The 115,343-nt window shown below is 47.0% G+C and carries 115 protein-coding genes and 2 pseudogenes (1 of these 117 running past the window's edge); 68 read left to right on the top strand and 49 right to left on the bottom strand.

The genetic code is table 11. The features are described 5' to 3' along the window. Positions 1–459: 459 nt before the first annotated feature. Together AB447_RS13810 and AB447_RS13815 are read left to right on the top strand one after the other, a co-directional pair. On the top strand, positions 460–1,323 hold the full coding sequence (locus tag AB447_RS13810) for a Cof-type HAD-IIB family hydrolase (RefSeq protein ID WP_048353705.1): 864 nt from the start codon (positions 460–462) through the stop codon (positions 1,321–1,323). Between the two features lie 160 nt (positions 1,324–1,483). Further along, positions 1,484–2,992: a coproporphyrinogen III oxidase gene (locus AB447_RS13815; RefSeq protein ID WP_048353710.1), complete on the top strand. Its 1,509-nt coding sequence runs from the start codon at positions 1,484–1,486 to the stop codon at positions 2,990–2,992. A 34-nt stretch (positions 2,993–3,026) separates the two neighbouring features. On the opposite strand, the gene def is transcribed toward AB447_RS13815, so the two are convergent. From def to AB447_RS13835, 4 genes are all read right to left on the bottom strand, one after another. Beyond that, a complete protein-coding gene (gene def, locus AB447_RS13820) occupies positions 3,027–3,608 on the bottom strand; it encodes a peptide deformylase (RefSeq protein ID WP_048353704.1) in 582 nt (193 codons plus the stop codon). Between the two features lie 151 nt (positions 3,609–3,759). Next, positions 3,760–4,974 carry a cation:proton antiporter gene (locus tag AB447_RS13825; RefSeq protein ID WP_048353703.1) on the bottom strand — a complete coding sequence of 405 codons (1,215 nt, stop codon included), beginning with the start codon at positions 4,972–4,974 and terminating at the stop codon, positions 3,760–3,762. A gap of 6 nt (positions 4,975–4,980) precedes the next feature. After that, positions 4,981–5,478, bottom strand: a complete 498-nt coding sequence (locus tag AB447_RS13830) for a cation:proton antiporter regulatory subunit (protein ID WP_048353702.1) — start codon at positions 5,476–5,478, stop codon at positions 4,981–4,983. Positions 5,479–5,542: 64 nt separating this feature from the next. Further along, positions 5,543–5,869 (bottom strand): hypothetical protein, encoded by a 327-nt coding sequence (locus tag AB447_RS13835; protein ID WP_048405671.1) that lies wholly within the window; start codon positions 5,867–5,869, stop codon positions 5,543–5,545. 205 nt (positions 5,870–6,074) lie between these two features. Between AB447_RS13835 and AB447_RS13840 the strand changes: the two genes are divergently transcribed. From AB447_RS13840 to AB447_RS25855, 3 genes are all read left to right on the top strand, one after another. Beyond that, positions 6,075–6,848, top strand: coding sequence for an enoyl-CoA hydratase (locus tag AB447_RS13840; protein WP_048353701.1), 774 nt, complete (start codon positions 6,075–6,077; stop codon positions 6,846–6,848). Positions 6,849–7,013: 165 nt separating this feature from the next. Beyond that, positions 7,014–8,132 (top strand): Rap family tetratricopeptide repeat protein, encoded by a 1,119-nt coding sequence (locus tag AB447_RS13845; protein ID WP_048353700.1) that lies wholly within the window; start codon positions 7,014–7,016, stop codon positions 8,130–8,132. Then, positions 8,122–8,277, top strand: coding sequence for a hypothetical protein (locus AB447_RS25855; RefSeq protein ID WP_156183555.1), 156 nt, complete (start codon positions 8,122–8,124; stop codon positions 8,275–8,277). Before AB447_RS13845 ends, AB447_RS25855 begins: the two co-directional genes overlap by 11 nt. Before the next feature lie 237 nt (positions 8,278–8,514). Here AB447_RS25855 and AB447_RS13850 read toward each other — a convergent pair whose 3' ends face one another. After that, positions 8,515–8,700, bottom strand: a complete 186-nt coding sequence (locus AB447_RS13850; RefSeq protein ID WP_048353699.1) for a YhzD family protein — start codon at positions 8,698–8,700, stop codon at positions 8,515–8,517. A gap of 119 nt (positions 8,701–8,819) precedes the next feature. Between AB447_RS13850 and AB447_RS13855 the strand changes: the two genes are divergently transcribed. The 6 genes from AB447_RS13855 to AB447_RS13880 all read left to right on the top strand — a co-directional run bounded on the left by AB447_RS13855 (position 8,820) and on the right by AB447_RS13880 (position 16,582). After that, complete coding sequence (locus AB447_RS13855; protein WP_048353698.1) at positions 8,820–9,716, top strand: ABC transporter ATP-binding protein; 897 nt, start codon at positions 8,820–8,822, stop codon at positions 9,714–9,716. After that, positions 9,709–10,977, top strand: coding sequence for an ABC transporter permease (locus AB447_RS13860; RefSeq protein ID WP_048353697.1), 1,269 nt, complete (start codon positions 9,709–9,711; stop codon positions 10,975–10,977). The genes AB447_RS13855 and AB447_RS13860 overlap by 8 nt, the downstream gene beginning before the upstream one ends. Before the next feature lie 122 nt (positions 10,978–11,099). Further along, positions 11,100–12,326, top strand: a complete 1,227-nt coding sequence (locus AB447_RS13865; protein WP_048353696.1) for a metallophosphoesterase family protein — start codon at positions 11,100–11,102, stop codon at positions 12,324–12,326. Positions 12,327–12,339: 13 nt separating this feature from the next. Continuing rightward, positions 12,340–15,291 (top strand): ATP-binding protein, encoded by a 2,952-nt coding sequence (locus tag AB447_RS13870; RefSeq protein WP_048353695.1) that lies wholly within the window; start codon positions 12,340–12,342, stop codon positions 15,289–15,291. 49 nt (positions 15,292–15,340) lie between these two features. After that, the gene (gene yhaM, locus AB447_RS13875) at positions 15,341–16,285 is read left to right on the top strand and encodes a 3'-5' exoribonuclease YhaM (protein ID WP_046129509.1); all 945 of its coding nucleotides are present in this window, start codon (positions 15,341–15,343) and stop codon (positions 16,283–16,285) included. A gap of 69 nt (positions 16,286–16,354) precedes the next feature. Then, on the top strand, positions 16,355–16,582 hold the full coding sequence (locus AB447_RS13880; protein WP_048353694.1) for a sporulation YhaL family protein: 228 nt from the start codon (positions 16,355–16,357) through the stop codon (positions 16,580–16,582). Positions 16,583–16,627: 45 nt separating this feature from the next. Here AB447_RS13880 and AB447_RS13885 read toward each other — a convergent pair whose 3' ends face one another. Then, positions 16,628–17,491, bottom strand: coding sequence for a peptidylprolyl isomerase (locus AB447_RS13885; RefSeq protein ID WP_048353693.1), 864 nt, complete (start codon positions 17,489–17,491; stop codon positions 16,628–16,630). 163 nt (positions 17,492–17,654) lie between these two features. On the opposite strand from AB447_RS13885, the gene AB447_RS25265 reads away from it, so the two are divergent. Next, positions 17,655–17,741: a YjcZ family sporulation protein gene (locus AB447_RS25265; protein ID WP_035427975.1), complete on the top strand. Its 87-nt coding sequence runs from the start codon at positions 17,655–17,657 to the stop codon at positions 17,739–17,741. Positions 17,742–17,868: 127 nt separating this feature from the next. Continuing rightward, the gene (locus tag AB447_RS25270) at positions 17,869–17,967 is read left to right on the top strand and encodes a YjcZ family sporulation protein (protein WP_081605348.1); all 99 of its coding nucleotides are present in this window, start codon (positions 17,869–17,871) and stop codon (positions 17,965–17,967) included. Positions 17,968–18,020: 53 nt separating this feature from the next. Here the strand turns inward: AB447_RS25270 and AB447_RS13890 are convergent, their stop codons facing one another. Together AB447_RS13890 and AB447_RS13895 are read right to left on the bottom strand one after the other, a co-directional pair. After that, complete coding sequence (locus tag AB447_RS13890; RefSeq protein ID WP_048353692.1) at positions 18,021–18,236, bottom strand: hypothetical protein; 216 nt, start codon at positions 18,234–18,236, stop codon at positions 18,021–18,023. Between the two features lie 74 nt (positions 18,237–18,310). Continuing rightward, positions 18,311–18,826 (bottom strand): DUF3267 domain-containing protein, encoded by a 516-nt coding sequence (locus AB447_RS13895; protein ID WP_048353691.1) that lies wholly within the window; start codon positions 18,824–18,826, stop codon positions 18,311–18,313. Between the two features lie 196 nt (positions 18,827–19,022). Between AB447_RS13895 and AB447_RS13900 the strand changes: the two genes are divergently transcribed. Continuing rightward, the gene (locus tag AB447_RS13900; protein WP_048353690.1) at positions 19,023–19,370 is read left to right on the top strand and encodes a DUF1878 family protein; all 348 of its coding nucleotides are present in this window, start codon (positions 19,023–19,025) and stop codon (positions 19,368–19,370) included. On the opposite strand, the gene AB447_RS13905 is transcribed toward AB447_RS13900, so the two are convergent. Next, a complete protein-coding gene (locus AB447_RS13905; RefSeq protein WP_048353689.1) occupies positions 19,367–19,987 on the bottom strand; it encodes an HTH-type transcriptional regulator Hpr in 621 nt (206 codons plus the stop codon). The genes AB447_RS13900 and AB447_RS13905 overlap by 4 nt on opposite strands. 193 nt (positions 19,988–20,180) lie before the next feature. Then, positions 20,181–20,537, bottom strand: a complete 357-nt coding sequence (locus AB447_RS13910; protein ID WP_048353688.1) for a YtxH domain-containing protein — start codon at positions 20,535–20,537, stop codon at positions 20,181–20,183. A 160-nt stretch (positions 20,538–20,697) separates the two neighbouring features. Between AB447_RS13910 and yhzF the strand changes: the two genes are divergently transcribed. Beyond that, positions 20,698–20,889, top strand: coding sequence for a membrane protein YhzF (gene yhzF, locus AB447_RS13915; RefSeq protein ID WP_048353687.1), 192 nt, complete (start codon positions 20,698–20,700; stop codon positions 20,887–20,889). A 91-nt stretch (positions 20,890–20,980) separates the two neighbouring features. Here yhzF and AB447_RS13920 read toward each other — a convergent pair whose 3' ends face one another. From AB447_RS13920 to AB447_RS13930, 3 genes are all read right to left on the bottom strand, one after another. Next, positions 20,981–21,508, bottom strand: a complete 528-nt coding sequence (locus AB447_RS13920; RefSeq protein ID WP_048353686.1) for a tryptophan transporter — start codon at positions 21,506–21,508, stop codon at positions 20,981–20,983. A 146-nt stretch (positions 21,509–21,654) separates the two neighbouring features. Next, the gene (serC, locus tag AB447_RS13925) at positions 21,655–22,728 is read right to left on the bottom strand and encodes a 3-phosphoserine/phosphohydroxythreonine transaminase (RefSeq protein ID WP_048353709.1); all 1,074 of its coding nucleotides are present in this window, start codon (positions 22,726–22,728) and stop codon (positions 21,655–21,657) included. Positions 22,729–22,943: 215 nt separating this feature from the next. Then, a complete protein-coding gene (locus AB447_RS13930) occupies positions 22,944–23,363 on the bottom strand; it encodes an HIT family protein (protein WP_048353685.1) in 420 nt (139 codons plus the stop codon). A 514-nt stretch (positions 23,364–23,877) separates the two neighbouring features. On the opposite strand from AB447_RS13930, the gene AB447_RS13935 reads away from it, so the two are divergent. From AB447_RS13935 to AB447_RS13945, 3 genes are read left to right on the top strand one after another with little or no spacing between them, the layout of a single operon-like run. After that, positions 23,878–24,618 (top strand): ABC transporter ATP-binding protein, encoded by a 741-nt coding sequence (locus tag AB447_RS13935; protein ID WP_046130842.1) that lies wholly within the window; start codon positions 23,878–23,880, stop codon positions 24,616–24,618. Continuing rightward, complete coding sequence (locus tag AB447_RS13940) at positions 24,611–25,834, top strand: ABC transporter permease (protein ID WP_048353684.1); 1,224 nt, start codon at positions 24,611–24,613, stop codon at positions 25,832–25,834. Before AB447_RS13935 ends, AB447_RS13940 begins: the two co-directional genes overlap by 8 nt. Before the next feature lie 46 nt (positions 25,835–25,880). Next, on the top strand, positions 25,881–26,591 hold the full coding sequence (locus tag AB447_RS13945) for an EcsC family protein (protein ID WP_048353683.1): 711 nt from the start codon (positions 25,881–25,883) through the stop codon (positions 26,589–26,591). A 130-nt stretch (positions 26,592–26,721) separates the two neighbouring features. Here the strand turns inward: AB447_RS13945 and AB447_RS13950 are convergent, their stop codons facing one another. After that, on the bottom strand, positions 26,722–27,882 hold the full coding sequence (locus tag AB447_RS13950) for a M20 family metallopeptidase (RefSeq protein ID WP_096892213.1): 1,161 nt from the start codon (positions 27,880–27,882) through the stop codon (positions 26,722–26,724). Between the two features lie 578 nt (positions 27,883–28,460). Between AB447_RS13950 and AB447_RS13955 the strand changes: the two genes are divergently transcribed. After that, positions 28,461–30,458, top strand: a complete 1,998-nt coding sequence (locus AB447_RS13955) for a DUF6270 domain-containing protein (RefSeq protein ID WP_048353682.1) — start codon at positions 28,461–28,463, stop codon at positions 30,456–30,458. Positions 30,459–30,894: 436 nt separating this feature from the next. On the opposite strand, the gene AB447_RS13960 is transcribed toward AB447_RS13955, so the two are convergent. Further along, positions 30,895–31,398 (bottom strand): antibiotic biosynthesis monooxygenase family protein, encoded by a 504-nt coding sequence (locus AB447_RS13960; RefSeq protein ID WP_048353681.1) that lies wholly within the window; start codon positions 31,396–31,398, stop codon positions 30,895–30,897. 133 nt (positions 31,399–31,531) lie between these two features. Between AB447_RS13960 and AB447_RS13965 the strand changes: the two genes are divergently transcribed. The 6 genes from AB447_RS13965 (at position 31,532) to AB447_RS13990 (ending at position 40,288) form a co-directional block, all read left to right on the top strand. Continuing rightward, a complete protein-coding gene (locus AB447_RS13965; protein WP_048353680.1) occupies positions 31,532–33,670 on the top strand; it encodes a transglycosylase domain-containing protein in 2,139 nt (712 codons plus the stop codon). A gap of 125 nt (positions 33,671–33,795) precedes the next feature. Continuing rightward, a complete protein-coding gene (gene hemE, locus AB447_RS13970) occupies positions 33,796–34,857 on the top strand; it encodes a uroporphyrinogen decarboxylase (RefSeq protein ID WP_156183553.1) in 1,062 nt (353 codons plus the stop codon). Between the two features lie 74 nt (positions 34,858–34,931). Further along, positions 34,932–35,867 carry a ferrochelatase gene (gene hemH / locus AB447_RS13975; protein ID WP_048353679.1) on the top strand — a complete coding sequence of 312 codons (936 nt, stop codon included), beginning with the start codon at positions 34,932–34,934 and terminating at the stop codon, positions 35,865–35,867. Positions 35,868–35,882: 15 nt separating this feature from the next. Continuing rightward, positions 35,883–37,292 carry a protoporphyrinogen oxidase gene (gene hemY / locus AB447_RS13980; RefSeq protein WP_048353678.1) on the top strand — a complete coding sequence of 470 codons (1,410 nt, stop codon included), beginning with the start codon at positions 35,883–35,885 and terminating at the stop codon, positions 37,290–37,292. Between the two features lie 193 nt (positions 37,293–37,485). Beyond that, complete coding sequence (locus AB447_RS13985) at positions 37,486–38,058, top strand: TetR/AcrR family transcriptional regulator (protein ID WP_048353677.1); 573 nt, start codon at positions 37,486–37,488, stop codon at positions 38,056–38,058. 70 nt (positions 38,059–38,128) lie between these two features. Continuing rightward, on the top strand, positions 38,129–40,288 hold the full coding sequence (locus AB447_RS13990) for a YhgE/Pip domain-containing protein (protein ID WP_057957611.1): 2,160 nt from the start codon (positions 38,129–38,131) through the stop codon (positions 40,286–40,288). A 53-nt stretch (positions 40,289–40,341) separates the two neighbouring features. Here AB447_RS13990 and AB447_RS13995 read toward each other — a convergent pair whose 3' ends face one another. Then, positions 40,342–41,343, bottom strand: a complete 1,002-nt coding sequence (locus AB447_RS13995) for a ketoacyl-ACP synthase III (protein ID WP_082634655.1) — start codon at positions 41,341–41,343, stop codon at positions 40,342–40,344. Between the two features lie 113 nt (positions 41,344–41,456). On the opposite strand from AB447_RS13995, the gene AB447_RS14000 reads away from it, so the two are divergent. Next, complete coding sequence (locus AB447_RS14000; RefSeq protein ID WP_048353675.1) at positions 41,457–42,497, top strand: M42 family metallopeptidase; 1,041 nt, start codon at positions 41,457–41,459, stop codon at positions 42,495–42,497. Positions 42,498–42,589: 92 nt separating this feature from the next. Here the strand turns inward: AB447_RS14000 and AB447_RS26295 are convergent, their stop codons facing one another. The 3 genes from AB447_RS26295 to yhfH form a co-directional block, all read right to left on the bottom strand. After that, positions 42,590–42,748 (bottom strand): hypothetical protein, encoded by a 159-nt coding sequence (locus tag AB447_RS26295; RefSeq protein WP_172796348.1) that lies wholly within the window; start codon positions 42,746–42,748, stop codon positions 42,590–42,592. 170 nt (positions 42,749–42,918) lie between these two features. Beyond that, a complete protein-coding gene (locus tag AB447_RS14005; RefSeq protein ID WP_048353674.1) occupies positions 42,919–44,208 on the bottom strand; it encodes a cation:dicarboxylate symporter family transporter in 1,290 nt (429 codons plus the stop codon). A 319-nt stretch (positions 44,209–44,527) separates the two neighbouring features. Continuing rightward, a complete protein-coding gene (yhfH, locus tag AB447_RS25280) occupies positions 44,528–44,662 on the bottom strand; it encodes a protein YhfH (RefSeq protein WP_065894221.1) in 135 nt (44 codons plus the stop codon). Positions 44,663–44,819: 157 nt separating this feature from the next. Here yhfH and AB447_RS14010 point away from each other — a divergent pair, with 157 nt between their 5' ends. The 3 genes from AB447_RS14010 (at position 44,820) to AB447_RS14020 (ending at position 48,269) form a co-directional block, all read left to right on the top strand. After that, positions 44,820–45,554: an MBL fold metallo-hydrolase gene (locus AB447_RS14010; RefSeq protein ID WP_048353673.1), complete on the top strand. Its 735-nt coding sequence runs from the start codon at positions 44,820–44,822 to the stop codon at positions 45,552–45,554. A gap of 14 nt (positions 45,555–45,568) precedes the next feature. Beyond that, the gene (lplJ, locus tag AB447_RS14015) at positions 45,569–46,558 is read left to right on the top strand and encodes a lipoate--protein ligase (RefSeq protein ID WP_048353672.1); all 990 of its coding nucleotides are present in this window, start codon (positions 45,569–45,571) and stop codon (positions 46,556–46,558) included. A gap of 169 nt (positions 46,559–46,727) precedes the next feature. Then, on the top strand, positions 46,728–48,269 hold the full coding sequence (locus tag AB447_RS14020; protein ID WP_048353671.1) for a fatty acid--CoA ligase family protein: 1,542 nt from the start codon (positions 46,728–46,730) through the stop codon (positions 48,267–48,269). Positions 48,270–48,351: 82 nt separating this feature from the next. Here AB447_RS14020 and AB447_RS14025 read toward each other — a convergent pair whose 3' ends face one another. Next, the gene (locus AB447_RS14025; protein WP_057957612.1) at positions 48,352–48,579 is read right to left on the bottom strand and encodes a hypothetical protein; all 228 of its coding nucleotides are present in this window, start codon (positions 48,577–48,579) and stop codon (positions 48,352–48,354) included. 167 nt (positions 48,580–48,746) lie between these two features. Here AB447_RS14025 and AB447_RS14030 point away from each other — a divergent pair, with 167 nt between their 5' ends. The 4 genes from AB447_RS14030 to AB447_RS14045 all read left to right on the top strand — a co-directional run bounded on the left by AB447_RS14030 (position 48,747) and on the right by AB447_RS14045 (position 51,659). After that, positions 48,747–49,298, top strand: coding sequence for a helix-turn-helix domain-containing protein (locus AB447_RS14030; RefSeq protein ID WP_048353669.1), 552 nt, complete (start codon positions 48,747–48,749; stop codon positions 49,296–49,298). An 11-nt stretch (positions 49,299–49,309) separates the two neighbouring features. Continuing rightward, positions 49,310–50,026: an AzlC family ABC transporter permease gene (locus AB447_RS14035; protein WP_048353668.1), complete on the top strand. Its 717-nt coding sequence runs from the start codon at positions 49,310–49,312 to the stop codon at positions 50,024–50,026. After that, positions 50,019–50,330 carry an AzlD domain-containing protein gene (locus tag AB447_RS14040; RefSeq protein WP_048353667.1) on the top strand — a complete coding sequence of 104 codons (312 nt, stop codon included), beginning with the start codon at positions 50,019–50,021 and terminating at the stop codon, positions 50,328–50,330. The genes AB447_RS14035 and AB447_RS14040 overlap by 8 nt, the downstream gene beginning before the upstream one ends. Positions 50,331–50,402: 72 nt before the next feature. Further along, a complete protein-coding gene (locus tag AB447_RS14045) occupies positions 50,403–51,659 on the top strand; it encodes a M48 family metallopeptidase (protein ID WP_057957613.1) in 1,257 nt (418 codons plus the stop codon). 59 nt (positions 51,660–51,718) lie between these two features. Here AB447_RS14045 and AB447_RS14050 read toward each other — a convergent pair whose 3' ends face one another. Continuing rightward, positions 51,719–52,798 (bottom strand): S8 family peptidase, encoded by a 1,080-nt coding sequence (locus AB447_RS14050; protein WP_082634659.1) that lies wholly within the window; start codon positions 52,796–52,798, stop codon positions 51,719–51,721. Positions 52,799–53,562: 764 nt separating this feature from the next. On the opposite strand from AB447_RS14050, the gene AB447_RS14060 reads away from it, so the two are divergent. From AB447_RS14060 to AB447_RS14070, 3 genes are all read left to right on the top strand, one after another. After that, the gene (locus AB447_RS14060) at positions 53,563–54,525 is read left to right on the top strand and encodes an ABC transporter substrate-binding protein (protein WP_048353664.1); all 963 of its coding nucleotides are present in this window, start codon (positions 53,563–53,565) and stop codon (positions 54,523–54,525) included. 135 nt (positions 54,526–54,660) lie between these two features. Next, entirely contained in the window at positions 54,661–55,659 is a 999-nt protein-coding gene (locus AB447_RS14065; RefSeq protein WP_048406713.1) for a FecCD family ABC transporter permease, read from the top strand. Next, complete coding sequence (locus tag AB447_RS14070; RefSeq protein WP_048355525.1) at positions 55,656–56,678, top strand: FecCD family ABC transporter permease; 1,023 nt, start codon at positions 55,656–55,658, stop codon at positions 56,676–56,678. Before AB447_RS14065 ends, AB447_RS14070 begins: the two co-directional genes overlap by 4 nt. A gap of 36 nt (positions 56,679–56,714) precedes the next feature. Here the strand turns inward: AB447_RS14070 and AB447_RS14075 are convergent, their stop codons facing one another. The 3 genes from AB447_RS14075 to AB447_RS14085 form a co-directional block, all read right to left on the bottom strand. Beyond that, positions 56,715–57,287 (bottom strand): histidine phosphatase family protein, encoded by a 573-nt coding sequence (locus tag AB447_RS14075; protein WP_048355526.1) that lies wholly within the window; start codon positions 57,285–57,287, stop codon positions 56,715–56,717. Positions 57,288–57,571: 284 nt separating this feature from the next. Next, a complete protein-coding gene (locus tag AB447_RS14080; RefSeq protein WP_411801467.1) occupies positions 57,572–58,912 on the bottom strand; it encodes a globin-coupled sensor protein in 1,341 nt (446 codons plus the stop codon). Between the two features lie 56 nt (positions 58,913–58,968). Continuing rightward, a complete protein-coding gene (locus AB447_RS14085; protein WP_048355528.1) occupies positions 58,969–60,498 on the bottom strand; it encodes an FAD-dependent oxidoreductase in 1,530 nt (509 codons plus the stop codon). Between the two features lie 135 nt (positions 60,499–60,633). On the opposite strand from AB447_RS14085, the gene AB447_RS14090 reads away from it, so the two are divergent. After that, a complete protein-coding gene (locus tag AB447_RS14090; protein ID WP_048355529.1) occupies positions 60,634–61,491 on the top strand; it encodes an SDR family oxidoreductase in 858 nt (285 codons plus the stop codon). Between the two features lie 72 nt (positions 61,492–61,563). Here the strand turns inward: AB447_RS14090 and AB447_RS14095 are convergent, their stop codons facing one another. Next, a complete protein-coding gene (locus AB447_RS14095; protein ID WP_048355530.1) occupies positions 61,564–61,797 on the bottom strand; it encodes an IDEAL domain-containing protein in 234 nt (77 codons plus the stop codon). Between the two features lie 271 nt (positions 61,798–62,068). Here AB447_RS14095 and AB447_RS14100 point away from each other — a divergent pair, with 271 nt between their 5' ends. Beyond that, positions 62,069–62,650 (top strand): competence protein ComK, encoded by a 582-nt coding sequence (locus tag AB447_RS14100; protein WP_048355531.1) that lies wholly within the window; start codon positions 62,069–62,071, stop codon positions 62,648–62,650. On the opposite strand, the gene AB447_RS14105 is transcribed toward AB447_RS14100, so the two are convergent. Beyond that, positions 62,644–63,009, bottom strand: coding sequence for a YhjD family protein (locus AB447_RS14105; protein ID WP_048355532.1), 366 nt, complete (start codon positions 63,007–63,009; stop codon positions 62,644–62,646). The genes AB447_RS14100 and AB447_RS14105 overlap by 7 nt on opposite strands. A 231-nt stretch (positions 63,010–63,240) precedes the next feature. Here AB447_RS14105 and AB447_RS14115 point away from each other — a divergent pair, with 231 nt between their 5' ends. Then, positions 63,241–63,852 carry a TVP38/TMEM64 family protein gene (locus tag AB447_RS14115; RefSeq protein ID WP_046131310.1) on the top strand — a complete coding sequence of 204 codons (612 nt, stop codon included), beginning with the start codon at positions 63,241–63,243 and terminating at the stop codon, positions 63,850–63,852. A 12-nt stretch (positions 63,853–63,864) separates the two neighbouring features. Beyond that, positions 63,865–64,380, top strand: a complete 516-nt coding sequence (gene lepB, locus AB447_RS14120; protein WP_057957614.1) for a signal peptidase I — start codon at positions 63,865–63,867, stop codon at positions 64,378–64,380. A gap of 66 nt (positions 64,381–64,446) precedes the next feature. Here the strand turns inward: lepB and AB447_RS14125 are convergent. Beyond that, a pseudogene (locus AB447_RS14125) lies at positions 64,447–66,057 on the bottom strand (S8 family peptidase); the annotation flags it as partial. 310 nt (positions 66,058–66,367) lie between these two features. Here AB447_RS14125 and AB447_RS27270 point away from each other — a divergent pair. The 7 genes from AB447_RS27270 (at position 66,368) to melA (ending at position 73,509) form a co-directional block, all read left to right on the top strand. After that, positions 66,368–66,499: a hypothetical protein gene (locus AB447_RS27270; RefSeq protein WP_269082044.1), complete on the top strand. Its 132-nt coding sequence runs from the start codon at positions 66,368–66,370 to the stop codon at positions 66,497–66,499. A gap of 276 nt (positions 66,500–66,775) precedes the next feature. Then, the gene (locus tag AB447_RS14130; protein ID WP_046131307.1) at positions 66,776–67,837 is read left to right on the top strand and encodes a tetratricopeptide repeat protein; all 1,062 of its coding nucleotides are present in this window, start codon (positions 66,776–66,778) and stop codon (positions 67,835–67,837) included. Between the two features lie 164 nt (positions 67,838–68,001). Beyond that, the gene (locus AB447_RS14135) at positions 68,002–69,045 is read left to right on the top strand and encodes a LacI family DNA-binding transcriptional regulator (protein ID WP_046131306.1); all 1,044 of its coding nucleotides are present in this window, start codon (positions 68,002–68,004) and stop codon (positions 69,043–69,045) included. A 105-nt stretch (positions 69,046–69,150) separates the two neighbouring features. Further along, the gene (locus AB447_RS14140) at positions 69,151–70,407 is read left to right on the top strand and encodes an ABC transporter substrate-binding protein (RefSeq protein ID WP_046131305.1); all 1,257 of its coding nucleotides are present in this window, start codon (positions 69,151–69,153) and stop codon (positions 70,405–70,407) included. Positions 70,408–70,422: 15 nt separating this feature from the next. Continuing rightward, complete coding sequence (locus AB447_RS14145) at positions 70,423–71,349, top strand: carbohydrate ABC transporter permease (protein ID WP_046131304.1); 927 nt, start codon at positions 70,423–70,425, stop codon at positions 71,347–71,349. A gap of 9 nt (positions 71,350–71,358) precedes the next feature. Further along, positions 71,359–72,180 carry a carbohydrate ABC transporter permease gene (locus AB447_RS14150; protein ID WP_373688050.1) on the top strand — a complete coding sequence of 274 codons (822 nt, stop codon included), beginning with the start codon at positions 71,359–71,361 and terminating at the stop codon, positions 72,178–72,180. A 30-nt stretch (positions 72,181–72,210) separates the two neighbouring features. After that, a complete protein-coding gene (gene melA / locus AB447_RS14155; protein ID WP_046131302.1) occupies positions 72,211–73,509 on the top strand; it encodes an alpha-glucosidase/alpha-galactosidase in 1,299 nt (432 codons plus the stop codon). Positions 73,510–73,534: 25 nt separating this feature from the next. On the opposite strand, the gene AB447_RS14160 is transcribed toward melA, so the two are convergent. Beyond that, positions 73,535–74,689 carry an AbrB family transcriptional regulator gene (locus tag AB447_RS14160; protein WP_057957616.1) on the bottom strand — a complete coding sequence of 385 codons (1,155 nt, stop codon included), beginning with the start codon at positions 74,687–74,689 and terminating at the stop codon, positions 73,535–73,537. A 224-nt stretch (positions 74,690–74,913) separates the two neighbouring features. On the opposite strand from AB447_RS14160, the gene AB447_RS14165 reads away from it, so the two are divergent. From AB447_RS14165 to cotJC, 3 genes are read left to right on the top strand one after another with little or no spacing between them, the layout of a single operon-like run. Further along, complete coding sequence (locus tag AB447_RS14165; protein ID WP_046131300.1) at positions 74,914–75,156, top strand: spore coat associated protein CotJA; 243 nt, start codon at positions 74,914–74,916, stop codon at positions 75,154–75,156. After that, positions 75,153–75,416, top strand: a complete 264-nt coding sequence (locus tag AB447_RS14170) for a spore coat protein CotJB (protein ID WP_046131299.1) — start codon at positions 75,153–75,155, stop codon at positions 75,414–75,416. Before AB447_RS14165 ends, AB447_RS14170 begins: the two co-directional genes overlap by 4 nt. Positions 75,417–75,437: 21 nt before the next feature. After that, the gene (cotJC, locus tag AB447_RS14175; RefSeq protein ID WP_046131298.1) at positions 75,438–76,007 is read left to right on the top strand and encodes a spore coat protein CotJC; all 570 of its coding nucleotides are present in this window, start codon (positions 75,438–75,440) and stop codon (positions 76,005–76,007) included. 70 nt (positions 76,008–76,077) lie between these two features. Here cotJC and AB447_RS14180 read toward each other — a convergent pair whose 3' ends face one another. The 3 genes from AB447_RS14180 to AB447_RS26880 form a co-directional block, all read right to left on the bottom strand. Beyond that, positions 76,078–77,694 (bottom strand): AMP-binding protein, encoded by a 1,617-nt coding sequence (locus tag AB447_RS14180; protein WP_046131297.1) that lies wholly within the window; start codon positions 77,692–77,694, stop codon positions 76,078–76,080. Next, complete coding sequence (locus AB447_RS26875) at positions 77,682–78,041, bottom strand: hypothetical protein (protein ID WP_241494777.1); 360 nt, start codon at positions 78,039–78,041, stop codon at positions 77,682–77,684. The genes AB447_RS14180 and AB447_RS26875 overlap by 13 nt, the downstream gene beginning before the upstream one ends. Positions 78,042–78,168: 127 nt before the next feature. Beyond that, entirely contained in the window at positions 78,169–78,537 is a 369-nt protein-coding gene (locus tag AB447_RS26880; RefSeq protein WP_231592704.1) for an MFS transporter, read from the bottom strand. 257 nt (positions 78,538–78,794) lie between these two features. Between AB447_RS26880 and AB447_RS14190 the strand changes: the two genes are divergently transcribed. Then, positions 78,795–79,706: a VanW family protein gene (locus tag AB447_RS14190; protein WP_048355536.1), complete on the top strand. Its 912-nt coding sequence runs from the start codon at positions 78,795–78,797 to the stop codon at positions 79,704–79,706. A 12-nt stretch (positions 79,707–79,718) separates the two neighbouring features. On the opposite strand, the gene AB447_RS14195 is transcribed toward AB447_RS14190, so the two are convergent. From AB447_RS14195 to AB447_RS14205, 3 genes are all read right to left on the bottom strand, one after another. Beyond that, positions 79,719–81,089 carry a sensor histidine kinase gene (locus AB447_RS14195; RefSeq protein ID WP_046131295.1) on the bottom strand — a complete coding sequence of 457 codons (1,371 nt, stop codon included), beginning with the start codon at positions 81,087–81,089 and terminating at the stop codon, positions 79,719–79,721. Beyond that, the gene (locus AB447_RS14200) at positions 81,070–81,762 is read right to left on the bottom strand and encodes a response regulator transcription factor (protein WP_082094113.1); all 693 of its coding nucleotides are present in this window, start codon (positions 81,760–81,762) and stop codon (positions 81,070–81,072) included. Before AB447_RS14200 ends, AB447_RS14195 begins: the two co-directional genes overlap by 20 nt. 84 nt (positions 81,763–81,846) lie before the next feature. Then, positions 81,847–82,299 (bottom strand): ferritin-like domain-containing protein, encoded by a 453-nt coding sequence (locus tag AB447_RS14205; RefSeq protein ID WP_046131323.1) that lies wholly within the window; start codon positions 82,297–82,299, stop codon positions 81,847–81,849. A 182-nt stretch (positions 82,300–82,481) separates the two neighbouring features. Between AB447_RS14205 and modA the strand changes: the two genes are divergently transcribed. The 6 genes from modA to sbcC all read left to right on the top strand — a co-directional run bounded on the left by modA (position 82,482) and on the right by sbcC (position 95,867). Then, on the top strand, positions 82,482–83,273 hold the full coding sequence (gene modA / locus AB447_RS14210; RefSeq protein ID WP_048355537.1) for a molybdate ABC transporter substrate-binding protein: 792 nt from the start codon (positions 82,482–82,484) through the stop codon (positions 83,271–83,273). Between the two features lie 8 nt (positions 83,274–83,281). Further along, positions 83,282–83,938 carry a molybdate ABC transporter permease subunit gene (gene modB, locus AB447_RS14215; protein ID WP_048355538.1) on the top strand — a complete coding sequence of 219 codons (657 nt, stop codon included), beginning with the start codon at positions 83,282–83,284 and terminating at the stop codon, positions 83,936–83,938. Between the two features lie 108 nt (positions 83,939–84,046). Continuing rightward, positions 84,047–87,547, top strand: coding sequence for a helicase-exonuclease AddAB subunit AddB (addB, locus tag AB447_RS14220; RefSeq protein WP_048406707.1), 3,501 nt, complete (start codon positions 84,047–84,049; stop codon positions 87,545–87,547). Continuing rightward, entirely contained in the window at positions 87,534–91,226 is a 3,693-nt protein-coding gene (gene addA / locus AB447_RS14225; RefSeq protein WP_048356283.1) for a helicase-exonuclease AddAB subunit AddA, read from the top strand. The genes addB and addA overlap by 14 nt, the downstream gene beginning before the upstream one ends. Positions 91,227–91,293: 67 nt before the next feature. Beyond that, positions 91,294–92,478: an exonuclease subunit SbcD gene (sbcD, locus tag AB447_RS14230; protein WP_048356282.1), complete on the top strand. Its 1,185-nt coding sequence runs from the start codon at positions 91,294–91,296 to the stop codon at positions 92,476–92,478. Then, entirely contained in the window at positions 92,475–95,867 is a 3,393-nt protein-coding gene (gene sbcC / locus AB447_RS14235; protein ID WP_057957617.1) for an exonuclease subunit SbcC, read from the top strand. The genes sbcD and sbcC overlap by 4 nt, the downstream gene beginning before the upstream one ends. Positions 95,868–95,926: 59 nt before the next feature. Here sbcC and AB447_RS14240 read toward each other — a convergent pair whose 3' ends face one another. Genes AB447_RS14240 through AB447_RS14265 form a run of 6 tightly spaced genes read right to left on the bottom strand, consistent with a single transcriptional unit; the run spans position 95,927 to position 97,839 of the window. After that, positions 95,927–96,145: a spore germination protein gene (locus AB447_RS14240; RefSeq protein WP_046131288.1), complete on the bottom strand. Its 219-nt coding sequence runs from the start codon at positions 96,143–96,145 to the stop codon at positions 95,927–95,929. Positions 96,146–96,199: 54 nt separating this feature from the next. Next, entirely contained in the window at positions 96,200–96,583 is a 384-nt protein-coding gene (locus AB447_RS14245) for a spore germination protein GerPE (protein ID WP_048356281.1), read from the bottom strand. Continuing rightward, positions 96,583–96,759: a spore gernimation protein GerPD gene (locus AB447_RS14250; RefSeq protein WP_048356280.1), complete on the bottom strand. Its 177-nt coding sequence runs from the start codon at positions 96,757–96,759 to the stop codon at positions 96,583–96,585. The genes AB447_RS14245 and AB447_RS14250 overlap by 1 nt, the downstream gene beginning before the upstream one ends. Beyond that, on the bottom strand, positions 96,756–97,370 hold the full coding sequence (gene gerPC / locus AB447_RS14255; protein WP_048356279.1) for a spore germination protein GerPC: 615 nt from the start codon (positions 97,368–97,370) through the stop codon (positions 96,756–96,758). The genes AB447_RS14250 and gerPC overlap by 4 nt, the downstream gene beginning before the upstream one ends. After that, on the bottom strand, positions 97,367–97,606 hold the full coding sequence (locus AB447_RS14260) for a spore germination protein GerPB (RefSeq protein WP_048356278.1): 240 nt from the start codon (positions 97,604–97,606) through the stop codon (positions 97,367–97,369). Before AB447_RS14260 ends, gerPC begins: the two co-directional genes overlap by 4 nt. An 11-nt stretch (positions 97,607–97,617) precedes the next feature. Beyond that, positions 97,618–97,839, bottom strand: coding sequence for a spore germination protein (locus AB447_RS14265; protein ID WP_046131283.1), 222 nt, complete (start codon positions 97,837–97,839; stop codon positions 97,618–97,620). Positions 97,840–97,982: 143 nt separating this feature from the next. On the opposite strand from AB447_RS14265, the gene AB447_RS14270 reads away from it, so the two are divergent. Then, positions 97,983–98,276, top strand: coding sequence for a DUF3784 domain-containing protein (locus AB447_RS14270; RefSeq protein ID WP_048356277.1), 294 nt, complete (start codon positions 97,983–97,985; stop codon positions 98,274–98,276). A 77-nt stretch (positions 98,277–98,353) separates the two neighbouring features. On the opposite strand, the gene AB447_RS14275 is transcribed toward AB447_RS14270, so the two are convergent. Next, the gene (locus AB447_RS14275) at positions 98,354–98,542 is read right to left on the bottom strand and encodes an aspartyl-phosphate phosphatase Spo0E family protein (protein ID WP_046131281.1); all 189 of its coding nucleotides are present in this window, start codon (positions 98,540–98,542) and stop codon (positions 98,354–98,356) included. A gap of 164 nt (positions 98,543–98,706) precedes the next feature. Further along, the gene (locus AB447_RS14280) at positions 98,707–99,789 is read right to left on the bottom strand and encodes a CotH kinase family protein (protein ID WP_048356276.1); all 1,083 of its coding nucleotides are present in this window, start codon (positions 99,787–99,789) and stop codon (positions 98,707–98,709) included. Between the two features lie 164 nt (positions 99,790–99,953). On the opposite strand from AB447_RS14280, the gene AB447_RS14285 reads away from it, so the two are divergent. From AB447_RS14285 to AB447_RS14300, 4 genes are all read left to right on the top strand, one after another. Next, a complete protein-coding gene (locus AB447_RS14285) occupies positions 99,954–100,472 on the top strand; it encodes a spore coat protein CotG (RefSeq protein ID WP_057957618.1) in 519 nt (172 codons plus the stop codon). Between the two features lie 153 nt (positions 100,473–100,625). Next, positions 100,626–101,531, top strand: coding sequence for a fumarylacetoacetate hydrolase family protein (locus tag AB447_RS14290; protein WP_048353353.1), 906 nt, complete (start codon positions 100,626–100,628; stop codon positions 101,529–101,531). Between the two features lie 270 nt (positions 101,532–101,801). Continuing rightward, positions 101,802–102,857 (top strand): ribosome small subunit-dependent GTPase A, encoded by a 1,056-nt coding sequence (gene rsgA / locus AB447_RS14295; protein ID WP_048353365.1) that lies wholly within the window; start codon positions 101,802–101,804, stop codon positions 102,855–102,857. 115 nt (positions 102,858–102,972) lie between these two features. Continuing rightward, complete coding sequence (locus tag AB447_RS14300; RefSeq protein WP_048353366.1) at positions 102,973–103,341, top strand: YisL family protein; 369 nt, start codon at positions 102,973–102,975, stop codon at positions 103,339–103,341. Between the two features lie 38 nt (positions 103,342–103,379). Here AB447_RS14300 and AB447_RS14305 read toward each other — a convergent pair whose 3' ends face one another. Then, the gene (locus AB447_RS14305; RefSeq protein WP_048353354.1) at positions 103,380–103,946 is read right to left on the bottom strand and encodes a DUF2777 domain-containing protein; all 567 of its coding nucleotides are present in this window, start codon (positions 103,944–103,946) and stop codon (positions 103,380–103,382) included. A gap of 161 nt (positions 103,947–104,107) precedes the next feature. Here AB447_RS14305 and asnB point away from each other — a divergent pair, with 161 nt between their 5' ends. Further along, positions 104,108–105,949 carry an asparagine synthase (glutamine-hydrolyzing) gene (asnB, locus tag AB447_RS14310; RefSeq protein WP_048353355.1) on the top strand — a complete coding sequence of 614 codons (1,842 nt, stop codon included), beginning with the start codon at positions 104,108–104,110 and terminating at the stop codon, positions 105,947–105,949. 39 nt (positions 105,950–105,988) lie between these two features. Here the strand turns inward: asnB and AB447_RS14315 are convergent, their stop codons facing one another. Next, positions 105,989–107,329: an MATE family efflux transporter gene (locus AB447_RS14315; protein WP_048353356.1), complete on the bottom strand. Its 1,341-nt coding sequence runs from the start codon at positions 107,327–107,329 to the stop codon at positions 105,989–105,991. A gap of 120 nt (positions 107,330–107,449) precedes the next feature. Between AB447_RS14315 and AB447_RS14320 the strand changes: the two genes are divergently transcribed. From AB447_RS14320 to AB447_RS14335, 4 genes and pseudogenes are all read left to right on the top strand, one after another. Beyond that, positions 107,450–108,313 carry an AraC family transcriptional regulator gene (locus AB447_RS14320; protein WP_048353357.1) on the top strand — a complete coding sequence of 288 codons (864 nt, stop codon included), beginning with the start codon at positions 107,450–107,452 and terminating at the stop codon, positions 108,311–108,313. Positions 108,314–108,347: 34 nt separating this feature from the next. Further along, positions 108,348–108,920, top strand: a complete 573-nt coding sequence (locus AB447_RS14325; RefSeq protein WP_048353358.1) for a GNAT family N-acetyltransferase — start codon at positions 108,348–108,350, stop codon at positions 108,918–108,920. Positions 108,921–108,949: 29 nt separating this feature from the next. Then, positions 108,950–109,269 (top strand): annotated as a pseudogene (locus tag AB447_RS27275) (LacI family DNA-binding transcriptional regulator); the annotation flags it as partial. Between the two features lie 169 nt (positions 109,270–109,438). Next, complete coding sequence (locus AB447_RS14335) at positions 109,439–110,113, top strand: class I SAM-dependent methyltransferase (RefSeq protein WP_048353360.1); 675 nt, start codon at positions 109,439–109,441, stop codon at positions 110,111–110,113. 40 nt (positions 110,114–110,153) lie between these two features. On the opposite strand, the gene AB447_RS26885 is transcribed toward AB447_RS14335, so the two are convergent. From AB447_RS26885 to AB447_RS14355, 5 genes are all read right to left on the bottom strand, one after another. After that, positions 110,154–110,444, bottom strand: a complete 291-nt coding sequence (locus AB447_RS26885; RefSeq protein ID WP_232517648.1) for a Ger(x)C family spore germination C-terminal domain-containing protein — start codon at positions 110,442–110,444, stop codon at positions 110,154–110,156. After that, positions 110,410–111,237 (bottom strand): Ger(x)C family spore germination protein, encoded by an 828-nt coding sequence (locus AB447_RS14340; RefSeq protein ID WP_241494778.1) that lies wholly within the window; start codon positions 111,235–111,237, stop codon positions 110,410–110,412. Before AB447_RS14340 ends, AB447_RS26885 begins: the two co-directional genes overlap by 35 nt. Beyond that, the gene (locus AB447_RS14345) at positions 111,234–112,352 is read right to left on the bottom strand and encodes a GerAB/ArcD/ProY family transporter (protein WP_053075371.1); all 1,119 of its coding nucleotides are present in this window, start codon (positions 112,350–112,352) and stop codon (positions 111,234–111,236) included. Before AB447_RS14345 ends, AB447_RS14340 begins: the two co-directional genes overlap by 4 nt. A 4-nt stretch (positions 112,353–112,356) precedes the next feature. Beyond that, positions 112,357–113,832, bottom strand: a complete 1,476-nt coding sequence (locus AB447_RS14350; protein WP_048353362.1) for a spore germination protein — start codon at positions 113,830–113,832, stop codon at positions 112,357–112,359. A gap of 124 nt (positions 113,833–113,956) precedes the next feature. Then, on the bottom strand, positions 113,957–114,565 hold the full coding sequence (locus AB447_RS14355) for a LysE/ArgO family amino acid transporter (RefSeq protein WP_048353363.1): 609 nt from the start codon (positions 114,563–114,565) through the stop codon (positions 113,957–113,959). 134 nt (positions 114,566–114,699) lie between these two features. Here AB447_RS14355 and pdxR point away from each other — a divergent pair, with 134 nt between their 5' ends. Further along, positions 114,700–115,343, top strand: partial view of a MocR-like pyridoxine biosynthesis transcription factor PdxR gene (gene pdxR / locus AB447_RS14360; RefSeq protein ID WP_048406698.1) — the beginning only. It continues 796 nt past the right edge of the window; the window shows 644 of its 1,440 coding nt (coding positions 1–644); it begins with the start codon at positions 114,700–114,702; its stop codon lies beyond the right edge, outside the window.

Genomic DNA, 115,343 nt, shown 5'->3' on the forward strand with positions numbered 1-115,343 from the left:
ATTTATTTGGGTCTCTCCACATTGAAAAGCGGGGTTTTTTGTATAAGCCGCCGATCCATCCTCCGGACTATATTTAATTAAGTGAACAAATAACTTCATTAATCTTTAAAAAAGACTTGTCAATTGATGAAATTGCTGAGATAATACTATGTGTAAGTGCTTACATTTTGCCGGGATACGATCATGAGCATATACGACTAAGCGGCAAAAGCTAAGGGGTACAGAGAATCAGCGCATATGCCGGTCAGATAAAAGGGGTTTATTATATCTTTTGCGAATTGAATGAAAGGGGCATTGAATTCGCGGTTTTTCAATAAGGGAGAATCATGATCGTATCCGAAAGATGCGAACGAAAAGTCTGTGCAGACAGGCTTTTTTAGTTTGAGGTCTGTTCTAAAGAAGCCCTTCGGGACATATTCTCTATAACAGGTACAGTCATCAAAGAAGGGGGACCTCCAGGTGTCAAAACAAATGCTTGCGCTGAATATAGACGGAACGCTGCTTCGGACAAACGGACGGCTTCATCCCGCCACGAAGGAAGCGATAGAATACGCTAAGAAGAAAGACGTTTATGTAACGCTCGTGACGAACAGACATTTTCGTTCCGCGTTAAAAATCGCCAAATCGCTAAAGCTCGATGCAAAGCTGATCACCCATAGCGGCGCCATTATTGCGGACAAAATTGATGAGCCTTTTTATGAAAAACGAATTTCTGAGGAAAAGACGTTTAATCTTGTTCAAATATTGGAGAGCTATGACTGCAATATCAGGATTCTGCACGAAAAATATTCGATCGGCAACCGGAAAAAAACAAACTCAAATCTGCTCGGAAAGACGATGATCCATCCGTCTGACCCGATTTTTTATCCCGTGCAGTTCGTCGATTCCTTGAGCGATATGCTGATGGATGAACCGGTCAGCGCGCCGGTCATTGAGGTTTACTGCACGATGGAAGAAAAGAAAGAGATCACGCATACGATCGAGAACGCCTTTCCTACAGTAGATGTCATCCAGGCCGGGGAAAAGCTCTTGATCGTTCAAAAAGGGGTTTCAAAAGAATCCGGCTTGGCGATGCTTGCGGGAGACCTCGGTTTTAAAATGGAGGACGTCGTCGCGATCGGGCATGATACCGATGATCTCCCGATGATTGAACTGGCGGGGATGGGCGTCGCCATGGGGAATGCCCCTCAGGAAGTCAAGCAAAAAGCCGACTGGGTGACGCGCTCCAACGATGAACAAGGCGTCGCCTACATGTTAAAAGAATATTTCAGAAAGCAGCAAAGCAAAGATTTTCTCAAAAAATTTCATATCAGAAAAGTGTAAAACGGATGTTCATCCCTGTTTTCTGAGAAAACGGGGATTTTATTGTTGACCTGCATTCTTTACAGCGGCATTGCTTTTTTCGGCGATGTGTTCCCGGATTGATTTTGGCGAGGTATTTTTGTACACTAAAGAAAGTTTTGAAACGAAAAAGGTGATGATATTGCGCATTCATATAGAAGGGCTTCAGGACGACAGATTCGTGAGGCCGCTCGAGAATATAGCCAACCTGTTTTTTGAAGAGTCCGAAGTGGCGATTGGCGAAAAAGGTGCTTCAGACCTTTCGATCGCCCTGCACTATGAGCTGGACGCTTCGTCGGTCCGGGCTGCAGGGGCGATTGAAGGAACTGATATTAAAGCTGAATACACGAAGTCGCTGGACCCTGAGTTGCCGGAGAAAGAAGCGTTTAAGCAAGTGAAAAACACCGTTTCTTACGTATTTTTAAGCGTTCTTCAAGAGCATACCGGCATCGTTCAGAAGTGGGGGATTCTGACGGGAGTCCGTCCGACAAAGCTGTTGCACAAAAAACTGCAAAGCGGGATGTCAAAAGAAACGGCGCATGCCGAATTGAAAAGAGACTACTTAATCCATGACGAAAAGATCGAGCTGATGCAAAACATCGTTGACCGCCAGCTTAAGGCCGTGCCCGATTTATACGGCCTTGACAGGGAAGTCAGCATTTATATCGGCATTCCGTTTTGCCCGACAAAATGCGCCTACTGCACGTTTCCTGCTTATGCCATTAGAGGGCAGGCAGGACGGGTCGGTTCTTTCTTGTGGGGGCTTCACTACGAAATGCAGAAAATCGGCGAATGGCTGAAAGAACACGGCGTCAAGATCACGACCGTTTATTTTGGCGGCGGCACGCCGACAAGCATTACGGCCGAAGAAATGGATCTGTTGTATGAGGAAATGTACCGCTCATTTCCCGATGTCAAAAACATCCGCGAAGTCACGGTTGAAGCAGGCCGCCCCGATACGATTACCCCGGAAAAGCTTGACGTCTTAAAAAAATGGAACATCGACAGAATCAGCATCAACCCGCAGTCGTATGAAAACGAGACGTTAAAGGCGATCGGCCGCCACCATACGGTTGAAGAGACGATCGAAAAATACCATTTGTCTCGCAAACATGGAATGTCAAATATCAATATGGATTTGATCATCGGCCTCCCGGGGGAAGGCGTCAAAGAATTCCGCCACTCCCTTTCGGAAACGGAGAAATTAATGCCGGAATCGCTGACGGTCCATACGCTGTCATTCAAACGCGCTTCGGAAATGACGAGAAACAAGCATAAGTATAAAGTGGCAGACCGCGAGGAAATCGTCGCGATGATGGATGACGCAGTGTCCTGGACGAAAGAGCACGGCTACCATCCCTACTATTTGTACAGACAAAAAAACATCCTCGGCAACCTTGAAAATATCGGGTACTCTCTTCCGGGCCAGGAAAGCATCTATAACATTATGATTATGGAAGAAAAGCAGACGATTATCGGCATCGGCTGCGGGGCGGCGAGCAAATTTGTCGATCCGAAAACGGGAAAAATCACGCATTTCGCAAATCCAAAGGACCCGAAATCATACAATGAGAGATTTGAACACTATACAGAAGAAAAACTCCGCTACTTGGCAGAACTGTTTGGACAAGACGCCAAAAGCGGGAGGTAAGAAAGGCTTCCGGCAATGCCGGAAGCCTTTTGTTTTACCATGCGCTTTCGATCTCTACATCCTCCGGAAGCTTGAACGGGTTTTTGCTGTTGATCCGGTCGTAAAACATGATTCCGTTCAAATGGTCGATTTCGTGCTGGGCGACGATGGCGGCGTAGCCTTTCAGCCTGAGCACCGCTTCTTTTCCGGTAATGTCGCATGCTTTCACTTTGATTCTCTCATACCTTGGAACATAGCCTTTTACGTCCCTGTCGACGGAAAGGCATCCTTCTCCTTCAGGCAGATAAATCATCTTGACGGAATGGCTGACGATTTTAGGATTCAGCAGCATGTATTCGTGCTGCCTATTCTTCTCGTCGGTAAAATACGCGGCAAACATCCGTTTATCAAGGCCGATTTGGTTTGCGGACAATCCGACGCCGGGACGAAGACCGTACGTTTTGGCCGTCTCGGGGTCCTGGCTGTTTTTTAAAAACTGCAGCATTGCCAAAAGCTCTTCCTTATCTTCTTCGGATGGAGGCAGGCTGACGTCGGCGGTCACTTTTCCCAGTATGTCGTGCCCTTCTCTTACGATATCTTTCATCGTGATCATATCATCTGAATGAAATTTGCCCATAGACCGAGACTCTCCACCTTTCTTTCTTGGAATTTCTAAAAGGCCGGATCAAATTTGGACAAGTTGATCATATCTTTTCAAAACGCGAATGTCCAATGGCTTGCATTTCCGCGAAAACGCAAAAGGAGACTCCGCAGGAGTCTCCTTTTTGTCACCCTCGCTGTTTTTTTGCATCGGGTTTTTTCCACTTAAACACGTGATTCAGCATATTGAAAATCCGTTTCGATTCCTTTGTGAGGAGCGGCCCCAATATGGCCAGAATCAGCACGTACAAAGCGGCAAACGGCTTTAATGTGGCAGAAAGTCCGCCGGCGATCCCGAGGTTGGCGACGATGATCGAAAACTCGCCGCGTGAGACGATCGTTAAACCGATATTGGACGAAGCTTTATGGGAAAGTCCGGCCCTTCTGCCTGCGACCATGCCGGCGATAAAGTTTCCGGCCAAGGTAAGGATGACGGCGCCGAGAGACAGCCATACCGCATCTCCCAATGTAAACGGATCGATGCTCAATCCGAAGCTGAAGAAAAACATCGCGCCGAAGAAATCGCGAAACGGCACGACCAAGTGCTCGATCCGGCTGGAATGCTCTGTCTCAGAAAACACGAGGCCGAGCAGCAGGGCACCGATCGCTTCGGCAACATGAATCGTTTCCGAAAAGCCGGCGACAAAGAAGAGCAGCGCAAAAATCACGATAATAAAGACTTCGTTTGAACGGATATCAAACAGCCGGTTTAACAATTTCGGCAGCTTCCTGGCGACGATAAAGAACAAAATCATGTAGCCGAAAGCGATCAAAATCGAAAGCAGCGCCTTTCCGACTGAAGTCGAGTCGCCAAGGACAAGCCCGGAGACGACGGATAAATAAACGGCGAGGAAAATGTCTTCGAACATAATGATTCCGAGAATCAGCTCGGTTTCCGGATTCGCCGTCCTCTTTAGGTTGACCAGTACTTTGGCGACAATTGCGCTCGAAGAAATCGTGATGATCCCGGCGACAATCAGGACTTCGAGAAACTCGAAGCCCGCGATGAACCCGAACAGGACGCCTAAGCTGAAATTGATCAGAATATAAATCGTTCCCCCGACAGCGATGGACCGTCCGGATTTGATCAGCTTTCCGATCGAAAATTCCAGTCCGAGATAAAAGAGCAAAAACAGGACGCCCATTCTGCCGAAAAAGGCAATGATCTCTGAGCTTTCGATAAACTTCAGATCGATGATGCCGATCGTCGGAGCGTGCGGACCGACGATCATCCCCAGAATAATCAAAAAGGGAATGATCGAGAATTTAATCCGGTTCGCGATTAAGGCAGCGATGGCAACAAGCAGGAGCGCGGTGCCGACTTCAAATACGAGATGATCCAATGAGCATCACCCTCCCTTTTGGGAAAGAAAATCCTGCTTCATTTTCTTGAGGTTTTTTCTTTCACCGGACAGGACGAGTGTGTCGTTTTCTTCAAGAACAGAGTCTGCTCCAGGATTCAACAATTTTTCCTGATTCTTTTTAATAATTGCGATCACGGTCACGCTGTAGTTTTGCCTGACGTCGATTTCACCGAGGGTTTTGCCGACGGCATTTGCCCCTTTTTCGACTTTGAACCATTCGATGATCAGGTCGTTAAACGCCATTTCAATCGATTCAAGCGCCTGCGGCTTATAGACCATCCCGCCGAGGATGGCGGCGATTTGCCTCGCCTCGCCGTCATCAAGAGAAATGTTGGTCACGATTTCATCGGGACCTTCGTCGTCGAAACGGTAGATTTCCCTTCTTCCGTCGTCATGAACGACAATCGTCATTTTTTCATGATTTCTCGTCTCTATTTCAAATTTTTTACCGATGCCCGGCAGATCATTTTCTTTAATATTCAATCGTATCCCTCCAAAATAACTTTTTCCTTTTGATCTGATCATTATACAGACAAAACAGGAAAAGTCAGGAGAGATAATTCGACTGGTATTTCACAGGGATGGCGCACGTTTTTTCCAAAAGAAAATCACCGTGCCGAACCTCAAGCTGAGGGATGAAACGGGTGACGCTTTCGGCGTGTGCGGAAGAAAAAATATTTGCATTCTTCCCTGTTTGATTCAGAAAGCTTTTTGCCAAAGGAGGGGGCTTTAAAACATGGGTCTCAGGGTTTGAGGAATTGAGAGACGTATGGCTGCTTGCTTCAGGATCGAAGCCGGTGATCTCGTCCTGAACGATGAATGACACCGTTAAGATGGATAAACTTAACAAAAACGTCAAAATGGTTTTGATCACTTTCCCCCTCCTTTCTTCACATGCTCTCTACCATCATGATATAAAAATGAAGATCATCATTCAACTAAAAAGGCTTGTTTCAGTATCAATTGATCTTGAAATGGAAGAAATCAGCCGATTCTGCCTTGAAAAAAAGGTTTTGAAAATAAAAAGTGGAATAGTTAAGCAATCCCCTGATGGAAACGCATTCAATGGAGGTGGTCTCATGGAATTGATTAAATGGAAAGACAGCGGCGAAGTATTTGAGGTGGTGCTGAATCGGCCTGAGGCGTATAATTCCCTGAACGAAAACATGCTCAAGGAACTGAAAGAGACTTTGATACTGGCGGAGGAAAGCACATCAAGGATCATGCTGATCAAAGGAAGCGGAAAAGGATTTTCAGCAGGCGGCGATATTAAGATGATGCTGTCTTCCGCGGATGAGAACCTGGCAGAAGAGGTCATCGATACGATTTCCGACATTGTGATGATGCTCTACAGCATGCCGAAGATCACGGTTGCGGCCGTCCACGGAGCGGCAGCGGGGCTCGGCATGAGTCTGGCGCTCGGCTGTGACCATGTGCTGGCGGAAAAAGAAGCAAAGCTGGCGATGAATTTTATCGGTATCGGACTGATCCCGGACGGCGGGGGCCATTTTTTCTTGGAGCGGAGAGTCGGCGAAACGGCGGCAAAGGAACTGATTTGGAGCGGCAAAAAATTGACGGCGGACGAAGCCCAGAAGCTCCGCCTTGTTGATGCCGTATTCGGCGGCGACCTTGACCGGCATGCCGGCGCGCATCTCGAAAAGCTCCTCGAGTCGCCGCTTTCCGCGATGATCGAGACGAAAAAAATATACCAAACCTTAAACGCCGGACGCCTTGAGCAAACGCTCGCGCTTGAAAAAAAAGCGCAGCTCAGAATGAGGAGGACAAAAGATCATCAGGAAGGGATCCGCGCATTTTTGGAGAAGAGGAAACCGCACTTTAATCATCATGCATGAAGAAAGCCGTCCTTCCTATTTTTAAATCGCGAAAAAACGCGCCATTTGTATGGTATAATGTTTGACATCTCTAAATATATTAGTCTTTTGGTCTTAGATGTGAGCTGCGAAAATCAATTTATGAAGTAGACATCGAGATGTTCGAGCCGAGGGGGGCGGGAGGAAATGAAACAAAAGATTCCATCTGAATACGTTGCAGCAAAGCTGAATGACTGGTACAGCGCCATTCGGAAAAATCAGGTTGCCGCCAGCGAGGCGCTGAAAGCCGAAATAATGCGCGACTTCGAGGATATGGAGGAAAATCAGGATGTGCTGCTTTATTACTCTCTGCTTGAATTCAGGCACAAGCTGATGCTCAGCTATCTGAAGCCGAAAAAAAGCGGAAACATCGAAAAAAATCTTCGTGATTTAGAGGAAAAAGAGGACCAGATGACAGGTTTGTTAAATTATTATTTTTGGTTTTTTAAAGGAATGTACGAGTTTAAGAAAAGGGAATTCGTCAAAGCGATCGGCTGTTATAAAATGGCCGAACAAAAAGTGAATGCATTAGAGGACAAGGTTGAAAAAGCCGAATTTTATTATAAGCTCGCCGAAATTTATTACTACATCAATCAGAGGTACCTTTCCATCAACTACGCGACGATGGCTTCTGATATTTTTCAATCTTATGAAACATTAAAGGAGAAAAAGATTTATTGTGATTTTATCATCGCCGGAAATTTGGTCGAATCGATGAAATACAACGATGCGCTCACAAATCTTGAACATGCGCTTGAGGATGCCGAGACGGTCGGAAACAGCCATTTGACGGCATCCGCCCATTTTAATCTGGGGAATTGTTACTTTTATCAAAAAGCGTATCGGCAAGCCTCAGAACATATGGAAAACGCTTTATTCATATTTGAACGAGAAAAGTCGTCATACGTGCCGAAGGTATTGTATAACCTGATGTACGTCCGTTTAAAGCAGTCAAGGCACGCTGAAGCGGCCGAATGCTATGAAAAGGGCATCAAAAGCGCGGCATCCCTTCATGATGAAGAGCACGAGGCAAAGCTCAACATTTTGCGTGGCCTGTATTTGGACGGCGGGGACCGCAGCGCCGTCCAAAGGGGGTTTGATTATTTGGAGTCAAAACGTCTCTACGCGGCCGTTGAAGAGCTGGCTTTGGATGCCGCCCAATATTATAATCAAATTGAGCGATTAAAAGATTCCATTTTTTATTATGAAAAGAGCGCTCAGGCAAGACGAAAAATTCAAAGAGGAGATGCATTGTATGAAAGCTAAGCTGTTGTTCGTTACATTGTCGCTGGCTGCTGTGCTGACTTCTGCAGGCTTTTTGGGAGAAGGACATTCCGCCCGGCTGTATGCTGACAAAATGATTACGAATTATGGCGGACCGTCCGCTGCATCTGTCGTTCAGAAAGCATGACCCGCTGAAAAGCACGATACTTTTCATAACGGGCATGTCAGGCGTGTTTTTTTATGCTGCTCGGCAGTTTGAAGCTCTCATCACCTGAGTGTCGGCAGAAACGGATCGCTTACGCGTCCTTTTTCCTCGGAGCGGTCAACCTTTGATTACGCGTTCTTATGGTGATCCCGTAGAACAGGAAACATTTCCGGCGGCGACATCTGGACCCTTTCCTCAAATGCTGCCGCCCGTTTTTTGTCAGCTGTGAAAGACGATCATTTTACCGGACGAATGGACTACGCGGTGCGTATGATCCAAAAACCGCTTTTTCTTCAGCAGATCTTTTCCTTTTTGTTTTGCTTCCTCTTCATTTTCCGCTTCAAAACGTTCGTTCAAAAGCGTTTCCCCGGTAGTCGCAAATACGGTTACATAATAGACTTCCATACTGTTTCTCCTTTCGTAAAATTTGTTTGCTTTTCTTAAATTTATATAAAAATCAAAAAAATCCTTTTTAAAGTGATATGACTAACGTATGATTGTAAGTTGGAAGGAGGAGTTTTTATATGCTTAAAATCGATCATGTGACAAAAAGGTTCGGCTCGTTTACAGCTGTTGACGATCTGACGCTTGACATCCCGGAAAAGCAAATGTTCGGACTGCTCGGCTCAAACGGCGCAGGCAAAACGACGACGTTCCGGATGATATTGGGGCTATTGAATGCGTCGGAGGGCGCCGTAACCTGGAAAGGAAAACCGATTACATACGGCGTCAGCAACGGAATCGGCTATTTGCCTGAAGAACGCGGACTGTATCCGAAGCTGAAAGTAAAAGATCAGCTCGTGTATCTCGGCCGTCTCAAAGGTATGACAAAGCAGAAGGCGCTCAAGGAAATGGAGAAATGGCTCGAGCGGTTCCACATTACAGAATATGCGGATAAACGGGTTGAAGAGCTTTCAAAAGGAAACCAGCAAAAAATCCAGTTTATTACGGCCGTGCTGCACAAGCCTGAACTGTTGATTCTTGATGAGCCGTTCAGCGGGCTGGATCCCGTCAATGTGGAGCTCTTGAAGGATGCCGTCATTTCCTTGAAAAACGGCGGTACATCGATTGTGTTTTCGAGCCACAGAATGGAGCATGTCGAAGAGCTTTGCGAGCACGTCTGCATTTTGCAGCGCGGCAAACCGGTTGTTCAAGGAAAACTGAAAGAAATTAAGCGTTCCTTCGGCAAAAAGAACGTCACGATTCATTCGGACGATGATTTGAGCTTTTTGAAGGAAGCGGACGGGATTGCGAAATGGAGGGAGACTTCTGAAGGCGTGAGGCTCCAGGTCGAGAATGAGGAAGTTTCCCAGCATCTGTTTACAATGCTCCAAGGGCGCGGGTTTATCAGGAAATTTGAACTTGAAGAACCTTCTTTGCATGATATTTTCGTAGAAAAGGTTGGTGCCCGATATGAATAAGTTTTGGATTGTACTGTTTCATACATATACAAGCAAGCTGAAAACGAAATCGTTTATCATTTCGACTGCGATTACGCTTGCGCTTGTCCTGGTTGTCACCAACTTGGGCAATATTATTTCCATGTTTGACAAAGACGGCGGCGAACCGGATAAAATTGCCGTCATTGATCAATCGAATCAGCTGTATGAGACGTTTTCCCAGCAGCTTAAAATGGCTGACAAAGACGATGAGCTTGAGCTTGTAAAAGCGGATAAGCCGGAAAAAGAGCTGGAAAAAGACGTCAGAGACGATGAGCTTTCCGGCATCTTGATTTTGTCAAAAGATCGAAAAGGCGAACTGACGGGAACGTACAAAGCGCTCGATATCGCTGATTCATCTGCCGTTTCCACAATGGAACAGGCGCTCTCCCAAACGAAGATCGCCGTCGGCACGGCTGAGCTGAATGTACCGTCTGACAAGCTGAATAAGCTGTTCACACCGGTTAAAGTAAAAAGCGTCGCCTTGAAAGAAGGGGCTAAAACGGAAGAAGAGCTTCAAAAGGCGTCAGGCCTTGTCTACATCGTGCTGTTCGTCATTTATATGTCCGTGGTGATGTACGCTTCAATGATTGCGACTGAAGTGGCGACGGAAAAATCGTCCCGCGTCATGGAAATCTTAATTTCAAGCGTACCGCCCGTCCAGCAGATGTTTGCCAAACTGTTCGGCATCGCTTTGCTTGGACTTACACAGCTTGCCGCTTTGTTTCTTGCGGGGTATCTTTCCCTCACGGGGAACCGGGAGGCAGGCGGAGCGTCTGAGTTGATTAAAGGCTTTTTGGACATGTCAGGCGTTCCTGTGTCAACGCTTGTGTACGGCGTGATTTTCCTGGGGCTCGGCTATTTCCTGTATGCGACGCTTGCAGCGTTTCTCGGAAGTGTCGTCAGCCGGATCGAAGATGTTCAGCAGACGATTTCACCGATGATCCTGCTTGTTGTCGCCGGGTTTATGATCGCGATGTTCGGATTAAATGCACCTGATTCAACGTTTATTACGGTGACTTCATTCATTCCATTCTTTGCGCCGATGATCATGTTCCTTAGAGTCGGAATGCTCGATATTCCGTTTTGGGAAGCGGCGTTGGGCATCGGGATCACCGCCGCAACGATCGTCATTCTCGCTATTATCGGGGCGAGGGTCTATAAAGGCGGAGTATTGATGTACGGAAGCGGAGGCGGACTGAAAAATATCAAGCAGGCGCTTCGGTTGTCAAAAGACGAATAATGAGAATAAGAGAAAAGCAGCTTTCAAGAAAAGCTGCTTTTTCGAGGTGAACAGTAGAACGTGCATTCGCCTGAAAGCCGTGATAGAATGGGGGCAGAAACGTTTTAAAAAGGAGCAAAAGATTGACAAATCTCACGTTCATTCATGCGGCCGACCTGCATCTGGACAGCCCGTTTCGCGGCATCAGCGGGCTTCCGGAGCCGGTTTACAGGCGGATTAGAAACAGCACATTTGAAAGCGCCGCGAATATGTTTAAGCTCGCCGTCAGCGAACAGGCTGATTTCGTGCTGCTTGCCGGTGATCTCTTCGATGAAGCAAACCGCAGCTTAAAAGCTCAGCTCTTTTTGCGCAAACAGTTTTTAAAGCTTGAGGAAAGCGGCATCCAGGTCTACGTGATCTTCGGAAACCACGATCACATGGGCGGCGAATGGACGCCGATCGAATGGCCGGACAACGTTCACGTGTTTTCATCGGCCCATATTGAAGAAAAATCGTTTTATAAAAACGGCCGGCTTGCCGCAACCATCTATGGCTACAGCTACCCGGAGCGCTCTGTATTTGCGAACAAGGCCGCCGAAATGAAAAGATCGACCGGCGCCCCTTTCCATATCGGCATGATCCACGGCACGCTTTCCGGAGAGAGCGGTCATGATCCGTACTGCCCTTTTTCGCTTCAGGATTTAAAAAACGGGCAGATGGACTATTGGGCGCTCGGCCACATACATAAACGGAAGGTCGTTTCCGCCGAACATCCGGCGGTGATTTATCCGGGAAACACGCAATCCCGCCATATGAAGGAAACAGGCGAGAAAGGGTGCTATCTCGTCAGGGCGGACGAGAGCGGGGTGTCTTTTGAATTTAAAGCGACGTCAGACGTCCTCTGGGAAGCACTTCCCATCGACGTGTCAGAAACGCGGCATTTGACGGATTTGATCAGCAGCATGGAGGATGCCCTCCAGCCTTTCAGAAGCAAGGGGGCGGCAGTCTGCATCAAAGCGGTGCTGACTGGAGAAGCACCGCCTTATTTGGCGGAAAGACCGGCCGGCATCATCGATGAGCTGCTTGACGTCTTTCGCGGCGAGGAGAAAGACGGGGAGTCGTTCATCTGGCTTGCCGCTGTTGAAGACCGCACCGTGGGGAGTGTGAACGCGATCGAAAGCGATGCGTTTTTTCAGGAGCTCACCCGCGAGATCGACGATTTTCAAGACTTCGGACAGGTTCTTGGCGATTTGGAGCGGCACCCCGTTTTTAGAAGGTACGGAGCGAGGTTTTATGAAGAGGATCTCTGCGGAATTCGCGAAGAAGCGAAAAAAGTGCTGCTCGATGAACTAAAGAGCATGAAAAGATAAGGGAGGATACGGGGTGAATATTCATACGCTGCATATATACGGATACGGCAAATTTACCAATCAGACATTTCGCCTCCCGTCTACTAACCTTCACTTAATCTACGGGCTGAATGAATCCGGAAAAACGACGATTATGTCTTTTATTGAAAGCATGCTGTTCGGCTTTCCGAAAACAAAGCGGTATGAACCGAAAGCAGGCGGCGTGTACGGAGGAATGCTTGAAGCGGTGCATCCGGCCTTCGGCAATATCCGTATCGAACGGACGGCTGGAAAGCCTGACCGGGTCAACGTGTTTTTGGAAGACGGCAGCATCCGTTCTGAGGATTTTTTAAAGAAGCTTTTATCGAACATGGACAGGCAGCTGTATAAGGCGATCTACTCATTCGATGTGTTCGGGCTTCAGGAAATTCATAAATTCAACCGCGACAAAATCGGCCGCTTTTTGCTTTTTTCAAGTTTATTCGGCTCGGACGCGATTGCAAACATGGATGCAAGCCTTACGAAAGCGCAGGAAGAGCTGTTTAAGCCGAATGGACGGAAGCCTGAGCTCAACCGGGAGCTCGATCATTTAAAGCGGCTTTCAGAGGAACTGAAAAAAGCGAAGGCGCGTGAAGACGAGTATCACTTCATCCTGGACGGAAAAAGGACGGCTGAAGCGGCGATCAAGGAAAACGAGCAGTTGCTGGAAGATGTTGTGCGGAACATCGCCATATGCGAGCAGGCGATCGAGATTCATCCGCTTGCAAAGGAAGAACGCCGGCTGAAAGGGCAGCTTCAAGCAGCCGGCGAAGGGGAAGACCGCTTTCCCGAGTCGGGCCTTTTCGAGCTTGAAAAGTATGAATCCCACCTGCATCCAAAAGAGGCCCAGCTGAAGGCGCTGGAAGAAAAGAAACGCGACTTGGAAAAGCAGTCGTCCGCCCTTCTCCCTTTACAGGCCTATGTCCGGCACGAGGGGCAAATCGAAGAGATTCTGTCAGAATATCCGGTTTACCAATCTTACAAGGAAAACATCACGGCGCTGACAGAACAGCTCAAGCAGGCTGACGAACGGGTGAAGGCAGGAGCGGCGCGCCTTTCAATCGAAGACGAGTCACAAATCCTCATCATCGACACAACGTACGATTATGAGTGGAAGCTGCAGGAGGCGATCCGCGCTTACCTTCAATTGCGCGAACAGAAACGGGTTCTTGACGAGCGCTTTGAACAGGCGAGGGCCGATCTTGAGGATGCCGAGCAGGCATATGCAGAACTCTCGGAAGAAGTGATGCCTGACGATGTCCGCAAGCAAAAAGAAAAAAACGTCAGCCGTTTGGAAGCTGCGGGAGGAAAGGCGGAGAAGCGGGAGGATCTCCTCAGACAGCTTTCTCTTCTTAAGAAGGAAGAAAAAGAGCGGGAGAAGAGAAGGAAAACGGCAGCAGCCTCGGCCGTTTTCACAGCCTTTGCCGCTTGTCTGGCAGCGCTGTTTTTTCAGCAGTGGCTCCTTGGCGGTTTTATCGTTTTAGCTGCGGTTCTGTACCTCTTCTCTTTGAAAAAGGCCGCGCCTTCTTCAGCGGCAGCATTCATCCGCGAGCAGCTTGAAGGACTCGAAGGAGACGCTTCGGATCATGCTCCGGAGCTGACATCCTTGAGAGAAGAGCTGTGGCGGGACGATCAAAACAGGCGCTTTCTCATCGCAAAACAGGCAGAGCTGAGGCAGAAGGAAGCGGACTACGAGCGGGCGATTCAACAATTTGAAGAATGGGAGAAGGAGATGTTCCCTTATCAGGAACAAACCGACCGCTTTTTAAAAGAGCTTAATTTATCGATAGACCCGTCGTTTTTGTCTGATGCGTATGCCTTAATCAAGGAGCTCAAAGAAGAAATCGCGAAAAAGCGGGAAATGGAAAGGGAGCTGGCCCGCCTTGAGAAAAAGAGGGCATCGTTTGAAAAACGGCTCAACAATCTTGCCTCATCGCTCGGCCATTCCGAAGGAAGCGTGCAGGAATCGATTTTCAGGCTGAAACACGAGCTCGATTTGCAAAAAGAAAAGCTGCGCCAAAAGCAGGAAGCCGATTTGTCGCTTCAGCATACGCTTGAGCAGATGAAAGAATTGGCAGGGGAAGCGGAATACTTCAAATCGCGGATCGCCGAGTTGTTTCAAAAGGCCGGGGCAAACGATAGGGACTCATTTTTAGAGCTTGCCAAACAGGATCGGGAAAAAAAGGAATTAAAAGCAAAGCTCGCATCGATCGAGGCGGAGCTGGGCAAAAAGGACGAGAACGTTGTCCGGCTTGCCTCCGGCCATACGCTCGCAGATCTGGAAAATCAGCTGGCAGGGGCGAAAGAAACAAAAGCCCTGACAGAACAACGGCTCAAAGAAGAGAGAGAAAAAGCGGCGCTGCTTCTTGCAGAGCAGCGGAGGCTGGAAGAATCGGGGACCGTTTCCGAACTGACGCACGAGGTGGAACTGCAAAAAGAGCGGGTCGCCGTACTCGCCAAAAAGTGGGCTTCAATCAAGCTCGTCAGGCAGGCCGTCAAAAACAGGATGGATGATCATAAAAAGATCCGTCTTCCGAAGCTTCTGCAAACGGCCGAGGCCTTTCTGAAGCCGTTAACAGGCGAACGTTATGAAAAAATTTATTTTTCCGAAAATCCTGATTCGATGATGGTGATGAGAACGGACGGAGCCGTGTTTCACGCGCACGAACTGTCACAGGCGACCTGTGAACAGCTCTATTTAGCGATACGATTCGCTCTCGCTTTGTCCCATCAAAATGACATCAATCTTCCGTTTCAGCTTGATGACAGTTTTGTCCATTTTGATCACGACAGGCTCAAGAAGGTGATTGACATGTTAAAGCAGCTTTCGGGAAAAGAACAGCAAATATTCTATTTTACGTGCCATGAGCATGTGAAGGCTGCATTTCGGGAAGAGGAAGTCATGATGCTTTCTTCCTTGGCGGAAAAGGAAGCAACTAGCAATTAAGGGATTATGCTATAATAATTTTATGTAGGAAAACGGAGGGAGCTTTAGAATGGCAAAAGGTATCATGCTGCACGAGGTTGGCGAGCAGGTTGACTGTTATTTGCTCATCAAGTCGTCAACAAAAGGAATCGCAAGCAACGGAAAACCGTTTTTAACACTGATGCTGCAGGATCAGTCAGGCGATATCGAAGCTAAGCTTTGGGACGCCAAGCAACATGACGAAACGATCTATGGACCGCAGACGATCGTTAAAGTGGTCGGCGACATTCATCATTACCGCGGGCGCAACCAGCTCAAGCTGAGAAATATCAGACCTGCGGCTGAGCACGAAAATGTGAAGATCGATGATTTTTTGGAAACCGCGCCGATTCCGAAAAATGAAATGATGGAGACGATCACTCAATATATTTTTGAAATGAAAAATCCGAATATCCAGCGGATCACGAGACACCTTGTCAAAAAATACGGAAAGGAATTCATCGATTTTCCGGCGGCGACGAAAAATCACCATGAGTTTGTGTCTGGACTGGCTTATCATGTCGTGTCAATGCTCAATCTCGCCAAAGCGGTCGCCGATTTATATCCGACTCTTGACCGCGATCTCCTGTATGCAGGCGTCATCCTGCACGATCTTGGGAAGGTAAAAGAACTATCAGGCCCGGTGTCAACGACATATACGGTTGAAGGGAATCTGCTCGGCCACATTTCGATCATGGTGACCGAAATTTCAAAGGCTGCAGAAGAGCTGCAAATCGATTCTGAAGAGATTCTCATTCTTCAGCATTTGATTTTGAGCCACCACGGCAAACCGGAATGGGGGAGCCCGAAGCCGCCGATGGTCAAAGAAGCGGAAATTCTCCACTACATCGACAATCTCGATGCGAAGATCAATATGATGGACAGAGCGCTTGAGAGGGTCAAGCCGGGAGAGTACACAGAACGCGTCTTTGCCTTGGATAATCGTTCCTTTTACAAGCCCGTTTTTCATAAATAACGTCATAACTTGTCTCCCTTTTGCATACATTTCAGGTATATCATGCATCTTGAAAAAGGGGGATAAGCCGTGCTGTTATTTCCGTGGTGGGTCTACCTTTGTATCGTCGGCATTGTTTTCAGCGCCTATAAGCTGATGTCAACGGCAAAGGAAGAAGAAAAGATCGATCAGGCTTTTATAGAAAAGGAAGGCAGGGTTTACATCGAACGGATGGAGAAGGAAAGGGAAAGACGGATGAAGCAGTCTTCGAAAAAGCAAGAACAGCATGAAACGGGAAACAACCACTCGATCGCATAAAAAAGCTGTCCGGCCCCGAAAAGGGGAGGACAGCTTTTTTTTGAATCAGCTGTTGCCGCTTGTAGTTGCCGCCTTGTTCTGTTCGACTTGTTTTTTCAGCTCTTTGTCTTTTACCTTCATGTTGGCATCTTTGACAAGCTCGTTCATGACTGTCTGAAGCTGGGTCGTATCGCTTTCTTTTTGTTCCAGAAGCTCTTTTTTCAGCTCTTTTTTCATGTCATCGTATTTGCCGCGTTCTTCTGTTTTCTTAATGATGTGATAGCCGAATTGCGTTTTTACAAGTCCGCTGACTTCACCGGTTTTCAAAGCAAAAGCTGCTTTGGTGAACGTTTTGTCCATATTATCGTTTTTGCCGATCCAGCCGAGGTCGCCGCCTTTTTCAGCCGTTCCGTCAGCTGAGTATTCTTTGGCAAGGTCTTCAAATTTTTCGCCTTTTTTCAGCTTTTTCTCAACTTCTTCAGCCGTTTTCTTTTCTTTAACGACAATGTGGCTTACGTGGACTTTGCCTTTCAGGCCGTCATAATACTCTTTTACTTCTTTGTCTGTTACTTTTATGTTATCTTTTGCGGCTTTTTGCATAAGAAGTTCGTATTTGATCTGTTTTTTGACGTAGTCTTCGCCTTTTTGCTTAATGAGCGCCTCTATTTGGTCGCCCGCGGTTTTTTTATACTCATTCAGCTTTTTGTCGATTTCTTTGTCAGTAGCCTTGTACTTTTTATCGAGTACTTTTTGCTGAACAAGCATGTTAAGTGCATCTGCCCCGGCATTTTCTTTTAATGTTTGATAAAGCTCTTCTTTCGTTACGTTTCCGGCCTTCGTTTCAGCGACAACTTGAGAGTCTCCGCTGCTGCACGCGCTTAAAGCAAGAACGCTTGTCGCCGTAATCGCCGCAATAGCAATCTTTTTCATAAATGAAAACACTCCTAATCATAACAGTTTAAACTTTCCTTTGAATTGTATCATATCATATTCTGACATGCTGTAAAAAGATTTTCAAGGGGAGGGCATCCGTCTAGTCAAATTTTCTTTGGGATCATACACATGTAGTGATCAAGAAAAGGAGGTCAATAACATGAGCGGAGGATACTCAAGCGGTTTTGCTTTATTGGTCGTGTTATTTATTTTGCTAATCATCGTTGGTGCAGCTTACCTGTGCTAAAATCGTGGAAAATAGGAAAAGAACCGCTTTTTTTCAGGCGGTTCTTTTCTTTTGTGAGGAGAGCCTAATCGTTTCATGACATTCGTGCATACACTATCGTAACGACTGGGGCAGAGGAGGTGTCAATATGGGCGACGGTTACGTTGGAGGTTTTGCTGGCGGCTTTGCGCTGCTGGTGGTACTGTTCATTTTATTAATTATTATTGGTGCTTCTTGGATATGCTAATAAACAAAAGGATAGCTGCCGGATCGATTTGATCAGGCAGCTATCCTTTTTCTTTATGCCGTAAAGGAAATCTCGATAAATGATGAGATCAATAATATCAAAATCAGCACGTTGATCATTCTGAACACCTTATCCTGCCGTTCTTCAGGAATCTCTCTGACAAGGCATAAAGAATTGGTAAGCTTGTTTATGTTAAACACAGTAAATACCGCAAACAGGATGAAATAAAAAAGGATAATAGGAGATCCCCCTCTCTGTTTCTGCTCCATATTACATTACCAAATATTTATTAAAAAAGATAGAAAATAGACTGAAAAAAAGGTTTTTCCAACCGCTTGGCCACCTATTTTTGTATCAAAATATCAAAATCGTCGGCTTCCTGGTCGACAAAGCAATTTTTTGGCGCTTTGATCAATTTCCAGGCGAACAAAAAATCGGGCAGACAGTAGCCGAAATGAATGCTGGAAATGATGCAAAAATAGTGGGAAAAGCTTGGCATGACGGCCCCTGCATAAAAAAGAACCGGCGTGATCACCAAAAACGGGCAGAGGAGGGAGACAAGCATCGTGTTTTTCGGGATTTCTCTCCATGTTCTCATTTTCAGCCAATATATCCTCTTTTCCGGTTTTTTCTTGCCCGCGATCGGGAAGATGTGAAGGATTTTATGAGCGATAATCGCCGCAATTAAAAGGCCTGCGAACAAAAGCGCATGGTCGCCTCTTTGAACGGTTTGCGGATGAATCAGCTGCATGGCCAAATATTCGGGAATAAAAAACAAAATCATTAAACTGACCGCGGTGAGTGCGATCCGCATGCCTCCATAATCTTTTAACAGATTAATGGTTTTCCAGCAACTCATGTGTGACATCCTCCGTTTTTAAAACTGTTATATGAAATCCTCAGAATAATTTACTCCTCCGCTAGAGAAAAATCAATCCCTTTTCGAAAAAAAAATCGTCATTTTCAAAAGAAATGAGAGGAGGGAAATCACGATGTTGAACTTTCATCAAAAAGGATTATCAGCTAAAATAAAATAAAGGAGAGAAGTGACAAATATGGATTCAATGGAGCATCGTCTTGAACGATTGGAATATTATATAAAGCTTTTGCTGAACACTGCGGATATGGATGAATACCCGTACTATAAAATGCTGATTGAACGGGGATTATCAGAGGAGGAAGCAAAGGAAACGGAGAAGCTGTGCGAAGAACTGGCAGAAGAGCTTGAAGCGCAAAAAGCGCAAGGATTTGTCATGTTCGACAATCTCCTCGCGCTTTTTGCAGGACAGTTAAATGAAAAACTCGAAGTGCACGAAACGATTTTCGCCCTTCACAAACAAGGTCTTTACAAACCGCTGATGATCGAATTCATCGGTATCATGAAGCAGTACGGCCTGGATTAGTTTTTAACGGGCTCAAGCTGTTTGTCCATCTCCGGCAATTCACCGGTTTCTGTTGCTTCATCTTTTTTCTTCATTTTGCCGTTGTCACTGGTAAACTGATTTTCGATATTGGAAAATGATTTTTCGAAAATCTCCATGAAATCATCGCCGTAAATGTGGCGGATGATCGACATCATTTCGACGATCTCAGGGAATTTCCCATACAGCTGATGAAGAGGCTGGGCGCCTTTTAACACAGCGTTCCGGGACGGATCATAGGACTCGAGGATTTCAAGGAAAACCTCTTCGCCTTTCGGAGTCAGCTGAATGTACGTGTTGCGTTTATCGTTTAATTTTTTTGAGAACTCGAGGTAGCCTCTTTCCTCAAGCTTTTTTGAAAAGTTAAACGCCGTGGATACGTGCATTACGCCAAACTTGGCGATTTCAGAAATCGAAGCGCCGTTCAGCTGGTAGGCGATCCACAAAATATGGTGCTCATTAATGTTCAAGTCATAAGGTTTAATCCATTGCTGCCAATCCTTTTCTATCGATTTCCAAAGCGCCTTGCTCAGCTGTGCCATCCTTTGGCTGAATAAAAGGGCTTCTTTCACCGTATAGGGCTCTTCCGCTCGATTCATTCACTTCACCTGCTTCTCTTTATCTTATAATTCTATTATGCCAATAAAATAAAGATTAATAAAGATGTAAATTTACGAAATTTTTAAAAAAGTCGCTTTTTTCTGTGTGAAATCAGCCTTTTAATGAAAAAAAGAGCGTGAAAATGATCATTCACACCCCTTTTTAAAGGCTTATTTTTTTTCGCTGAATATATTAGTTTTGTAAGGTTTTCTCCAGCTGTTGGATCTTCTCTTCAATATCAGCGAGTTCTTTTTTGAGATCCTGCTGATGGGGCTTGATTTCCTCTCTCCATTCCTTAATGGACGATTGCAGCTCACTGCCGACATCCTTGATGATCTCTGCGCTTTCCCGCGCTGTTTTGACGACTTGCTCTTTTAAAGCGATTCCGTCATGTTTCAGTCTTTTTACCGTGTCTTCGAATGTTCCGCAGTTCGCTTTAAGCTGCCTTCTTAATTCTTTTCCTGAAGTAGGCGCGGAAAGTAAAGCCGCAACTCCTCCGATAACTCCGCCTACAAGTAGTCCTGCTGCTAAAGATCGTCCTTTTGACATATACATCACCCCGGTTATATTTTTGAAAGATCAGGCTTTTGACAGCCTTTTCATCGTTTGAAAATGATTGCTTAGGGGCTTTCCGCGAGGAATAATCCCGGGAAAACTTCTGCATAGCTTGCTTTATTTTAGCATACTTTTTAAAAAAGGAGGGAGAGGGTTGTCTGTCATCATCGCTTTTTTAACGATTTTAACCGCCGTTTTTTTCGCCGGCTCCTTTTATTATTTCAGGCTTCTCGGATTTCGTGCATCTTATCCGCCGAAACGCGTACTGAAACAAAAAGCTTATTTTTGCGCCGGAGCCGCGGGCTTGTTGCTCCTGTTCCTTTTTTTGATCAAGCTTCTTATATAAAATATCGGGCGTATCCTCCTTTTTTTGACCATAAATGCGAAAAAAACCTCTTCAAAAAAGAAACAGCCCTTTTTCAAAGAGGTTTTTTGCTTTATTTTACTTCTTCGGTCAGCCTTGACCGCTTCAGAATCGTCTGTACGATCGGATAGATCACGAACATGGCGATCGTGCTGATCACGGCCGTCGGCAAAACGACGACGAAGAACAGTGTCATCAATCCCTGATTTCCCGGCAGGCCGACGATCAAGAGGGCCGACGTCAGGAAAACCGTTCCTGAAATGAGCGTTCCCACGGCAGTCAAACCGGCGGCTGTCAGCGTTCTGCTGCCCAGTTTTCTTACAGTGAGAAAAGCGCCGAAGAAGATTAGAGCCGTAATCGGTTTATCGATAATATTTGGCAGCTGTCCTCCCGGAAACGCAGTGGTTAAAGCGGAAATGATGCCGGTCACAATTCCGATGACAAGTACGTTTTGCAGCTTTGGAAACAAAAGGATTCCCATAAACATCATAATCAGCATCATATCGGGCTTCATACCGTAAAAAAACGGCGGAATCACTGCGTGCAGAGCCGCTCCGATGGCGACAAAAAGGGCCAGTGCAACCAATTCTTTTGTTTTCATATCTATTCTCTCCTCGTCTCAGGCTAAAAGTACCCGCTTTCCAATAATATGCTCGTCATTTATTGCGAAAGCTTTATAGTAGTATATCAAACTTCAGAATGAAGGTGATAGTGTTTTTTTGTCTTCCAAAAATAGGATCGTGCAGTTCAATGAGCTTCCCGGAACTTTTTCATAAAGGCAGCGAGCTTCTCGCAATCTTCAATAGAAACCGCGTTGTAGATCGACGCGCGGCAGCCGCCGACTGAACGGTGTCCGCCGAGTCCGGACATTTTTTCCTCCTTCGCTTGTTCGATAAACGACTTCGTCAGCTCATCATTTTTCAGCGTAAAGGTGACATTCATGTTGGAACGGCTGTCCGATTTCGCATGCCCGCGGTAAAATCCGTTGCTTTCATCGATCGCGCTGTACAAAATCCGGGCTTTCTCGCTGTTGCGCTTTTCGATGGCATCAAGCCCTCCTTTTTCTTTCAGCCATTCAAGCACAAGGGACAACATGTAAATCGCGAAAGTCGGCGGCGTGTTGTAGAGCGAATTCGCTTTGGCATGCGTTGAATATTTTAAGATCTTCGGCACCTGTTCGTTTTCCTTTGTGAGCCACTCTTTTTTGATAATCACGACGGTTACCCCTGAAGGGCCAAGGTTTTTTTGTGCGCCGGCATAGATGATGTCAAACTTTGAAACGTCGATTTTTCTGCTTAAAATATCGCTCGACATATCGGCAACAACCGGAATCGGGGAGTCTGGGAACTCTCTCCACTGCGTCCCGAAAATCGTGTTGTTTGATGTCAGGTGGAGATAAACTCCGTCAGCCGGAATGTTTGATACGTCAGGAATGTGGTTGTAGGTGTCAGCTTCGCTTGACGCAATAATCGAAGTGTTTCCGAAAAGCTTTGCTTCAGCAAGCGCTTTTTCGGACCATGCGCCTGTCATGGCGAAATAAGCCGTTTTCTCCTTGGAAAGGAAGTTCATCGGAATCATTGAAAACTGAAGGCTTGCACCGCCTTGAAGAAACAGAATCTCATAATCGTCGGGTATTTCCATAAGCTCCTTTAAAAGAGCTTTTGCATGTTGATGAACGGCGTCGTATTCTTTGCTGCGGTGGGACAGCTCCATAACGGACATTCCCGCCCCTTTGAAATCAAGAAATTCGTTTTGCGCCTTTTGTAACACCTCTAAAGGCAGTGCTGCGGGTCCTGCATTAAAGTTTGTTGTACGTATCATCACAATCGCTCCCTGTTTATGAATAAAAATATAAAACAATCCTATCATAAAAGAATCTCATGATACAAAAAAATTTGAATAGTGCGAAAAGCGGGACAGGCGCTGATTCTCGCGGGAAAAGGGGCTGCTGTAAATATGAATTTTTTTTGACGACCGCTTGCTGCGGCGCGCATAGCAAAAGGGCACCGGCGCTTAAGCCGGTGCCCTTTTCAATATTATAGATGTTTACTGATGGAAGACGCGACCGTTTGCAGATCTTCCGGGGTATAGTCGTCCGCATGCGTTTTCCAGACCGCTCCGAAGCCGTCGCCCTTCCCGTAGCGGGGGATGATGTGCATGTGATAATGGAAGACCGACTGTCCCGCTTTTTCGCCGTTGTTATTCAGAAGGTTTAAACCGATCGGCTCATACTCTTCTTTAATAGCCTGGGCGATTTTCGGAACCGCTTCAAAAAAATCTCTTGAAATATCAGGCGTCATTTCGTATATGTTGGTTTTGTGGACCTTTGGAATGACAAGGGTATGACCTTTTGTGACCTGGCTGATATCGAGAAAAGCCATGACGTGTTCATTTTCAAACACTTTTGCGCAAGGGATTTCCCCGTTAATGATTTTACAAAAAATGCAATCGCTCATACTTTTCCTCCTTTTTCCGCTTGGGAAAGGTTATGTATAAGCATAATATTACCACAATTATGACGGAAACACGAAAACAGGATGAACGGCTCCCGCGTTCACCCTGCCGGAAGAAGGTTGGCTTTAATAAGAAATGTTACACAATGCCTTTTGCAAGCACCCCATTTTCGTCAAAATGAAGACTTGAAACGCCTATACATTTCCTGCCCCAAACACCTCATTTGATCATCACACCTTTTTTATATGTCAATGCCATATAAAGCAGATGCTTTCTCAATTCGGTGAATGTAAGAAACTTCTAAGCCTTGACATGCTTCAAATTCTTTTCAAACTGACTTTCCAAGATCCTGTCTTTGACAAACACCTCATTCGCCAGATGATCAGCTTCCCCTTCTTCATCCATTAGATTGTCCCGGATCGTTTTCGTTTATGCGTGAAGAACGGAAGGGAAAACGTTTCAAATACCTCCTTATTTTTGGTACTATTAAGAAAAATGCAAGAAAGGAACGAACGTATGTCACTACTCTCTGTAAAAGATCTGACCGGCGGGTATACAAGAAACCCTGTGCTCAGAGATGTATCATTTGAGATCGACCGAAAGCAGATCGTCGGCTTGATCGGCTTGAACGGAGCCGGAAAAAGCACGACGATTCGCCATATTATCGGCCTGATGGAGCCGCACAAAGGGTCCGTTGAGCTAAACGGGAAAACGTTCATCGAGGATCCGGAAAGCTATCGTTCACAGTTTACCTTTATTCCGGAAACGCCGATTTTATATGAAGAGCTGACGCTCAAGGAGCACTTGGAACTGACCGCGATGGCGTACGGGCTGTCAAAGGAAACGTTTGAAAAACGGCTTTCTCCGCTGTTAAAAGAGTTCAGAATGGAAAAGCGGCTGAAATGGTTCCCGGCTCATTTTTCAAAGGGAATGAAGCAGAAGGTCATGATCATGTGTGCTTTTTTAGTCGAGCCTGAGCTTTATATCATCGACGAGCCTTTTCTCGGACTGGACCCGCTCGCCATTAACGCCTTGCTTGAGAGGATGAACGAAGCGAAGAATAACGGTGCCGCCGTCTTGATGTCGACGCACATTTTGGCAACCGCTGAGCGGTATTGCGATTCATTCATTATTTTGCACAACGGCCAAGTGCGGGCAAAGGGAACGCTTGAAGAGCTCAGAGAGCAGTTTTCGATGAAAGATGCAAGCCTTGACGATCTGTATCTTGAGCTGACAAAGGAAGAGAGCTATGAATAGCATTCAAGGAATATGGAAGGCGAGAATTGAGGAGTATATAAAAGAGACAAGGTCTTATTTGAAATATATGCTGAACGACCATCTCGTCATCGTCATGATTTTTTTCATCGCCGGTGCAGCAAGCTGGTACAGTAAATGGCTGAAAGAGATGCCGGAAGGATTTCCCGCCTACTGGGTGATGGCCGTCTTGTTTTCGCTCGTTCTGACAAGTTCCTATGTCAGGACGCTGATCAAAGAAGCGGACCTTGTGTTTTTGCTGCCGCTTGAAGCGAAAATGGGTCCTTATTTAAAACAAGCCTTCAGGTTCAGTTTTATGACGCAGCTGTTTCCGCTCATTGCGGCAGCGCTCGTTTTGGCGCCGCTGTACTTCGAAGCAAGCGGAAGGACATTTGCAGCTTATGCGCTCGTTTTGGTTCAATTGCTTATATTAAAAGCGTGGAACATGGCGATGCAATGGCGGATGACGTATTTCGGCGAAAAAAACGTGCGGATCATGGATCAAATCGTCCGTTTTCTGCTGAATGCACTTGCCTTGTATTTTGCGTTAGAAGCGTCTTACGGCTTTGCGCTTGCCGTGTACGCGATCATGCTTGCGCTCATCGTGTATTTTGCGGCGGCTGAAAAGAAAAAATCGTTTAAATGGGAGCTGCATATCGAAGACGAAATCAGAAGGAAACAGCGGTTTTACAGGCTGGCCAACCTGTTTACGGATGTTCCGCACCTTAGAAAGCAGGCGAAGAGGAGGGCATATCTTGACTGGATTCTTGGATTGATCCCGTATGAACAGAAAAAGACGTTTGCATACATGTATGCGAGAGCTTTTATCAGGTCAAACGATTATTTCGGGATCGTTCTCAGGCTGACCGTCATTTTTGGACTGATCATCGCTTATTTCTCAACGAATGACTGGGTGTCAGCGGTCCTCATCGTCTTTACCGTCTTTATCACGGGCATCCAGCTGACGCCGTTGTTTGATCATTTTTCGCATTTGTCCTTGCAGGAGCTCTATCCCGTCAGACAGGAGGAGAGGCGAAAAAGTTTCTTCGGCCTGCTCCAGACCGTTCTCTGCATTCAGGCGCTATTATTGTCACTGGGAGCAGCCATCAGCATGCACTGGACGGGAATGCTTGCGGGTCTTCTAGGTGCCGCGCTGCTCATTTTCGCCGTCATGAAGCCTTATTTCACAAGCAGGCTGAAGAAACATACACGCAGATGAATCCTTTTCCTTTGCCGTCAGTATGTATAAAGAAGAGGTGAAGGACATGAACGAAAATCAGCTGTATTTGGATGAAGCCTGCCGCTGGAAAATGAGGTTTTTGCGAAAATCATCTATGGCAGAACGAATGTCAAAAGGCGTGCAGGCTAAGATTAACGCCCGCATTCCCGACAAGGTGCACAGAGCGGTGACCGAGAGCATAAAAAAAATGGTTGAGGCTACGTTAGTCGGGTCAAATTTGACGACGGCCCAAAAGGAAACGGGTCCGCTTTCTTTGAAGGAAAAAGACGGGCTTGCCCAAAAATCGGTTGCCCAATATCAAAAAGCCGCGGCCGCGTCAGGCATCGGCACGGGAGCGGGCGGGATCTTTCTCGGGTTGGCGGATTTTCCGCTGCTGCTCGGCATTAAAATGAAATGCCTGTTCGAATTGGCGTCGATTTACGGCTATGACATCAAACAGAAGGAAGAGCGGCTGTTTCTTCTCTACATCTTCCAGCTCGCTTTTTCGGGGGAAGAGCATCGAAAAGAGATTTTCCGCATCATCGAAAATTGGGAAACGGAAAAACGGGACATTGATTGGCATACATTCCAGCAGGAGTACCGGGACCATATTGATCTCGTCAAATTGCTTCAGCTTGTCCCCGGCCTGGGCGCCATCGTCGGCGGAACGGCCAATTATAAATTGCTCGGACATCTCGGAGAAACGGCGAGACATGTCTTTCACTTGCGATGGATCAAGGAGACTGCCGGGTATTAAACCCGGCTTTAGTATACATGTCGATATACACGTTTAAGAAGGAACGGCTGTTGCAGCTAAGCTGGGGATCGTATATGAAATCACAGTTTTTTCTAAACCGGGTATTAAACCCGGTTTTTGTTTTTTTAGTTCAAACCCCAGCCGCTGCCGAGGAAGCTTTTCCTTGTTCCTGATAAGAAACCGCGGCATTTGCCATCACCTTGGCGGCGGTAAGCATTGCTTTTTCATCGATATCGAATTTTGGATGGTGGTGGGGAAAGGCATGATTCGGATTTTCGGGACGCGCTCCAGTAAAGAAAAAGGTTCCTTTTACATGCTGGAGATAATAGGCGAAATCTTCTCCGCCCATCTGCAATTCGCTTTCCGTCACCTTTTCGACGCCTTCTGTATTCCGGGCGATGTCCGCCAGAAAGTCCGTTTCCTCGGAATGATTGCAGACGGCCGGATAGCCCCTTTCATATGAATAGTCAAAGCCTGCTCCGTGCATGGCGCAAATCCCGCTGATGACCTGTTCGATTTCTTTTTCAATAAGCGTCCGCACGTCTTCGCTGAAGGAACGGGCTGTGCCGATTAACACGGCTTTATCCGCAATGACATTAAAGGAATTTTCCGCGACAAATGATCCGGTCGAGACGACGGCAGGCTGTGTCGGATCAAGCCTGCGGCTGACGATGTGCTGAAGGGCCGAGACGATCTGTGAACCGATCAATACCGCATCCTTTGTTTTATAGGGCTGAGCGCCGTGGCCGCCTTTGCCGTTGATCGTGATCGTAAAGCGGTCAGAAGCTGCCATGATGGGACCTGTTTTGTATTGCACCGTACCGAGGGGCTCTGTCGCCCACAAGTGCGTGCCGAAAATAACGTCGACGCCGTCGAGGCAGCCGTCTTCAATCATCGGCTTTGCTCCGCCTGGCGAATACTCTTCGGCGTGCTGATGAATCATGACAAGCTTTCCTTTTAAACCGTTTTTGTTTTTATGGAAAACTTTTGCGAGGACGAGCAGTGCCGCGGTATGTCCGTCATGGCCGCAGGCGTGCATGACGCCGGGAACCGTCGACCGGTAAGGAACGTCTTTTTCGTCCTGGATGGGCAGGGCGTCAAAATCGGCTCTTAAAGCGATGACAGGGCCGGGCAGTCCGCCTTCGATATACGCGAGAACGCCGCCTCCGCCGACATTCGTGCGAATCGGAACGCCGAGGGCTTCATAATAAGCCGCAATATACGCGGCTGTCTTCTTTTCCTGAAAAGAAAGCTCCGGGTGCTGATGGAAATGGCGCCTCAGTGCCACCATCTCATCATAATGCGTGTCAAGCTGTTCACAGATCGTCTGCTTTAATGCGGCTGCGTCCAAACCGATTCCTCCTTTAAGGGATGATCCCATTTTTTTAATTTTATGACAGTTCAAGCCGTTGTTTCAACTTGTCTGTAAAGTTTTATAAAAGAAATAAAGCCATAACCGTTGTGGCGGTCAGCCCTGCCGCGATAGGAATAACATTAATTCGACAGTTCGACTTGCCCGCCGCAGGGATGAGCGCCACATGAATTAAACATTTCAAGTGATACAAAGGATTATGATTTCTCTAGGATTTTCAGGATATTCATATTCTATAGCTTCCAAAGTATATATTTAAAATTAAATTTTAAAAAAACTACACCGGCTTGTGGAAAAATAGTAGTATTGTCAGAGGAGGCAGTAGATTGAACTGTATACTTTTGTATGAATTCCAAGCCGATTTTTCAGTGAATAAAATGAATTTTAAAAAATCAAAGAGCTTTGATATGAATAATATAAAATCCATTGTCATTTTTAAGCCTCTATACAAATACTAACCTTTAGTCATTAAAAATAGAGAGGGTGGTCAACAAAACATGATAGCAGAAATCAAATCATTTTCTTTTAATGCAACTAATGGTGACATGGGATTGGAGATCTATAGTGATTTCAGTGCGGAAAACTTACAGTTATTATGGCAAAAAAGGCAAGATAGCAGCAGCTTAAGCTTATATGAAGGGAAGTTTGTTAAGTTAGTTAAGGATGATAAGATAATCAACATTCGCTTAAATATGAATGACATTATCGATGCAGAAAATCTTGACCAAAAAGATGAAATAATGTGGGATTGTTTCTTAACAGATGGAGTTAAAAAACTCAGTGTTTCTTTTCCAAACTCACTATTAAGTCAATATAACTATTATTTCTTTGATTCGAATAATTTATTCAAAATTGTACCGTATGTTACGAAAGGTTCTAAAACATTGGCTCTGTATATAAGACCTGTAAGTGTTGAATGTTCTTTAGAATCTATGTCTATTAAAGACGGAAAACTAAGCGGAGAGATAGCAATAAAATCAAAAGACACAGATATCCAAAAATTCGACTTAACTTTATGCTACAGAAAAAGAGAGTGTAAGGATATATTTCATTATATTGAGAACATAGATGCCAATATAAAAATAAATTCTTTTTTATTTGAACATGATCTCAATGAAGTATTCCTTGATAAATTAGAGGATGCGTTATGGGATTTTTTTGTGAAAGTGGAAAATGAACATAGCAGTATTTTTATTCCGGTAACAATAAAAAATTTACAACTTGATTCAACAACTGTTCCGTTTAATAAAAATGATTTTTATCAAATTAAACCGCTAATAAATAAAAAAGAAACTTTAACATTACATCTAAAACAAAAAGAGTTAAATGCTGTTGCCACTTCCGTGATTGAAATAAAAAATCATTTGAATATTAAAGGGACAGTTCCTTTTGATGATTTTTCTAATTATAGTATTGTAAGTAAACAACGCAGAGAAGTTGGAACAGCCTTTGAACACTATACAGTATTCGAGAAGAGAATAGAAATGAGTGGGAATCTTTTTGATGTCACTGTTTCCTTTGAAGATTTAATACAATATGCTAAAGAAAAGGACATTTTGGATTTATTTATTAGATGCGAAAATACAGCAGGTGAAAAAATAGATTTGCCTTTACTCGCACAGAATAAAGACAAAATTGTATCAAGAAAAGCAGCTTTGTTTACAAACGGTTTTGGCAACTATTCTATTTGGATTAATGTTAATAGACAATTCAATGAAAATGTTACAAATATCGCGGTTCTTGGTACTTGTTACAGCAGAAATGCGTTTAATACAATGGACTATTTCAATCCGGGATATAAGAAGTTATATAAATGTTCCTATACTCAATTTCACTCCAATATTATTAGTCTTGTTTCTGATCCTGTTGAGTTTAATAAGGATGATTTTATACAAAGTGAGTTGAAAGAATCTGATATTAATTATTTGAAATCAGACTTTGAGAAGAGTTTTTTCGAAAATTTAAAAGACACCAAACCGGATTACTTAATTATTGATCTTTATGTAGACGCGTGTAGAGAAGTGATTGAGATTAATGATAGCTCTTATATTACTTTAAACTATCTGCTTCCACAGACTGCTTTTTATAAAAAATTAAAAGGGAAAAAAGTGATGTCTAATTCTGATGCTAATGAGTACTTCGCCCTTTGGGAAAAGAGCTTAGAAAAGTTCATCGAAAAATTGCTGCCGATTATCCCTGAAGATAAAATCATCCTGAACCGGGGTCGTTTAACTACAAAGTATAAAGACGCTAATAACAAAATTGTTGAGTTTCCCCAAAAGGAAATTAAAAGAAACAATTTTATTTGGGATAAACTTGAGAACTGCTTCTTATACCATTTGCCAAATGTGAGAATCATTGATATGAGAAAGACAAAATATATTGGTTATCATAAACATCCATTTGGAAATAGTTATGCACATTATGAGCCGGATTATTATAAAGAATTTCTTTTTAGACTAAATGAAATTGTATTAGAGGATAAGAACAAATAAAATATCGTGATTAAATTAAGGAGAAGCAAATTCAGCTTGTAGAGAAAAATATGTTTTTTCTGCAAGTTTTTTTGTTTAATCCACATTTTTCTTAAACGGATGCCATCCACCATATTGAAATAAAACAGCCGGTTCAAGCGAGGGTATCTTTGTTTTGATTTGAACTATGATATCAATATACAGAATAATTTAACGAAGCGGATATTCCTTTTCGACAAGATGATCAACAGCTTCGATTTTTTAGGTTTTTCTTTATTATATGAAACGACAAACTCTCGCATTCGTTGTCAGGTCTGCTCGTCGATATTCATGTTAAGCAAGGAACGGCGGCTAATCGATCAGGCGTCATGCTGAACGCCGCCGTTGTTACATCCTGTGAAAGTCAGCTTCGATGCTCGGCTTTCGTAAAACAAAACCGTTTTTGCCAATAAGGCAGTTATTCGACGGAATAATAGGAAGAAATATAGGACGGACGGGAAAAGATCGTGCCTTTTTGGTTGATTCCTGCGGAAGATTGCGGTTTGTCGTGGGCCTCTTTAAATGATGTTGAATTTTTCCAGTCCTGAAACGCCTGCTCTGATTCCCAGAGCGTCAAGACGATGTACGTATCGCTGTCCTTCGGCCTGAGCACTTTCAGCGCTTTAAAGCCTGGCCGGCTTTCGATTTTTCCGGCTCTGTTTTTAAACCGGGTTTCAAACAGCGGCCTGCCTTCTTGTGTGACAGGGATATTGTTAAGAACGGCAAAACCGGTCTGTTCCAATGTTCCGGACTGATCGATGACCTCGTAGCTGCGCGGCGCCTGAAAGACGCTTTTTCCGTCAGTTTCGTGGAAAAGAACCGCAGAGTCCGGCCCCTTCATAAAGAGCATGTTTTCAAGATCATGCTGCCGGGCAATCTTTTTTAAAAAATCGAGCGTTCCGTATGTAATGTAAAAATTCACTTTTTCTCACCCCTTTTTGATAGTATAACAAAAGGACGATTTAAAATTCTATCCATCATATGCTCGAACCTTGAAAAACATAATTTGAAGAAAAAATTCCCATACTAGCTATAGAAAGGAATGAGGTGAATAGATGAGAAAGAGATTTTTCATTCCAATCATCATTGTTGCAGCAATTGTCCTTTTTGCTTTACTTGCATATATTGCCATTATATTTCTCGGCGACTATGTCATCGACGAAAAAAAGTTGATTTTCAACGCTTCTTCAAAAATCGTTGACCAAAACGGGGAAGAAATTGCAAGCCTATATACGGAAAACCGGAGGCCCGTCTCGATCGATGAAGTGCCGGACGATGTCAAACATGCGTTTATTGCCGTTGAAGACAAGCGCTTCTATGAACATCACGGCATCGACTTAAAATCGGTAAGCCGGGCTGTGTACAGAGATATTTTAGCGGGAAGCAAAGTCGAAGGGGGAAGCACGATTACCCAGCAGCTCGCCAAAAACATCTTTTTGACACATGACAAAACATTTTTAAGAAAAACGAAAGAGGTCATTATCGCCATTAATTTGGAGCGGGACTACAGCAAGGACAAGCTGCTGGAAATGTACCTGAACCAGCTTTACTTCGGACACGGCGTCTACGGGATCCAGGCAGCGGCCAATTATTTTTTCGATAAAGACGTTAAGGATTTAACGGTCAGCGAGGGAGCGGTGCTGGCTTCGCTTCCGAAGGCGCCGACAACGTATTCCCCGATTCTCCATCCGGAAAAATCGAGAGAGCGGCGCAACGTGATCCTCGGCATGATGAACGAACAGGGATATATCAGCTCGAAGGAAACGGTAAGGGCTCAAGGGAGCACATTGGGGCTGCACGTCAAAGAAACGTCAAAACACCCCTGGCTTGCCAGCTATATCGACCTTGTCATAAAAGAAGCGGAAGACCGATATTCGATTTCAGGCGACCAGCTTCTCCGGGGCGGTTACACGATCACCGTTCCGCTTGACCCTTCCGTCCAAAAAGCCGCCTACACCTTGATGAAACAGGACGGCTATTTTCCGGGCACTGACGATAAAGCCGAAGGGAGCGCCGTGTTTATCGATAACAAGACTGGCGGCGTCATCGCGGCGATCGGAGGCAGGGATTATGTGTCAAAAGGGTATAACAGGGCCGTTGCTTCAAGGCAGCCGGGTTCGACGTTTAAGCCGCTTGCCGTCTACGGGCCGGCTCTTGAAGAAAAGCTGTTCAAGCCATATTCGCTGCTTGAGGATAAGCAGCTTTCATATGACGGCTATTCACCTAAAAATTATGACGGGCAATATGAGGGAAAGGTGTCGATGGTCGATGCTTTGACATACAGCAAAAACGCGCCCGCTGTATGGACATTGCACGAGGTCGGCATTGAAACCGTCAAGCCTTATTTAAGCCGTTTAGGGATGAATATTCCGGATGAAGGCCTCGCACTCGGGCTCGGCGGGCTGCAACAAGGCGTGTCACCGCTTGAAGTGGCAGGCGCATATCGGACGTTCGCCAATATGGGAGAGTATGAGAAGCCTTACTTCATCCAAAAGATTCGTGATGAAAGCGGGAATGTTTTATACCGCCATAAAAAGAAGCCTGAAAGGGTGTTCAGCAAGCAAACGGCCTGGTATATGACGAGAATGCTCCAAGAGGTTGTCAGGAGCGGAACGGGCAAAGCGGGCGAATTTTCCGGAGAAATAGCCGGAAAGACAGGCACGACGACGTACACCGGAAAAGAGGGAGCAACAAATGACGCATGGTTTGCAGGCTATACCCCTAAAGTTACCGGAGCCGTCTGGATGGGCTATGATAAAACAGATGAAAAGCACTATTTAACAGGAGGAAGCTCGTATCCGACAAGGCTTTATAAAGATATTTTAAAGCGTTCCAATCAAAAGCCTGCTGCCTTTAAAAAGCCTGAAGGAGTCAAGGATCTGTACAGGCCGATCCATCTCGAGGATGTGGACAGCGCAGAGGCCGGTTATTCCTTCACGCCGATGGGGTTGATTACGGTATCACTAAAATGGCATGAGCAAGAGGATAAACGGGCCGAATACAGAATATATGAAAAGAAAAACGGAAAAGAGAGGCTGGTTGACACCGTCAAGGGGAAAGGAAGCTATGACATTCCATATGCAAATCTCTTTTCTGACGCGTCTTACAGGATTGTTCCGTACAATCCGCAGACGAAAGAGGAGGGGAATGGAACAGACTTTATTAAGCCAAAAGTCTTCCCTTCAGGTCATTAGCTGCTCGAAATTCATCAATTTCTTGAACATTAAGTCTCATGAGTATACCGTTTCTAAAAAAAACGGTATATTTGAAGGAGTAATTTTGCGAACGTATGGTTGCAGTCTGAAAGGTGGAAATCATTGTGAAAAACGACAAGGCTTTTAATGATGCGTTTTTAAAAGCGTGCCGCGGAGAAAAAAGCGCCCATGTACCTGTATGGTACATGAGGCAGGCCGGCAGGTCGCAGCCGGAGTACAGGGCGCTCAAGGAGAAATACGGATTGTTTGAAATTACCCATCAGCCTGAACTGTGCGCTTATGTGACAAGGCTGCCCGTCGAACAGTACGGGGTGGACGCGGCTATTCTTTATAAGGATATTATGACACCGCTTCCGGGAATTGGCGTAAATGTCGAAATCAAAAACGGAATCGGTCCTGTCATCGACAATCCGATCGCCTCGGCAAATGACGTCGAAGCGCTCGGCGAGCTTGAGCCGGAAGAGCACATTCCATATGTGCTTGAGACGATTAAGCTGCTGACAGAGGAGCAGCTGAACGTGCCGCTGATCGGTTTTACAGGAGCTCCGTTTACATTGGCAAGCTATATGATAGAAGGCGGACCGTCGAAAAACTACAATAAAACGAAAGCGTTTATGTACAGTCATCCTGACGCATGGAGCAGGCTGATGGAGAAGCTTGCCCGGATGGCGGCTGTATACGTAAAAGCTCAAATCAAAGCCGGGGCAAAAGCGATCCAGGTATTTGATTCATGGGTCGGAGCGCTCAGCGCCGATGATTACCGCCGCTATATAAAGCCGGCGATGGACGGGCTGTTTACAGAGCTCAAAAAAGAAGGCGTGCCGCTGATCATGTTCGGCGTGGGCGCGAGCCATCTCGCCCGCGACTGGCATGATCTTTCCCTTGATGTCGTCGGACTCGATTGGCGGATGAGCATAAAGGAGGCCCGGGAAAAAGGCCTGACCAAGACCCTTCAGGGAAATCTCGACCCGTCATTATTGCTTGCGCCTTGGGAAGTCATCGAGGAGAGGACGAAAAAAATACTTGATGAGGGAATGCAGACGGACCGGTTTATTTTTAACCTCGGCCACGGCATCTTTCCGGAAGTCAGCCCTGAAACGCTGAAAAAATTGACGGCGTTTGTTCATGAGTATTCCGCCTCAAAAAAATCGAGCCTGATTCCATGAGCATTTCAGTTGGTGTTTTTCGATATAAACTGTCAAAATACGTATAGATCCAGATCTTTAAAGAGGTGTTCATGTTGGGTAAAAAGAAAATGGGGCTTCTTGTGATGGCGTACGGAACGCCGTACAAGGAAGAGGATATCGAACGGTATTACACGCATATCAGAAGAGGCAGAAAGCCGGAGCCTGACATGCTCCAGGATTTAAAAGACCGCTATAAAGCGATCGGCGGAATATCTCCTCTTGCTAAAATTACCGTGGAGCAGGCGGAGCAGCTCGAAAAGCGCCTAAACGAACTGCAGGATGACGTTACCTTTAAAGCATACATCGGCCTGAAGCATATCGAGCCTTTTATTGAGGATGCCGTCCAACAGATGCACAACGACGGTATAACGGAAGCGGTCAGCCTTGTGCTTGCGCCGCACTTTTCGACGTTCAGCGTTCAGTCGTACAACAAACGGGCGAATGCGGAAGCCGAAAAAGCCGGCTTAGCGATCACATCCATTAACAGCTGGTATGATGAGCCGAAATTTATTTCGTATTGGGCTGATCAGATTAAAAAGACATATGCAGGGATGCCGCCGGAAGAGCGCGAAAAAGCCGTGCTGATCGTTTCGGCGCACAGCCTTCCCGAAAAGATTGTCAGCATGGGGGATCCGTATCCTGAGCAGCTTGAGGAATCAGCGAGGCTGATCGCCGAAGAAGCCGGGGTAAAAGAGTATGCCGTCGGCTGGCAAAGCGAAGGGAACACGCCTGATCCTTGGCTGGGACCCGACGTACAGGATCTGACGCGGGACTTATCAGAACAAAAAGGCTACAAAGCCTTTGTTTACGCTCCTGTCGGCTTCGTAGCCGACCATTTGGAAGTGCTGTACGATAATGACTATGAATGCCGAGTCGTAACAGATGATGTCGGCGCAAGCTACTACAGACCGGACATGCCGAATGCGAAACCGCAGTTTATCGATGCTTTGGCGTCCGTCGTATTAAAACGATTGGAGAAAGAACAGTAAAGAAGGCGATTTTATATGAGTGGAGAACGTAAGCAGATTGTCATAATCGGGGGCGGGATTACCGGATTGGCCGCCGCCTTCTACTTGGAGAGGAAAATCAAGAAAAACGGTCTCCCCGCCGAAGTGACGCTTGTTGAAGCGAGCCCGAGATTAGGCGGAAAGATCCAGACCGTTCATAAAGACGGCTATATCGTTGAAAAGGGACCTGACTCGTTTTTGGAACGAAAACAGAGCGCTCCCCAGCTTGTCAAGGATCTGGGGCTGGGGCATCTGCTTGTGAACAATGCGATAGGCCAGTCTTATGTTCTCGTAAATGAAACGCTCTATCCGATTCCCGAAGGGGCTGTCATGGGCGTTCCGACAAAAGTCGCTCCTTTTTTGACGACCGGGCTTTTTTCCTTGCAGGGGAAACTGAGGGCAGGGATGGACTTGGTGCTGCCAGCCAGCAAACCGCAGGACGATCAGTCGCTTGGCGAGTTTTTCAGAAGGCGCGTCGGCGGCGAAGTGGTTGAAAACCTGATTGAACCGCTCTTATCAGGCATTTATGCCGGAGATATCGACCGCCTCAGCCTGATGTCGACGTTTCCGCAGTTTTATCAAACCGAGCAGAAGTACAGAAGCCTTATTCTCGGAATGAAAAAATCGGCCGGCAATAAAAGCAAGCAAGCGGCGCCCGTTAAAAAGCAAGGACAGTTTCAGACGCTGAAAACCGGCTTGCAGACGATTGTCGAAGAGCTGGAAAAACAGCTCGAGCTGACGAAAATCTACAAAGGCACCAAGGCCGTCGGCATTGAGCGCGGACAACATTACAGCTTCAAGCTTGACAACGGCATTGTTCTTCATGCGGATGCTGCAGTCATCACCGCTCCTCATAAAGCGATTGCCGCGATGTTTCCAGACGAGGATTGGCTTAAAGGCATGCGTGAGATGGTCTCAACGTCTGTCGCCAATGTAGCGCTCGGCTTTCCTGAGGAAGCCGTAAAGATGGAGCATGAAGGTACGGGCTTTGTGATCTCAAGAAACAGCGATTTCTCTATTACCGCCTGCACGTGGACGAACAAAAAATGGCCCCATACGACGCCGGAAGGCAAAGTTCTGCTTAGGGCTTACGTCGGAAAAGCGGGGGATGAATCCGTTGTCGAGCAGTCTGACAATGAAATGGTCAGGATTGTGCTGGAAGATTTGAAGAGGATCATGAAAATCGAAGGCGAGCCGGAAATGACCTGTATCACGAGATGGAACGAAGCCATGCCGCAGTATCACGTCGGCCACAAAGAACGAATCAAAAAGGTACGGGAAGGCCTTCAAACGTCATACCCCGGCATTTTTGTGACGGGAGCTTCCTTCGAAGGCGTCGGAATCCCGGATTGCATCGATCAGGGCAAACAGGCCGTAAAAGACGTGCTTGCCCATTTATTTGAATAAAAAATGTAAAAAGCTGCCCGAAAGTGAAACGGCGGCTTTTTTATTTTGGCTTATATTGCGGCTCCACATAAACAGAGTCTGAAAATGGAAAAAATAAAATTTAAATTATTGCATTTTACATTTGGATATGTTAAATTACATTCTGTACTTAATGACCAAAATGTTCAAATAGTCATTTTTGGGGTGAGAAAACATGACCATCGACCGGAAAGCACTGATCATCGATGCGGCCACAAAATCGTTTGCGCAATTCGGATACAAAGCGACGACAATGGATCTTGTGGCAAAGCTCGCAAATGTCGGGAAAGGGACGATTTATACCTTTTTCAAAAACAAAGAAGAATTATTCGACGAAATCATTTCTTCGCTGTTAATGGAAATGAAACAAACGGCTGACAATGCGATTGATCCCGATCTGCCGTTCCACGAAAATGCACATCGTGCGCTGATCGCCATATTGGAGTACAGAAAAAGGCACCAGCTGACGATCAAAATTTTTCAGGAAGGCGCAGAACTGGGCACACATGCCGTAAGGGAGGTCATTGAAAAGTTTGAGCACATGATCATCAGTTACATCGAGAAAAAAATTAAAGAAGCGATTAAAAATGGCGATATTAAACCGTGTAACCCTGAACTGAATGCATTTGTCATTTTTAAGCTGTATATTGCGCTTATCTTTGATTGGGAAAAACACCATGAACCATTAAAGAAAGAAGAAATAGCAGAAACGCTGAAGTTGTATATTGTCAAAGGATTATCCCAATAGTCATTCTTTCTTTTTTTAGGGGTGCGGCCAATATAGAGAAAGCGGTCATCAATTAGGAGGCGTATCAACGATGAATGTACTACGACACCAGTGGAGAGAACTGATAACAAATAAAAAGCTGCTGATTTCCGTGATCGGTGTTCTCTTTATTCCGCTGATTTACAGCAGCGTATTTTTGGCGGCATACTGGGACCCCTACGGACATGTCGACCAGCTTCCCGTAGCCGTTGTCAATTCTGACAAGGGAGCGACGTATGAAGGGAAGGATCTTCACATCGGCGATGACCTTATTAAAGAGCTGAAGAAGAATAAAAAATTCGACTGGCATTTTACGACGAAAGAAAAAGCGTTGACAGGCCTGGAAAACGAAGAATATTACATGGTCGTTGAAATTCCCGGGGATTTTTCCAAAGATGCCAGCACGGTCATGAATAAGCATCCGAAAAAGCTGAATCTCATTTATCATACAAATGCCGGACGAAATTACGTCGGCGCCCAAATCAGCGATAAGGCGATTGAGCAGCTCCAGCATTCGGTCGGCTCGGAAATCAGCGAACAGTATGCAGAAGTGATCTTTGACAACTTCGGGAAAATCGCAAAAGGGCTCGGTGAAGCAAGCTCAGGCGCGGAAAAGCTGAATGAAAGCTTAAAAGATGCAAAAAGCGGAAGCAAGAAGCTCAAAGAGAACCTTGAAAAATTGGCAAAAAGCCAAATCACATTCAATAACGGAATGGGCCAGTTCGGCACCGCATTCAACACGTTGAATGAAAAAATCCATGACCTTGATTCTGCGCTCGGACAATTCCAGGAAAAGGGCGGCCAGCTGTACAACGGAGCCTACCAGCTGCAGCAGGGCATGCCGCAGATTGTGGCTGGGTTGGGGCAATTGAATGAACAAGCCCAAACGATAACCAAATTCGAAGACGCGATTTCGTCAGAGAAAATTACACAGCTTGAAACTGCGCTTTCAAATGCAGAGCAGGCGAAAAAAGAAATCACCCGGATTTCGGATGGCATCACAAAACTTGAAAGCGCCTTGAAAAACCAGAACAGTCAAGTGAAGCAAATCATTGAATCCAGCAATTTTTTGACTGATGAACAAAAAGCGGCACTGGCAAAACAGGTTGATGAAAAGGCAGGCGAAATCAAGCTGCCTGAGCTTGACCGCCTGAAAAGCCAAATTCCGGATATAAGCGGGCTTCCTGACCTTTCAGCCATCAAACAGAAGCTTAACGATTTAAAACAGCTCCCTGGCGCTGTGAATAAGCTCTATAAAGGCTCTGAAAAAATTCAAAACGGACTCGACAGTCTGGCGAAAGGACAGGCGGCTTATAACGAAAAATTCGCCGAAGCGAGAAGCGGATCTTCCAAAATCGCCGAAGGAAGCCAGACATTGACAGAGAAGTTTGGCCAATTGCAGGATGCCTCAGGAAAGCTAAAAGACGCATCTTCCAAGCTGTCAGAAGGGGCAAAAACGCTTGATGAAGGCTTAGGAAAGATTACTGAGGGCAGCGGTGAACTGTCAAACAAGCTGGCTGACGCAGCTGACCAGACGGGCGACATTCAAGCCGGTGAACAAAACTACAACATGTTCTCTGATCCTGTCAAAGTCAAAGGAGATAAAATCACCCAGGTCTCAAATTACGGAACGGGTTTAACGCCGTACATTTTATCGCTCGGATTATTCGTCGGTGCGCTGATGATTACCGTCGTGTTTGATGTCAAAGAGCCGGCGAGCCGGCCCGAATCTGCGCTTGGATGGTTCTTCAGCAAATTCAGCGTTCTCTTGCCGGTCGGCATTCTTCAGGCTGTGATCGCATGCACGGTTATTCTTCTCGGTATCGGCCTTGACGTGCAAAGCGTTTGGAGATTCTATCTGTTCAGCATCATCATGAGCATCACATGCCTTGCGATCATTCAGTTCCTTGCGGCAACAATGGGTAATCCGGGACGCTTTATCGCCGTGATCCTGCTCGTGCTTCAGCTCGGAGGAAGTGGAGGAACGTTCCCGCTTGCGCTTGTGCCAAGGTTCTTCCAAATCATCCACTCCGCTCTCCCGATGACGTACAGCATCGCAGGCTACAGAGCGATTATTTCAAGCGGGGATTATGCTTACATGTGGGAGCAGGCTGCGGTCCTCGGCGGAATCGCCGTCATCATGATGGCGTTGACCATCGTTTATTTCTGGCGGCTGCTGAGAAAAGAAAAAATGGAGGCGCAGCCTGCCTGATAGAAAAAACACCTTTATCGTCGTCGATAAAGGTGTTTTTTACTTTAGAAGGTTCACTTTCCGGAAGCGGAAACGCCCCATTTTGCGAGCAGCCCCGTGTATGTAAAACCTCCGCCGAAGCCGTATAGAATCAAAGTATCTCCTTCTTTCAGCTTATCGTGTTTAACGGCTTCATCGAGCGCAAGAACAATTGAAGCCGAGGACGTATTGCCGAACCATTCGACACTTGTAAGCGCTTTTTCGACCGGTATTCCCGCTTTTTCGCAAATCGATTCGACCATTCTCATATTGGCGCTGTGAGGGACGAACCAATCGATGTCTTCGAGCTTCATTTGCGCCTGTTCGAGCAGCAGTTTGATTCCTTCGGGAATGGACCTGGCCGCCCATTTATATACTTCGCGCCCGTTTTGAACCATTTTTCCAGCGCCGGCAAGCTCTTCCCCCTTTAAATCGCTTCGCAAACCCGTTCTGTACAAATGACGGGCCCCGTCTCCTTTTGTGCCTTGGACAAACGTAATAAAGCTTGGGGACGAGTCATCGCGCTCGACAAGCAAGGCGCCTGCCCCGTCGCCAAACAATACGCACGATGTGCGGTCTGTATAATCCGTCACTTTCGATAACGACTCTCCGGCAACCACGAGAATTTTCCGGTGCAGTCCTGAAGTGATCAGGCCGTTTGCCGTATGGAGTCCATATGTTAATCCGGCGCATGTCGCATTTAAATCGAACGCTCCGATGTCAGTCCATCCGAAATGGTCCTGAATTTGGCACGCTGTGCTAGGAAAAGCATAGTCGGCCGTCGTCGTTGAAACAATGATCATATCAAGGCCGTCCAATGCGCCTGGGTATCTGTTTTGTAAATTTTCTACAGCTTTAATGCAAAGGTCTGAAGTAAATTCCTGTTCGGATGTCAGCCGTCTTTCTTTCATGCCTGTCCGCTGAACGATCCATTCGTCAGAGGTATCGACGATTTTTTCTAAATCTTCATTTGTCAGCCGCTTTTCCGGAACATATGTCCCGATGGCTGATATACGTGCTTTTGATAAAGTTTTCAAGATGATCACTCTCCTTTTTAACATTATAACACCTAGTATTAGTATCTGGTACTAATTTTTTATTCTAATTGAGTCATGTATACTATATAAATAACGTAAAGGGAGGAATGAAAATGTCATCTGTTCAGGAAACGATGCAGCTCATTAAAGAGCTCGTCTCAATTCCGAGTCCGACCGGAAATACATATCAGATCATAGAGCATATTCATCAGCTTCTACAGGAACAGGGGGTCGAAACAAGGCTCAATCGTAAAGGAGGGCTGATCGCCACGATTCCGGGGCGCGACGAGTCGAAGCACAGGATGTTGACCGCTCACGTCGATACACTCGGCGCGATGGTGAAGGAAATCAAACCGGACGGAAGGCTGAAAATCGATTTAATCGGCGGTTTTCGGTACAACTCAATCGAAGGCGAATATTGCCGGATCGAAACGTCCTCAGGCAAGATTTACACGGGCACGATTTTAATGCATCAAACGTCCGTTCACGTCTATAAAGACGCGGGAAAAGCCGAGCGCAGCCAGAAAAACATGGAGGTCCGCATCGATGAACCGGTTCATCATGCAGAGGACACGAAGGCGCTCGGGATCAATGTCGGTGATTTCATTTCCTTTGATCCGCGGGTCGAAATCACGCCGAGCGGATTTATCAAATCGCGTCATCTTGATGATAAAGCAAGCGTAGCCCTTTTGCTCCAGCTGATCAAACAGATCAAAAGGGAAAAGATCAGCCTTCCGCACACGACTCATTTTTTGATTTCCAATAACGAAGAAATCGGATACGGAGGCAATTCGAATATTCCGCCCGAAACCGTCGAATATTTGGCTGTTGACATGGGGGCGATTGGCGATGGGCAATCGTCTGATGAATATACGGTATCGATCTGTGTGAAAGATTCGAGCGGCCCTTATCATTACGGCCTCAGAAAACGGCTTGTCGAGCTGTGCGAAAAGCACAGCATACGTTACAAGCTCGATATTTACCCGTATTACGGGTCTGACGCCTCGGCGGCCATAAAAGCGGGGCATGATATCGTCCACGGTTTGATCGGTCCGGGAATAGACGCTTCACACGCATTTGAAAGGACGCACCAAACATCATTGGAGCATACGGCCGAGCTTTTGTACCGATATGTCCAGTCTGATATGGCGTGACGCCGTGGTCTATATGAAAAAACCCGAAAGGATCTGGAGTCCTTTCGGGCCAAGAAATGTGGAAGCTTTCAGTTTTTGAATGAATGTTCTATTTACCAATAATCATAATGTTTCTTGCAATCGTAGTAGTAATCATGCTTTTTATGATCATAGTAATAATCATGCTTCTTATAGCAAGGATAATAGTAGTAATAGTAGTAGTATTTTTTGCAGTCATGATCTTTTTTATGGTAATCATGGTAATAACACATAGAACTTCCCTCCTGTTTCTATCTTAATGTAGCTACGATATATCGTATGGCAGGCAGGGGGAGGTTGCTTGGACAGGTTGATTGGTCAAACTGTATATTTTTATAAAGAAAAAACGCACGTTTTCCGCTAACGGACAACGTGCGTTTTTCTTTTATTTGCTGTTCGGCGGTCAGCCGGACATTTTCATATCAATCGGCTCGCGATTGTTCAATACGGCTTCCCCTTTTTGCGCATCGTATTCGCCTTCCCATTTTGACATGACGACAGCCGCAAGGGCGTTTCCTGTCAGGTTGACGACTGTGCGGGCCATGTCCATAATCCGGTCGACCCCGGCTATGAAGGCCAGTCCTTCAGCAGGCACGCCGATCGTGCCCAATGTCGCAAGCAGCACGACAAACGATGTACCAGGAACCGCAGCCATCCCTTTTGAAGTTACCATCAGCACGAGCACCAGCGTAATCTGCTGTCCAATTGACAGATCGATTCCGGAGGCTTGAGCTAAAAACAGAGCGGCAATCGCCTGATACAAAACAGACCCGTCGAGGTTAAAGGTATAGCCGATCGGGATGACAAATGAGACAATGCCCTTTGGACAACCGATCTTTTCCATCTTCTCCATGACACGGGGAAGAACAGTTTCTGAGCTTGATGTACTATAAGCTAGCAATAATTCATCTTTCATGTAGGCTAAAAATTTAAATATATTGATGCCGGCCATTTTTCCGACGATGCCGAAAACGATGATCAGGAAAACGGCAAGGGCGATATAAACCAAAATGACAAGTTTTCCTAATGACACCAGTGAACCAAAACCAAATTTGGAAACGGTTACCCCGATCAAGGCGAAAACGCCCAACGGAGCAAATTTCATGACAAGGTTGACGACATGGAACATCGCCTGTGAAGTGGCTTCAAAAAACGCAAGCACAGGTTTTCCCTTTTCGCCAATCGCTGAAATTCCAAGTGCGAAAAACACGGTAAAGCAGATGATCGCAAGTAAATCGCCTTCAGCTAGAGATTGGAAAAAGTTTGTCGGCACAATATGAAGAAACGTTTCTGCGACCGTTTTGGTGCTGGCCTCTTTTTCGGTTTCGACATACTGGCTGATATCGGTTTTTTCGCCGCTGCTATAATGAACGCCGTGTCCGGGTTGGAAAACGTTTGCCAGAACAAGGCCGAGCAGAATCGCGAAAGTTGTAATAATCTCAAAATAGAGAATAGTCCGAAATCCAAGTCGGCCGACTTTTTTGCCGCTCCCCGCTCCTGCGACTCCGACAACTAGACTTGACACGACGATTGGAATCACAATCATTTTAATTAATCTTAGAAATAAATCCCCCACCGGCTTAAGATAGGTTTCTATGGCAGGATTGCCAAACCAGATGGCGCCGACTGCGACACCTAAAATGAGCCCGAGGAAAATTTGAGCTGCTAATCCGAATTTAAATTTCTTTTTCATAGATGCCCTCCCTACATAAGTTTTTTCATTATATAAAAATATTAAATAATGACACGATTACATCCAGTATATCCGAAAAAAAAGGATCTCGTCTATAAAAAAAATTTGGGTTTCTTCTGTCAGAATTTTCAGATATAGTATATTGATCATGTCGACAGGGGTTCGGAAGTGCTGGGAACGGGGTTTTTATGCCTATTTCGTCTAGATCATTATAATCAAAATAATCCTATGTGGCAAAAATGACTCTCTTTTTGCCTAACTTTTGTGACAAAAAAACGCTCCGGAGTTCAAACCTCATCCGGAGCGTTTTTTTAAAAAATTAAAGATCTTTCAGCTTCAGGCAATTGCAGCACGTATTTCCGTAGCATTCATGCTGTTCTTCGATTTCGCGGCCGCATTCCGTACATTTTTTGGCAGGCAGGTTCCTGAAAAATTCCGTGATTTTTCCGAGCATCTCATATCCCCCATTCCTTTAATTGTTAACATTGTATTATAACAGATGAGAAAAGGTCAATGTCTGTTTTATGACAAAAACATAAAACATGCAATTTTTAAGAAAAATGGGTATATTGTATAGGGGGACGATAGCCACACACATGAGGTGAATAACGATGAAGATTACTGTAATAGGCTGTTATGGCGGATTTCCGGCTGCGAATGAAGCGACGTCCGGATACCTGTTTCAATCCGGGGATTATTCGGTGCTTGTCGACTGCGGCAGCGCAGTTTTATCAAAACTCCAGCAGTATTTGCCGGTTGAGAAGCTGAATGCCGTTGTTTTATCACATTATCACCATGACCATATTGCGGATGTCGGCCCTTTGCAGTTTGCCAAGCTTGTCGGTTCATATCTCGGAAAAGGGGCAGACGTACTTCCGATTTATGGACATCCGTTTGATGAAGAACAATTTTCGAAGCTTACATATAAATCGCATACCGCGGGGTTCGCGTATGACCCAAAAGCGCCGCTTGAGCTAGGCCCGTTTACGTTCACTTTTTTACAGACGGTTCATCCGGTCGACTGTTTTGCGATGCGCATCACAGACGGCGAGCATACAGCCGTTTATACGGCAGATTCAAGCTTTCAGGAATCGTTCATCCCTTTTTCAGAAGGCGCCGATATGCTGATGAGCGAGTGCAATTTTTATGCAGGCCAGGACGGAGCGAAGGCAGGGCATATGAACAGCCATGAAGCGGGCAGAATCGCCGAAGAGTCCGGAGCAGGAAGGCTTCTTTTGACACACTTGCCGCACTTCGGGGATCATCAGCAATTGATAGAAGAAGCGAAAGCCGTTTATAGCGGCCCGGTTGACCTGGCGGAGACGGGTTATGTGTGGGGAGACTAAAAGGAGGAACGAACATGCTGTTTATCGATAATCAAAACATTACAGATCCGAGGATCAACCTGGCAATCGAGGAGTACTGCTTGAAGCACCTTGATCCTGAACAGACGTATTTGCTGTTTTATATCAACCAGCCGTCGATTATCATCGGCAAAAACCAAAATACGATTGAAGAAATCAATACGAAATATGTCGATGAAAACGGAATTATTGTCGTCCGCCGGCTTTCCGGAGGCGGAGCCGTCTACCACGATCTCGGAAACTTGAATTTCAGCTTTATTACAAAAGATGACGGCAACAGTTTTCATAACTTTAAAAAGTTTACTGAACCCGTCGTTGCCGCGTTAAAGCGCCTCGGGATCGATGCTGAGCTGAGCGGGCGGAATGATCTGATGGCGAACGGCCGGAAAATTTCGGGGAATGCCCAGTTTTCGACAAGAGGGCGGATGTTCAGCCACGGCACGCTGCTGTTTGATTCCGAAATCGACCATGTCGTATCGGCATTAAAAGTAAAAAAAGATAAAATCGAATCAAAAGGGATTAAGTCGATTAGAAGCCGTGTGGCGAACATCAGCGAATTTCTCGAACAAAAAATGACGACCGAGGAATTCCGCAGCCTGCTTCTCAAATATATTTTCGATACCGAAGGCGATATTCCAGAATACAAGCTGACTGATGACGATTGGAAAATCATCAATCAAATCTCTAAAGAACGCTATCAAAACTGGGATTGGAATTACGGAAAGTCTCCGAAATTCAACCTCCAGCACTCAAAACGGTTTCCTGCCGGGTCAATCGATATTCGTCTTGAGGTTCATAAAGGCATCATCCAGGAATGCAAAATTTTCGGCGACTTTTTCGGCGTCGGTGATGTCGGCGATATCGAAGATAAACTGTCAGGCATCCAATATGAAAGAAAAGCGATTGAAGAGGCGCTCGAGGGCGTTGATATTCGGCATTATTTCGGAAACATTCAAAAGGAAGAGTTTTTTGATCTCGTTTACTAATTAAAAGGGAGCCGGCCTATTGGGCGGCTCTTTTTTGATTGCTTATGAGAGGAATGGAAGATATTTTCCATCAGACCTTGAGTGTTTTCGATTCATTTACTATAATGGGAATAGATTTTTATTATTCAAAAATGAATGGTTATTCATTCATTTTTCAAGGGGTGGGAGAATGAACTTAGTTTCCAAATTGGAGGAAACAGCGAAAGCAAAGCCTGACAGAATCGCTTATATTTTTGGGGAACAGACGGAAACTTACGGGGGATTGCAGCAAAAAATTGATTGTTTTGCAGGAGGACTGCGCGAATTAGGGGTTGAAAAAGGGGATCATGTTGCATTGCTGCTCGGCAATACTCCGCATTTTGTCATTTCGTTTTTCGGAACGTTGAAAGCGGGAGCGGTCGCGATTCCGATTAATCCCGCCTACACGCCGTCAGAAATCGGCTATATGCTGACGAATGGCGATGCCAAAGTCATTGTGGCCGACGGTCGGCTCCTGCCTTTATACGAAAAGATGCACGAATCTCTTCCGATGGTCGGGCATGTTGTGTTCTGCGAAACGGGAGGGCCGCTCTACGAGCCGGAAGATCCGCATGTGAAAGTCAAATTGAAATCGTTTGCAACGGTGATGAAGCCGGCGGCTGCTCAGAGCTTTCCTGAGCTTAAAGAAGATGATACAGCAGCGATTCTTTATACGTCAGGAACGACGGGACAGCCAAAGGGCGCGATGCTGACACATCAAAACCTTTTTTCGAATGCGAATGATACGGCCGGCTATTTGACGATGAATGAAGCCGATCTTGTCGTCGCGGCCTTGCCGATGTTCCATGTGTTCTGCTTAACGGTCTGCATGAACGCTCCGCTGATGAACGGCGCCGCGATTTTAATCATCCCGAAATTCAGCCCTGCAAAGGTTTTTGAACTTGTGAAAAAGCATAAGGCGACGATTTTTGCCGGAGTTCCGACGATGTACAATTACCTGTACCAGCATGAGGCCGCCGATGAACACGGGTTTGGTTCGATCCGTCTTTGTATATCAGGAGGCGCCGCGATGCCCGTTGCGCTGCTGAAAAAATTTGAGGAAACATTTAATGTACTCGTGTTGGAAGGATACGGCTTATCCGAAGCTTCTCCAGTTACGTGTTTTAACCCGTTCAGCACCGGCCGGAAACCGGGTTCCATCGGCACCGATATTCTCAATGTCAAAAACAAAGTCGTCAATGAGCTTGGAGAAGAACTGCCGGCCGGCCAGGTGGGGGAACTGATCGTGAAAGGGCCGAACGTTATGAAGGGATACTATAAAATGCCTGAAGAAACCGCCCATACGATAAGAGACGGATGGCTCTATACAGGAGACCTTGCAAAGCGCGATGAAGACGGGTATTTTTATATCGTCGACAGAAAGAAAGACATGATCATTGTCGGCGGATACAATGTTTATCCGCGGGAAGTCGAGGAAGTTCTCTACAGGCATCCTGAGGTCGCCGAGGCGGTGGTGATCGGCGTTCCCGACCCGAATACGGGAGAAGCTGTGCAATGCTATGTCGTTCCAAAGAAGAAAACGCTGACGGAAGAGGACATCTTGTCGCATTGCACACAGCACCTCGCAAAATATAAGCGCCCTTCATCGATCATTTTTCTTGAGGAGATCCCGAAAAACTCGACCGGGAAAATTTTGCGCAGGGCTTTGAAAGACATTTTGGCAAACACATGAAAGGGACATGCTCAGCGTCCCTTTCTTTACATTCTCTAAAAACTCCGCTTTTTGTTTTTGATTCAGATGATAATACGTTTTTTTAAATGACGGCTCCGTCCTTTTTCAGCCAGACGGGGAACGCCATGTGACCGGTGGGGGTCATTTTGGTGCTTCCGCGATAATCGGGGGAAGCCAAGTCATGCGCCTTGTTTTCCTTCAGTTTTGTTCCTTTATTGAATGTATTGAGTATGCCGTCGATATATTGCTTTTTTCGATTATGATCAGCCTGCCGTTTTTTCCGCCGGCCTGATTGTGATTTCTTCGGCATTCCTTGCATCAAAAGGATCGGCCATGAGGTTGAATATATATAAAGCTGAGTAATAAAATACCGAAAAAGAGTATGAGTTTATCCCGACAAAGAGCTTTTCATCCGGAAAAAATATGCTATAATGTTCAATAAATTATACGAATGTTTAATTTATTAGGGGGATAACGATGAAGTCCATTGAACAGCAAGTCGCCGAAAATGTGAAAAGGCTAAGGAAAATCCGCAATTACAGCCTTGATCAGCTGTCCGCGTTAACCGGCGTAAGCAAGGGAATGCTGGCGCAAATCGAAAAAGGCGCTTCAAGCCCGACGATCACAACGCTTTGGAAAATCGCAAACGGGCTGCAAGTCTCGTTTACATCGCTCGCTGAAAAGCCGGCAGGGGAGCCGGCGATCGTCAGAAAGAGTGAGAGGGCGCCTGTAACGGCCGGGGATGACCGATATGCAGCGTTTCCGCATTTTCCTTTCGACCAGAAAAAAAAGTTTGAAATTTTTTATATCGAACTGCTGCCGGGCTGTGTACACGAATCAGAACCCCATCACGGCGGCATTGAGGAATACGTGCTCGTCAGCAAAGGAACGGTGGCTGTCTCCTGCGGGGATTACAGCTGTGAATTGCGCGAAGGGGATGCGATGCACTTTACCGCAAATACCGTTCACAAGTATGAAAACAAAACGGAACAAACCGCAACAGGCTACACATTAATTTATTATCCGTAAGAGGTGTCACGATGGAAAATCAGCATAAGCTCACACTTTTGGACGGCCTCCGTTCGGGAATTCCGCTCGCAGCCGGATATATTCCCGTTGCTTTGACGTTCGGGCTTTTGGCGAAAACGACAGGGCTTTCGCTGTTTGAAACGTTCCTGATGAGCGCCCTCGTTTTCGGCGGGGCGTCCCAGTACATGTCATTAAGCATGCTTGCCGTCCATACCGGCATCATCGAAATTATCATGACGACTTTTATCGTCAACATCAGGCATTTTTTATTTTCGGCTTCTTTAAACCAGCTTGTTGAACGCGATGTTCCTTGGAAAAAAGCATTCTATGCTTTTTTTGCCGTGACAGATGAGTCGTTTGCCGTTGCGGCTTTAAGAAAAGAAAAGCTGACGACGCGCTACATGATCGGGCTCGGGTCCACCGGTTATGCGAGCTGGGTTTTTTGGAGCGCCGCCGGTCATGCTGCAGGCGCCGGCATGCCGTCCGTTTTACAGGAAAGCATGAGCATCGCCCTTTATGCGATGTTTATCGGACTCCTCGTACCTGCCTTGAAAAAGCAGAGGAAAGTGCTGTTATTGGCAGGAGCCGGAGCTTTGTTTAATACCGTTTTTCAAATGAGCGGCATGCTGTCTGCGGGCTGGGCGATCGTCTGCGCCACGTTGTTATCGGCAGTCATGATCGAATGGCTTTATCATCCTAAGTTGAAGGAGAACAGAAAATATGGTTAGTCCCATTGTTTGGATGATTCTCGGAATGGCCGCTGTTACATACCTTCCGCGGGTAATTCCTTTGGTAGCTTTCGAAAGCCTTAAGCTTCCCCGATTTTTGGAGCGCGTCCTTAAAAACGTGCCATATGCTGTATTGGGCGCCTTGATCTTTCCCGGAGTTTTTTTGGTGCAAAGCGGTGCCTTGTACGGGCTCGCAGGCGCTGTGATCGCTTTTTTATTGTCGTACATGGGGATGAGCGTCATCATTGTCGTGTCCGGAACGATTGCGGTGCTGGCCGCGGCAGGTTTTATGCTTTCGTTATAAGGCTTGGTTCTAACTTTGCGGCAAAAAGCCTACAATAGAAGTAACCGCTATTTGAGAAGGGGTGATTCGTCCATGCGGAAATGGATCGCGGGAGCCTGCCTGCTTTATGTGTTGTACGGACTTTTTTTCTACTGGTATCTCTTCAAGACCGGGGATTCTTCCGTTCCCGAGGCGCTGAAAGGGACAAGCGCAGATCCGGCGACATTCATGAACAAAAAAGAACTGATTCTGACAGAAGATTATTCGAAGATCAAAGATTTTATATTTTTTCTCAGGATTCCGCTTGAGTGGTTTCTGTTTTTTATTCTATTAATCGCCGGCTTATCGCGAAAGATGACGCATTGGGCTGAGCAAACGTCAAGGTTCAAGGTTGTTCAAATCGCTGCTTACGTTTTCGTCCTCTTTTTGATCGTGACGGCCGCATCTTTGCCGCTCGACTGGATCAGTTATCAGTATTCGCTCGGCTACGGAATTTCAACACAGCCGACCGCAAGCTGGATCAAAGACCAGGTCATCGATTTTTGGGTCAGCTTTCCATTAACCGCAGGAGCTGTGATGGTGTTCTACTGGCTGATGAAAAGGAGCGAAAAACGCTGGTGGCTATTTGCGTGGCTTTTGACCGTGCCGGTTACGCTGTTTTTATTCTTTCTGCAGCCTGTCGTCATCGATCCTTTGTACAACGACTTTTATCCGCTGAAAAACAAAAAGCTTGAATATGACATCCTTAAGCTGGCCGATCAGGCTGACATTCCCGCAAATCACGTCTATGAAGTGGATATGTCGAAAAAAACGAATGCGCTAAACGCATATGTGACCGGGATCGGCGCTAACAAAAGGATCGTGCTTTGGGACACGACGCTGAACAAGCTCAATGAGCCGGAAATTTTATTCATCATGGCGCACGAAATGGGTCACTATGTCATGAAGCACGTATACAAAGGACTTGCCGGATATCTGTTTTTATCACTCGCCGGATTGTACGTCATTGCCAAGCTTTACAAATGGATCATCAGGCGCTATGGAAACAGCCTGCATATTAAAGGGAGGACAGACCTTGCCGCACTGCCGTTATTGCTGCTATTGACAGGGGTGCTCACCTTTACCGCCTCTCCGTTTACAAACGCGGTTTCAAGGCATCAGGAAAAAGCCGCAGACGAGTATGCCGTCGAATTGACGAAAAACAAAAAAGCCGCTGTGGCCGCCTTTCAGGAGCTGTCAAAAGCGGGCTTGAGCGAGGCTAATCCGCCGTTTCTCGTCAAAATTTTTAAATACGGGCATCCGACCATCATGGAGCGGATTCAAAATGTCGAACAAAACGCTGACAAATGAAGAAAAAGCTAATGTTTAAAAAACACTAGCTTTTTCCATAGGTTATTTGTTAAAATATGTTACTGAGCGGCAGCTTCCACATTGATCAGCCCTTTTCCATAGTAGAAAGAATCTCCCAAATTAGTCGCGGTGCTTGAGAGGCGGTCGCGAACTTGGGAAGCTGAAAGCGCAGGGGATTTTGACAAGATCAGGGCTGCTGCTCCCGCTACATGAGGCGAAGCCATTGACGTTCCGTTCAAAGTAGCGTAAGTGTTGGAAGGATATGTGCTGTATATGCTGACGCCCGGAGCCACTACATCAAGCTCTGGACCGACGCTTGAAAACGAAGCTCTCTGGTTGCTGCTGTTAACCGCACCGACAGCAATGACAGAGTCGTATTTTGCAGGGTAGCCGATCGTACTAGAGCTGCCTGATGTTCCGCTGTTTCCCGCTGCCGCCACTACGACGACGCCGCTTGCGTATGCTTTGTCAACAGCCTGTTTCAGCGCAGTTGAGCCTGATGGTCCGCCAAGGCTCATGTTGATGACATCCAAGTTGTTCGCCGTGGCCCACTCGATTCCGCTGACGATCGCGCTGTATGTTCCGCTTCCGCTTGAATTCAACACTTTAATAGCGTATAGGGAGACATTTGGCGCAACGCCCAAAACGCCTATTGAATTGTCAAGCGCCGCCACCGTTCCGGCAACATGCGTGCCGTGTCCGTTTCCGTCAGTATTGTAGCTTTCACCAGAGACAAAGCTTGCTCCGCCGACGACATTTAAGTCTGAATGAGAGGCAGCGATCCCCGTATCGAGGACACCGACTTTTACATTGGCTCCTTTATATCCTTGAGCCTGCACTTTGTCAGCCTTGATTTGCGGAATGCCGTAAGGAACCGTTTGCGCGAGCGCATGAGCGACGTGATCCTCTTCCACGTAGGCAACGCTTGGATCATTTTTCAGCTCTTTTACCGCATCCTGATCGAGCGTCGCTTTTGCGGCGTTGATGATCTTGAATTGCTTGTCCACTTTTCCGCCGCTCTCTTTAATGACATCCTTTTTGACTGATGCTGTTTTTACCGATGACTTAAATCCGACAATATAATCCTTTTCTACATCTTTCGCCGGCTGTTCAGCAGAAGCCGGATTGCTGAAAGCCATTGTAAAAACAAGCAAAAGGGCCGTCAGCACGCTAAGCCATAAACTCCTCTTTTTCACTGCTAATCACTCTCCTCCATTTTTGTTCAGAATAATTGAAATATAGAGATAATATCTTCTATTCCAATTATTCTGTTAATTTATTATATAGAAAAAATGAAATATATGGTAGACCTATTTTTTTGAAAAAAAATATTTGGTTTTTCGAGCTCCTTTTCCTATTTTAGAAAAAATCTCAAGGTCTTAAGAATGAAAATAGCCGGTTTTTTATACCGGCCGATCGTGTGAAAAAGGTCGTGATCCCCAATGGCTGCAAAGCGTCATGGACGCTCTCATTTTGTGAAAATATTAAATGCTTAAGATAAAAAATGATTTTATAATATGGGAGCATACTAAAGGAATGTTCATGGTGCTGATCGGTGCGCCTTTATGGGGGATCTCGGGAAGTTCTGAAACGGAGGGGGAGCGGCCATTGTGTTTGTCGTTTTGTTCGGTACGGCTCTCGCGTTTTGCGTTTACATAGGAAGCCTGTCGTTCCTCTCGCCGATAGAAACAAGCTGCCCTAAGCTGTGCTGAACGGCTGGCTGCATGTTCCTTTCAATGCGGCGGGTACGGAGATGATCATCATAACGGTCATTTGGCTTTCTCTCAGCAGGGAAAGAGGAGCCTGTTTTCTTTTTCTTTATGTTGATAATGATTATCATTGTCATTATGCTGTTCTGTTGCTATAATAATTTCAGTCTACATAAAGAACAAAGGAGATACATATGAAGTTTAGATATTTTACAATTCTATCTTTTGTCCTTCTCATCGCTGTTTTGTCCGCCTGCTCAGGCTCAGGAGGGATCGCTTCAAATTCCAGCCGGGATACCGTAACGGTTAAACACGATCTGGGCGAAACGAAAGTGCCGAAACATTCGAAAAAGGTTGTCGTCCTTGAGCTCGGATTTATCGATACCCTGTTGGATGCAGGCATTAAACCGGTCGGCGTCGCAGATGACGGAAAGCCGAAGTTTATAAATGAACAAGTAAGAAAAGAAATCAAAGGCTATACATCGGTCGGCACACGGGCGCAGCCAAGCTTTGAAAAAATCGCGGCATTAAGGCCCGATCTGATTATCGCGGATTCAAGCAGACACAGCGGTGTGTATGACAAGCTGTCAAAAATCGCGCCGACGATTGCGCTGAAAAATTTAAATGCCGACTACCAGGATACGATTGATGCTTCCCTTACGATTGCAAAAGCGGTCGGAAAAGAAAGCGAAATGGAGAAAAAAATCACCGAACATAAAAAAAAGCTGAAACAGCTGAAAGAGAAGCTCTCTGACAAAAAACAAAGCGTTCTTCTACTCGGAAATACGAATGAAGCAATCACAGTCCGTGACCAAAACTTCTTCACCTCCCAGCTGTTGATGAATATCGGCTATACATACGCGGTAGGCGACAGCAAAAAAAGCGATGCTGAAAACGGCGAGTCCGTCAACATTAAAATGACTGTCGAACAGCTTCTCGAGAAAGACCCGGATGTCATCATTTTAATGTCGGGAGAAAAGGATAAAGTTGATCAAAACGGAAAACGGCCGCTTGAAAATGATCCGCTCTGGAATAAGCTCAGCGCCGTCAAACATCACAAGGTGTATAAAGTCGACAGGTTCGCATGGTCGCTTCGCCGCAGCATAGACGGAGCAAATGCCGTGATCGATCAAATCGAACATGATATCCTGAAATGAATTCTGATGTTCGGAGGTTAGGCGCCGACACCCGGTGCCTATCGATACATGACCGGCTGTTTTTTAGGCGGTTTCTGTGCATGCTTTTTCAACAAAGCATGCGCTTGTTTTTTACGAGGAAGGTGATCTGCTTTCATGAAAAAGGTGCTTTTGATCCGCATCGCTTTCGTTATTCTTTTGCTCGTATGTTTTACGCTTTCCGTTTCGATCGGTTCTGCCAATATTGCGCTTTCTGATATATGGTCGGCCATCTTTTCATACGACGATTCAAAATTGGATTCTATCATTCTATCTATTCGGATCCCGCGCGCTTTGGAAGCTGCTTTGATCGGCGCGAACCTTGGAGCTGCAGGGGCGCTCATGCAGGCGGTCACGAGAAATCCCCTTGCGTCACCAAGCATTTTTGGCATTAATGCCGGTGCCTCGGCGGCTGTCGTTTTTCTGACGGTCGTGTTTCCGGCTGCAGCCGTCCCGATGATGACGATGGGGACGGCGTTTATAGGAGGAGCCGTTGCCGCCGTTACCGTTTATGTGATCGCTTCTGTTTTCAGCGAGAATCAGCGGGATATCAGCTTTGCGTTAGTCGGTGTCGTCATTCAGGCGATCCTTGCATCCGTTACGCAGATGCTCCTCATTTTTCATGAGGAGTCGACGGAGACGATTTTGTTTTGGCTTTCGGGGTCATTAGCAGGGAGTTCGTGGGAAAAGCTTGAGTTTTTGATTCCCGTCAGCCTTCTTGGATTGCTGATTGCGATTGCCTTTGGAAGAACGGCCTCCGTTCTTAGCCTCGGCGATGACATTTCTCAAGGGCTGGGGCAAAAAATGTGGATCAGCCGGATGCTGATCACAGTCACCGTCATCGCGCTTGCCGGGGTTTCCGTAGCGGCAGCAGGCCCGATCGGCTTCATCGGATTGATGGTTCCCCATATAATCCGCTATACGATGGGGGCTGATTATCGGACGGTTATTCCGTATTCGGCGATCCTTGGCGCGGTGCTGCTTCTTGCGGCGGATATTGCTTCACGCTTTGTTTATTATCCGTATCAGACGCCGGCCGGCGTCGTCACGGCATTCATCGGAACGCCCTTTTTTATTTATTTGGCGCGGAGACGAAAAGAGGGATCGGCATCATGAACATCAAAACAGACATAACAAAAAGGCAGCGCAGAAAGCCGTCAGCCGTACTTGTCATTCTTCCGGTGTTCCTGCTGCTTTTGGCAGCGGCCAATTTAATGATCGGCGATGAGAAGTATCCGCTCGGAGATGTGATCAAATCTTTGGCAGGGCAGGGCGATCCGGGAATTCGGTTTATGGTGATGGAGTTCAGAATGCCGCGGGTCATCCTGGCCGTGCTTGCGGGCGGTGCCCTCGCTGTTGCGGGTGTTATCGCCCAGTCGCTGATGAGAAATCCGCTCGCCGCGCCTGACACGCTCGGGATAACGGGGGGAGCGGGATTCGGAGCGGTCATTGTCACTGTGCTGTTTTCAGAGCAAAGCTCCATCTTATTGACTGGAGCCGCTTTTTCCGGAAGCATCGTTGCGGCCGTGTTTGTTTATGTGTTGGCTTATCGAAACGGCATCTCACCGGTGCGGCTGGCGCTAGTCGGGATTGCCGTCAACGCTTTCTGCCATTCGGGGATTCAGCTGTTGATTTCAAGGGGAAGTCCGAATGTTAACAGCGCTTTAATCTGGCTGAACGGAAGCTTATGGGGAAGAAGCTGGAATGATGTGCTTTCTCTGTTTATCTGGTGCTGTCTGCTCATTCCGCCCGTGTGGCTTGCGGCAAAGCCGCTTGATATCATCAAATCAGGGGACGCGATTGCCACAAGCGTTGGCGTCCGGCTTGAAAGGACGCGGTTTTTGCTGCTTGCCGCGGCTGTCATTTTGACGGCAGCCTCCGTAACCGCTGTCGGGACGATCGGTTTTATCGGGCTGATGGCGCCGCATATTGCGAGAAGGCTGGCAGGCGTTGAGTCCCGCATCCTGATCCCCGTCTCAGGAATGGTTGGCTCCATTATCCTGCTTCTGGCAGATTCGGCGGGGAGAGGGCTGATCCCGCCAGTTGAAATCCCGGCCGGTTTGATTGCTGCCGTGATCGGAGGTCCTTATTTTATTTATTTGCTGCGGCGTGAAGCGAAGCGCAGCAAAACGTAACATGCGGACGGCAAATTCGGGTGCCGTCCGCATGTGTTAATCGAATAGATGCTCTGACAGGTTATAGTCTTGAACATGCCATTTATTTTCCTGAAAGCGGATATTGCTCAGGCAGGCATTGACGAGTTTTGTGTTGTCAAGGTTGACGTCCCCGTTTGAAATCCTTGACAAGAGCGCGTGAATCGCCGCTCCGTGGGCGACGATCAGCACTTTGCGATTCGGGTATTGCCCGCTGACCTTTTGAATGCCGGCCATCAGCCGTTCTGTCAACGCTTCTTTTGATTCCTGGTTCGGATAATTTTTATCAGGGTACAGCTTCATTCTTTCTTCAAATGGCATACCCTCTGTATCCCCGTAATTTCGTTCGATGAAATCATCCATTTCGACAATATCAAGCCCGAGGTACTGGTTGATGATGTCCGCCGTTTCCCTGGCTCTTTTTAACGGGCTGGAAATGATGACGTCCCAAGATGTGTTTTTTAAATATTCTCCGGTTTTTTTTGCCTGTCTTCTTCCGGTTTCATTCAAAGGGATATCGGTTCTTCCCTGAAGTTTTCCTAAAGCGTTCCAGTCGGTTTCTCCGTGCCGGATTAAGCAAATCGCAGTCATTAAAAAAGATCTCCTTTCAAACACGAGTGCACGTTTTTTATATGATACAACCATTATACTAAAATTCAAAACGGGTACTCACTAATTTGACCGGAATTCCCAAGCCGCGGTCTCAGGATGCTCCCTGATCGCCTAAGTGCCTCTTTAGATTCAGTTTATGATAACAAAACCCAAGTTCTTGGGCGAACGCCGCAATTTTTCAGCAAACGGACCCGTGCCAGGGTTCTTGCGGTCCAGTGTCAAATAAATCCACAGATCAGGGAGATCTGTGGATTGTTCCAAGCTTATTTTTCGGTCAGTTCGACAAGCGAATCGACAGAAGCAGCGACTTGCGATACGGCTCCGTTTACCTCTTGAAGGCCGCTTAAAAAGGATGTCAGATCCTCTTCGATTTTGCCGCTTTGATTTTTGCTGAGCTTCATGCTGTCGACGATGTCATCGAATAAATGATTGATCTCTGTCATTTTTTCTTTGCTTTTGACCACAAGCTGATTTACCCCTGTAATGTGTCTGGTCACGATTCCGATCTGCGCGTTTGTGTTATCGACAAGCTCTGAGACCGTTGAGACGGTTTTTTTCGTATCGTCGGAAAGCTTTCTGACTTCATTGGCGACAACGGCGAAGCCTTTTCCGTGCTCCCCGGCCCTCGCCGATTCGATCGAAGCGTTGAGCGACAGCAGGTTCGTCTGCTCGGCAATGCCCGTTACGATGCCGAAAATCTTTTCGATTTGGCCTGCGATTTCTTCCAGCTTTTTAATTTCCTGCTCGATTTCGGTCATGCTGCTTCCCATCTTGTTCAGCTGCTGTTCCTGTTCCTCTAGTTCCTTTTTGCCGCCGATTGATTTTTCTTCGACAGAACTCGCCGTCTTTGTTCCGGCTCTCGATGTTTTGGAGATATCTGCCGATTTGTCGACCAGTTCCTGAACCGCGCCCGTCGTTTCTGCAAACAATGCGGCAAGCGAGCCTGACGTATCCTTGATTTGCCTGTGAAGCTCGGCTTTCCGTTCTTCTTCAAGCGTGCGGATTCTGGCATGCTCTTCTTCATAGGCTTCCAAAACGATCTGCTGTTCAATGTTGAGAATTTTCGTGACCGCTTTGACGGCCCGCATGTATTCACCGGCGGCTAAGGCGCTTTCAAATAATGTCAAGAATGATAGAAGAAGGTCTTGGAAGCCGCACAAGTACCACTTTGGCAGAAGCCCGATCTTCAAATGAACGTGGGCGATCCGGATTCTTTTTTCTAAAAACGCTTCATCGATGATTCCGGAAAACATTTCGCTTATATGGATGGTGAGCGTCTTTTTCAAGCGGTCGACCGTACTGTTATCATGGATGATGTCTATCAGCGAGCTTTCATGCTCAAGGTTTTGATAAAACCGGGCGACGATGGTCTCGATATGTTCTGAAACCAAAGGCTTCAGCTTGCTCAACACCCAGAGGTCTTCATTCGTCAAACCGACCATGGCGAGCTGCTTTTGAAATTCCGGATGATCCGGAAGCCTGATTCTGTTTGTTTTGTCATTGCCCCCTTCAGCCAATAGCGAGCGTTCTGTCTTTCTATCCTTTTTGAATAACACAATCCGTATCCCCCTGTAAACGATAATAAAAATGCCGGATTTTAGAATTTTCCAGCATTTATCTTTTTTATCGGCTGTTCTTTTCTTTTTTTTAGCAGGGGATGCTAGTTTTTGGGATCATTTAACGGTGCGACCGCAGGACCTTCCATCACTTCGCCGTCAATTGAAAATCTCGAACCGTGGCACGGGCAGTCCCATGTCTTTTCTCCGTCATTCCATTCGACCTCGCAGCCCATATGAGTGCATGTCGTATCGACGGTATGGAGCCGCCCGTTTTCATCGCGGTATGCCCCGGCCCGCTTTCCTCCGATTGAAACGACCGATCCTTCTCCTGGGGCAAGCTCATCAGGGGTGCGGAGCGGCTGTTCAAGCTTTCCTTCAACAAGGTGTCTGGCGACGTCTGTATTAAAGGAAATCGCTTTTTTGATGCTCGGATCAGGATGAAAGCGGGAAGGGTCGAAGATTTCCTTATACGGATTGCTTTCGTTTGTAATATGGTCGGTCATGATTTGAGCGGCGAGCGTGCTCGACGTCATGCCCCATTTTCGGAATCCGGTCGCGACAAGGATCCTTTTTTCTTTCGGATAAATCGGTCCGATATAAGGGATTTTATCAAGGGTAATTAAATCCTGAGTCGACCAGCGATAGAGGATGTCTTCGATGCCGAGCACACTTTCTGCGAACGACTTAAGGGCTCTGTAATACTCTATCGTATCTTTTCCCTGGCCTGTTTTATGGCTTTCCCCACCGACAATCACCATGTTTTCGCCGCCGATCGTGACCGAACGCAGCGACCGGGAAGGCTGATCAATGCTTAAATACATGCCGCCCGGGTAAGGGTTTTTTGGCTTGACGGCAAGTACGTAAGACCGGCTCGGTTCAAGCCTTGCAAAGTAAAAGCCTTTTTTATCATGAAACGGAAAGTGCGTACAGCACACCACATAATCGCTGATGATCATATGCCCGTTTGTCGTCAGTACCTTCGGATGATCTCCTTCTTTGATTTCCTTGGCGGCCGTGTTTTCGAACAGTTTTCCGCCCGCTTTTTGAACGGCGCCGGCAAGATGTTTCAAGTAATGGAGCGGATGAAACTGCGCTTGATTTTTCATGACGAGGCCGGCTTTAATATCGATCGGGACGGGAAGGTCCTTGATGAACTCCCTTTCAATCCCGAGCTTCTGATAGGCTTCATGCTCTTTTCTGATCTTTTGGACCGATTTTTCTTCTGTTGTATAAATACAGGCGTCCTGTTCTTGAAAATCGCAGGAGATGTTTTGTTCATGAACGAGATTTCTGATGAATGAAAGGGCCTGGAGATTCGCTTCATAATATGTCCGCGCTTTAGACATTCCGATATGGTTGATCAGTTCATCATAAATCAGGTCATGCTGGGCGGTAATTTTTGCGGTCGTATGCCCCGTCGTTCCATTCAGAATGCGTCCTGCTTCAATCAAAACGACGCGATATCCTTTTTGCGTCAGCATGTATGCCGTCGTAATCCCTGTCATGCCGCCTCCGATGATCGCGACATCCGTCTTCACGTCCTCCGTGAGCTCTTGAAATGAAGGAAGGTCAGTGCTGTCTCTCCAATACGATTCAGGCGAATCCGGCAGTTTTTGCTCATGATGTGTCACAATGTTCCCTCCAAATGTGTTTTGTTCTTACATTTTCCAATGTAGAAATATTCATGCGCGGGAAACGGCTTGTCATAAAAATTTGATTTGTCCATAAAATAGTAAGGTTTAATTGATGTGAAGGAGGAATTCACCTTGAGTAAACAGCCGAAAAAAGTACTGCCTCCCCAGCACCAGAACCAGCAGCCCGGATTGGAGTATGTGATGAACCCCCGTCCCGTTTTTGACAGGCCGAAAAAGGCGAAAAAACTGGCCGGGAAAACAGCGATTATTACAGGGGGAGACAGCGGGATCGGCCGGGCGGTGTCCGTCTTGTTTGCGAAGGAGGGGGCAAACGTCGTCATCGTTTATTTGAATGAGCTCCGCGATGCGGAAGAAACGAAGGCTTATGTCGAAAACGAAGGCGTAAGGTGCATGCTGATCGCAGGGGACATCGGAGATGAAGCGTTTTGCAATGAGGCGGTCCGCCGGGCGAATGAAGCATTTCCGACGATCGATATTCTTGTCAATAATGCGGCTGAACAGCATCCGCAAAAAGGAATCGAAAAGATCACGAGCCATCAGCTGCTCAGAACGTTTCAAACGAACATTTTTTCGATGTTTTATTTAACAAAAGCAGTTCTGCCCCATATGAAAAAAGGCAGCTCGATTATTAATACGACGTCGATTACGGCGTATGCCGGCAATGAAAGGCTGATCGATTATTCAGCGACGAAGGGAGCGATTACGTCGTTTACGCGATCGCTCGCTTTGTCGCTCGTTGATCAGGGTATCCGTGTCAACGGCGTGGCGCCGGGCCCGATTTGGACGCCGCTGATCCCGTCGACGTTTACCGAAAGGGAAGTCGAGGTGTTCGGCTCGACGACGCCGATGGGGCGCCCGGGACAGCCTGTCGAAGTAGCGCCGAGCTATTTGTTTCTGGCGAGCGACGATTCCTCTTACATGACCGGGCAGGTGCTCCATGTCAACGGGGGAACGATCATAAACGGATAAAAAGGACAGGCGGCGGTAAGCGCTTTGCCTTTTTGCGTATAAAAAAGCCAATCCTTTCCTGGGGATTGGCTGTTATGCGTGCATTTTCAACGCGGTATATTCTCTTGAAAGCTCAAGGAAAGATTGTTTATCTCCTTTGTCCAATGCCTCATTAATTTTCTCATACAGCAAGTTCAAACGCCGTTTAATCAACGACTCATCAAGGACCATTTGAATGTAGATGTCCGTGATGGTTACATCAAGTTCTTTTACCTTTTGGTTATTGCGGGTCTTCATGAGCTCAGCGTACGACTTTTTCTCTTTCATAAAGATTCCCCCTGATGCCTTTTTTATAGTATATGGATTGCGAATGAAAAAATCAATAAGTATTTAAAATTTTTAGATAATTATTCGGAAAAAGCGTCTTTATAAGAAGAAAAGAGTGTAGATTAGGACGAAAAACTTGATTTTTTCGGAATAAAATATAAAAATGTCATTTTAAAAACATTTTTTCAAATTAATTGAAAAAATCCTGTCGTTTTTAATAGGATAATGTTAGATTAATAGTATAAATTGACTAATGGTTGGGAGGATCATGATGAGCAATACCGAAGATTTGACAAGAGATTCTTATGAAGTAAACAGTTCGACAATGGCCGTTCTTCCTCTTGATGATGGAAAAACGCCCGCCTCAAAAGTGCTTGAAACCGACAGGACATTTCGGGTCAATATGAGACCTTTTCAAATCATAGAGAGAAGCTGCCGCTATTTCGGTTCAAGCTATGCAGGGAGAAAGGCCGGCACGTACGAAGTCATTAAAGTTTCCCATAAGCCGCCGATCATGGTGGATCATTCAAACAATATTTTTCTTTTTCCCACATTCTCCTCTACAAGGCCTCAATGCGGGTGGCTTTCCCATGCGCATGTTCATGAATTCCGTGCGGCTAAGTATGACAATACGTTCGTTACGTTCGTAAACGGCGAATCGCTGGAGCTGCCGGTGTCCAGCGCGTCTTTCGAAAATCAGGTTTACCGCACGGCATGGCTGAGAACGAAATTTCTCGACCGGATTGAAGGGAACGCCGCGCCGAAAAAACAGGAATTTATGCTGTATCCGAAGGAGGATCAGAACCAGCTGATCTATGAATTCATCCTCAGGGAGCTGAGAAAGCGCTATTGACCGGGATCTGCCGCGAATAAATAATGCTCCAAAAGAGCGGCGACCTGGTTGCGGATACGGGGGTTGAAGTAATTGTGCTCTTCCTCGTATCCTTCGTAAATGAAGCAATACATCGTAAACGCTTCGTCCCGGGATACTTCGTGAATTTTGACTTTCCGTCTGCGCAAATCGTTTTTTACATCGTATAAATCGCGCTGCGCCAGCTTCAGCGCCTGCTCGATCAGGCGCAGATAAGGATCCTTCAGCTTAAACGGGCTCTGCTGAACGATAGCGATATCCCTGTTTAAGATGCTGATGGTCATGGGAAGATAAATAGCCTTTTCAATCGTGTCCCTGACATCGGAGGGAATTCTCGTCATGGCTTTTCTCCTCTTTTCATTTCTGTTTAGGAACGTTTGTTCTGTTTTTATTGTACACGAAAGTCCTTTCTTTTTTCAAGAACGGGAAAAAAAGACTAAAATGCGCCGGTTGTTTCAGACTAATAAAGAATCCGCGGCCGGACGTTTCTTTAAAAACCTCCGGAGCCCGATCATTTAAAGTTTCGGCTTTAACGTGTAGAATAGAAGTAGACAACTGTATGAGGAGAATAAATGTTGGAGCAATTGTTCAGTTATTTTACAGAAGAGAATCTAACACAATTTTTTCAAAGCTATCGGGCTTTTGGTCCGTTTGCCGCCATATTGCTGCCGTTCATAGAAGCGATTCTTCCGTTTTTGCCCCTCATCGTATTTATCGTCGCAAATGTGAATTCGTTCGGCTTGTGGGAGGGGTTCATTTTGACGTGGATCGGCGCTTCAGCAGGCTCAATTGCGGTCTTTCTGTTTATCCGCCATTTCGGCCAGCAAAAGGCGCTTGGTTTTATACGGAGGCATCAGTCGGTGAAAAAGCTGATGACCTGGCTGGAAAAGCGCGGCTTCGGCCCGTTGTTCCTGCTGCTTTGCTTTCCATTCACGCCTTCGGCAGCGGTAAATGTTGTGGCGGGGCTTTCAAGGATCAGCCCTGTGCCTTTTTCGCTTGCGGTGCTTTGCGGAAAGTTTGTGATGATTTTTATTGTCAGCTTTATCGGCCATGACCTGAAGGCGCTGTTTACGCAGCCTTTGCGAACAGCTGCTGCCATCATCGTCATTATGATTTTATGGTACGCCGGAAAGCGGCTCGAACATCGCTTGAACGTGAAATTCAGCCAGAGAGAGAATGACTAGGGGGACATAAATGTGAAAAAGCGCTTTTTGGTCATCGCCGCGGCACTGTTAATCGTCATTGGTATTCAGGTGAAAAACGCCGTTTTCATCGAATATAAAGTAGAAGGGGTCAGCATGAATCCGACCTATCAGGAGGGCAACACGCTTCTTATCAACCGCTTTGCCCATCATTTTCAAACGATCCACCGCTTTGACATCCTTCTGTTTAAAGGACCTGAGAAAGATGTGTTCATTAAGCGGGTCATCGGTCTTCCGGGCGAAACGCTTAAATATGTGGATGACCAGCTGTACATTAATAACAAACCGGTGAAAGAGCCTTATTTGGATGATTTAAAGGAGGTTACCGCAGGGGGCGATCTGACCGGGGATTTTACTCTGGAAGAGGTAACGGGAGAGAAAAGGGTTCCCCAGAACCATTATTTTGTCCTTGGAGACAACCGGATTCACAGCTATGACAGCCGCCATTTCGGTTTTGTCTCAGACAAGGAGATTGTCGGCATCGTCGCTGAACGGATTGATAAAAAGTAATGGCCGGAAAAAAAACTTTAAGCCTGACATGATCATGGCTTAAAGGTTTTTTGTGCGTTACTTTACTTTAATCGCATTCAGCCGTTTCATCAGCTTCGTTTTCGCAGAACCGCTTGGCAGCTGGCTGACCGCTTTCTCAGCGTCTTTTAGATTTGTTTTATTTTTCTTCTTTTCAGCCTTAGTTACTTTTTCCGCCGCTTTGTCAATCGCTTTTGCCATATATCTCTTTACATTGTCCAGCCGCTTCTGAAGATTCGTTTTTGCGATTCCGCCCGGCAGCTTGTTAATGGCCGATTGTGCTTCGCCAACGCTTTTTTCGGTTTTGTACTTTTCCGCAAGGCTGACTTTGCGTTTTGCATCCGCAAGGTTTCGCTCTGACTGAACATTGTCCAGCCGTTTTTGCAGCTCATTTTTCTCTGATGTATCGGGAAGCTTGCCGACGAGCTTGCGTGCGGCGTCAATATCAGATTGCAGCTTTGTTTTTTCAGCGTTTTCAACGGCTTTTCTTGCCGCTGCAAGCGCTGCTGACTGTGTTTCTTTGTATTGGATGAGACCGTAGCCAAACAGCTGGTCGCGGCCGGCATCTCCTAAATCGTTGACATTTTGCTGCAATTGCTGCCTGAGCCCGGCGCTTGTTTCATTTGGATACAGTTGTTTTAAAAGCGCAAGCATGCCGGTTACGTGCGGCGTGGCTTGAGATGTGCCGCTTCCTGCAGCAAATTGCTGGTGTAAATACGTACTGATGATTGACGTGCCGGGAGCGGAAAATTCAACTTCTGCTCCGGTGTTGGAAAAACCGGCAATCCCGTTTTCTTCATCAGTTGCGGAAACAGCGATGACGCTGCTGTAGGCGGCCGGATAATCGACAGGATGTCCGTTTCCGTCGTTTCCGCTTGCCGCAACCAGTAAGATCCCTTTTTGATAGGCTTTATCGACGGCATCATGAAGGATTTGGCTGTCGGTAGACGTGCCAAGGCTCATATTGATGACATTGACGCCATGTTCGATTGACCAGTCGATTCCTTTGAGAATGCTTTCAAGATCGCCCGTTCCGTTTTGATCGAGTGCTTTGATTGCATACAGTTGGACACCCGGAGCAATCCCGTCGATTCCATAGTCATTATGCTTGGCTCCGATAATCCCGGCGACATGCGTTCCGTGGCCGTTATCATCGCTGTATGAGGACGTATAACTGACCGTTGACGTGCCGCCTGAAACGGTAAGCTCATCATGGGCGGAGATTCCGGTGTCGATTACCGCGACTTTCACATTTTTCCCCGTAAGTCCGGCACTCCAGGCTTTTTCAGCCTGAATCGGCTTCAAATTCCATTGTTCAAATGAATCTGAATCTTCACCGGTTTCATCTGATAATACTTTGAATTCGGTGCTGTCGGCTGCCGTAAATGAGACGTTTTTTTCAACGTATAGAATATCGGGATCATCTTTTAAGTCCTGTACTGTCTCTTTGTCAGCCGTAACGGCGACGGCGGGAATATGTTTGTATTGATGATCGACGGATTCGCTTTTCTCCAGCGCCGTTTCTTGTCCGCTTTTGTTTTTGTAAACGACGATGACCCCGCTTCCGTGCTGCTGGCCTTCAGCATGAACGCGGGAGGACATGGCGAAAACTCCTAAAAACAGCATGACAGAAGCAGCGGTTTTCCATAACTTTGTCATAAAGCTCTCCTCCTTTTTCATTTTACGGCGTTCGCTCTATATATCGGTAAAAAGACCTTCGTTTCAAAGAGAAAAGAGGATTGAAAATTCGAAGAATAAAACGGTTGTAAATTTTCAGATATAAAATATGATCAATTTCGCACCAGGATTTACAAAGTTTTTGCAGCGGTGACCCCGTTCATATTATTGGCATGAAGCGGAGAAGGAAGTGAGGTCTGGCCGGCTATGCTGTGCAGCATATGTTTGATTGGTCAGTTGTTTTTAAGATGAATGGGCCGGCAAGAACCATACGTACATCAGGAAAAGGCCTATGTATAATGACTTGATTCAAGCGGCTCAGGCGAAAGCGGCGGGCGGACTGATAGATATACAATTCGGGATCGCGGAATTAAGATTCCAGCAGCGTCTGTCAAACGGCATTGGCTGCAATCATGCTGGATAAATGGGTGCCGACCGTCTGGAGGAAAATGCATTTGTGAAACAAAACACCGGCTAAAAAAGAACTGAGCTGCAGCTCTTCGGGCGGAAACGGGAAAGTTCTGCCTGACCGGGCATCCTGCTATTACACCGATGTTTACGGCCTCGATCGGAAACGTCCCTGCTGTAAAAGGACGTTTTTTTGTGACAATGAGAAAATAGACCTAGTTCTATAGGTGTAATAAAAGGTAAGATATAGTATGATATAAAAATATAGCATTCAGGAAGAAAGGAGTTCTCCATGAATAAGATTCCCGCGGAGGAAGCAGCCAACATTCTGAACTCATGGTACCGGGCCATCGAGGAAAACGATACAGAACAGTCGGTACGATTATTTAAACAAGCCAAGCCATTAATAAAGGAAATGGAAGAAAGCGAAGCGTTCCTCACCTATTACGCACTTCTAGAAGAAATGCATAACGGCATGCCGGACGACAATAGAGGGGAAGGATATGGCGACTCACACTTGATTTCGTATTATTTTCACCTTTTTTCCGGAGCATACGAAAGCTATAAGAAAAATGATCAGCAGGCGATCGGCTTTTACAAAACGGCCGAAAAAAAACTTGCCCATGTGGACGATCCGATAGAAGCCGCGCGATTTCACGAAAAAATCGGCAAATTGTATTATGACTTAGGAGAAAACTTGATGTCGCTGAGCCACACAAGACAAGCGATGGAGATTTTCCAGGATCATGGCGGTTACGCTATGAATCTTGTCTCGGTCTACATGACGATGGCGGACAATTATACTGAGATGGGAAAATATAAAGAAGCGGAACAATTTTTGGCTGAAGCAGTCAAAACAGCGAGGGCTGCAGGTGACCATGTCAAGGAGGCGCACGCCTTCCATCACTACGGCCTTCTTTATTCGGCCATGGACAAGCCGGAAGAGAGCATTACATATTTGGAAAAAGCCTTGAAAGATAAAGCATACGCCGCATCAGACCACTACTTTCAATCCGTTTATTTATTGATAAAGGAGCTTTTCAAAACCGGCGGGCACGACCGGGCGATCGTTTACTATACGGAAGGGAAAGAAAGGTCACGAGAGGCTTGTAATGACATATTTGACGCGAAAGTCGATGTCCTATACTCCGTCTATCATGAAAAAGCGTTTGACGATTGCAAAAAAAGCCTTGCCGCCTTATTGAAACGAAAGCAATATGACAGCGTGCGGGAACTTTCGCTCATAGCGGCCAATGTCTACAGCAAAAAGGCGCTTTATAAAGAAGCCGCGCATTTTTTCCTTGAAGCGATTCAGACGGAGGAGATGATGAAAAAAGCGGCGGTAATGCAATGAAAAGCTGCTACTTCGGATCAGCGGCAAAAAAGCATTTGGATTTGACCAAATGCTTTTTTATTTAAATCGAAATATTTTAATATTGAAAACATTCTTTCTGTTTGTTAAGATGTCTTTAGTAAACATTTAGTGAAATTGGATGAAGTCTGCATTGGGGGGTTAAAATGGCAACCATAAAAGATATCGCGATGGAAGCGAAGGTTTCTGCAACGACGGTTTCAAGAGTGCTCAACCACGATCAGTCTTTATCAGTTACACCTGAAACAAGGCAGCGGATCCTGGATATTGCAGAGCGGTTCGGCTATAAAAACAACCGCAGGCGCCGCAATGAACATGAGTATGCAGGAAGCGGGGAAAGCCCGCGGATCGGCATTGTCGTCTGTCAGTCGCAGGAAGAGGAATTGAATGATCCGTACTTTTATTCGATCAGACAGGGAATTGAAAGCGAGTGTTTTGAAAAAGGGGTCTTTATCACGAAATTTATTCAATTAAGCAGCATCCGCTTCAATCAGCCTGTGTCGGACGTCGACGGTTTGATCGTGATCGGGAGAATCAATATTGCCGGTTTGAAGCACAGCATCGGCGATTTAAAAAACATTGTATACATCAACCATAAAGACGGCGAAGAGCAGTACGATTCCGTTGTCGTCGATTTTCAAAAAGCCACGGGACGGGCAATCAATCATCTGATATCGCTCGGCTATTCAAACATCGGATATATCGGAGGCCGGGAGAAAGAGCATTTTCGGGCAAGCGACCGCAAAACGGAAGCGGTTGAAATTGAAGATAAGCGGCTGACAACGTTTATGCAGTTGACCGGTACGGAAAGCTCCGACAATATCTATGTCGGCGAGTATTCGATGCAGGAGGGCTATGAACTGATGAAACAGGCGATTGCGAAAAAGCGAGTGCCTGATGCTTTTTTCATTGCCAGTGATTCAATGGCGATCGGCGCTTTGCGGGCTTTGCGCGAATCGGGATTCAAGGTTCCCGACGATGTGGCGATTGTCAGCTTCAACGGCATTGAAGCGGCCAAATATGCGAATCCTGCTTTAACGACTGTAAAAGTGCCCACAGAGGAAATGGGGCGGACGGGCGTCAAATTGCTGCTCGACCGTATGAGAGGAAGAAACCTTCCGTTGCAAGTCACTGTTCCCTCGGAGCTCATCATTAGAGAAAGCTGCGGGTTTCACAGGCGGCAATGCTGAAATCCTCAGGCCGCAGTTATGAAGGAGGTGATTACTAAATTTCAGTAAACCAAAAATGAAAGCGCTTTTTTGGAATCTGAATCATAAGGAATGAGGTGAAGCTTGATGAAAAAATTAATGTTTTCTTTTATTTTCCTCGTTTTGCTGGCCGGTACGGCAGCAGGCTGCTCGGGAAGAAGCGCAGGACAGCAGAATGGCGGGGTCACGCTGACGCTGTTTTCAACAATGACCAATGACAATGAAAAAAAAGCGCTCAGAAGCGTGGCCGATGATTTTGAAAAAGAAAATGAAGGCATCAAGATCGATATCAACTTTCCCGGCGCAGACTATGAAAATATGCTTCGCGTAAAGATGGCGGCAAACGATATGCCTGATTTATTCGATACTCACGGCTGGGCGAAAATCCGCTACGGAGAATATGCTGCCGATTTGAAGGATATGAATTGGACGAAACATCTTGACCCCGGCCTGAAACCGATTTTGAAAGATGAAACGGGGAAAGTATACGCATATCCGTTCAACCAGGCAAAGGACGGAATCACCTACAACGCCGGCCTCTTAAAGAAATATCATATCAAGCCGCCCGAGACGCTGGACGAACTGATGAAGGCGCTTGTGACGATCAAAGAAAAAAGCAGCGGCAGCGTGATCCCGTTTTGGTTTGCCGGTTCAGACAAGGGTTCACTGGCACAGTTTTATGATCAGCTTGCCACCCCTCTTCTAATCACAGATGAAAAGCACAATGAAAAAGAAGCGCTTGTGAAAGGGACATTTGATTGGTCCGAATATGCGCGTTTGGCCAAGGTCTTTAAAGAAATGCAGGAGAAACAACTCATTAACGAAGATATTTTGACGGCGAAACCCTCCCAGCTTGTCGAATTAATGGCTCAAGGGAAAATCGGCTTTACCCTCTCGACTACCTCGATCGGCCCTGATACGAAAGAAGTCAATCCGGATATACAGCTTGGCATCATTCCGACACCCGCCATTCATAAAGGAGACAAACCGAGCTGGATTGGAGGAGAGCGTCATACAATCGCTGTCTGGAAAGATTCAGAACACTTGAAGGAAGCAAAACGGTTTATCGAATTTGCCGCACAGCCAAAAAATGCGAAAAAGATCGCTGAAGCCACTTCATTTCCTCAAGCATTGACCAACACCAAGGCTGACAACTACTATTCTAAGTTTTACGAACAATATCGGGATATGAAAATCGAGCCCTACTTTGACCGCGTTTATTTGCCGAGCGGGATGTGGGACGTCATGGGGACGACAGGGCAGGAGCTGCTTGCCGGCACACTAACGCCGAAGCAGGTTTCAGAAAAAATAAAAGACGAATACATCAGGCTGAAAGGCCAATAAAAAGAAGGTGAAGAGATGAGCGAATTAGCAAAAGAAAGAAGCCTTGCCGTTCTAAGAAAAAGCAGAAGGCCGTCATGGAAGAAAAGCGCCTCGCTCTGGTGGATGTATCTTCCGGCTCTTTTCCTTGTCTCAGTGTTTATCATCTATCCGTTCGCAAACGGGATCAAAATCACGTTTACGAATTGGAACGGCTTTTCCCAATCGCACGAATGGGTGGGGGTTAGCCAATATAAACGGATGCTCGCCGATCCGGCTACATGGCTTGTTGTCAAAAACACCCTCTTGTACGGGCTGGGCAGTACGATTTTGCAAAATATGGTCGGGCTTCTTTATGCCCTGCTGCTGTTTCAAAGCGTCAAAATGAAAGCTGTAATGAGAACGGTCGTCTACTTGCCGGTAATTATCAGCCCGCTCATTATGGGATATATCTGGTATTTTTTCTTTTCTTATGAAGGCGGCGCATTGAATGATGTGATGAAGCTGTTTGGCGCCGGCCCGGTAAACGTGTTAAGCAGCCCGGAAATCAACCCGTGGATTATCGTTTTCGTTAATTCGTATCAATTCGTGGGCATTGCAATGGTGATCTATTTGGCAGGACTGGGAAGCATTCCGCAAGACTTTTACGAAGCAGCTGAAATCGACGGGGCCAGCGCTTTTCAGCAGTTTTGGAAGATTACGCTTCCGCTTTTGATGCCCTCGGTGACGATCAACATGGTGATCAATATCATCGGCGGATTAAAGCTGTTCGATGTCATTCTGGCGCTGACGGGCGGCGGTCCGGGCAATGCTTCACAATCAATGTCGACGTTTATGTATGATTTGTATTTTAAGAGGCAGGATGCGGGATATGCGGCGACACAGGGCGTCTTCATGGCGGTAATGATCCTTGTGATCAGCTTTTCGGCTCTCATCTATTTTAAACGCAAGGAGGTGGAAGCGTAGATGAAACGTATGCAAAAAAAGAAACGCATCCTATTGACAGGGCTGGCTTTATCTATTGCAGTCCTGCACCTTGTTCCGTTCTACATTTTGCTTACGACGGCGCTGAAACAAAAGGGGGATTTCAGCTCGAAGTGGAAGCTCCCCGAAGAATTCAGTATCGCCAATTTTACGGAAGCGTGGGATAAAGCCGGTTTAACAAACTCATTTATCAATACTGCGATCATTACGTTCGTTTCCGCTCTGCTGCTCATTTTCATCGGCTCACTGGCCGCATATCCGCTTGCCCGGCGCCGGACAAAGCTGAATCAGGCCGTCTATTTTTTGTTTATCGCCATCATGATCATCCCGCCGCTATCGTCGATGGTTCCTTTATACAAAATGGTGGTGGAGCTCGGGATGATGAATACGCATGCGGTAGCGATTCTGAACAATACAGCGGCTTATATGCCTCTCGCGATTTTTTTATATGCCGGTTTTATCCGTTCGACCATTCCGAAAGAACTGGAGGAAGCTGCCAGGATGGACGGGGCGGGTACGATGGGGATTTTCTTTAACATCGTTTTCCCGTTGCTGAAACCGGTAACAGCGACTGTTTGCATTATTGCCTGCGTCTTCATTTGGAATGACTATCAATTTTCGATCTTTTTCCTGCAGGATAAAGAAGTGCAGACCCTCACCGTTGCGATTGCCGGCTTTTTCGGCCAAAACGCGAACAACCTGCATCTGGTGGCTGCCGCCTCGCTGATGGCGATGCTGCCGATGACGATTTTGTTTTTATTCCTGCAAAAGTACTTTATCAAAGGATTGTCATCAGGAGCACTTAAAGGATGAATCACAAATTGATCAACAGGGGGAAAATGAATGTCTAAAATAGCTTTTATCGGAGCGGGAAGCACGATCTTTGCGAAAAACGTATTGGGAGACTGCCTGATGGTTCCTGCCCTCGACGGGTTTGAATTTGCTTTGTACGACATCGATCCACGGCGCTTGAAAGAGTCAAAGGATATGCTTGAACATTTAAGGAACCGCTACAATGAAACGATTTCGATTCGCGCCTACGATGATCGGAAGGAAGCGCTGGCCGGGGCGAAATATATCATCAATGCGATTCAGGTCGGCGGCTATAAACCGAGCACCGTCATCGATTTTGAGATTCCGAAAAAATACGGGCTGAAACAGACGATTGCAGATACGGTCGGAATCGGCGGGGTTTTCAGGGCGCTCAGGACGATCCCCGTTTTATTGGAGATGGCGAAGGATATCGAAAGCGTCGCTCCAGACGCGTGGTTTTTGAATTATACAAATCCTATGGCTTCCCTGACCGGCGCGATGCTTCGCTATACAGATGTGAAAACGGTCGGCCTGTGCCACAGCGTTCAAGTATGTACAAAAGATCTGTTTGAGTCGCTCGGCATGGAGCATGACGGAATCGAAGAAAAAATCGCCGGCATCAATCACATGGCATGGCTGCTCGAAGTCAAAAAAGACGGCGAGGACTTATATCCGGAGATCAAAAAAAGAGCGAAGGAAAAGCAGAAAACAAAGCACGGCGATATGGTCAGATTTGAGCTGATGGATAAATTCGGCTACTATGTGACAGAATCATCCGAACATAATGCCGAATACCATCCTTATTTTATCAAAAGCAAATATCCGGATCTCATTGAAGCGCTCAACATCCCGATTGACGAGTATTTGAGGAGATGCCAAGAACAGATCAAACGCTGGGAAGAGATGCGCGGCGAGATCGTCGGCAATCAGAATTTGACGCACGAGCGGTCGAAGGAGTACAGTTCAAGAATAATCGAAGCGATGGAAACGAATCGTCCGTTCACATTCGGCGGGAACGTATTGAATAAAGGGCTGATTACAAACCTTCCGGAAAAGGCAGTCGTCGAAGTGACCTGTGTGGCGGAGAAAAACCGGATTACCCCGTGCATCGCAGGCGAGCTGCCTGAGCAGCTTGCGGCTTTAAACCGCACAAATATTAACACACAGCTCTTGACGATAGAAGCTGCAATGACGAAAAAGAAAGAGCACATCTATCAGGCTGCATTGCTCGATCCTCACACGGCGTCGGAACTGTCGATCGATGATATCGTCAATATGTGTGACGAGCTGATCGAGGCTCATGGCGACTGGCTGCCGGCGTTTCGATAGGCATAAAAAAACCGGAACGAAAGGGTTATCCCTCAGTTCCGGCTTTTTTTATATGCGGGTGCGCCGTTTTTTCCGATCTGTGATGCAGCAGCCGAAAGAAAGGCGGCATCATGGCAATGACGAGCACGACCCTTAACACTTGCACAGCGACAACAAATGTCGAATCGGCATGAAGGGGAACGGATGTTGTCGCCATTTCTGCAATTCCTCCTGGTGAAAAAGCCAATATGGCCGTCGTCAACGAAATGCCGGCCACATGGGCAGTCACGACGGCGCTCGCGATCATTGCGATGATCAGGCCGACGGAGCCGAGGAAGGCGACGGTAAGCGTTTTGCTTACGCCGATGAACATTTCCTTATGAATTTTCGAGCCGATCGTTGCGCCGAGGCAGATTTGCGACAGAACCGAAAACCCGTGGGGCCACCATGCGGTCAGGCTGTAGCCGGCCAGGGAGCTCCCGGCGATTTGAACGGCGGCGACGCCTATCATGCTTCCGAGCAGCCATGGCGCGGGAAATTTTAACCGTTTCGCCGCTTTACAGGCAAAAAAAGCGGCGAGTGTAAAGACGGCTGTCCACATCACGTATTCTGCTCCGAATTCGGATGTACCGGCGGCAAGCATCTGGTGTGTGACAGCATGCGAATCCGGATATTTAGAATGAATGAAAAAGACGAAAAAAGGAATCGTCATGACAACCAAAAGCACCCGGATCGTCTGCACAAGGCTGACGATAGCCGTGTTGGCTCCCACTTCCTGTGCAATGCCGGGCATGGCGGAAAGTCCGCCGGGCGCAGTCCCTACAAAACTCGTCATCATATCCGCATTGCTGAACCGCCATAATACAAATCCGGAGAGCATTGCGAAAATGACGGAAAGGATCAGCATCACCCCGACAAAGAGCCAGTTTTCTTTGAAAATTAAAATCACGGACATATTCATTTTCTGGCCGAGCTCAATGCCCAATAACATTTGCCCGAAACTGAGCCACCCTTTATGAATGCCGTGTTGGCTGACCGCTTCTTTCAGCGGAGCCGGCCGAAACAATGACAGACAGGCGGCAGCCGTCATTGTGCCGACCATCCACCCGATCGTCATCCCCGTTAATGAGAGCAGAAACCCCCCGAGGCTGCTGATGAATATCATTATGATATCCCGAAGGAAATCATTTTTTATTCTCAATGAAAACCCTTCTTCCTATATACTACGATAGCCTTTTTGTTCACTTGGTAAAGTATTTATCTATTTATAACTATAATATAATTTTAACGATTGGTAAAATACGAATTTATTTAAAAGATTAATAAGAAAAACTGATCAAAGGAAAAAGAATCGTTCAGGAACATATCAGGAAGAATGTGTGAATACAATAGATTAGATTCGATCACAAACTAGAGGTGAATTCATTGAAACACGCCCAGGAATCATTCACCAGAGTTAAATCGTACCGTCCTTTCCACAGCGCTTTTGATCCGTGCCCCCCAATCGGCAAAAGATATTACCGGACCCCGCCGAATTTGTATTTAGGCTTTCAGCCCCGCGGTCTTCCGCAGTTTTCTCCGATGGAGGCGCTGCAAAAAGGGACGCTTTGGCCCGTGTTTTACGACCCTTATGAAAATCCTTATGAGATAGGAGGTAAGGGAGGATGACACACACTTTGCCGCAAGACTATTATCAAAGGCTTCATGAGATTCAGGCGGTTGATTTTGTCATTGTCGAGCTCATGCTGTACCTTGATACACATCCGGATGATATGGATGCAATTAAACAATACAATCAGTATGCGGCATATTCCAAAAAGCTGAAAGCAAAGTTCGTATCAAAATACGGCCCTCTCACGCAGGGGGACCCCGATCATACGACATCGTACTGGAGCTGGAAACAAAGTCCTTGGCCATGGCAAGTTTAAAGAAGGAAGGGAGTCAGGTTCATGTGGCTGTATGAGAAAAAACTGCAGTACCCCGTGAAAGTGAGGGAATGCAATCCGCGGCTGGCCAAATATTTAATCGAACAGTACGGCGGAGCGGACGGCGAATTGGCGGCTGCGCTCCGCTATTTGAATCAGCGCTACAGCATTCCTGATAAGGTTGTCGGCCTTCTGACAGACATCGGCACAGAAGAATTCGCCCATTTGGAAATGATTGCGACGATGGTATACAAATTAACGAAAGACGCGACGCCTGAGCAGCTGAGGGACGCGGGCCTCGGCGATCATTACGCAGATCATGACAAAGCCCTGTTTTATCATAATGCGGCAGGTGTTCCGTTCACAGCTACATATATTCAGGCAAAAGGCGACCCGATTGCAGATTTATATGAAGACATTGCGGCTGAAGAAAAAGCGAGAGCGACCTACCAATGGCTGATTGACATGTCGGATGATCCTGATTTAAATGACGGGCTGGCTTTTTTAAGAGAGCGGGAAATCGTTCATTCCCAGCGGTTCCGCGAAGCCGTCGAAATCTTAAAGGAAGAGCGCGACCGAAAAAAAGTGTTTTAGCTCATGCATTAAAGCCGAAAATACCATGTAAGGCTTTTGTTCATGGTATTTTCGGCTTTTTTCAATTCAACTATTTCACCGCGTGCAACGCCTCTTTTGCCCAATCTCTCAAAATGTACTTTTGCACTTTGCCGGAGGCGGTCAGCGGATATTCATCGAGATGAAATACATATTCAGGAATCTTATAATAGGAAAGCTGGCCTTTGCAAAATGCCCTGACATCTTCAAGCGTCAGCTTTTTGCCAGGTTTGCATTTAATGAAAGCGGCTGTTTTTTCCCCGTATTTCTCATCCGGAACGCCGACGATCTGTACATCGACAATATCTTCGTGCTCGTAAAGGAATTCTTCAATTTCCCTCGGGTAAATGTTTTCCCCGCCGCGGACGATCATATCTTTCAGACGTCCTGTAATTCTGACGTAACCGTCCTCATCCATTTCCGCGAGATCGCCTGTATGGAGCCAGCCGTCTTTATCGATGGCCTTTTTCGTGGCTTCCTCCATTTTGTAATATCCCTTCATGACGAGATATCCTCTTGTACACAGTTCACCCTGCTCATCGGGGCCGAGCGTTTCGCCCGTTTCAGGGTCGACGATTTTGATTTCTACATGGGGGTGCACTTTGCCGACTGTTTCGACGCGGCGCTCAATCGTATCAGTAATCGTCGTCTGAGTAATGACGGGAGAAGACTCTGTCTGTCCGTATGCGATTGTGATATCCGTCAGATTCATCTGTTTCATGACTTTTTTCATGACTTCTTTCGGACACGGAGACCCTGCCATGATCCCGGTCCGCAATGAAGTAAGGTCATAGTCGGAAAAATTAGGGTGCGAAAGCTCGGCGATAAACATTGTCGGCACGCCTTGCAGACCTGTGCACCTTTCTTTTTCGACCGTTTGCAGCACCGTTTCCGGCTTGAACTCGATGATCGGCAGCATAGCCGCGCCGACCGACACACAGGCAAGCGTACTTAACACACAGCCGAAGCAATGGAAAAGCGGGACCGGGATGCATAATCTATCCTCGCTCCCCAGCCCCATCCTGGCAGCGACGATCGCGGCATTGTTGACGATATTATTGTGCGTCAGCATCACGCCTTTCGGAAATCCGGTCGTTCCAGACGTATACTGCATATTAATGACGTCTTCGTGTGATAAAGACCACTCTCTTTCAAAAAGGGCGTCATCAGAGATCAGGCTGCCTTTTTTGGTAACGTCTGCAAATGAGATCATCTTTTCCGGTGCGTCCCCGCGTCCAAGATAGACGAGGCGTTCGAGCTTTGGCAGGTTTTTCGGATCTTTCGTAATCGATTGAATCATATCAATGTAGGAAGTGCCTTTATAGCCGTCCATCAAAAAGAGGGTGGTCGAATCCGAATGTTCCAGCAAATATTCAAGCTCTCTTGCCTGATAGCTCGTGTTGACGGTGACGAGCACGGCGCCGATTCTCGCGGTTGCAAACTGCAGGAGAATCCATTCCGGAATATTCGATGCCCAGATGGCGACATGCTCTCCTTTTTGGATGCCGAGCGCCATCAAACCTTTTGCAATTTTCCCCGTTTCTTCATAGAGCTCCTGATACGAATATCGCAAATCCAACTCGGAATAGACGACTGCTTCATGATGCGGAAACCGGTCTGCGGCTGACTTCAGCAGGCTTCCGATCGTTTGTTTTTTTAATGTATCCATAATGCCTCCTCATGTTCAAGAAGAATAATGATTTTATTATAGCACTTTGTTCTAGTACCAGGTACTATAAAGGCTGATTTTCTCCTTTTATTCAGATGCTCAATCGCGAAGCATTGGGCGATCCCTTCCGGAGCGACAACCGCACCTGCAGACAGGAAGAGAACGGCGCCTCCGAAGCCGATGGAGACCAATACGCCCAAATAAGGCCCGATTGCCCGGGAAATATCCCAATGCAGCCCGTAAAATGCAAAATACCTGCTGAGCATTTGATGAGGTGCGATCTTTGAGACGAACGTTTGAATGTGATTGAGCAGCAGGCTTTCCCCGGCGGTAAAAAGGATGATCATCAAACAGCCAGAAGGAAGAAAAAGCAAAGCCTACGACGAAATCGCATAGAAGCCGTAAGAAAACATAAAAATCGCTTTCATATCCAGCTTTTTCGTCCATTTCACGAGCGGGAATTGCAGGATGATGCTAAGCAGGGCGTGGCAGACTGGGAAAGCAGCCAGAATAAATATCTTTAAAAAGATCATTCAAATAAAGGCGGTAGTTTGTTTCAAGCTGTGCATAAAGCAGGCTGACAGGAATCGGTAACAGCATCAGAAGCAGGACGGGGCGGTGCTGGATGTACCTGCCCTGAACGGAAACCGGTTTTTCTTGTCGAAAAATCTCTTTTTTGCTTTTTGACGGATAAGCTTCCGGCAGCCTAAAATAAACGGCAAGCCAATAAAGAAAAAGTGTGCATGCCTGAAAACCGAAGATCACGACGGACTGATACGAATAGACGGCAAGCAGCCTTCTAGAATGCGCAGCACGGCAAACACCTCCCCCCGCTTTCCGCATCCTTCTGAGCCTGAAACGAAATGCCGTTTTATAAAAGGTATGGCCGGTCTTAAGTGAAGAACGGGCTGTTCATTTTCTTTTTCAAAAATACAGGAAATAGGCGGTCCTGGGAAAGCAATTTTCGCCGCAAATGATAAACGTGCCCGGAATCCGTCATGCGTCCAGCGGCGTTAACCCGGCAGCATGTTGATTCGGGTCTGACATACATTAAAGAATGACCTCCTGTTTATACTAAATCTCGGGAGGTAAACCGACTTATGATGAATATTTGGATAACTGGACTTTTATTATTGGCTCAGCCTGCAGAGTCTTCAGACAGCTTAACGATCACACAGCGAGGGCAGACGATTGAAAATGTTAACCGCGAGGACTTTACATTACCACTTCCCGGCACTCCAATTATCGACGGGGGAAAATACCGTTCATTCATTGATAAGCTTGATCGAAAAATTTACCGGGCTCCTGTAAACGCCGTCATCAATGATTATGGAAAAATCGTCCCCGGTAAAGTAGGCTACAGACTTTATCGACATGCGTTTAAGGAACAGTTTTATTCCTATTTCTTCGGCAATGGCCCTTCGAAAGTAGAAGTGCCTGAATTGAACATTTACCCGAAGGTTGACAGCAAGCTGCTTGCCCATATCCGGGTGCAGCAGATCGGTCAATACGTGACTTATTTTAATTCCGGCAATAAAAGCCGTTCACACAATATTTCTCTTGCTGCCAAAGCGATTGACAACCACGTTGTTTTTCCAAATGAGACGTTCTCATTTAACGAGGTTGTCGGGCAGAGGACTAAGAACAAGGGATACATGAGCGCTCCAATTATCGTCAGAGGTGAATTGTCTGAAGGAATCGGCGGAGGAATCTGCCAAGTATCATCAACGCTGTATAATGCCGTCGACCGCGCGGGGCTAAAAATCGTCCAGCGCTATTCCCACAGCAGGCGCGTTCCTTATGTTCCGCGCGGACGCGATGCCACGGTAAGCTGGAACGGACCCGACTTCCGCTTTCAAAACAAATATAACCAGCCGGTCTTGATCAGGGCGAAACGATATGGAGGGAGCATGGTTGTCACGCTTTATTCTTCAGATGTGATCAATAACGAAATTCGAAACGTTCCAAAGGCCCCGTCCCGGCTGCCAAAAGAAATTAATACAGAACAGTAAACGGCCCCCTTTTCACTTGTCCTTCGCGGGCAGTGTGATGACAAATTCGCTTCCTTTCGGATATCTGCCTTTCACCGTTATTGTGCCGCCATGATGTTCGACGATTTCCTTTACGATGGCAAGTCCCATTCCGGTTCCGCCGGTTTGTCTAGATCTTGATTTATCGATGCGGTAAAACCGTTCAAAAATAAGCCCGCGCTCTTCTTCGGGAATTCCACAGCCCTCGTCGGCCACCGTTATGATGATGTTACCTTTCGATTTTAAGGCTGTAACGGCGACTTTCGTATCAGGCTCGGCATAATGCCGGGCGTTATTCAGCAGATTTGTGATCACTTGGGAGAAGCGCTTTTCGTCAAGCGATGCATATAAATCCTTCGGGGCGTAGAAGGAAAGGCTGATACGTTTTTCGGAATAGGCGATTTGCGACTTCTGTACTTCCTTTGCTATAAACGTGTGCAGGTGAACCGGCTCCTTTCTGATCGTAAAGCTCGGCTGCTTCATCTTCGTCAGCAAAAAGACATCATCGACAAGGCGGGCAAGATTATCCGTCTCTTCTTTAATAATGGACAAATATTTATTTCTGGATTTTTCGTCAAGCCCATTCCTCATTGAAATATCAGCATAGCCTTTTATATATGTGATCGGTGTCCTCAATTCGTGGGCTACGCCGGATAAAAAGTCGTTCCGTTCCTTTTGCAGCCGGTTCAGGCCGGAGGAGAGGTTTTCGATCGATGCGGCGAGTTCTCCAAGCTCATCAGTCCTTTTCATATCGAGTGAAATATCGTTTCTGCCGTTGATGATGTTTTCGGTCGTTTTTTTCAGCTTGATGATCGGCTTTGTCAAAAAACGGCTGAATAAAAAAATCGCGATTAGCGTAAAAATGCCGGTTAAGCCAAAGCTGATGATAAAACGCTCAGTAATGCTCTGTACCAAAGCTTGGATGGAGGAAGTCTCCAAAAACATAAACACATAGCCGGACGTTTTTTCGCCTTTCATGATGGGGCTGATGGTACAGATATATTTCGATGTATTTAAATGGTTCGACAGGGCGATGCCGGCTCTTGGTATGTTTTTTTGTTCAACATGAAGGTGCTCTTTTATGTCGCCGGGGACGGACTGTGCGAGCACGCGCCTGTTTTTGTCGGTGATGATGACGTTCGTCTCAGCTTCGGTTTCCATAAGGGCGACGTGTTCAATCGTCCTTTGATCAAAGTGCTTTTCCAAGACGTCCCTGTGGCTGTTTCCCCTTTTTTGAAGGGCCTGAACTTCTTCGTTGATTCTTGTATCGACAATCGATGAATACAACGTGACAAACAGGACGGATTCGATGATGAGGGTGAATATGAAAAATGCCCCTGCGAGTTTAAATGAAATGCTTTTCATCATGCCTGATTCCTTTGCTTGTCCATTTATAGCCGACACCGTACACGGTCTGAAGGTAATCGTGCACGGGGAAGCCGGCTTTTTTCAAACGGTTTCGCAAGTTTTTCATATGTGAATCGATTGTCCGTGTATCAATATCGGCGTTAAACCCCCAGATTTTTTCGATCAATTGGTCTCGTGCGAGCACCTGGTCCTGATGGTTCAGCAGGACGCCGAGCAGTTCGAATTCGCTCGGCGTGATCTCTGTTTCCCGGTTACTGACGCGGAGCGTATGCTTTTCTTTATTCCAAATTAAATTAAGAAAACGAATTTCGGTCTGTCTCTTCGTTCGCCTTAAGACTGCTTCTATTCTGGCAAGCAGCACTTTTTCGCTGAACGGCTTTGTTAAATAATCGTCGGCGCCGCCGGTCAACCCCCTGACGATGTCTTCCTGTCCGCTTTTTGCGGTGAGCATGATAATCGGTACATTTGTGAGTTTTCTGATTGCCGCGCAGGTTGTCCAGCCGTCCATTTCAGGCATCATCACGTCAAGGATGACCAGGTCAAATGCACGCTGTTCGATCAAAGCAAGCGCTTCTTTTCCGGAGGATGCTTTCGAACATGTGTAGTTTTCCAAATACAGCTCAAGCAAATCAAGCATCCGGATTTCGTCATCTATCAATAAGACATTCAATGCTTTAGCACCTCTTTGCTAGCTTTAGTGAAAATAAGACTGCTACATTTTAAAAATATACCCTATAAGGGTATATTGATCAAGTTATTGAAAAGGGTCGCGGGCGGGCTGTTTTGTCAGAAAATACAAAAACCAGACCGCATGGTTTTGCTCATCGGCGGCTGCCCGTTTGAAAGCCTGTTTTACCGTTTTGTCCCGGGTATAGTCGGCAATGTTCAAATAGAAATCGACCGTTTCCTGTTCGTCTTTAAATGCGAATTCCAAGCCCGTTTTGTATTGATCAGGGCATGGCTCCGTTATTTTGATATCCGGTTTTCTGCCGGCTATGGACATGAAAAGATTGATAAATGTATTGAAATGGCGGATTTCGTCCTGCCTGATCTCCAATATCTGCTTTTTTATATCGGGAGTTGCCGCCATTTGCGCGAGTTTTTGATAACAAATAACTGCGCTGTGCTCTCCGTTTACCGCCTTTTCGATATCCTTGATCAGCCTGTCGTGCTGTCTGACGGGATAAAACGTCTGAACGTGCCACATCATGCTCACCTCGCTTTTTTTTAGCGTCTTGCCTTGCCAGTATATGAGCGGAAACCGCTGCACGTGTTTGCCGAAAAAAGTGTCAATTATGTCACATCTCCCGAATCTATTTTAAAAACATGGAGTTTGACGTAAAATGGTTGTTAGCGCCAAAGTACATACCTCAAATTGGAGTGAAATTGATGAAAAAGACGCTTTTACTGGTAATGACGATGCTTTTGGCATTTGCGCTTTTCGGCTGTCAGGCCGGAAAGGATGCTTCAGGGAAAGATCAGTCTGAAGACGTTCAGCTGACCGTTTCCGCGGCTGCGAGCCTGAAAGACGTATTGACGGAGCTTTCGTCTGAATATAAGAAGGATCATCCGAATGTCACCGTCAAGTTTAACTTCGGTTCATCAGGGGCCCTTCAGCAACAGATCGAACAGGGAGCTCCGGCCGACTTGTTTTTTTCGGCTGCACAAGACAAATTTGATAGATTGGTTGAACAAGGATTGATTTCAAAAAGCGATTCAGTCAACTTGCTTGAAAATTCGCTGGTGCTGATCGTTCCGAAAGAGAAAGCCAAGCAGGTCAAAAGCTTTGAAGACCTGACGAAAAGCGGCGTCGATAAGCTTGCGGTCGGGAAGCCTGAATCCGTTCCCGCCGGAAAATATGCAAAGGAGACGCTGACAAGCCTTCATTTGTGGTCTAAGGTTCAATCTAAAATCGTTTACGGAAAAGATGTCAGACAAGTGCTTTCCTATGTTGAAACAGGCAATGCGGATGCAGGGGCCGTCTACCGGACGGATGCGCTTACCTCTGATCAGGTGAAGGTAGTAGAAACCGCCGCTTCTGATCTTCACACCCCGATCATTTATCCGCTCGGAATCGTAAAAAATACGAAGCATAGAGAGCAGGCTGAGCAATTCTACAAATTTTTGCAAAGCGATGAGTCCGTTAAAAAAATGGAAAAGTACGGGTTTAAGAAAGGCTGATTGCCGGGATGCTTGAGGAATTTCTTTCCCCGATCAAGATTTCTGTCCAAGTGACGATTGCGGCTGGGATCATCGCCGTCCTGTTGGGCACTGCTGCGGCAAGATTAATGGCACATAAGCGATTTAAAGGCAAATCCGTCGTTGAGACGGTCTTGATGCTGCCGCTTGTCCTTCCGCCGACTGTCGTCGGATTCTTTTTAATCGTTATATTCGGAAGACAGAGCGTGATCGGCCGCCTGATTGAACACGTATTCCATGCGCCTGTTATATTTACCTGGTGGGCGGCGGTGATCGCGGCGGCTGTCGTTGCTTTTCCGCTAATGTACCAGTCGGCGAAGGCGGGCTTTTTGGGTGTTGACCGGGAGATCGAAGATGCCGCAAGAGTTGACGGTGCAAAAGAATGGCAGGTGTTTCTATTCGTCACCCTTCCAATGGCGTCAAATGCAGTGATGACCGGGAGCGTTCTCAGCTTTGCCAGGGCGCTCGGCGAGTTTGGCGCGACGCTGATGTTTGCCGGGATTATTCCGGGTGTGACGGAGACGGTTCCAACGGCGATCTATTTGTCGATTGATTCGGGGAATATGACGCTGGCGTGGCTGTGGGTCGCCTCGATTGCGGTTATCTCGTTCTTCATGCTGTTTTTTGTGCAGTTTAAACAAAAATAGCCGTATGGGACAGTTCTCATACGGTTTTTTCCAGTTTTGCAGAATGGTTATTTTGGCGATGATTCGATAGAATAGAAAGGAAATGAACAAAGAAAGGAGACGGACGTAATGGGAACAGTCTTTTTATCAGGCAGGTCCGGGAGTGGGAAAACGACCTTCATCTTGGATGACATCAGAGAAAAGCTTCGCCATGACCCGCTCGGGAAACCGATCATTTTTCTAGTCCCGGATCAGATGACGTTTTTAATGGAATATGAGCTTAGTAAAACTCCCGATTTGGGCGGGACGATCCGCGCCCAGGTTTACAGTTTTTCAAGGCTTGCCTGGCGAATCCTCCAGCATACGGGAGGGATGAATCGTCCGTTTCTGACGGGGACGGGCATTCAGATGCTGCTTCGCAAATTGATCGAAGAGCATAAGAGCGAGTTTAAAGTTTACCAGAATGCAAGCGATAAAAGCGGATTTACGGAGCAGGTCGAACGGATGTTGACCGAGTTTAAACGGCACTGCCTTCCGCCTGAGGGCATTCGCGAGATCATGCAGGGAAGCGGGGCATCGGAATATGAGGAGGAACGGATTCTTTCCGACAAGCTCCATGATCTCTACATTTTATACAGCAAGATGGAAGAAGCTCTCGAGCATCAATACGTTCAGTCCGAAGATTATTTGACGCTTTTGGCAGAGCAGATTCCGCACGCCGAAGAGATCAGGGATGCTTCGATTTATGTGGACGGTTTTCATCAATTCACCCCGCAGGAGATGCGCGTTCTTGAACAGCTGATGGCGCATGCCCGGGAGATTACGTTTTCTTTGACAGTGGACGAGCCTTTCGCCCATCATGCACCGCATGATCTGCATCTGTTCCGGATGACGGGAAAGGCGTATTTCGACCTTTGCCAAAAGGCGCGGGAGCTCGGCCTCGACTTGTCAGAGATCCGCATGGAAGGGGGGGAACGGCACAGCCATGCCCCTGAGCTTGAACACTTGGAACGGCAGTTTGATGAACGGCCGGCAAAACCGTATGCGGGAACATCGGAGTCTTTTTGCCTCATGCAGGCGGCAAACCGGAGAACCGAAATCGAAGGGATCGCGAGAGAAATTCATTCCCTGGTGCATTGCGGCAGGTTCAGGCTGAAAGATATCGCGGTCATCGCCCGCAATCTTGAAGATTATAAAGATACGATAAAAGAAGTGTTTACGGATTACGAACTTGCTTTTTTCATAGACGGAAAAGAGTCCATGCAGAATCATCCGCTGATCGAACTGATCCGTTCAACCCTTGATATCATCAAAAGCAACTGGCGATATGAAGCGGTGTTCCGCTGCATCAAAACAGAGCTTTTATTCCCGATGGATGAGCCGAGGGAGCGGGTGCGGGATCAGATCGACCAGCTCGAAAACTACTGCATTGCCTATGGGATTAAAGGCGAGAGATGGACGAGCAAAGACCCGTTTACATACCGCAGATACGCCTCATTGGATGATGACTTTGCCAAGACCGACCGGGAGATTGAGACAGAAAATATGCTCAATGACTTAAAGGGCTGGATCGTACCGCCCGTCCACCGGCTGCAAAAACGCTTGAAAAAAGCGGGATCAGTCAGGGAAATGGCTGAAGCCGTTTATCTTTATCTGGAAGAAGCGGACGTTCCGATGAAGCTGGAACAGGAACGGCGGCTTGCCGAAGAAAGCGGCCGGATCGCGGAATCAAGACAGCATGACCAAGTATGGGATGCAGTCATTCAATTGTTGGACGAGTTTGTGGAAATGATGGGAGACGAGCGCATATCGTTTTCCTTGTTTCAGCAAATGGTCGAAACCGGTTTGGAGTCTTTAACATTCTCGCTGATTCCGCCTGCTCTTGATCAAGTATTTATCGGGAATATGGATTTATCAAGAATGTACGGGACGAAATGCACGTTCCTCATCGGGGTGAACGACGGCATTCTGCCGGCAAGGCCGGCAGATGACGGGGTTTTGACAGATGACGACAGAGAATGGCTGAGACGAAACGGTGTGCAGCTTGCAGCAACGGGCAGAGAGCAGCTGCTTGACGAGCATTTTCTGATCTATATGGCGCTCTCCAGCCCGTCAGACAAGCTTTATGTTTCGTATCCGATCGCGGATGCCGAAGGAAAGACGCTGCTTCCTTCAACCGTTGTGAAACGCTTGAACGAGCTGTTTCCAGATCACGGAGAAAAGGTGCTTGTCAATGAACCGGAACAGCTTGGCGATGAAGAACAGCTCGAATTTCTCGTCAATAAAAGCACGGCGTTAAGCTATTTGACAGGACAGCTTGGTATATGGGCGAGGCAGTATGCGATCAGTGACGTCTGGTGGAGCACATACAACTTTTTGATGGGTGAGCCGGACCGCGGCTTTTCGAAAAATATCCTGTCCAGCTTGTTTTTCCGGAACAAGGTGCACAGGCTCACCGAGCGCGTGAGCCGGGATTTGTACGGAGAGAACATCCAGGGGAGCGTGTCGCGGATGGAGACGTATAAAGCCTGTCCGTTCTCCCATTTTGCTTCCCACGGCTTAAAGCTGAAGGAACGCCAATTTTTCAAGCTTGAAGCGCCTGATATCGGTCAGCTGTTTCATTCCGCGCTGAAGCTGATTTCAAACCGCCTTCATGAACTGAAGCTTGATTGGCGGGATCTGACGAAGGAGCAATGCGATACATTGTCGAGCGATGCCGTGGAGCGGCTTGCGCCAAGGCTGCAAAAAGAGATATTGCTCAGTTCGAACCGCCACCACTATGTCAAGCAAAAGCTGCAAAAAATCATTGCAAGGGTGTCCGGCATTTTAAGCGAGCATGCAAAAGCGAGCGGTTTTGCCCCCGTCGGGCTGGAGCTCGGATTCGGCGGCAAAGGACCGCTTCCTCCGATGCGGTTCACCCTGAAGAACGGGTGCACAATGGAGCTTGTCGGCCGGATTGACAGGGTCGATAAAGCCGAAAGCTCAAAAGGTCTGCTGCTTCGAATCGTCGATTACAAATCGAGCGATAAAGGCCTCGATTTAGCCGAAGTGTACTACGGTCTTGCCCTGCAGATGCTGACATACCTCGATTTGTCGATCACGTATTCGGCCGAATGGCTCGGAATGAAGGCGTCGCCGGCCGGGGTTCTTTATTTTCACGTGCACGATCCGATGATTCAGGCCTCTGTGCCGCTCAGCCTTGATGAGATCGAAAAGGAAATATTCAAGAAGTTTAAGATGAAAGGGCTCCTGTTAGGGGACCAGGAAGCGATCAAGCTGATGGACACCGCCCTTGAACAGGGCAGGTCCGACATCATCAGCGCCGGCTTGAAGAAGGACGGTTCTCTGCGTTCGGATTCGGATGTTGTCACAGAAGATGACTTTCATTTGTTAAGGCGCCACGTCCGCCGGACGTTTCAAAAGGCCGGCGAGGAGATTACAGACGGCAAGGTGTCGATCGAGCCTTATAAATTAAAGGACAGAACCCCTTGCACATACTGCGCTTTCAAATCATTCTGCCAGTTTGACGAATCGCTTGAAGAGAATGAATATCGCGTATTGAAGCCGGAAAAAGACAATGTCATATTGGAATGGCTGAAAAAGGAGGATGAGGCAGATGGAAACGGCTAAGCCGAAAAACAGCACATGGACGGACGACCAATGGAAAGCGATCGTCTCATCCGGCCGGGATATTTTGGTCGCCGCTGCGGCGGGCTCCGGAAAAACGGCCGTCCTTGTCGAGCGGATCATCCGAAAGATTACGGCGGAGGAAAATCCGATCGATGTCGACCGGCTGCTCGTCGTCACCTTTACGAATGCATCGGCGGCGGAGATGAAGCACCGGATCGGTGAAGCGCTTGAGAAAAAGCTCGCCGAAAACCCCGGCTCCCTTCATTTGCGCAGGCAGCTTTCCTTGCTGAACAGGGCGAGTATTTCGACATTGCACTCTTTTTGCCTTCAGGTCGTCCGCAAGTATTATTATATGATCGACGTTGATCCGGCCTTTCGGATCGCCGATCAGACAGAAGGCGAGCTGCTCGGTGATGAGGTGCTTGACGAGCTGTTTGAAGAAGAATATCAAAAGGGCGATCCGGCTTTTTTTGAGCTGGTGGACAGATATACGACAGACCGCCACGATCTCGATTTGCAGTACCTTATCAAGCGGGTTTACGAGTTTTCCCGCTCACACCCCGACCCGGAAGCGTGGCTTGAAAAATTTATGGACCTGTATGACGCAGATCCCGGCGCGAAGATCGAGTCGCTTCCGTTTTATTCCTACATCAGGGAAGATATCGCGCTTGTATTGAACAGTGTGCGTGAAAAGCTGACCCGTGCGCTTGAGCTGACAAAACGGCCGGGGGGGCCGGCTCCGCGCGCTGAAAACTTTCTCGACGATTTGGCGCAGATCGACAAGCTGCTTGAGCATCAGGACGATTTTGCGGCCCTTTATGAGCTTGTGCCGGCTGTTTCGTTCCAGCGGGCCAAACCGTGCAAAGGGGATGATTTCGATCCGTCTTTAATCGACGAAGCGACAGACCTTCGCAACAGTGCAAAAAAACAGCTTGAAAAGCTGAAAGGCGACTATTTCACGCGAACGCCAGAGCAGCATTTGGCGAGTTTGAAGGAGATGAAGCCTGTCATCAGGACGCTTGTCCAGCTCGTTGCAGAGTTCGGCAGACGCTATAGGGCCGCGAAGAAAGAAAAAGCGATCGTAGACTTCTCCGATCTTGAGCACGACTGCCTGGCGATTTTGACAAAGAAAAACGAAGGCGGAACAGCGGAGCCGAGCGAAGCTGCGGCCTATTACCGGCACTTGTTCCACGAAGTGCTCGTTGATGAATATCAGGATACAAACCTTGTACAGGAGGCGATTTTAAAGCTTGTCGCCAAGGAGGAACACGAAGGGAACCTCTTTATGGTGGGCGATGTCAAGCAGTCGATCTACCGTTTCCGGCTGGCTGAGCCGCTTTTGTTTCTTTCGAAATACAAGCGGTTCACAGATGACGGCTCAGGCGCCGGACAGAAAATCGATTTGAACAAAAACTTCAGAAGCCGGTCCGACATTTTGGACAGCACCAATTTTTTGTTTAAACAGCTGATGGGAGAGAAGGTCGGCGAGGTTGCCTATGACGAACAAGCCGAATTAAAGCTCGGCGCATCGTATCCTCCCAATGAAAGCACAAAAACAGAGGTGCTGATCATTGAAAACCGGGAAGACGCGGCTGATGAAGAGGCGGAAGAGCTTGAAACGGTACAGCTTGAGGCAAGGGCTGTCGCCGGACGGATCAGGGAGCTGATTTCCGGCAAATTTCAAGTGTATGACGGTAAAACGAAAACGACAAGAAACATCCAGTACCGCGACATCGTGATTTTGCTGCGCTCCATGCCGTGGGCGCCGCAATTCATGGACGAGTTCAAGCAGCAGGGGATTCCGGTATACGCGAACCTGTCAACCGGATATTTCGAAGCGACAGAAGTAGCCGTCACGCTTTCACTGCTTAAAGTCATCGACAATGCCTATCAGGATATTCCGCTTGCATCCATCCTCAGGTCACCGATTGTCGGCCTTGATGAAAACGAACTGTCCCTGATCAGAATCCGGGATAAAAAAGCGCCGTTCTATGAAGCGCTGAAGGCGTATATGGCGTCAGCGGACAAAGATGACCCGCTTTATGAAAAGCTTGCCCGCTTTGACGGGTTCCTGAAAAAGTGGAGGGCATACGCAAAAAATCATTCCGTGGCGGAGCTGATATGGGAAGTTTACCGCGATACGAAATATATCGATTATGTCGGCGGAATGCCGGGCGGAAAGCAGCGGCAGGCCAATTTGCGCGCGCTCTATGACAGGGCGAGATCGTACGAATCGACCTCCTTCCGCGGATTGTTCCGCTTTTTGCGATTTATTGAACGGATGCAGGAGCGGGGCGATGACCTCGGAACGGCTCGGGCTTTGAGCGAACAGGAAGACGTCGTCCGCCTGATGACGATCCATTCGAGCAAAGGTCTTGAATTTCCCGTCGTATTCACGGCAGGCCTCGGCCGGAATTTCAATATGATGGATCTCAACAAATCGTATCTGCTTGATAAAGAGCTCGGGTTCGGGACGAAATTTATCCATCCGAAATGGCGCATCAGCTATCCGACGCTGCCGCTTGTTGCGATGAAGAAAAAAATGCGGCGCGAGCTTTTATCAGAAGAGCTTCGCGTCTTGTATGTCGCTCTCACCCGTGCAAAGGAAAAACTCTTTTTGGTCGGAACGGCGAAAGACAAGGACAAGCTTTTGGCAAAATGGAGGACCTCCGCCTCCCATGCCGAATGGCTGCTCCCTGATTTTGAACGCTTTCAGGCGAAATCGTATCTCGATTTTATCGGCCCCGCCTTAATGCGGCACAGGGATATGGCAGACGGCGATCTGAACTTGCCGAATGATGACATCCGTCAGCATCAGTCCCGTTTTACGATCAGCTGGATATCAGCCGGAGAGCTGCAGGCCGAAGGTAGAGCGCAGACTGAAGAAGAAAAACACGAACGGCTGTCACTGGTGAAAAAAGGGCTGCCGATCGATGGCTCTTTCGATTATGAAAAAGAGGTCCGCGAGCGGCTGACATGGTCGTATCCTTTCCGGGATGCGTCACAAGTCCGCACAAAACAGTCTGTCTCTGAAATCAAGAGGCAGAAGGAATACGAGGATGAATACGGCGACCGCTCATTGGTTCGTCCGGCAAATGAAACTTTGCTGTTCAGAAGACCCTCTTTCATGATGGCAAAAGGGCTGACCGCCGCCGAACGGGGAACGGCGATGCATACAGTCATGCAGCATCTTCCGCTCACCCGCGTCCCCGAAAAGGATGAGCTCGGCCGTATGCTGGACAGGCTTATCGAAAAAGAACTTCTAACGGAAGAGCAACGCGCGGCTATCGAAGAAGACGACATTCTCGCGTTTTTCGATACGGATATAGGCGGAAAAATGCTCAGCGCCCGCCGGGTTGAGCGGGAAGTGCCCTTCAACATGACGCTTCCTGCACGAGAGGTTTATCCGGGCTTGAAAACTGCCGATGAACCCGTCTTAATTCAAGGGATTATCGACTGTTTGTTCGAAACCGATGACGGCTTTTATTTGCTCGACTACAAAACCGACCGGATACACGGCAAATTTCAAAACGGCTTTGAAGGAGCGGAGCCGATTTTGCGAAAACGCTACGCCACACAGATCAACCTTTACGCCCGGGCTGTTGAAACGATGCTTAAGACGCCTCTGAGAGGTAAGGCTCTTTACTTTTTCGACGGCGGGCACGTGATCATGTTTTGATGAATGTTTACCTTCCCCCAGCTTTCCGAGCGGGGGAAGTTTTGATAAAAAGAGAGGTGACAGGGATTTGAGAATTTTACATACGGCTGACTGGCATTTGGGAAAAACGCTTGAAGGAAGAAGCCGCTTGAAGGAGCAGGAGGATTTTCTTGATGAACTCGCACGGATCGTAAAAGACGAGAATATCGATGCTGTTGTTATGGCGGGAGACGCTTTTGACACTGTAAACCCGCCGGCTCTTGCCGAACAGCTTTTTTATGAAAGTCTCTCCGCCTTGTCTGATAAAGGAACGCGCCCGGTGGTCGTGATTGCCGGAAACCATGACAATCCCGACAGACTTTCTGCTGCGTCACCGTTAACAACCGACCACGGCATCTATCTGATCGGATATCCAAAAGCGGAGCCCATTGACATAGAGGTCCCTTCTTCGGGAGAAATCCTTTCCATTGCGGCGCTTGCCTATCCATCCGAATCAAGGCTGAATGAAGTGCTGTCTGAAACGTTTGATGAAAAGCTGCTCCGCGATCAGTATGACGAAAAAATTAAACAGACCTTTCAGCATATGAGCCGAAAGTTTAAAAAAGGCGCCGTTCAGATCGCGGCAAGCCACATTTATGTGGCAGGCGGCAGCCAGACTGATTCAGAGCGGCCAATCGAAGTCGGCGGCGCGTATACGGTGGCAGCGGAAAGCTTGCCTGAAGGCGCCGCATATGTGGCGCTCGGCCATCTTCACCGTCCGCAAACGATTAAACGTGCCCGCACGCTTGCCAGATATTCCGGTTCACCGCTCGCCTACAGCTTTTCAGAAGCCGGCTATGCCAAATCGGTCACCGTGGTAGAAGCTGCACCTGGCGGGCCGGCGACGGCTAATGAGATTTTTCTGTCGAGCGGAAAGCCCCTTGTGAAATGGAAAGCAACTGAAGGTATCTCACAGGTGTACAGCTGGCTTGAAGAAGAGCGCGACAAAAACGCGTGGATCGATCTCGAAATCCATTTGACAGACCAGCTCTCAATTGAAGAGATTCACCGTTTGAGAAAAGCGCATCAGGGAATCATCCACATCCGGCCGGTGTTTCAAGACATTCCGTCATCTGCCGGCCAAACGGTTCAGTCGCGGCAGGTCCCGATTGAAGAAAGGTTTATTGCGTTTTACGAAAGGCAGACCGGTGGAGCGGTTCCCGATGAAGAAACCGTAAAATTGTTTTTAGAGCTTGCATCAACAGCGGAACTGGAAGAGGGGGATGACACATGAAGCCGATTTCCCTGTCTATCAAGGGGCTGCACAGCTTCAGGGAAGAACAGATCATTGATTTTGAAAGCTTGTGCGATTCCGGCGTATTCGGCATATTCGGGCCGACCGGGAGCGGAAAATCGTCGATTTTGGACGCCATGACACTGGCGCTGTACGGAAAAGTGGAGCGGGCCTCGAACAATACACACGGCATTTTAAACCATGCTGAGGACGAGCTTGCCGTGTCTTTCACGTTTAAGCTGCAAACCGGCCATGAGACGGCATATAAGGTGGAGCGGGTGTTTAAACGAACGGATGCCGTGAAAGTGAAAACGTCCATATGCCGCTTTATCGAAATGAAAGAAGAACAAACCGTTTTGGCTGATAAAGCAAGTGAAGTCAACCGCAAAGTCGAAGAGCTGCTCGGCTTAACGATCGATGATTTTACGAGGGCGGTCGTGTTGCCGCAAGGTAAATTCGCCGAATTTCTTTCTTTAAAAGGAGCGGACAGGAGGCAAATGCTTCAGCGCCTCTTCAATCTTGAGCAGTACGGAGACCGGCTCGTGAAAAAGCTCAAAAAACAGGCGCAGGCGGCGTACGCGAAAAAGAATGAAATGCTTGCCGAGCAAGCGGGCCTCGGAGATGCCGATAAAGAGGCGTTAAAACGCGCGGAAAAGCATCTCGAGGAAGCCGAGCAAGCGTTAGAGAAAAAACGCCTCGAACGGGACAGCCGCGTCCGGCATTTTACCGAATGCCAGGAGATTTGGAATCTGCAAAAGGAAAAAGAAGGCTACCTCATAGAGGAAAAAGAGCTCCTTGCACAAAAGGACGCGATTGCCGAAAAGGAAAGACGCCTCACGCTCGCCGAAACGGCAAACACGCTCAAACCGTACGCCGATGCGTATCTTGATGCCAAAGAAGACGCCGCGCGCGCCGAAGAGGAGGAAAAACAGGCGCGCAAAGAGCTGCAAACGTATGAAGCCCTCTATGAGAAAGCTCAGCATGAATACGAAAACTTCAGAAACGGCAAAAAAGAAAAAGAACCGGTGCTGTTGAAGCAGGAAGAGCAGCTCACAGCCCTGAAGGAAATCGAAAAAAAACGGCTTGCCGTCCAACGGGAGGCCGATCGGAAACTGAGCGAGAAGGCCTTAAAGGAAGACGAAATCAAGCGTGCGACAGATGAACTTGAAAAGGTGAAAAGTCTGCTGGAGCGGGGGATGACGAGACAAAATCAGCTAAAAGCGGAACTGAAAGCCGTTCAGGTGTCAAGTGTTGAACGAAAAAACTGTCAAACCGCCAATCAGCTTGCGTTTCAAATGAAGCAGCGGAAACAGGAAACGGAAAGAGAACATGAGCGTCTGTACAAGCAGAAGGAAGTGCTCAGCCGGCTTCACAAAGAAGAGGAGCATCTCAAGCGCAGCATCAAGGCCGAAGAAGAGCATATTCAGGCTGGCTTTTCCGCGGTCGAACGGGCTTATGCGATGGTCTGCGAGGCCGAACGCGCCCTGTCTGAAACCGTCGATCTCGCCGCCAAAAAGCGGGATGAACTATCGGCGAAACGGGAGGCTGCAAAAACGGAAGAGCTGACAAGGGAATTGACAAAGCAGCTCAAAAAAGGAGAGCCTTGCCCGGTCTGCGGGTCCATCCTGCATGAAGAACCCGCCCATTTCAATGGAGAGAGCGTGTCTTTCAAAGAAACGGAAGAAGCGTTGCGAGAAGCTGAAAACATCATCCAAGAAGCGGCTGAACTGGCTCAGGAGTTTCTTTCTGCTAAAGTGGCGCTTGAACAGCAGTCAGACCACCTGATCAATGAATGCCCGTTTTTAACGAAAAACGAACCTCAATTGCCGGAAACTGCCGTTTCATTAGAAGAATCGTCTACACATGAGCGCTTCCGCCGCATCGGGTTTGAGTGGAGGGGGATCAGGCAGGATCTGACTGACATTAAAAGCCGCATGCCAAAGCTTCTTAACGCATACAAGGAAACCGTCAAAAAACGCGAACAGATTCGCGAGCGGATCGGCTATGAAGAAAAAGAGCAGGAACGTCTGGAAACGGGCGTCAAGGAGCTCAGCGCTTCATTGAACGAGCTGCAAATAAGCTTCGGCGAACAATTTGACGGCCTCTCATATGAACAGGCCGAAACATGGCAAAAATCGATCGAAGAAAAAGATCTTGCGGCCGAGGATTACGAAAAGAGGATCGAAACGAGCGTCGGTTTTCTCAATGAGCATGAACAGCAAAAAGAGGAACTGACAGCGCGCTTGTTTACCCTCGATAAAGAGCAGCTTGATCTCCATTATGCGATCGAAGGGCTGAAAAAGGAAATCGGTGAATACGAAAAAGAGCTCAAAGATTATCCGCACGCAGCCGCCATCGATGAACGGCTTGAGGACGTGAAGGCGCAATTGAAAGAGCTGAATGAGCGGGAGCAGGCGCTTTATGAGCATCTGAAGGAAACGGATTCTCGCGTCAACGGGTGGCGGGCCCGGACAAATGCGTGTGAGCTCGCAGTCCGCGAAGCGTCGGCAAGGCTTGCCAAAGCTTCCGGCATCTGGGCGGAAAAAGCGGAAGGCGCAATGTTTGAAGATGCCGCAGATGTGAAGAAGAACCTCATCGGGCAGGAAGAGCTTGAACATTTGAAAAAAGACATCCAATCGTATTGGGATCATACAAAGCAATGCAAATCAAATATGAAGCGGATCGAGGAAAAGCTCGGAGGCAGGTCGCTTACCGCGGAGGAATGGGAAAAAGCGGGAATGAGAAAAATTGAGGCCGAAGAAGCATTCAGCGCAGCGCTCGAGGAAAGAGGGGCAGCGGTAAAAGCGCTCCATGTCATGCAGGAGAACCATAAAAGATTCAAGGAGCTTGCAGCCTCCTTGAAGGAGTGGCAGACCTATATCGATCGCCTTGATAAACTTCAGGCCGTATTTAAAGGAAACAGCTTTGTTGAATATTTGGCGGAAGAACAGCTGGAAAGCGTCACAAGGGACGCATCGGCAAGGCTTGGCGGACTGACGAGACAAAGATATGCGATTGAGGTCGATTCAGAGGGCGGATTTGTCATGAGGGATGATGCCAACGGCGGAGTCAGGCGTCCCGTTACAAGCCTGTCCGGCGGTGAGACGTTTTTGACATCCCTTGCGCTGGCGCTTGCTTTATCCGCGCAAATCCAGCTTCGCGGAAAGTACCCGCTTCAATTCTTTTTCTTGGACGAGGGCTTTGGAACGCTTGATCAGGATTTGCTGGATACGGTGATTACGGCTTTGGAAAAACTCCAATCCGACAATTTGTCGGTCGGTGTCATCAGCCACGTTCAGGAGCTCAGGGCAAGGCTTCCGAAAAAGCTGATCGTCCGCCCGGCAGAGCCGAGCGGCAGGGGAACCGCCGTATCACTCGAACTGATCTGACGCGCCCGATTTTAAAACACAAATCAAAAGCAGCCTCCTTCTGTACGAATGGGGCTGCTTTATGCATTTCCGACAACATCCTGGTCGCTGACATCGGGGTCTATATAATTCGTAGCATTTAAACCATTGTTAACAAGCAGGAAGTCTCCTGTATTACCAGCACCTGAACCAAGTGCGGATTTTGAAGAGCTCTTAGGAGAAAGGTAAAAGGAATCACCGAAATTTACGACTCCGCCTGAGATAGAGTTGATCTTGATAGGTCCGACAATTGCTGGCATGATGGATCGACACCCTTTATAGAAGTCTCGAAACAGTATATGCCGGACGTTTACCTATTGTGAATTCCTCGGGGGCAGGTTTCGAATGTGCTTGACTCTCGTTTCGGTGTCGATTCGGCCGGTCGAGCCGATATGGGTAATTGCAGAAGAGGATATACTTTGTATTTTAATCGCCCTGACACGGATGACTGGGTTTTCATGATAAAATGCGGAGTATACCCCGGTTTCCGGCAGAAGCCGGGGAACCGGTTCCCGGAAAAGTTGAAAATCTTCCTGCTTAAATGAGCCCTCATTGCCGAAATAGTTGGGAAGATACCGCTGAACCGCGAGTACCTTTTCCCTGGCAAAGAACTCATGTGTATCACCGATTTGAAGCGTGCTGCCGGTTCCAATAAATTGCACTTTTAAAAACGTGACTTTTGACGTTCTGTTCAGCATTATTCCGGCTGAAGCGGCGTAATCGGACCGATAATGAGAGATTCCGGCGGCGTGTCAAAAATCGATGACAATGATATGGACTCGGTATCCCCGATTAAAAAAACAGATGAACTTGAAACCCCGGTAATTTTAATGTTGCCTACGTCCAAACAACGGTTTACAACAGTAAAGTTCATTCGTCTTCATTTCCTTTCATTTCATCTGGTATCGCTTGCAGAAAGTGTTCAATCGCCCGGATGATATCCCGTTTCACATGTTCGGCCAGCTTTTCTGCATGCTCTCTCGGATTACCAAATTCTCCGGGTTTTAAATGCTTGGCATAATAGCGGAGGCGGCTGTCGATCTGTTTTCGGATGTCTTCGATGATATGATGCCGGTTTGTTTCATCCAATTTGCTGTCATATCGGCTCTCCAGCTGTTCAAGGTGATGCGGGATTTCTTCATTTAAATAAGCATCGACGAGGAGTCTTGCGTGCTGCAAGAGCTGGCCGTCCATTTCCTTCTGAAGCATCCCGATTTCCGGAGGCTGCTGACCGATTTGAAAGTTCTCAATCTGCTCCTGTTCTGCCGGATTGAGCCCGATGTTGAGCGTTCCTTCCAACCGTTCGATTTTTAATTGATCAAATTTGTATTCAACCCGGTCGATCCTTGTTCCCGGATTTTCCTTCATTCTGTTGAGCTCTGTCTGTATGGCAATCATTTGCCTTTCAAGCTGCTGAATTTGAGCGGCCTGCTGCTGCAGAACCCCGTACACGTTTTGCGAATAAGAAGGATTCATTTGGTTCATGAGTCTGCACCTCCGCGTACTACCCCTGCGCCTGTAGGAGCCACAAGAGGGGTAAGGATTGCCTGAGGAACCTCTCCGGTTACGGGCGGAGCGGGCTCAGTATAGCTGCCGGTATTATACAAATTGGAAAGGGTTTTAACAGAACCGGCGCTCCCGATCTGCAAGACGGAAGAGTTGCTGATCCCTTCTATTCGCAAGTAATTGATTTGTATCGTTTGATTAATATAGAAGTTCATGATCCCACTCCTTACAGGTTTCCTGCGACCGGCTGATCGATCAGATCGGTATCGTTTGTGCGGGTAATGCTGTTTTGGTTGTATATGACGGTTCCGTCTCCGGTTACAAAGCTCCCGGCGCCGGCAAACGTTTTGAGTTCGGAATAAGGAGAGATCGTAATGCAGTCCCCGATATGAACAATCCCGCTTGAACCTACGGCATTCACTTTAAAAGCTCCGACAATCGCTGGCATGAAAGCACACCCTTTACAAACATTGATATGGGCTTTACACCATATCTTATGTTCATTGGGCTCTTTTGTGATAAGTGTGAAACTATTTTCTGCAAAAAACGTAAAAAGGAAGTAGAAGCGTGTTGTAGGGAGTGAAAGTAAGCATGTATTTCGAGCTTCAATATGAATCAGTATTGCTGGCATTGCTTTTTATGATTACGGCCTACGCCGTCGGAATAAAAAAGCAATTGTGGCTGTTGAGAGGTTTTCAGCAGTCAAGGATCAGAGACAAGGAAAAACTCGCTGAAACAGCCGGATATTTCTTTTTAAACAGCGGCTTTTTCCTGCTGTTGAACGGCCTTGTCCATATTCCGTACCAGGAGACGTTTACACCGCCTGCTATCCTTGCTTACGGTGTCTGTACAATCATATATGTGCAGAAAACATTGGTTGATTAGAGGATGATATTCAAAAAAAGACCGGCGGCTGCTGCAGCTCTGCCGGAAAAAAACAGTATTGCCCGGGTCGGCGGCTTTTAGGAAGTTCGGCGTCCGCGGGTTTTAAAAGCGTCCTCGGGTTGCATGCCATTTTCATGTTTCTGCATTTTTTGATTGAGCAAGTTGTCCAGTTCCTGACTGCAGCGAATCGCTTCTTTTGAATTGATTCCGAATTTTTCAGCGGTTTCGAATAAGTCTAACCGTTTTGCTTCAATTTTCTTGTTCATCATGGCAGTCTCCAACTTTCACATGTATTTTGAGCCGATGAATCAGCTTTTACAGCGGGGTAAAAAAGTGGATATTGATAGTATACCCTATTTTGTGATAAAAGGATTTTTTTCGCCAATATGACAAAAAATGTGACAATTTTCGGCGAGACGGAGGATTCGTCTTAAAGCCTGGCCAGCTCAAAAAGCAAAAAACGTTTTCTCTTTTCAATATACTGAAAAATCTGTTTTTGTTCATCTTCCAGCTGCTCGGAGGTGATGGTTGTGTAAGGGTCCATGTGAAGGTACGGGGTCAGGTCGGCATGCCATTTTGTCAGGAAAGGTGAGAGCCGGCTGATCGTGAATTCGTGCTGCAATATGTGCTTTATCAAAATAAAGTATTGGGCTTTGAAGGCCGGGATGTCCAGCAGCCTTGCGGATAATGTGTTATAGCCTGTCACCGGAATACGGTCATGCTTCATTTCTTTGCCGTTGATGTTCCGCCCCCATGTCGCATCATAATCCCAGGGGATGATTTGGAATGATCCCGTCTTTTCATTCAAATACAGGGCGTAATTATGAACAAATCCGTCGAAATTTTGCGTGCACACCGCTCCGATCAGCCATAGCAAATATTGTTTGACATGAAGGTATCGTTTGATTTCTTTTGCAAAGACATCGTCTTTTGCGGTGTTGATAAAGTAGATAAACTCTTGCAGTGCATCGTCGTGCCTCTTCGAACCCGATTTTCTTTCATAGCCCTGCAGGAGGTTTTTCTTTGCCTGCTTATCAAAAGAACTCAGAAGGGAAAAGTTGGCATCGTCATCAACAGCGTAATAAATCGCCCCGTCTTCCAAATTTCTTTTCTTTAAAAATGCATCGTCAACAGATTCGATTTTTAAATAGATTCCCTCTTTTTTTTCGTTGATATAAAGAAACACGTGAGAGGCTGAGGGAGAAAGGACGCCGATTTTTTCAAAGAAATGAAAGGAAAGCCTGTTTCGGATGTAGGAAGGATCATTGAATTCGGCGTTTAAATGGAATGAAGATTCCCTGTTTTTCATGTGCTTGCGATATTGAATGTCATACGATTTTTTTTTCAATTTGCGGATGTGCGACCCCCTGTAAGAAACGAAGACGGGAATGTTTGCCGAACCGGTTTGAAGCACGCCGGGGACCGCTTTGTCGCTCCAGATGTCTTTTTTTAATTCAGTTAATCTGCTCTGATGAATGTTCAGCCTAAAGGCCGGCAAAGCAGTGCCATTCATGATCATTTCCTCCTTTTTTATCTGACATATCATATGTGGAAAAAGCCTGTCCCGGAAGCGCATGGCCTAAGTTTGCATAAAACAGTCATTTGCCTCAGTACACCTGTCTCTACCCCTGAGTATGATAAAGCAGGACATAAAAAGGTTGATAGGAGGTTTAAAAGATGAGTGATGTCCATGATCATGGTATTCAACAAGCAGTAGACCAGCTGAAGAGCGAGGGCAGAGATCAATATTTAGACCGTGAGCCTGAATCTCCGGCAGCTGAAGAAAACAGGCCCGCCAGCATTTTTGACATGTGGTGGGGGATAAGACCGCGCGGAAGCAACCGGAACGAGGAAAGTACAGAACAAGAAGAAAGCACAGAACAAGTGGAAAGCACAGAACAAGTGGAAAGCACAGAACAAGTGGAAAATACAGAACAAGAAGAAAGCATAGAACGAGAGGAAAGTGAAAAACAAGAGAAAAGCAAGAAACAAGAGAAAAGCAAGAAACAAGAGAAAAACCAAAAGCATGAAAAAGGGAAGAAACACGAGAAAAGCAAAAAACCGGAATACGGGCACAAGAGGCCTGAATATCGTCCTCACAAGAAAAAGCATTACAGGAAAACGAGACACGGCTATGAAAAATATACGGAATGTTATGAGGGAAATGTAACTGAGGTCAAATATCGCAAAGTGTAATCAAAGCGGCTTACTGCATTGTGAGCCGCCATTTTTTTAGGTGTGAAAAACCGGGACTTTAGAACGGGTTTTCGCATTGCAGAAAGGATTTTTTAAAGGTCTGGAGAATATAAAAAAAAGTTAAGCTGAAATCTAACTGCGGGGGAATTTTGAATGAAGTTTGCGACAGCAGGGCTGCACAGCCGTCAATTTGTGGGACTTGTCATGGGCGATAAAATCATGGATTTGCACAAAGCCGAAAAAAAGCTGTTTGAGCTTGAGACGATACCTGAAACGCTCATCGAGTGCGTGAGCGAGGGCGACAAGTTCGTCCGCCATGTCGAACAGCTTGTCGAGTGGTCAAAGAAGAAAAATACTGAAGAGAGCGGTTCGTATATTTATCCGCTGTCAGATGTCAAGCTGTTGGCCCCCATTCCAACGCCGCGGAAAAACGTTTTTTGCATCGGAAAAAATTATCGGGACCACGCGATAGAAATGGGAAGCGAAGCAGATATTCCGAAACATATCATGGTCTTTACAAAAGCGCCGACTTCGGTGATCGGGCACCTTGAATCGATCGATGCCCACAAAGGCGTGACAGAAACGCTGGATTATGAAGGGGAGCTGGCGGTTGTCATCGGCAAAACCGGCAGACGCATCCCGAAAGAAGAAGCGCTTGACTATGTATTCGGCTATACGATTATCAACGACGTGACTGCGCGCGATCTGCAAAAGCGGCATAAGCAGTTTTTTATCGGAAAAAGCCTTGACGCCACATGTCCGATGGGGCCGTATCTAGTACATAAATCAATGATTGAGGACCCGCAGCAGCTGAAAGTGGAAACGCGGGTCAACGGCGAACTTCGCCAGTCGGGCGATACGAAAGATATGATCTTTTCGGTTGCAGAGATCATTGAAACGCTGTCAAAAGGGATGACGCTTGAAGCCGGCGATATTATCGCAACGGGCACGCCGTCCGGGGTCGGCAGCGGGTTTCAGCCGCCAAGGTTTCTGCACGAAGGGGATCAGGTCGATATCACGATCGAACCGATCGGAACGCTTTCGAATCTTGTAAAATAAGTCTTGTTACGTAATGGGTATTTCTGTATAATGAAATTATAAAATTTTTCGAAATGAGGGATGTGCGATGAGAAGACAGATTGTGACGTTTGCAAGCCAATTATTCATAGCACAGCCCATGTCAAATAAATGACCGGTTACCTTCGTTTGATCTGGTGATATTCCATGGGCTGTGCGGGTACGGCTCATGGATTTTTTGCTTGGATAGAGCGCAAAAAAAGAGCCTGCGGGCTCTTTTTTAATATCATCAGACAATGGGAGGAAACCAATTTGAATTTATCAAAATTAGGCGTCAACTATATTAGCGACCGTTTAAAGGATACGAAAGAAAGCGGCCTTGTGCTGGGAAGAGTCGCCCTTCCGCATAAGCGGCTGTATCGGGTTTTTACCGGACAGGGGGAATGGCTTGCCGAAATTTCCGGCAGGCTGAGGTTTGAAGCGGAAACGAGCGGGGATTTTCCGGCTGTGGGAGATTGGGTGTATATGCGTCCGCGGGAAGATGAAAAAAAGGGGACGATCGTTGACATTGTTCCCCGCTTTAGCCAAATTTCGCGCAAGGCTCCGGGTGATCCTGCTGTGGAACAAATCACGGCTGCCAATGTAAACACGATTTTTCTCGTCAATGCCCTCAACCGGGATTTCAACATCAGAAGAATCGAACGATATCTATCGCTTGCTTGGGAGAGCGGGGCCAATCCTGTCATCGTCCTCAGCAAAGCCGATATTGGCGATCGAATAGAAGAAAAGGTCAGACAGGCTGAATCTGTCGCATTCGGCGTGCCGATCCATGTCATCAGTGCACATGAAGGCATGGGGATGGATGAACTAAGGTCTTATGTCAGAGAGGGGGAGACAGCGGCGCTTTTAGGCTCGTCAGGTGCGGGAAAATCGACGATGATGAACTTTTTCCTGAACGAAAACCGTCAGGCCGTTCAAGAGGTTCGCGAAGGTGATGACAGAGGGAGGCATACGACCACTCACAGGGAGCTGTTTATGATTCCGGATGGAGGGGTTTTAATCGACACGCCGGGCATGAGAGCAATTGAACTCTGGGAATCTGAAGAAGGCTTTCAGCAAAGCTTCGCTGATGTTGAGGAGCTGGCGCAGGCATGCAAATTTACCGATTGCAGCCACCATCAAGAGCCCGGGTGCGCCGTTCAAGCGGCAATCCTGGCAGGGGACTTGGATCATTCCCGCTTGAAGAGCTACCTTAAGCTTAAAAAAGAGCTCGAATATCTTGCGAGAAAAAAAGACAAACGGGCGATGATACAAGACAAAAACCGCTGGAAGCAGATTTCAAAAAGCATGAGGAAAAAGCGGCGCTGAAATCATCTCAAGCGCCTTTATCATGATATTGGCAGCGTTCACATTTTTTTGTTTAATGGACGGGTTCATGATAATATAAAAGCAATACCTGATCTGATAGGGGGAATTCGATATGGTGACGCATTGGCACATCACGGCATGGGTGATTGCGCTCATTTTAGTGTTCGTTACTTATGCGCTTTATGCCGTCAAAAATGAAAGAGGCGCGAAAATCGCGCATATGGTTCTTCGCTTGTTCTATATTTTGGTGATCTTAACGGGAGCGGAAATCTTGTTTAGGTTTGCTGCCTGGACGAATGTATATACAGGAGAATACATAGGCAAGACGGTTCTCGGCCTTGTGACGGTCGGATTGATGGAAATGCTCTTGATCCGCAAGAGAAAAGGAAAACCGATCATCGGAATTTGGATCGGCTTCATTATCGTCCTGCTTTTAACGATCGCGCTCGGGCTCCGTCTTCCTCTGGGCTTTAAAACCTTTTAAGCGCACTGCACCAGTTCTGTTTAAGGGCTGGTGTTTTTTTATGAGGGGGGTTTGTATGCTGATATAGTCACGATTCTTATCCCCTCGGAAGTTGTCCATTCAAACCTGTCTTTCCTCTCACCGGTCCGTTCGTAATGATGCTGGAGCGCGCATTGTTTTACATCGTTTGAAAACTGATAAAACGAGGCGCCTTTTGCTGTTGCCGGGTCTGCCGAAAAGCTTAAGCCATTGAAGGCGTAGACGCAGTCAAAAACAGAAAAACCGAGGCTGTTCAACTGGTCCAAAAACGAATAAAACTGCCCGTCGTCCAAATCAGATAAAAAATCCAAAAATGCCTGTTTCACCGTTTTCAAATAGCGGATCGCCTCTCCGCCTGTTAACGGAATGTTTCCGCATCTTTCTGTCGCGGCGAACCGGCCGAAGAGCTCCGCTTTCACCCATTCTCCGCCGAGATCGATATAGACCCCCGGGCTTCTCAGGCTTTCAAACAGAAATAAATCACCTTCTTCATTTTCGATCAGGCAGATTCCCTCGTCCATGATAATCGTCCCGTAAATCCATTTGCGGTCTTTTTCATAAATCCTCATCTCGCGTTCCGTTTCCATGGCTGGTCTCCTTTCTTTTTTCTTTTTCTCCAAAACGGGCTTGTCTCATACAAGTCTCTGATGGACAATTCAACTATTATTGTAAGGTGCATAAAATAAGTAAAGTGACAAAGGAAGTGAGCCTAAAAAGAGAAAGAACTTAGAATTGGAGCTGATCGACAATGTGTGGAATAACGGGGTGGGTGGATTTTACAAAACCGCTCGTCCGAGAGCAGCCTGTCATGGAGAAAATGACTGACACGCTTTCGAAAAGAGGGCCCGATGATACAAACATTTGGGGAAAGGATCACGTTTTATTCGGACATAAGCGCCTGGCTGTCGTCGATTTGGAAGGCGGCAGACAGCCGATGACCCGTACACATCAAGGGCATACCTACACGATTTGCTATAATGGAGAGCTCTATAATACAGAGGATTTGCGAAAAGAGCTTCTGGCGATGGGGCATCGATTTAAGAGCCACTCCGATACAGAGGTGCTGCTCCATTCCTATATGGAATGGAAGGAAGAGTGCATCCACAGGCTGAACGGAATCTTTGCGTTTGCTGTCTGGGATGATGAACGGGATCTTCTGTTTGCGGCGAGAGACCGCCTCGGGGTCAAGCCGCTGTTTTATTCCGAGCACGGTGCGTCATTTCTGTTCGGCTCTGAAATCAAGGCGATTCTCGCTCATCCTGAGGTGAAGGCGAAGGTTGATCGCGAGGGGCTTGCCGAAATATTCGGGCTCGGTCCGTCAAGAACGCCGGGAAGCGGGGTTTTTAAAGGGATTAAGGAAATCCGCCCGGGGCATGCCATGCTGTTTTCAAAGGACGGCTTGACGGTCTGGCGCTATTGGAATGTCAAAAGCGAAAAGCATCCTGACAGCTTTTCCGATACTGTTCTGAATGTCAGAACGCTTTTTGAAGACGCCGTGACAAGACAGCTTGTCTCAGATGTGCCCGTATGTACGTTTTTGTCAGGCGGCGTCGATTCAAGCGCCATCACGGCGACAGCCGCGAAACATTTTGAAAAAGAAGGTAAAGCGCCGCTCCATACGTTTTCGGTCGATTATGAGGACAATGAGCGGTATTTTACCTCGAGTTTGTTCCAGCCGAACGCCGACGGACCGTGGATTCGAAAAATGTCGGAAGCATTCGGAACCGTCCATCACAACTGCGTCATTTCCCAGGAGGATCTCGCCGGCTGGTTGGAGGAAGCGGTCATCGTCAGAGATTTGCCCGGAATGGCCGATGTTGACTCATCGCTCCTTTGGTTTTGCCGGGAAATCAAAAAAGATTTTGTCGTGAGCCTGTCCGGGGAATGTGCAGATGAAATTTTCGGCGGGTATCCGTGGTTTCACTCGGCTGAGGATGTGAAAGGTTTCCCGTGGATGAGATCGACGGAAGAACGGATCGGGCTGCTCAAGAGCGACTGGCAGAAAAAACTCGGCCTCAAGGAGTACGTAACGGCGAAATATGAAGAAACGGTGAAAGAAACGCCGGTGTTAGACGGAGAAACGGGTGAGGATAAGAGAAGGAGAGAGCTGTTTTACTTAAATATGCTTTGGTTTATGACGACGCTGCTTGACCGGAAAGACAGGATGAGCATGGGCGCAAGCCTTGAAGTCAGGGTGCCGTTCGCCGATCACAGGCTCGTCGAATACGTTTGGAATATCCCGTGGGAATACAAAATGCACGGAAACCGGGAAAAAGGGGTCTTCCGCAAAGCATTGGAAGGGATTTTGCCTGACGACATTTTATATCGCAAAAAAAGCCCGTATCCGAAGACGCATCACCCGGCCTATACAAAAGCGGTGAAACGCTGGCTCGCGTCGCTTATTCAGCAGAAGGATTCGGCCCTTCACACCTTTTTGGACAGAAAAAAGCTCGATCAGCTGATTGAAACGGAGGGCGCGTCTTTTCAGGTTCCCTGGTACGGCCAGTTGATGAAGGGACCTCAGCTTATCGCGCACCTTGCGCAGATCCATACCTGGTTTGAGACCTACAGAATCGATATCGAAGATTAGAAGAAAGCACCCGGAGCGAGGCGGGTGCTTTTTGTATGCTCAAGCCGCAAATCCTTTTTGGAGCCATATTTTTGATCTCCATCGTCTGTACATCATAATCCCTCTCACCCATTCATCAGCAATAAAAGAAAACCAAATTCCCGCAAGGCCGAGTTCAAGCTGGATGCCGAAAATGTATGCGATCGGCAGGCCGATTCCCCACATGGAGATGATCGCCATATAGACCGGGTATTTTGCGTCACCGGCGGCTCTGAGCGAGTTGATGATCACCACGTTGAATGAACGGCCGGGCTCGAGGATGATCGTCATGACGATTAACATGCTCGCTGTCGCGATAATATCGGGATTTTGGCTGAAAATGCCGATCAGCGGTTTTGAAAAAACGGCCAGCAGAATGGAGGTGAATGTCGTAATCGCCAGCGCCCACCACAGGCTTTTTAAGCATCTGCTGTAAGCTTCGTCAAATTGTTTGGCTCCGATATGACGCCCGATCAAAATTTGCGTTCCCTGGCTGATCGCCGTTCCAAAAAGCATGATAAACATCATCAAGTTTTGTGCATATACTTTTGTCGTCAGCGCCTGTGCACCCATGAGCGTGATAAAATAGGTGACGATCATTTGTGACGCGTTATAGGAAAGCTGTTCTCCGGCCGAAGGGATGCCGATTTTGAGCAGCTTTTTCAGATGGCCTTTTTGAATAAGGAAAAGGCGCTTTGATAAAAGCGGCATGCCGATGCGCTTTTTGACAAGCAGGGCGATCGCCAATAGGCCGATGACGCGGGCCGTTGAAGTAGACAGCGCCACCCCTGCAACCCCGAGCACAGGGAAGCCGAACGGCCCGAAAATGACGAGATAGTTTCCGGCGATATTTAATATGTTCATGCCGATCGTGACGGCCATTGTATCCTTCGTATGGCCGTAGCTTTTTAGGATCGCGCTGTACGTCATGATCAGCGCCTGGACAAAGGACAGTCCACCGACGATCTGCAAAAAGATTTTCGCTTCATCGAGCAATTCCGAAGACAGCCCCATCATCAATAAAAGCGGTTCTGCAAACATATAAATGGCTGCGCTTATCAGAAGACTGATGATAAAATTGGCGCTGATGGAGACGTACCCGACATCCATCGCTTCCGCTTTCTGCCGTGATCCTAAAAACTGTGAAATGATGACTGTGGTGCCCGTCGCGATGAAACCGAACATGACGATGATCAAATTCAGCATTTGGTTGCTGACGCCGACGGCCGCTACGCTGTCGTCGGAATATTGGCTGAGCATCAGGGTATCCGCGTTTCCCATCAGCATATATAATGAAACCTCGATAAAAATCGGCCAGGTCAAGGCAAATAAAGAGAGGTTTTGAACATTTGTTTTCTTCATGGCGGTGACCCCTTTCTTTTCAAAATCCGTTTAATAGTGTAACGCCATCCTTTTATAATAAAAAGAGACGAAACCGATACTTTTTGGAGAAATCCGACCAAATCAAAGGGGGGAAGAGCATTGGACCATGTCATCTTCAAGATTCCGCCGCTGCCTGTTCTGATCACCTGCGGGGAAGGGGTATTCAAAACAGGGGAAAAACACGTGGAACGCGAATATTCCGTCTTTGATCTCTTATATGTCATAAAAGGGGAGCTGTTTTTGACCGAAGGCGGCAAGCCCTTCCGCGTCGCAGAGGGGGAGTACATCATCCTCATCCCGGGGCTTGAGCATTACGGACATCGGGGCTGTCTGGAGGATACCCATTATTTCTGGCTCCACTTTCAGGAGGAGGCGTACGAATTGGCGGATCAGGGAGGTGAGAACTGGACCGTGCTCAAGCTTGAGCACGGAACGTTTGAAACGCCCCCTTTATACAGCCTGAGGCTTCCGCGAAAAGGAAAAGTCGATCAAAAGGCATTTATAGAAAAGCAGTTTAGAAGTTTGCTTGATGATTCCGCCGAAAATTCGGATTTGCCTCTCAGAAAGCAGCTCCTGTTCGAAGAGCTGCTCATTCACCTGCAAAAAGAGGCCTTCCGCATTCCTTCCGCGAATGAGCGGGTGGCGGCGGAAGCGCAGCGTTATATCGACCGCCACTACAAAGAAAAGCTCAGCATGGATCAGCTGTCGGCCGCTCTGCATTACCACCAGGACTACATCACCCGCTGCATGCAAAAAGTGTTCGGCCAAACGCCGGGGCAGTATGCCAACAAGGCGCGCATACATGAAGCAAAACGGCTGCTTTCGGTGACAAATGACAAAATGTCATCGATCGCCGAACAAGTCGGCATCGACGATCCGACGTATTTTTCAAAACTTTTCAAACAGATGGAAGGCATGTCGCCTGTCGAGTACAGAAGGATGATCAAGAGGAATATCGAATAAGGTATAGGAAAAAACGGATCGGAGGAAAAAACGCGTGAACTCTATATGCGGCGATAAAGTCAAATTGCGTCAGATTACGATGGATGACGTTCCTGAGTTATGGACTATGATCTATGGGACAAAAAAACCTGAATGGAAAAAGTGGGATGCGCCTTATTTTCCGCTCCAGCCTGAGCCGTATCAATATTTTGCCGAATCATTCGTGCCGCTATTGAAAGAAAAGCCGCCCCGTTATGCGGCGATAGAGATCGACGGACGGTTTAAGGGGACGATTTCTTATTATTGGGAATGCAGGCCGACCCGCTGGCTTGAATGCGGCATCGTCATCTATGATCCACAGTTTTGGAACGGCGGATACGGCACTGAAGCGGTGAAGCTGTGGGTCGGCTATTTGTTTGAAAACACCGAGGTTGCGAGAATCGGAATGACGACGTGGTCCGGGAACGCGCGGATGATGAAGTGCGCGGAAAAAGCGGGTTTTACATTGGAAGGGCGGCTTCGAAAAGTCAGGTATTACGATGGGGTTTACTATGATTCAATCAGATACGGAATCTTGCGGGAAGAGTGGGAGCATATTTACGGTGAAGGCTGCCGCTATAATAAATGACGAGATGGAATACGGATGAGAGAGGAAATATGAAAATAACGATTTACGATGTGGCAGAAGCGGCCGGCGTTTCGATTTCCACGATGTCGTGCGTGATCAACAACACCGGGAGAATCAGTTAATCGACAAGATTTAAAGTAATCGAAGTTATGAAAAACCTCGATTATCAGCCGCATGTCCATGCATCAGCCCGGGAAGCGGACGAATATCATCGGCTTTCAGCGCCTGATATCGCCAGTCCCTTTTCGGCGAACCGGCCAAAAGCGCGGAAGAACGAGCGGATGAGATCGGATTCAGCATCATCATGTGTTCCACGGACAGGGATCCGAAAAAAGAGACAAAATATTTTTAGTACTGAGGCGAAAGGGCGGGGCACGCTGATCTGGCGCGGAAACATAAATGTGAACAATCCCGCGGACCCTTAACAAATGATCGATTGATTCGTATTCTTTAAAAAAGAATCGGTGCATGGACCTCCAGACACGCGCGTTGGAGGTTTTCTGACAAGGGGGATATAGATGGGTACAGCCGGCGTTCAGTTTGATAAAGTCGCTGAAGAATACGATTTCGCAGCAAGCCTTTTGAATGATCATTCATTTTTTCTTTCCAACATGCCTTTAAAAAAGGGGACGGCATTAGATATTGGCTGCGGCACAGGCTTGCTCGTTCACGAGCTGTCCGGTCATTTTGATCATGTGATTGGCATTGATATATCAAATGAAATGCTGGAGGTCGCCAGGCATAAACGCCGGCGCCCCAATACCGAATATTTGAAAATGGATGCGAGTGAGCTTCGATTTCCCCATCTCTTTGATTTCATTGTCAGCAGGACGACATTTCATCATTTGGAGGATGTGCCGAATGTGATCTGCAAAATGAAAGAATTATTGCATCCAGGCGGAAAGATCGTCATCATCGATAATGTATCAGAGGTTGAGACGCCGCCCGCGTATGTGTACGTGCTGGGAGCGATTCAAGAATTTTTCCCCAACTGTTTTACATTCGGAATAAAAAGTGCCGCAAGAGTGTTCAGGCATCAGACTTCAAAACCGTGGCTTGAACATTTAGCGGCAGACAAATACCTTTCAGAACAAGCATACTACGATCTTTACGGACCATTGCTTCCAGGCTGCACATTCCGCCGGATGGGCTGGGCGATGGGGATCGTCTGGGAAAACAAACCGATCGGTTAAAACGGACTTGAATTGTGATTTTTGACATTTTTAAACGAACTCATTGCGTGTTTGTAATCGGTCTGAGTTTCACTTGATAACGAACTTTAATATCCATGTTTTTCCATAATTTCTCCCAATGTTCATCGCTCATCGGCTTTGTGAACGGGAACAGTGCTTCACCGCCGATTTCGAGAGGATCCGCTTTGATCTGCTGCATTTTTTTCAGCAGACCGGCTGTCCGCCTTTCCAACTCAGATTCGATATCTTGGACAAGCATGTCGAATTCCCTTTGATCCTGGAGGTTTTTCTCTCCGTCATATTCTTCGATTCCGGGCGTTAACATTGACATTCATTGTTAACGCTGTCTTTTTTTCGTTCAATTCGAAATAGACCGCCGATCGTGCCTGGCCAAGCACGATCGAATGCCCGGGAAGGGGCAAATATTTGAGATATCGATTATTGTTGATGATCTGAAAGATTTGATCATCGATTCCTGAAATAATGTTTGCCAGTTTATCATCCTGAAACAGGGCGGTGCCTTCATATTTGAAATGATATCCATCTGTTTGAAACATCGGTGTATACGGATCAGAAAAATGAGTATAAAGCTGATTTTTGAAGTGGTGCAGATTGACGATGCTCATCTCTCCCTGGCTTGCTTTTTCATAATGACGCAATGTCTGATAAAGGTAGAAATCAAACTTTTTGCTTTCCTTTAGTGCATTGGTCATATATTTGTCAAAATCTCCATTCACAACGATGAGGTAAAGGCGCGGGCCGATTTTCGCATCGGATAGCAGAGAGTTCACGATTTTTAAAATCCCTTTCCTGGCGAGCCTTTCTTCAATCATAACCATCCGGAGCTGTCCGTTTTTTAATTCGTTATAGTAATTTAAGTCGAAATTTTTTCCAAACTGCTTGACCATTTTGACTTCTTTATTAAATATCCGCCTTTCTTCAAATCCAACCGGCGGGACGAGCGTGCTCATGGACAGCTTTCCGTTACCCGCTTCTTTTATGAACCAAAACGTGACGGGCGAGACTTCTTCAATCTCGTTGTTTTCAACAAATGGAGAACATCCCTGTGCCGCTAATATAAAAGTGATCGCAATGCATAATAAAGCAGCTTTTCTTTGTGTCATTCCATACGCCCCTTTAGCTTGCCGGCAATGACGAGTAATGAAGGAACCAGCGTGTAAGTGACGGCTCCGATCGATACTTCAAGCAAAAACCATATGTTTTGCTGTTCGCCGGTTTTCCAAAACCATGTGCTTAATGCGAGTGTGCCTGCCAAAATGAAAAGGATGCTTGAGCAAAATCCTTTTCTCGTCACCGGCTTTGAAACTCTTTTCAGCAGGATGCGCACTCCTCCGTAGAAACATAGCAGAAAGATTGCAATGACGAATGCGAAATGAAACATATGAGCCGACAGCAACAAGGTATCGATTCGTTCCAAGACCGGCGATTGCAAATAGCGCAGCATGTTGATTACCGGAAAAAGGGTTTCGCGCAAATAAGAAGAACCGTAAAAAAATAATGATGCTATGAACAGCAGCAAATATTCAAAAAGCGAAATCGCATTTCCGATCGTTAAGCATTTCAGCACTTTCGTATGTTTGCTGAACCAGGGCGCCAGGCAAATCAGATATTCGGGGCTTGAAAACGCAGACCAGGTCACAAGCAGCGCTTTCCATGACTGCCTGGTCCATTCAAACGGAATGAGCGGGTATAAATCATTCAGCGAAGCGATCGGGGGGACATAGAATCTGACAAACAAAAAAACGATCCAAAATGACGACATGAACGCAATGATCACAAACCTCATCGTATTTTCCATCCCGCGGGAAGCCGTATAACCGCCGATTAAAATAATAAACAGCACAAGCCAATTAATATTGATAGCCGGAAAAATAAAGTGACGGACGCTTTCTGCGTAGCTGACGACCATAATCATGATTTTGACGAACAGCTGAAGCAGGCCGATCAAAACGAAAAAACGGAATTTTCTTTCGCCGAAAAGCTCTGCAAAGCCTTCATATCCCTTGGCAGCAGGATATGACCTTAAGATCTTGGATAAAATAACCAAATTCAACTGTGACAGCATCCCGATCGCAATCAAGATGAAGATCATGTAAGGGTGAACCAAATACATCGGCAGGACCAGGATAAAGAAAAGAACCTGCATCCGGTTGGTGATAAAGATCATATACAGGCCGTCAAGAGGCCGCGTCTTGTTAAATAACGTGAAAGGATTCACCCGATCATCTCCTTTTGCCGAATCTCCATTTATGAAGGGGATGTAAAAATTCCGGCCGCCTTTTCAGCCAGATCAGCGGACTGCGGATGAACAGATCGAGCCAATCCCGCAAATATAAAGGCGAAAACGGCGCAAAATAAGGCTGTTTCAGAGAGGTAAGTCCATTCAAATGGACAAACAGCGCGATCAGCCCGAAGATCATTCCGAAAAAGCCGAGGCAAGCCGTTAACACGAGCATGATAAAGTGCATTAATGTATAGCCTTTTGCCACCATGTAATTCGGCACCAAAAAGGAAGCGACCGTTGAAATTCCGACAAGAACAATTAAAACTTTGCTGACAAAACCGGCTTGAACTGCTGCTTCTCCGATGATGATTCCGGAAATGACCCCCAATGTCGAGCTTGATTTGACGGGCATACGCACGCTTGCTTCCTTAATGATTTCGATGACGATCAGCATAAGGACGGCTTCCCAAAACGGGTTGAACGGGACCTTGCTTCGCGATTCGATCAAAACAAAAAGAATCTGCAGAGGGATCATATGATAATGATGGGTCGATAACGCCACATAAATAGGGATCAACATGATTGACAGAAAAAAGCTAAAATAACGAAGACACCTGAGAAAGCTAGATATCGGCCAGCGGATCGTATAGTCTTCAGGCGAATGGAAAAGGTGAAAAAACGTAATCGGCGCATTCAGTGCGTACGGTGTATTATCGACCAAAATGGTGATTTTGCCGATGCTCAAATTGTACACGCAAATATCCGGACGCTCTGTCTGCTGAAACTGCGGGAAGATCGAATAATGGTGATCCTCAATTAGTTCTGCAAGCTGAGCAGAATCAAAGACCGTATCAAAATCGATCTCCGAAATCCTTTTTTTTACATCCTCTACAAATTCACGGTTGGTCAGCCCGGCAATATAGACGATCATGACAGAAGTTTTGCTCAATGTTCCGGCTGTTAAGCTTTCCGTTTTTAAATTTGTCAAAGGCAGCCGTCTCCGTATCAAAGACAAATTGATCCCGATCTGTTCAGTAAAGCTGTCTTTTGGCCCGTATATTACCGTTTCCGTAAGAGAAGATTCAATTGGACGCCCCAATTGATTTTCCACCGGTATCGCGAACCACTGCTGCTCGAGCGGATCGTGTATCAACACAGATCCTGACATCAGCTGCTCTTTAGCTTCAGCAAAAGATTCAACATGCAAAACATTTGAAACCAAGCTTTTTAAAGAGAGGTATACCGTTTCTTCCGAACAGTTGATAAGGGGTTTGATAATCGCTTGCTGAAGGAGACCCCCGTCAATGATCGTATTGATAAAGTAAAATACGGCTTTTTGTCCGCTTTCCGTTTCATGTTCTTCCACTTTGGCATCTGCCATGCCTTTGATTGCTTCTTGAACGGATTCAGTACTGAGAGCGGTTTTTGCACCTGAGATGTGATCTATCGTCGTTAGTCTGTATTTTCGAAACATGGGCATCCCTCATCAGCGATTGATCAAAATGGTTTCCGGCGCTTTCCAGATATGTTTATTGTGCTCTCCAAAGCTTAATTTATACAGGAGACTTAAACCGCGAAACCCGGGGAAGCCCCCGGGTTTAAACAAATAATGAGGCGCCGAGATAAACGGCGAGCACCCACATCATGACAGCGGAACTTTTATTAAAGAAGATCAGCACGGATCCTCGTGAATCGAGCTTCCTGAGGATTCGCCCTGCTGAGGCGAGTCCGGTAAACCATATCCACGAAACGAAGATGCACGATCCGGTAAACAGCCATTTTTCCCGGCCGTCGTATGTCAACGAATTGGTACCGATCACCCCGACGATATCAAGGATTGCATGAGGGTTCAAAAGGGATACGGCCGCCGCAAAAGCGATCTGCTTTTTCGCCGTCATGCCTAAAGAACCGGTGTCTTCCCCGGAGGGCCTGCTGTTCCATGTGACCCATCCTATAAAAAGCAGAAAGCAAGTGCCTGCTGCAATCAAGACAACCTTTACGGCAGGGATCCCGGCGACAGCCGCGGAAACGCCTGTGACCGCGACGATAATGAGCAGCGTGTCGCATAATGAAGCGGAAACGACAAGCGGCAGCACCCGCCAAAAGCTTTGTGAAACCGCGCCTTGCTGAAAGATGAAAACGTTTTGCGCGCCTAAGGGCAAAATCAGCCCAAAAGCGAGAATCATTCCGTGAATTGCTGCGTTCATTGTTAGCAAAAACTCCTTTCATCAAAAAATGTCTGTTTTATTGTAGTGCGGGGAGCGGATCTTGTCTCCAGCCATTTGGATGGTATAGGTGCCCAGCCAAATGATATAGTTGAAAAAAGGAGCGAAAACGACGCATGAACAATCGGCTGAACCGAAACTCAGAAATTCCGCTGTATCAGCAAATCGAACAGATCATCAAAGAAAAAATTGTAAAAGGAGAATGGCCGGCCGGAACGAAAATCCCTTCCCAGCGAAAGCTTGCCGATATCTTCCGGGTTAACCGGAGCACGGTGACCGCCGCGATTGACGAATTAACCGCGAGTGGCCTTCTTGAAGGAAAGCGGGGAGGCGGAACAAAAGTGACGAATCATACGTGGAAAAGCCTCTCCGCCGTGCGGCCGCTCGATTGGACAAGCTATGTCCGGTCGGGGATTCACCGCCCGAATTCGACGACGATTCAGGAAATCAACCGGCAGGAATTCAATGAAGGCATGATCAGGCTCGGAACGGGAGAACTGTCGCCTGAGCTCTTGCCTTACCGGCAAATGAAAGAGGTTCTCGCAGGTGCCGAAGCTGAAAAACTGTCGCTCGGCTATGAAGAGCCGAAAGGTAACCGCTATGTGAGGGAAGCGGTGGCAGAGCATCTAAAGCGAAAAGGGGTGAATACCTCGCCGGACTCGATTTTAATCGTCTCCGGCGCCTTGCAGGCTTTGCAGCTCATCGCGATCGGCCTTCTGAAACGAAAATCGGCCGTGCTCACGGAAAGGCCGTCATACCT

This window comes from Bacillus glycinifermentans (assembly GCF_001042475.2).
GTDB classification, from domain to species: Bacteria; Bacillota; Bacilli; order Bacillales; family Bacillaceae; genus Bacillus; species Bacillus glycinifermentans.

Excerpts from the sequence above, each read along its gene's own strand:
- def (WP_048353704.1), bottom strand. The coding sequence starts at position 3,608 with ATGGGCAAATTTCATTCAGATGATATGATCACGATGAAAGATATCGTA.
- AB447_RS13840 (WP_048353701.1), top strand. The coding sequence starts at position 6,075 with ATGGAATTGATTAAATGGAAAGACAGCGGCGAAGTATTTGAGGTGGTG.
- AB447_RS13845 (WP_048353700.1), top strand. The coding sequence starts at position 7,014 with ATGAAACAAAAGATTCCATCTGAATACGTTGCAGCAAAGCTGAATGAC.
- AB447_RS25855 (WP_156183555.1), top strand. The coding sequence starts at position 8,122 with ATGAAAGCTAAGCTGTTGTTCGTTACATTGTCGCTGGCTGCTGTGCTG.
- AB447_RS13850 (WP_048353699.1), bottom strand. The coding sequence starts at position 8,700 with ATGGAAGTCTATTATGTAACCGTATTTGCGACTACCGGGGAAACGCTT.
- AB447_RS13855 (WP_048353698.1), top strand. The coding sequence starts at position 8,820 with ATGCTTAAAATCGATCATGTGACAAAAAGGTTCGGCTCGTTTACAGCT.
- AB447_RS13860 (WP_048353697.1), top strand. The coding sequence starts at position 9,709 with ATGAATAAGTTTTGGATTGTACTGTTTCATACATATACAAGCAAGCTG.
- yhaM (WP_046129509.1), top strand. The coding sequence starts at position 15,341 with ATGGCAAAAGGTATCATGCTGCACGAGGTTGGCGAGCAGGTTGACTGT.
- AB447_RS13885 (WP_048353693.1), bottom strand. The coding sequence starts at position 17,491 with ATGAAAAAGATTGCTATTGCGGCGATTACGGCGACAAGCGTTCTTGCT.
- AB447_RS25265 (WP_035427975.1), top strand. The coding sequence starts at position 17,655 with ATGAGCGGAGGATACTCAAGCGGTTTTGCTTTATTGGTCGTGTTATTT.
- AB447_RS25270 (WP_081605348.1), top strand. The coding sequence starts at position 17,869 with ATGGGCGACGGTTACGTTGGAGGTTTTGCTGGCGGCTTTGCGCTGCTG.
- AB447_RS13890 (WP_048353692.1), bottom strand. The coding sequence starts at position 18,236 with ATGGAGCAGAAACAGAGAGGGGGATCTCCTATTATCCTTTTTTATTTC.
- AB447_RS13895 (WP_048353691.1), bottom strand. The coding sequence starts at position 18,826 with ATGAGTTGCTGGAAAACCATTAATCTGTTAAAAGATTATGGAGGCATG.
- AB447_RS13900 (WP_048353690.1), top strand. The coding sequence starts at position 19,023 with ATGGATTCAATGGAGCATCGTCTTGAACGATTGGAATATTATATAAAG.
- AB447_RS13905 (WP_048353689.1), bottom strand. The coding sequence starts at position 19,987 with ATGAATCGAGCGGAAGAGCCCTATACGGTGAAAGAAGCCCTTTTATTC.
- AB447_RS13910 (WP_048353688.1), bottom strand. The coding sequence starts at position 20,537 with ATGTCAAAAGGACGATCTTTAGCAGCAGGACTACTTGTAGGCGGAGTT.
- AB447_RS13920 (WP_048353686.1), bottom strand. The coding sequence starts at position 21,508 with ATGAAAACAAAAGAATTGGTTGCACTGGCCCTTTTTGTCGCCATCGGA.
- serC (WP_048353709.1), bottom strand. The coding sequence starts at position 22,728 with ATGATACGTACAACAAACTTTAATGCAGGACCCGCAGCACTGCCTTTA.
- AB447_RS13930 (WP_048353685.1), bottom strand. The coding sequence starts at position 23,363 with ATGAGCGATTGCATTTTTTGTAAAATCATTAACGGGGAAATCCCTTGC.
- AB447_RS13935 (WP_046130842.1), top strand. The coding sequence starts at position 23,878 with ATGTCACTACTCTCTGTAAAAGATCTGACCGGCGGGTATACAAGAAAC.
- AB447_RS13940 (WP_048353684.1), top strand. The coding sequence starts at position 24,611 with ATGAATAGCATTCAAGGAATATGGAAGGCGAGAATTGAGGAGTATATA.
- AB447_RS13945 (WP_048353683.1), top strand. The coding sequence starts at position 25,881 with ATGAACGAAAATCAGCTGTATTTGGATGAAGCCTGCCGCTGGAAAATG.
- AB447_RS13950 (WP_096892213.1), bottom strand. The coding sequence starts at position 27,882 with ATGGTGGCACTGAGGCGCCATTTCCATCAGCACCCGGAGCTTTCTTTT.
- AB447_RS13955 (WP_048353682.1), top strand. The coding sequence starts at position 28,461 with ATGATAGCAGAAATCAAATCATTTTCTTTTAATGCAACTAATGGTGAC.
- AB447_RS13965 (WP_048353680.1), top strand. The coding sequence starts at position 31,532 with ATGAGAAAGAGATTTTTCATTCCAATCATCATTGTTGCAGCAATTGTC.
- hemY (WP_048353678.1), top strand. The coding sequence starts at position 35,883 with ATGAGTGGAGAACGTAAGCAGATTGTCATAATCGGGGGCGGGATTACC.
- AB447_RS13985 (WP_048353677.1), top strand. The coding sequence starts at position 37,486 with ATGACCATCGACCGGAAAGCACTGATCATCGATGCGGCCACAAAATCG.
- AB447_RS13990 (WP_057957611.1), top strand. The coding sequence starts at position 38,129 with ATGAATGTACTACGACACCAGTGGAGAGAACTGATAACAAATAAAAAG.
- AB447_RS14000 (WP_048353675.1), top strand. The coding sequence starts at position 41,457 with ATGTCATCTGTTCAGGAAACGATGCAGCTCATTAAAGAGCTCGTCTCA.
- AB447_RS26295 (WP_172796348.1), bottom strand. The coding sequence starts at position 42,748 with ATGTGTTATTACCATGATTACCATAAAAAAGATCATGACTGCAAAAAA.
- AB447_RS14005 (WP_048353674.1), bottom strand. The coding sequence starts at position 44,208 with ATGAAAAAGAAATTTAAATTCGGATTAGCAGCTCAAATTTTCCTCGGG.
- yhfH (WP_065894221.1), bottom strand. The coding sequence starts at position 44,662 with ATGCTCGGAAAAATCACGGAATTTTTCAGGAACCTGCCTGCCAAAAAA.
- AB447_RS14010 (WP_048353673.1), top strand. The coding sequence starts at position 44,820 with ATGAAGATTACTGTAATAGGCTGTTATGGCGGATTTCCGGCTGCGAAT.
- lplJ (WP_048353672.1), top strand. The coding sequence starts at position 45,569 with ATGCTGTTTATCGATAATCAAAACATTACAGATCCGAGGATCAACCTG.
- AB447_RS14020 (WP_048353671.1), top strand. The coding sequence starts at position 46,728 with ATGAACTTAGTTTCCAAATTGGAGGAAACAGCGAAAGCAAAGCCTGAC.
- AB447_RS14025 (WP_057957612.1), bottom strand. The coding sequence starts at position 48,579 with ATGCCGAAGAAATCACAATCAGGCCGGCGGAAAAAACGGCAGGCTGAT.
- AB447_RS14030 (WP_048353669.1), top strand. The coding sequence starts at position 48,747 with ATGAAGTCCATTGAACAGCAAGTCGCCGAAAATGTGAAAAGGCTAAGG.
- AB447_RS14035 (WP_048353668.1), top strand. The coding sequence starts at position 49,310 with ATGGAAAATCAGCATAAGCTCACACTTTTGGACGGCCTCCGTTCGGGA.
- AB447_RS14040 (WP_048353667.1), top strand. The coding sequence starts at position 50,019 with ATGGTTAGTCCCATTGTTTGGATGATTCTCGGAATGGCCGCTGTTACA.
- AB447_RS14045 (WP_057957613.1), top strand. The coding sequence starts at position 50,403 with ATGCGGAAATGGATCGCGGGAGCCTGCCTGCTTTATGTGTTGTACGGA.
- AB447_RS14050 (WP_082634659.1), bottom strand. The coding sequence starts at position 52,798 with ATGGCTTTCAGCAATCCGGCTTCTGCTGAACAGCCGGCGAAAGATGTA.
- AB447_RS14060 (WP_048353664.1), top strand. The coding sequence starts at position 53,563 with ATGAAGTTTAGATATTTTACAATTCTATCTTTTGTCCTTCTCATCGCT.
- AB447_RS14065 (WP_048406713.1), top strand. The coding sequence starts at position 54,661 with ATGAAAAAGGTGCTTTTGATCCGCATCGCTTTCGTTATTCTTTTGCTC.
- AB447_RS14070 (WP_048355525.1), top strand. The coding sequence starts at position 55,656 with ATGAACATCAAAACAGACATAACAAAAAGGCAGCGCAGAAAGCCGTCA.
- AB447_RS14075 (WP_048355526.1), bottom strand. The coding sequence starts at position 57,287 with ATGACTGCGATTTGCTTAATCCGGCACGGAGAAACCGACTGGAACGCT.
- AB447_RS14095 (WP_048355530.1), bottom strand. The coding sequence starts at position 61,797 with ATGAAAGAGAAAAAGTCGTACGCTGAGCTCATGAAGACCCGCAATAAC.
- AB447_RS14100 (WP_048355531.1), top strand. The coding sequence starts at position 62,069 with ATGAGCAATACCGAAGATTTGACAAGAGATTCTTATGAAGTAAACAGT.
- AB447_RS14105 (WP_048355532.1), bottom strand. The coding sequence starts at position 63,009 with ATGACGAGAATTCCCTCCGATGTCAGGGACACGATTGAAAAGGCTATT.
- AB447_RS14115 (WP_046131310.1), top strand. The coding sequence starts at position 63,241 with ATGTTGGAGCAATTGTTCAGTTATTTTACAGAAGAGAATCTAACACAA.
- AB447_RS27270 (WP_269082044.1), top strand. The coding sequence starts at position 66,368 with ATGTATAATGACTTGATTCAAGCGGCTCAGGCGAAAGCGGCGGGCGGA.
- AB447_RS14130 (WP_046131307.1), top strand. The coding sequence starts at position 66,776 with ATGAATAAGATTCCCGCGGAGGAAGCAGCCAACATTCTGAACTCATGG.
- AB447_RS14135 (WP_046131306.1), top strand. The coding sequence starts at position 68,002 with ATGGCAACCATAAAAGATATCGCGATGGAAGCGAAGGTTTCTGCAACG.
- AB447_RS14140 (WP_046131305.1), top strand. The coding sequence starts at position 69,151 with ATGAAAAAATTAATGTTTTCTTTTATTTTCCTCGTTTTGCTGGCCGGT.
- AB447_RS14145 (WP_046131304.1), top strand. The coding sequence starts at position 70,423 with ATGAGCGAATTAGCAAAAGAAAGAAGCCTTGCCGTTCTAAGAAAAAGC.
- AB447_RS14150 (WP_373688050.1), top strand. The coding sequence starts at position 71,359 with ATGCAAAAAAAGAAACGCATCCTATTGACAGGGCTGGCTTTATCTATT.
- melA (WP_046131302.1), top strand. The coding sequence starts at position 72,211 with ATGTCTAAAATAGCTTTTATCGGAGCGGGAAGCACGATCTTTGCGAAA.
- AB447_RS14170 (WP_046131299.1), top strand. The coding sequence starts at position 75,153 with ATGACACACACTTTGCCGCAAGACTATTATCAAAGGCTTCATGAGATT.
- cotJC (WP_046131298.1), top strand. The coding sequence starts at position 75,438 with ATGTGGCTGTATGAGAAAAAACTGCAGTACCCCGTGAAAGTGAGGGAA.
- AB447_RS14180 (WP_046131297.1), bottom strand. The coding sequence starts at position 77,694 with ATGGATACATTAAAAAAACAAACGATCGGAAGCCTGCTGAAGTCAGCC.
- AB447_RS26875 (WP_241494777.1), bottom strand. The coding sequence starts at position 78,041 with ATGATCATCCTTTTTACCGCCGGGGAAAGCCTGCTGCTCAATCACATT.
- AB447_RS26880 (WP_231592704.1), bottom strand. The coding sequence starts at position 78,537 with ATGCGGAAAGCGGGGGGAGGTGTTTGCCGTGCTGCGCATTCTAGAAGG.
- AB447_RS14190 (WP_048355536.1), top strand. The coding sequence starts at position 78,795 with ATGATGAATATTTGGATAACTGGACTTTTATTATTGGCTCAGCCTGCA.
- AB447_RS14195 (WP_046131295.1), bottom strand. The coding sequence starts at position 81,089 with ATGAAAAGCATTTCATTTAAACTCGCAGGGGCATTTTTCATATTCACC.
- AB447_RS14205 (WP_046131323.1), bottom strand. The coding sequence starts at position 82,299 with ATGTGGCACGTTCAGACGTTTTATCCCGTCAGACAGCACGACAGGCTG.
- modA (WP_048355537.1), top strand. The coding sequence starts at position 82,482 with ATGAAAAAGACGCTTTTACTGGTAATGACGATGCTTTTGGCATTTGCG.
- modB (WP_048355538.1), top strand. The coding sequence starts at position 83,282 with ATGCTTGAGGAATTTCTTTCCCCGATCAAGATTTCTGTCCAAGTGACG.
- addB (WP_048406707.1), top strand. The coding sequence starts at position 84,047 with ATGGGAACAGTCTTTTTATCAGGCAGGTCCGGGAGTGGGAAAACGACC.
- addA (WP_048356283.1), top strand. The coding sequence starts at position 87,534 with ATGGAAACGGCTAAGCCGAAAAACAGCACATGGACGGACGACCAATGG.
- sbcC (WP_057957617.1), top strand. The coding sequence starts at position 92,475 with ATGAAGCCGATTTCCCTGTCTATCAAGGGGCTGCACAGCTTCAGGGAA.
- AB447_RS14240 (WP_046131288.1), bottom strand. The coding sequence starts at position 96,145 with ATGCCAGCAATTGTCGGACCTATCAAGATCAACTCTATCTCAGGCGGA.
- AB447_RS14245 (WP_048356281.1), bottom strand. The coding sequence starts at position 96,583 with ATGCTGAACAGAACGTCAAAAGTCACGTTTTTAAAAGTGCAATTTATT.
- AB447_RS14250 (WP_048356280.1), bottom strand. The coding sequence starts at position 96,759 with ATGAACTTTACTGTTGTAAACCGTTGTTTGGACGTAGGCAACATTAAA.
- gerPC (WP_048356279.1), bottom strand. The coding sequence starts at position 97,370 with ATGAACCAAATGAATCCTTCTTATTCGCAAAACGTGTACGGGGTTCTG.
- AB447_RS14260 (WP_048356278.1), bottom strand. The coding sequence starts at position 97,606 with ATGAACTTCTATATTAATCAAACGATACAAATCAATTACTTGCGAATA.
- AB447_RS14265 (WP_046131283.1), bottom strand. The coding sequence starts at position 97,839 with ATGCCAGCGATTGTCGGAGCTTTTAAAGTGAATGCCGTAGGTTCAAGC.
- AB447_RS14270 (WP_048356277.1), top strand. The coding sequence starts at position 97,983 with ATGTATTTCGAGCTTCAATATGAATCAGTATTGCTGGCATTGCTTTTT.
- AB447_RS14275 (WP_046131281.1), bottom strand. The coding sequence starts at position 98,542 with ATGAACAAGAAAATTGAAGCAAAACGGTTAGACTTATTCGAAACCGCT.
- AB447_RS14280 (WP_048356276.1), bottom strand. The coding sequence starts at position 99,789 with ATGAATGGCACTGCTTTGCCGGCCTTTAGGCTGAACATTCATCAGAGC.
- AB447_RS14285 (WP_057957618.1), top strand. The coding sequence starts at position 99,954 with ATGAGTGATGTCCATGATCATGGTATTCAACAAGCAGTAGACCAGCTG.
- AB447_RS14290 (WP_048353353.1), top strand. The coding sequence starts at position 100,626 with ATGAAGTTTGCGACAGCAGGGCTGCACAGCCGTCAATTTGTGGGACTT.
- AB447_RS14305 (WP_048353354.1), bottom strand. The coding sequence starts at position 103,946 with ATGGAAACGGAACGCGAGATGAGGATTTATGAAAAAGACCGCAAATGG.
- asnB (WP_048353355.1), top strand. The coding sequence starts at position 104,108 with ATGTGTGGAATAACGGGGTGGGTGGATTTTACAAAACCGCTCGTCCGA.
- AB447_RS14315 (WP_048353356.1), bottom strand. The coding sequence starts at position 107,329 with ATGAAGAAAACAAATGTTCAAAACCTCTCTTTATTTGCCTTGACCTGG.
- AB447_RS14335 (WP_048353360.1), top strand. The coding sequence starts at position 109,439 with ATGGGTACAGCCGGCGTTCAGTTTGATAAAGTCGCTGAAGAATACGAT.
- AB447_RS26885 (WP_232517648.1), bottom strand. The coding sequence starts at position 110,444 with ATGTCAATGTTAACGCCCGGAATCGAAGAATATGACGGAGAGAAAAAC.
- AB447_RS14340 (WP_241494778.1), bottom strand. The coding sequence starts at position 111,237 with ATGACACAAAGAAAAGCTGCTTTATTATGCATTGCGATCACTTTTATA.
- AB447_RS14350 (WP_048353362.1), bottom strand. The coding sequence starts at position 113,832 with ATGTTTCGAAAATACAGACTAACGACGATAGATCACATCTCAGGTGCA.
- AB447_RS14355 (WP_048353363.1), bottom strand. The coding sequence starts at position 114,565 with ATGAACGCAGCAATTCACGGAATGATTCTCGCTTTTGGGCTGATTTTG.